The organism is Azospirillum sp. Marseille-Q6669 (assembly GCF_965111635.1).
On record NZ_CBCOOP010000004.1, the window covers coordinates 1 to 111746 of the forward strand.

At 67.3% G+C, this 111746-nt stretch carries 109 protein-coding genes and 1 pseudogene (1 of these 110 running past the window's edge); 47 read left to right on the plus strand and 63 right to left on the minus strand.

What is annotated here, in order from left to right; translation table 11 throughout:
- Positions 1 to 163: 163 nt before the first annotated feature.
- Positions 164 to 331 carry an abortive infection family protein gene (locus ACWPXE_RS21375; RefSeq protein ID WP_454019391.1) on the minus strand — a complete coding sequence of 56 codons (168 nt, stop codon included), beginning with the start codon at positions 329 to 331 and terminating at the stop codon, positions 164 to 166.
- A 300-nt stretch (positions 332 to 631) separates the two neighbouring features.
- On the opposite strand from ACWPXE_RS21375, the gene ACWPXE_RS21380 reads away from it, so the two are divergent.
- The 7 genes from ACWPXE_RS21380 (at position 632) to ACWPXE_RS21410 (ending at position 8950) form a co-directional block, all read left to right on the plus strand.
- The gene (locus ACWPXE_RS21380; protein WP_454019392.1) at positions 632 to 3460 is read left to right on the plus strand and encodes an ATP-binding protein; all 2829 of its coding nucleotides are present in this window, start codon (positions 632 to 634) and stop codon (positions 3458 to 3460) included.
- A gap of 152 nt (positions 3461 to 3612) precedes the next feature.
- Positions 3613 to 4608 (plus strand): zinc-dependent alcohol dehydrogenase family protein, encoded by a 996-nt coding sequence (locus ACWPXE_RS21385; RefSeq protein WP_454019393.1) that lies wholly within the window; start codon positions 3613 to 3615, stop codon positions 4606 to 4608.
- A 38-nt stretch (positions 4609 to 4646) separates the two neighbouring features.
- Positions 4647 to 4946: a tautomerase family protein gene (locus tag ACWPXE_RS21390; protein ID WP_149272682.1), complete on the plus strand. Its 300-nt coding sequence runs from the start codon at positions 4647 to 4649 to the stop codon at positions 4944 to 4946.
- A gap of 256 nt (positions 4947 to 5202) precedes the next feature.
- The gene (locus ACWPXE_RS21395; RefSeq protein WP_222071011.1) at positions 5203 to 6027 is read left to right on the plus strand and encodes an alpha/beta fold hydrolase; all 825 of its coding nucleotides are present in this window, start codon (positions 5203 to 5205) and stop codon (positions 6025 to 6027) included.
- 92 nt (positions 6028 to 6119) lie between these two features.
- On the plus strand, positions 6120 to 7085 hold the full coding sequence (locus tag ACWPXE_RS21400) for an MBL fold metallo-hydrolase (protein ID WP_454019394.1): 966 nt from the start codon (positions 6120 to 6122) through the stop codon (positions 7083 to 7085).
- Positions 7086 to 7195: 110 nt separating this feature from the next.
- Entirely contained in the window at positions 7196 to 7633 is a 438-nt protein-coding gene (locus tag ACWPXE_RS21405; RefSeq protein ID WP_454019395.1) for a DsrE family protein, read from the plus strand.
- 231 nt (positions 7634 to 7864) lie between these two features.
- Positions 7865 to 8950, plus strand: a complete 1086-nt coding sequence (locus ACWPXE_RS21410) for a Gfo/Idh/MocA family protein (RefSeq protein WP_454019396.1) — start codon at positions 7865 to 7867, stop codon at positions 8948 to 8950.
- A 288-nt stretch (positions 8951 to 9238) separates the two neighbouring features.
- Here ACWPXE_RS21410 and ACWPXE_RS21415 read toward each other — a convergent pair whose 3' ends face one another.
- Positions 9239 to 10093 (minus strand): LysR family transcriptional regulator, encoded by an 855-nt coding sequence (locus tag ACWPXE_RS21415; RefSeq protein ID WP_454019397.1) that lies wholly within the window; start codon positions 10091 to 10093, stop codon positions 9239 to 9241.
- Between the two features lie 119 nt (positions 10094 to 10212).
- Between ACWPXE_RS21415 and ACWPXE_RS21420 the strand changes: the two genes are divergently transcribed.
- Positions 10213 to 11220, plus strand: coding sequence for a zinc-dependent alcohol dehydrogenase family protein (locus ACWPXE_RS21420; RefSeq protein WP_454019398.1), 1008 nt, complete (start codon positions 10213 to 10215; stop codon positions 11218 to 11220).
- A gap of 486 nt (positions 11221 to 11706) precedes the next feature.
- Here the strand turns inward: ACWPXE_RS21420 and ACWPXE_RS21425 are convergent, their stop codons facing one another.
- Genes ACWPXE_RS21425 through ACWPXE_RS21435 form a run of 3 tightly spaced genes read right to left on the minus strand, consistent with a single transcriptional unit; the run spans position 11707 to position 14559 of the window.
- Positions 11707 to 12489 carry an ABC transporter ATP-binding protein gene (locus ACWPXE_RS21425; protein ID WP_454019399.1) on the minus strand — a complete coding sequence of 261 codons (783 nt, stop codon included), beginning with the start codon at positions 12487 to 12489 and terminating at the stop codon, positions 11707 to 11709.
- Positions 12483 to 13505, minus strand: coding sequence for an ABC transporter permease (locus tag ACWPXE_RS21430; RefSeq protein ID WP_454019400.1), 1023 nt, complete (start codon positions 13503 to 13505; stop codon positions 12483 to 12485). Before ACWPXE_RS21430 ends, ACWPXE_RS21425 begins: the two co-directional genes overlap by 7 nt.
- Before the next feature lies 1 nt (position 13506).
- On the minus strand, positions 13507 to 14559 hold the full coding sequence (locus ACWPXE_RS21435; RefSeq protein WP_454019401.1) for an ABC transporter substrate-binding protein: 1053 nt from the start codon (positions 14557 to 14559) through the stop codon (positions 13507 to 13509).
- Between the two features lie 135 nt (positions 14560 to 14694).
- On the opposite strand from ACWPXE_RS21435, the gene ACWPXE_RS21440 reads away from it, so the two are divergent.
- Entirely contained in the window at positions 14695 to 15006 is a 312-nt protein-coding gene (locus ACWPXE_RS21440) for a hypothetical protein (RefSeq protein WP_454019402.1), read from the plus strand.
- 227 nt (positions 15007 to 15233) lie between these two features.
- Here the strand turns inward: ACWPXE_RS21440 and ACWPXE_RS21445 are convergent, their stop codons facing one another.
- Positions 15234 to 16550: an oligosaccharide flippase family protein gene (locus ACWPXE_RS21445; protein WP_454019403.1), complete on the minus strand. Its 1317-nt coding sequence runs from the start codon at positions 16548 to 16550 to the stop codon at positions 15234 to 15236.
- 98 nt (positions 16551 to 16648) lie between these two features.
- On the opposite strand from ACWPXE_RS21445, the gene ACWPXE_RS21450 reads away from it, so the two are divergent.
- Positions 16649 to 17029, plus strand: coding sequence for a hypothetical protein (locus ACWPXE_RS21450; RefSeq protein WP_454020045.1), 381 nt, complete (start codon positions 16649 to 16651; stop codon positions 17027 to 17029).
- Positions 17030 to 17046: 17 nt separating this feature from the next.
- On the opposite strand, the gene ACWPXE_RS21455 is transcribed toward ACWPXE_RS21450, so the two are convergent.
- Positions 17047 to 17877, minus strand: coding sequence for an FkbM family methyltransferase (locus ACWPXE_RS21455; protein WP_454019404.1), 831 nt, complete (start codon positions 17875 to 17877; stop codon positions 17047 to 17049).
- A gap of 440 nt (positions 17878 to 18317) precedes the next feature.
- On the opposite strand from ACWPXE_RS21455, the gene ACWPXE_RS21460 reads away from it, so the two are divergent.
- The 12 genes from ACWPXE_RS21460 (at position 18318) to ACWPXE_RS21515 (ending at position 34283) form a co-directional block, all read left to right on the plus strand.
- A complete protein-coding gene (locus tag ACWPXE_RS21460) occupies positions 18318 to 20294 on the plus strand; it encodes a GumC family protein (RefSeq protein ID WP_454019405.1) in 1977 nt (658 codons plus the stop codon).
- On the plus strand, positions 20285 to 21025 hold the full coding sequence (locus ACWPXE_RS21465; protein WP_237907010.1) for a polysaccharide biosynthesis/export family protein: 741 nt from the start codon (positions 20285 to 20287) through the stop codon (positions 21023 to 21025). Before ACWPXE_RS21460 ends, ACWPXE_RS21465 begins: the two co-directional genes overlap by 10 nt.
- The gene (locus ACWPXE_RS21470; RefSeq protein WP_454019406.1) at positions 21022 to 21834 is read left to right on the plus strand and encodes a WecB/TagA/CpsF family glycosyltransferase; all 813 of its coding nucleotides are present in this window, start codon (positions 21022 to 21024) and stop codon (positions 21832 to 21834) included. The genes ACWPXE_RS21465 and ACWPXE_RS21470 overlap by 4 nt, the downstream gene beginning before the upstream one ends.
- The gene (locus tag ACWPXE_RS21475) at positions 21831 to 23153 is read left to right on the plus strand and encodes a hypothetical protein (RefSeq protein ID WP_454019407.1); all 1323 of its coding nucleotides are present in this window, start codon (positions 21831 to 21833) and stop codon (positions 23151 to 23153) included. Before ACWPXE_RS21470 ends, ACWPXE_RS21475 begins: the two co-directional genes overlap by 4 nt.
- A 250-nt stretch (positions 23154 to 23403) precedes the next feature.
- Complete coding sequence (locus ACWPXE_RS21480) at positions 23404 to 24252, plus strand: class I SAM-dependent methyltransferase (protein ID WP_454019408.1); 849 nt, start codon at positions 23404 to 23406, stop codon at positions 24250 to 24252.
- Positions 24253 to 24261: 9 nt separating this feature from the next.
- Positions 24262 to 25845: an exopolysaccharide biosynthesis polyprenyl glycosylphosphotransferase gene (locus tag ACWPXE_RS21485; RefSeq protein ID WP_454019409.1), complete on the plus strand. Its 1584-nt coding sequence runs from the start codon at positions 24262 to 24264 to the stop codon at positions 25843 to 25845.
- Between the two features lie 38 nt (positions 25846 to 25883).
- Positions 25884 to 26825 (plus strand): glycosyl hydrolase family 18 protein, encoded by a 942-nt coding sequence (locus ACWPXE_RS21490; protein WP_454019410.1) that lies wholly within the window; start codon positions 25884 to 25886, stop codon positions 26823 to 26825.
- 200 nt (positions 26826 to 27025) lie between these two features.
- Positions 27026 to 27532, plus strand: a complete 507-nt coding sequence (locus ACWPXE_RS21495; protein ID WP_454019411.1) for a sigma-70 family RNA polymerase sigma factor — start codon at positions 27026 to 27028, stop codon at positions 27530 to 27532.
- Positions 27532 to 28479 (plus strand): FecR family protein, encoded by a 948-nt coding sequence (locus ACWPXE_RS21500; RefSeq protein WP_454019412.1) that lies wholly within the window; start codon positions 27532 to 27534, stop codon positions 28477 to 28479. Before ACWPXE_RS21495 ends, ACWPXE_RS21500 begins: the two co-directional genes overlap by 1 nt.
- A gap of 112 nt (positions 28480 to 28591) precedes the next feature.
- Positions 28592 to 31102 carry a TonB-dependent siderophore receptor gene (locus ACWPXE_RS21505; RefSeq protein ID WP_454019413.1) on the plus strand — a complete coding sequence of 837 codons (2511 nt, stop codon included), beginning with the start codon at positions 28592 to 28594 and terminating at the stop codon, positions 31100 to 31102.
- The gene (locus ACWPXE_RS21510; RefSeq protein WP_454019414.1) at positions 31102 to 32349 is read left to right on the plus strand and encodes an efflux RND transporter periplasmic adaptor subunit; all 1248 of its coding nucleotides are present in this window, start codon (positions 31102 to 31104) and stop codon (positions 32347 to 32349) included. Before ACWPXE_RS21505 ends, ACWPXE_RS21510 begins: the two co-directional genes overlap by 1 nt.
- The gene (locus tag ACWPXE_RS21515) at positions 32346 to 34283 is read left to right on the plus strand and encodes a MacB family efflux pump subunit (protein WP_454019415.1); all 1938 of its coding nucleotides are present in this window, start codon (positions 32346 to 32348) and stop codon (positions 34281 to 34283) included. Before ACWPXE_RS21510 ends, ACWPXE_RS21515 begins: the two co-directional genes overlap by 4 nt.
- 343 nt (positions 34284 to 34626) lie before the next feature.
- On the opposite strand, the gene ACWPXE_RS21520 is transcribed toward ACWPXE_RS21515, so the two are convergent.
- The 11 genes from ACWPXE_RS21520 to ACWPXE_RS21570 form a co-directional block, all read right to left on the minus strand.
- Entirely contained in the window at positions 34627 to 34974 is a 348-nt protein-coding gene (locus ACWPXE_RS21520; protein ID WP_014199022.1) for a RidA family protein, read from the minus strand.
- 57 nt (positions 34975 to 35031) lie between these two features.
- On the minus strand, positions 35032 to 35811 hold the full coding sequence (locus ACWPXE_RS21525; RefSeq protein WP_454019416.1) for a transporter substrate-binding domain-containing protein: 780 nt from the start codon (positions 35809 to 35811) through the stop codon (positions 35032 to 35034).
- Positions 35812 to 35846: 35 nt separating this feature from the next.
- Positions 35847 to 36209 carry a RidA family protein gene (locus tag ACWPXE_RS21530; RefSeq protein ID WP_035680295.1) on the minus strand — a complete coding sequence of 121 codons (363 nt, stop codon included), beginning with the start codon at positions 36207 to 36209 and terminating at the stop codon, positions 35847 to 35849.
- 38 nt (positions 36210 to 36247) lie between these two features.
- The gene (locus ACWPXE_RS21535) at positions 36248 to 37375 is read right to left on the minus strand and encodes an NAD(P)/FAD-dependent oxidoreductase (RefSeq protein ID WP_454019417.1); all 1128 of its coding nucleotides are present in this window, start codon (positions 37373 to 37375) and stop codon (positions 36248 to 36250) included.
- Positions 37376 to 37392: 17 nt separating this feature from the next.
- Complete coding sequence (locus ACWPXE_RS21540) at positions 37393 to 38811, minus strand: FAD/NAD(P)-dependent oxidoreductase (RefSeq protein WP_454019418.1); 1419 nt, start codon at positions 38809 to 38811, stop codon at positions 37393 to 37395.
- The gene (locus ACWPXE_RS21545) at positions 38808 to 39104 is read right to left on the minus strand and encodes a (2Fe-2S)-binding protein (RefSeq protein ID WP_014199018.1); all 297 of its coding nucleotides are present in this window, start codon (positions 39102 to 39104) and stop codon (positions 38808 to 38810) included. Before ACWPXE_RS21545 ends, ACWPXE_RS21540 begins: the two co-directional genes overlap by 4 nt.
- Positions 39085 to 40218 carry an NAD(P)/FAD-dependent oxidoreductase gene (locus tag ACWPXE_RS21550; protein WP_454019419.1) on the minus strand — a complete coding sequence of 378 codons (1134 nt, stop codon included), beginning with the start codon at positions 40216 to 40218 and terminating at the stop codon, positions 39085 to 39087. The genes ACWPXE_RS21545 and ACWPXE_RS21550 overlap by 20 nt, the downstream gene beginning before the upstream one ends.
- A gap of 8 nt (positions 40219 to 40226) precedes the next feature.
- On the minus strand, positions 40227 to 41027 hold the full coding sequence (locus ACWPXE_RS21555; protein WP_040137502.1) for an ABC transporter permease: 801 nt from the start codon (positions 41025 to 41027) through the stop codon (positions 40227 to 40229).
- Positions 41024 to 41959 (minus strand): ABC transporter permease, encoded by a 936-nt coding sequence (locus ACWPXE_RS21560; protein ID WP_454019420.1) that lies wholly within the window; start codon positions 41957 to 41959, stop codon positions 41024 to 41026. The genes ACWPXE_RS21555 and ACWPXE_RS21560 overlap by 4 nt, the downstream gene beginning before the upstream one ends.
- The gene (locus ACWPXE_RS21565; RefSeq protein WP_454019421.1) at positions 41956 to 42999 is read right to left on the minus strand and encodes an ABC transporter ATP-binding protein; all 1044 of its coding nucleotides are present in this window, start codon (positions 42997 to 42999) and stop codon (positions 41956 to 41958) included. Before ACWPXE_RS21565 ends, ACWPXE_RS21560 begins: the two co-directional genes overlap by 4 nt.
- Before the next feature lie 67 nt (positions 43000 to 43066).
- A complete protein-coding gene (locus tag ACWPXE_RS21570) occupies positions 43067 to 44101 on the minus strand; it encodes an ABC transporter substrate-binding protein (protein WP_454019422.1) in 1035 nt (344 codons plus the stop codon).
- A 161-nt stretch (positions 44102 to 44262) separates the two neighbouring features.
- Here ACWPXE_RS21570 and ACWPXE_RS21575 point away from each other — a divergent pair, with 161 nt between their 5' ends.
- Positions 44263 to 45168, plus strand: coding sequence for a LysR substrate-binding domain-containing protein (locus tag ACWPXE_RS21575; protein ID WP_454019423.1), 906 nt, complete (start codon positions 44263 to 44265; stop codon positions 45166 to 45168).
- 20 nt (positions 45169 to 45188) lie between these two features.
- Here the strand turns inward: ACWPXE_RS21575 and ACWPXE_RS21580 are convergent, their stop codons facing one another.
- The 5 genes from ACWPXE_RS21580 to ACWPXE_RS21600 all read right to left on the minus strand — a co-directional run bounded on the left by ACWPXE_RS21580 (position 45189) and on the right by ACWPXE_RS21600 (position 50201).
- Positions 45189 to 45953: an amino acid ABC transporter ATP-binding protein gene (locus tag ACWPXE_RS21580; RefSeq protein ID WP_137143617.1), complete on the minus strand. Its 765-nt coding sequence runs from the start codon at positions 45951 to 45953 to the stop codon at positions 45189 to 45191.
- Between the two features lie 53 nt (positions 45954 to 46006).
- Positions 46007 to 46669, minus strand: a complete 663-nt coding sequence (locus ACWPXE_RS21585) for an amino acid ABC transporter permease (protein ID WP_200486375.1) — start codon at positions 46667 to 46669, stop codon at positions 46007 to 46009.
- 82 nt (positions 46670 to 46751) lie between these two features.
- Positions 46752 to 47606, minus strand: coding sequence for a transporter substrate-binding domain-containing protein (locus ACWPXE_RS21590; RefSeq protein ID WP_454019424.1), 855 nt, complete (start codon positions 47604 to 47606; stop codon positions 46752 to 46754).
- Positions 47607 to 47774: 168 nt separating this feature from the next.
- Complete coding sequence (gene dapA / locus ACWPXE_RS21595) at positions 47775 to 48674, minus strand: 4-hydroxy-tetrahydrodipicolinate synthase (RefSeq protein WP_454019425.1); 900 nt, start codon at positions 48672 to 48674, stop codon at positions 47775 to 47777.
- 372 nt (positions 48675 to 49046) lie between these two features.
- On the minus strand, positions 49047 to 50201 hold the full coding sequence (locus ACWPXE_RS21600) for an alpha-hydroxy acid oxidase (protein WP_454019426.1): 1155 nt from the start codon (positions 50199 to 50201) through the stop codon (positions 49047 to 49049).
- A gap of 225 nt (positions 50202 to 50426) precedes the next feature.
- Here ACWPXE_RS21600 and ACWPXE_RS21605 point away from each other — a divergent pair, with 225 nt between their 5' ends.
- Together ACWPXE_RS21605 and ACWPXE_RS21610 are read left to right on the plus strand one after the other, a co-directional pair.
- Complete coding sequence (locus ACWPXE_RS21605; RefSeq protein WP_454019427.1) at positions 50427 to 51863, plus strand: FAD-binding oxidoreductase; 1437 nt, start codon at positions 50427 to 50429, stop codon at positions 51861 to 51863.
- A 65-nt stretch (positions 51864 to 51928) separates the two neighbouring features.
- A complete protein-coding gene (locus ACWPXE_RS21610; RefSeq protein WP_454019428.1) occupies positions 51929 to 52549 on the plus strand; it encodes a helix-turn-helix domain-containing protein in 621 nt (206 codons plus the stop codon).
- Between the two features lie 88 nt (positions 52550 to 52637).
- On the opposite strand, the gene ACWPXE_RS21615 is transcribed toward ACWPXE_RS21610, so the two are convergent.
- From ACWPXE_RS21615 to ACWPXE_RS21630, 4 genes are read right to left on the minus strand one after another with little or no spacing between them, the layout of a single operon-like run.
- The gene (locus ACWPXE_RS21615) at positions 52638 to 53852 is read right to left on the minus strand and encodes an ABC transporter substrate-binding protein (protein WP_454019429.1); all 1215 of its coding nucleotides are present in this window, start codon (positions 53850 to 53852) and stop codon (positions 52638 to 52640) included.
- 41 nt (positions 53853 to 53893) lie between these two features.
- Positions 53894 to 54673 (minus strand): 3-hydroxybutyrate dehydrogenase, encoded by a 780-nt coding sequence (locus ACWPXE_RS21620; RefSeq protein WP_454019430.1) that lies wholly within the window; start codon positions 54671 to 54673, stop codon positions 53894 to 53896.
- A 46-nt stretch (positions 54674 to 54719) separates the two neighbouring features.
- Positions 54720 to 55670 (minus strand): BKACE family enzyme, encoded by a 951-nt coding sequence (locus ACWPXE_RS21625; RefSeq protein ID WP_040137487.1) that lies wholly within the window; start codon positions 55668 to 55670, stop codon positions 54720 to 54722.
- A gap of 57 nt (positions 55671 to 55727) precedes the next feature.
- The gene (locus tag ACWPXE_RS21630) at positions 55728 to 56639 is read right to left on the minus strand and encodes a 3-hydroxyacyl-CoA dehydrogenase family protein (protein ID WP_454019431.1); all 912 of its coding nucleotides are present in this window, start codon (positions 56637 to 56639) and stop codon (positions 55728 to 55730) included.
- A gap of 276 nt (positions 56640 to 56915) precedes the next feature.
- Between ACWPXE_RS21630 and ACWPXE_RS21635 the strand changes: the two genes are divergently transcribed.
- Entirely contained in the window at positions 56916 to 58343 is a 1428-nt protein-coding gene (locus ACWPXE_RS21635; protein WP_454019432.1) for a sigma-54 interaction domain-containing protein, read from the plus strand.
- Positions 58344 to 58356: 13 nt separating this feature from the next.
- Here ACWPXE_RS21635 and ACWPXE_RS21640 read toward each other — a convergent pair whose 3' ends face one another.
- The 6 genes from ACWPXE_RS21640 to ACWPXE_RS21665 form a co-directional block, all read right to left on the minus strand.
- Positions 58357 to 58926 carry a hemerythrin domain-containing protein gene (locus ACWPXE_RS21640; RefSeq protein ID WP_454019433.1) on the minus strand — a complete coding sequence of 190 codons (570 nt, stop codon included), beginning with the start codon at positions 58924 to 58926 and terminating at the stop codon, positions 58357 to 58359.
- Positions 58927 to 58985: 59 nt separating this feature from the next.
- Positions 58986 to 62129: an efflux RND transporter permease subunit gene (locus ACWPXE_RS21645; protein WP_454019434.1), complete on the minus strand. Its 3144-nt coding sequence runs from the start codon at positions 62127 to 62129 to the stop codon at positions 58986 to 58988.
- Between the two features lie 5 nt (positions 62130 to 62134).
- Entirely contained in the window at positions 62135 to 63277 is a 1143-nt protein-coding gene (locus ACWPXE_RS21650; protein WP_454019435.1) for an efflux RND transporter periplasmic adaptor subunit, read from the minus strand.
- Between the two features lie 172 nt (positions 63278 to 63449).
- The gene (infC, locus tag ACWPXE_RS21655; protein ID WP_035673684.1) at positions 63450 to 63983 is read right to left on the minus strand and encodes a translation initiation factor IF-3; all 534 of its coding nucleotides are present in this window, start codon (positions 63981 to 63983) and stop codon (positions 63450 to 63452) included.
- Between the two features lie 92 nt (positions 63984 to 64075).
- On the minus strand, positions 64076 to 64279 hold the full coding sequence (gene rpsU / locus ACWPXE_RS21660) for a 30S ribosomal protein S21 (RefSeq protein WP_035673681.1): 204 nt from the start codon (positions 64277 to 64279) through the stop codon (positions 64076 to 64078).
- A gap of 522 nt (positions 64280 to 64801) precedes the next feature.
- Positions 64802 to 66535 carry a sensor histidine kinase gene (locus ACWPXE_RS21665; RefSeq protein WP_454019436.1) on the minus strand — a complete coding sequence of 578 codons (1734 nt, stop codon included), beginning with the start codon at positions 66533 to 66535 and terminating at the stop codon, positions 64802 to 64804.
- 256 nt (positions 66536 to 66791) lie between these two features.
- On the opposite strand from ACWPXE_RS21665, the gene ACWPXE_RS21670 reads away from it, so the two are divergent.
- Positions 66792 to 67178, plus strand: a complete 387-nt coding sequence (locus tag ACWPXE_RS21670) for a response regulator (protein WP_454019437.1) — start codon at positions 66792 to 66794, stop codon at positions 67176 to 67178.
- A 31-nt stretch (positions 67179 to 67209) separates the two neighbouring features.
- The gene (locus ACWPXE_RS21675) at positions 67210 to 68277 is read left to right on the plus strand and encodes a metal-dependent hydrolase (RefSeq protein ID WP_454019438.1); all 1068 of its coding nucleotides are present in this window, start codon (positions 67210 to 67212) and stop codon (positions 68275 to 68277) included.
- 29 nt (positions 68278 to 68306) lie between these two features.
- Here the strand turns inward: ACWPXE_RS21675 and ACWPXE_RS21680 are convergent, their stop codons facing one another.
- The 7 genes from ACWPXE_RS21680 to ACWPXE_RS21710 form a co-directional block, all read right to left on the minus strand.
- On the minus strand, positions 68307 to 69017 hold the full coding sequence (locus ACWPXE_RS21680; RefSeq protein ID WP_454019439.1) for an ABC transporter ATP-binding protein: 711 nt from the start codon (positions 69015 to 69017) through the stop codon (positions 68307 to 68309).
- Positions 69004 to 69762: an ABC transporter ATP-binding protein gene (locus tag ACWPXE_RS21685; RefSeq protein ID WP_454019440.1), complete on the minus strand. Its 759-nt coding sequence runs from the start codon at positions 69760 to 69762 to the stop codon at positions 69004 to 69006. Before ACWPXE_RS21685 ends, ACWPXE_RS21680 begins: the two co-directional genes overlap by 14 nt.
- On the minus strand, positions 69759 to 70772 hold the full coding sequence (locus ACWPXE_RS21690) for a branched-chain amino acid ABC transporter permease (RefSeq protein WP_454019441.1): 1014 nt from the start codon (positions 70770 to 70772) through the stop codon (positions 69759 to 69761). Before ACWPXE_RS21690 ends, ACWPXE_RS21685 begins: the two co-directional genes overlap by 4 nt.
- On the minus strand, positions 70772 to 71641 hold the full coding sequence (locus ACWPXE_RS21695) for a branched-chain amino acid ABC transporter permease (protein WP_454019442.1): 870 nt from the start codon (positions 71639 to 71641) through the stop codon (positions 70772 to 70774). The genes ACWPXE_RS21690 and ACWPXE_RS21695 overlap by 1 nt, the downstream gene beginning before the upstream one ends.
- Positions 71642 to 71698: 57 nt before the next feature.
- Complete coding sequence (locus ACWPXE_RS21700) at positions 71699 to 72883, minus strand: ABC transporter substrate-binding protein (RefSeq protein ID WP_454019443.1); 1185 nt, start codon at positions 72881 to 72883, stop codon at positions 71699 to 71701.
- 279 nt (positions 72884 to 73162) lie between these two features.
- Positions 73163 to 74527, minus strand: a complete 1365-nt coding sequence (locus ACWPXE_RS21705; protein WP_454019444.1) for an MFS transporter — start codon at positions 74525 to 74527, stop codon at positions 73163 to 73165.
- Positions 74528 to 74621: 94 nt separating this feature from the next.
- On the minus strand, positions 74622 to 75557 hold the full coding sequence (locus ACWPXE_RS21710; protein ID WP_454019445.1) for a Gfo/Idh/MocA family oxidoreductase: 936 nt from the start codon (positions 75555 to 75557) through the stop codon (positions 74622 to 74624).
- Positions 75558 to 76074: 517 nt separating this feature from the next.
- On the opposite strand from ACWPXE_RS21710, the gene ACWPXE_RS21715 reads away from it, so the two are divergent.
- From ACWPXE_RS21715 to ACWPXE_RS21755, 9 genes are all read left to right on the plus strand, one after another.
- Positions 76075 to 76809 carry a PIG-L deacetylase family protein gene (locus tag ACWPXE_RS21715; protein ID WP_014198973.1) on the plus strand — a complete coding sequence of 245 codons (735 nt, stop codon included), beginning with the start codon at positions 76075 to 76077 and terminating at the stop codon, positions 76807 to 76809.
- Positions 76809 to 77480 (plus strand): 4-carboxy-4-hydroxy-2-oxoadipate aldolase/oxaloacetate decarboxylase, encoded by a 672-nt coding sequence (locus ACWPXE_RS21720; protein ID WP_454019446.1) that lies wholly within the window; start codon positions 76809 to 76811, stop codon positions 77478 to 77480. The genes ACWPXE_RS21715 and ACWPXE_RS21720 overlap by 1 nt, the downstream gene beginning before the upstream one ends.
- Entirely contained in the window at positions 77473 to 78531 is a 1059-nt protein-coding gene (locus tag ACWPXE_RS21725) for a 4-oxalomesaconate tautomerase (protein WP_454019447.1), read from the plus strand. The genes ACWPXE_RS21720 and ACWPXE_RS21725 overlap by 8 nt, the downstream gene beginning before the upstream one ends.
- A 25-nt stretch (positions 78532 to 78556) precedes the next feature.
- Positions 78557 to 79432, plus strand: coding sequence for an amidohydrolase family protein (locus ACWPXE_RS21730; protein ID WP_454019448.1), 876 nt, complete (start codon positions 78557 to 78559; stop codon positions 79430 to 79432).
- A gap of 27 nt (positions 79433 to 79459) precedes the next feature.
- Positions 79460 to 79807: a protocatechuate 4,5-dioxygenase subunit alpha gene (locus ACWPXE_RS21735; RefSeq protein ID WP_454019449.1), complete on the plus strand. Its 348-nt coding sequence runs from the start codon at positions 79460 to 79462 to the stop codon at positions 79805 to 79807.
- A gap of 4 nt (positions 79808 to 79811) precedes the next feature.
- Positions 79812 to 80654, plus strand: a complete 843-nt coding sequence (locus ACWPXE_RS21740) for a class III extradiol dioxygenase family protein (protein WP_454019450.1) — start codon at positions 79812 to 79814, stop codon at positions 80652 to 80654.
- A gap of 208 nt (positions 80655 to 80862) precedes the next feature.
- Positions 80863 to 82362: a sensor histidine kinase gene (locus ACWPXE_RS21745; RefSeq protein WP_454019451.1), complete on the plus strand. Its 1500-nt coding sequence runs from the start codon at positions 80863 to 80865 to the stop codon at positions 82360 to 82362.
- On the plus strand, positions 82352 to 82801 hold the full coding sequence (locus ACWPXE_RS21750) for a response regulator (RefSeq protein ID WP_454019452.1): 450 nt from the start codon (positions 82352 to 82354) through the stop codon (positions 82799 to 82801). The genes ACWPXE_RS21745 and ACWPXE_RS21750 overlap by 11 nt, the downstream gene beginning before the upstream one ends.
- Positions 82798 to 83838, plus strand: coding sequence for a sensor histidine kinase (locus ACWPXE_RS21755; protein ID WP_454019453.1), 1041 nt, complete (start codon positions 82798 to 82800; stop codon positions 83836 to 83838). The genes ACWPXE_RS21750 and ACWPXE_RS21755 overlap by 4 nt, the downstream gene beginning before the upstream one ends.
- A gap of 193 nt (positions 83839 to 84031) precedes the next feature.
- Here the strand turns inward: ACWPXE_RS21755 and ACWPXE_RS21760 are convergent, their stop codons facing one another.
- The 8 genes from ACWPXE_RS21760 to ACWPXE_RS21795 form a co-directional block, all read right to left on the minus strand.
- Complete coding sequence (locus ACWPXE_RS21760; RefSeq protein ID WP_014198964.1) at positions 84032 to 84991, minus strand: GlxA family transcriptional regulator; 960 nt, start codon at positions 84989 to 84991, stop codon at positions 84032 to 84034.
- A 70-nt stretch (positions 84992 to 85061) separates the two neighbouring features.
- Positions 85062 to 85715 carry an energy-coupling factor ABC transporter permease gene (locus tag ACWPXE_RS21765; RefSeq protein WP_454019454.1) on the minus strand — a complete coding sequence of 218 codons (654 nt, stop codon included), beginning with the start codon at positions 85713 to 85715 and terminating at the stop codon, positions 85062 to 85064.
- Positions 85716 to 85745: 30 nt separating this feature from the next.
- Complete coding sequence (locus tag ACWPXE_RS21770) at positions 85746 to 86108, minus strand: nitrile hydratase accessory protein (RefSeq protein WP_454019455.1); 363 nt, start codon at positions 86106 to 86108, stop codon at positions 85746 to 85748.
- A gap of 40 nt (positions 86109 to 86148) precedes the next feature.
- Entirely contained in the window at positions 86149 to 86769 is a 621-nt protein-coding gene (gene nthA / locus ACWPXE_RS21775) for a nitrile hydratase subunit alpha (RefSeq protein ID WP_454019456.1), read from the minus strand.
- A 15-nt stretch (positions 86770 to 86784) separates the two neighbouring features.
- Positions 86785 to 87507 (minus strand): nitrile hydratase subunit beta, encoded by a 723-nt coding sequence (gene nthB, locus ACWPXE_RS21780; RefSeq protein ID WP_454019457.1) that lies wholly within the window; start codon positions 87505 to 87507, stop codon positions 86785 to 86787.
- Positions 87508 to 87544: 37 nt separating this feature from the next.
- Positions 87545 to 88525 (minus strand): CobW family GTP-binding protein, encoded by a 981-nt coding sequence (locus ACWPXE_RS21785; RefSeq protein WP_454019458.1) that lies wholly within the window; start codon positions 88523 to 88525, stop codon positions 87545 to 87547.
- A gap of 358 nt (positions 88526 to 88883) precedes the next feature.
- Positions 88884 to 89054, minus strand: coding sequence for a hypothetical protein (locus ACWPXE_RS21790; protein ID WP_454019459.1), 171 nt, complete (start codon positions 89052 to 89054; stop codon positions 88884 to 88886).
- A 150-nt stretch (positions 89055 to 89204) separates the two neighbouring features.
- Positions 89205 to 89909 (minus strand): GntR family transcriptional regulator, encoded by a 705-nt coding sequence (locus ACWPXE_RS21795; protein WP_376997234.1) that lies wholly within the window; start codon positions 89907 to 89909, stop codon positions 89205 to 89207.
- 405 nt (positions 89910 to 90314) lie between these two features.
- Between ACWPXE_RS21795 and ACWPXE_RS21800 the strand changes: the two genes are divergently transcribed.
- The 6 genes from ACWPXE_RS21800 (at position 90315) to ACWPXE_RS21825 (ending at position 97371) form a co-directional block, all read left to right on the plus strand.
- Complete coding sequence (locus ACWPXE_RS21800; protein WP_454019460.1) at positions 90315 to 91040, plus strand: enoyl-CoA hydratase/isomerase family protein; 726 nt, start codon at positions 90315 to 90317, stop codon at positions 91038 to 91040.
- A gap of 77 nt (positions 91041 to 91117) precedes the next feature.
- Positions 91118 to 92617 carry an aldehyde dehydrogenase family protein gene (locus ACWPXE_RS21805; RefSeq protein WP_454019461.1) on the plus strand — a complete coding sequence of 500 codons (1500 nt, stop codon included), beginning with the start codon at positions 91118 to 91120 and terminating at the stop codon, positions 92615 to 92617.
- 33 nt (positions 92618 to 92650) lie between these two features.
- Positions 92651 to 93850 carry an ABC transporter substrate-binding protein gene (locus ACWPXE_RS21810; RefSeq protein WP_454019462.1) on the plus strand — a complete coding sequence of 400 codons (1200 nt, stop codon included), beginning with the start codon at positions 92651 to 92653 and terminating at the stop codon, positions 93848 to 93850.
- A gap of 30 nt (positions 93851 to 93880) precedes the next feature.
- The gene (mmsB, locus tag ACWPXE_RS21815) at positions 93881 to 94792 is read left to right on the plus strand and encodes a 3-hydroxyisobutyrate dehydrogenase (protein ID WP_454019463.1); all 912 of its coding nucleotides are present in this window, start codon (positions 93881 to 93883) and stop codon (positions 94790 to 94792) included.
- A 14-nt stretch (positions 94793 to 94806) separates the two neighbouring features.
- Positions 94807 to 95787 carry a quinone oxidoreductase family protein gene (locus ACWPXE_RS21820; RefSeq protein WP_454019464.1) on the plus strand — a complete coding sequence of 327 codons (981 nt, stop codon included), beginning with the start codon at positions 94807 to 94809 and terminating at the stop codon, positions 95785 to 95787.
- Between the two features lie 60 nt (positions 95788 to 95847).
- Entirely contained in the window at positions 95848 to 97371 is a 1524-nt protein-coding gene (locus tag ACWPXE_RS21825) for an AMP-binding protein (protein WP_454019465.1), read from the plus strand.
- A gap of 520 nt (positions 97372 to 97891) precedes the next feature.
- Here ACWPXE_RS21825 and nirK read toward each other — a convergent pair.
- From nirK to ACWPXE_RS21880, 11 genes are all read right to left on the minus strand, one after another.
- Positions 97892 to 98956: a copper-containing nitrite reductase gene (gene nirK, locus ACWPXE_RS21830; protein ID WP_454019466.1), complete on the minus strand. Its 1065-nt coding sequence runs from the start codon at positions 98954 to 98956 to the stop codon at positions 97892 to 97894.
- A 72-nt stretch (positions 98957 to 99028) separates the two neighbouring features.
- Complete coding sequence (locus tag ACWPXE_RS21835) at positions 99029 to 99496, minus strand: group III truncated hemoglobin (protein ID WP_454019467.1); 468 nt, start codon at positions 99494 to 99496, stop codon at positions 99029 to 99031.
- A gap of 20 nt (positions 99497 to 99516) precedes the next feature.
- On the minus strand, positions 99517 to 100179 hold the full coding sequence (locus ACWPXE_RS21840; protein WP_454019468.1) for an alternative oxidase: 663 nt from the start codon (positions 100177 to 100179) through the stop codon (positions 99517 to 99519).
- A 394-nt stretch (positions 100180 to 100573) separates the two neighbouring features.
- On the minus strand, positions 100574 to 101104 hold the full coding sequence (locus ACWPXE_RS21845) for an RrF2 family transcriptional regulator (RefSeq protein WP_237907079.1): 531 nt from the start codon (positions 101102 to 101104) through the stop codon (positions 100574 to 100576).
- Positions 101105 to 101191: 87 nt separating this feature from the next.
- Entirely contained in the window at positions 101192 to 101608 is a 417-nt protein-coding gene (locus ACWPXE_RS21850; protein ID WP_454019469.1) for a cupin domain-containing protein, read from the minus strand.
- 71 nt (positions 101609 to 101679) lie between these two features.
- Positions 101680 to 102438 (minus strand): SDR family oxidoreductase, encoded by a 759-nt coding sequence (locus ACWPXE_RS21855; RefSeq protein WP_454019470.1) that lies wholly within the window; start codon positions 102436 to 102438, stop codon positions 101680 to 101682.
- A gap of 219 nt (positions 102439 to 102657) precedes the next feature.
- Positions 102658 to 103623 (minus strand): LysR family transcriptional regulator, encoded by a 966-nt coding sequence (locus ACWPXE_RS21860; protein ID WP_454019471.1) that lies wholly within the window; start codon positions 103621 to 103623, stop codon positions 102658 to 102660.
- A gap of 74 nt (positions 103624 to 103697) precedes the next feature.
- On the minus strand, positions 103698 to 104108 hold the full coding sequence (locus ACWPXE_RS21865; RefSeq protein ID WP_454019472.1) for an SDR family NAD(P)-dependent oxidoreductase: 411 nt from the start codon (positions 104106 to 104108) through the stop codon (positions 103698 to 103700).
- 87 nt (positions 104109 to 104195) lie between these two features.
- The gene (locus ACWPXE_RS21870) at positions 104196 to 104642 is read right to left on the minus strand and encodes a cupin domain-containing protein (protein WP_454019473.1); all 447 of its coding nucleotides are present in this window, start codon (positions 104640 to 104642) and stop codon (positions 104196 to 104198) included.
- Positions 104643 to 104669: 27 nt separating this feature from the next.
- On the minus strand, positions 104670 to 105422 hold the full coding sequence (locus tag ACWPXE_RS21875) for an SDR family oxidoreductase (protein WP_454019474.1): 753 nt from the start codon (positions 105420 to 105422) through the stop codon (positions 104670 to 104672).
- Between the two features lie 29 nt (positions 105423 to 105451).
- The gene (locus tag ACWPXE_RS21880) at positions 105452 to 106282 is read right to left on the minus strand and encodes an alpha/beta fold hydrolase (protein WP_454019475.1); all 831 of its coding nucleotides are present in this window, start codon (positions 106280 to 106282) and stop codon (positions 105452 to 105454) included.
- Positions 106283 to 106627: 345 nt separating this feature from the next.
- Between ACWPXE_RS21880 and ACWPXE_RS21885 the strand changes: the two are divergent.
- A pseudogene (locus ACWPXE_RS21885) lies at positions 106628 to 107068 on the plus strand (DJ-1/PfpI family protein); the annotation flags it as partial.
- Positions 107069 to 107116: 48 nt separating this feature from the next.
- Positions 107117 to 107518: a helix-turn-helix domain-containing protein gene (locus ACWPXE_RS21890; protein ID WP_454020046.1), complete on the plus strand. Its 402-nt coding sequence runs from the start codon at positions 107117 to 107119 to the stop codon at positions 107516 to 107518.
- 4 nt (positions 107519 to 107522) lie between these two features.
- Here ACWPXE_RS21890 and ACWPXE_RS21895 read toward each other — a convergent pair whose 3' ends face one another.
- Positions 107523 to 108506, minus strand: coding sequence for an oxidoreductase (locus ACWPXE_RS21895; protein WP_454019476.1), 984 nt, complete (start codon positions 108504 to 108506; stop codon positions 107523 to 107525).
- Between the two features lie 86 nt (positions 108507 to 108592).
- Here ACWPXE_RS21895 and ACWPXE_RS21900 point away from each other — a divergent pair, with 86 nt between their 5' ends.
- The gene (locus ACWPXE_RS21900; RefSeq protein ID WP_454019477.1) at positions 108593 to 109579 is read left to right on the plus strand and encodes an AraC family transcriptional regulator; all 987 of its coding nucleotides are present in this window, start codon (positions 108593 to 108595) and stop codon (positions 109577 to 109579) included.
- Positions 109580 to 109763: 184 nt separating this feature from the next.
- On the opposite strand, the gene ACWPXE_RS21905 is transcribed toward ACWPXE_RS21900, so the two are convergent.
- Together ACWPXE_RS21905 and ACWPXE_RS21910 are read right to left on the minus strand one after the other, a co-directional pair.
- Positions 109764 to 109988, minus strand: a complete 225-nt coding sequence (locus tag ACWPXE_RS21905) for a DDE-type integrase/transposase/recombinase (protein ID WP_454019478.1) — start codon at positions 109986 to 109988, stop codon at positions 109764 to 109766.
- Complete coding sequence (locus ACWPXE_RS21910; RefSeq protein WP_454020062.1) at positions 109892 to 110155, minus strand: hypothetical protein; 264 nt, start codon at positions 110153 to 110155, stop codon at positions 109892 to 109894. Before ACWPXE_RS21910 ends, ACWPXE_RS21905 begins: the two co-directional genes overlap by 97 nt.
- A 419-nt stretch (positions 110156 to 110574) precedes the next feature.
- On the opposite strand from ACWPXE_RS21910, the gene ACWPXE_RS21915 reads away from it, so the two are divergent.
- Positions 110575 to 111126: an Rrf2 family transcriptional regulator gene (locus ACWPXE_RS21915; protein WP_454020047.1), complete on the plus strand. Its 552-nt coding sequence runs from the start codon at positions 110575 to 110577 to the stop codon at positions 111124 to 111126.
- Here the strand turns inward: ACWPXE_RS21915 and hmpA are convergent.
- Positions 111084 to 111746, minus strand: the 3' portion of a protein-coding gene (gene hmpA / locus ACWPXE_RS21920; RefSeq protein ID WP_454019479.1) for an NO-inducible flavohemoprotein. 543 nt of this gene lie beyond the right edge of the window; the window shows 663 of its 1206 coding nt (coding positions 544-1206); its start codon lies off the right edge, out of view — the gene reads right to left on this strand; the stop codon is at positions 111084 to 111086. The genes ACWPXE_RS21915 and hmpA overlap by 43 nt on opposite strands.

A 111746-nucleotide genomic window follows, 5' to 3' on the forward strand; every position in this document is an offset into this window, starting at 1 on the left:
CTGGTGAAGTTCACCCTGCTGGTGCGCGACCGCAGCGACTATCTGACCGACCGCTACAGCGAGCGCCGGGAGGCGGGCCGGACTGTGGCTGGCGAAGCGCAGGCCCTCGTTGCTGCCGCCATGAGCGGAGAGCGCACCGCGTGACGTTGGGGAGCGGGGCGCTTCATGGTTGGGACGCTTGGCGGGCTTGCCACGTCGACACCAGGAAGGCCGCCACCGTCCCAGCGAGGTTCACCGCCAGCTCCGCATGCCGTGCCGACGGGCGGACCGCTTTGCGTCCGCGGCCGTGGGCATCGCTCAGCTTGTTGCGGATGCTGGCCAAGCTGTTCACGACGTTCTGGCGCTACCACCTGCGCACGCTAGTGGAGGCCTGCTTCAGCCGCTACAAACACGTCATCGAGGTCTTGTAGGGTTCCATACCAACGACCGCCGGTAGACCGGGATTGATGGCGCCGTCCTGTTCCAGAACCGCATGCTCGACCTCGTCTGTCTCCATTGTTTGGGTATGCCGCACTGCCGGCATCAGCTCTCGTGACCTCAGTGCAACAGCGTCATGGCGCATTCTTGCTAACCGGAGCTAGGTCGCATCATGGTTCAAGCCCCATTCCGAACGGAGACTGCGGCCGGAACTGTGATCACGTTCGGTGCTTTTCGCCTTCATCCAGACCGGCATCTCCTGTTCAAGGACAACAAGCCGGTTGCTCTAGGTTCGCGGGCACTCGACATTTTGATTGCTTTGGCCGATCGGGCCGGGGAGTTGGTCACGAAGGACGAGCTGGTCACGCGCGCGTGGCCGAACACCATCGTCGAAGAGTCGAACCTCAGGGCGCAGATAGCATTGCTTCGCAAGGCTCTTGGCGACTCCGGGGGCGCAGCCCATTTCATAGTGGCCGTTCCGGGGCGCGGCTACCGCTTCGTGGCGCCGATCTCATCCTCTATCCTCGCAGACGGAGCCGAGGCGGCGAGCGCCCAGAACAACCTTCCACGGCTTCTGAGATCGCCAATCGGGCGGGAAGATGCCATCAAGACCGTGCGAGGCCGCTTTCAGCGGTACCGTCTTACAACCATCGTGGGACCAGGCGGTATTGGCAAGACCACACTCGGTGTCGCCGTCGCTGAACAACTTATGTCCTCGTATAAGCACGGCGTGTGCTTTCTCGATCTGGCCCCGCTGGCGAACGACCAACTCGTTTCAGGCGTGCTGGCCGCCGCACTCGGCCTAGCCGACAGTTCCAAGGACCCTCTTTCCGGCGTCATCGCGCATCTGCGTGAGCGGCAGATGCTGCTTGTGTTCGACAGCTGCGAGTTGGTTGTCGACGCGACGGCGCGGCTGGCAGAAGCGCTGCTCCGACAGACATCGGAGATCCAAATTCTCGCGACGAGCCGGGAAGGCTTGCGGGCGGAGGGCGAGAGCGTCTATCGGCTGGCGCCCCTGGACCTGCCTCCGATGTCTGCTGGATTGACTGCCGGAGAGGCATTGACCTCCCCGGCCGTCCAACTCTTCGTTGATCACGCGATATCCCGCGGCAGCGGATTTGAGTTTGACGACGGTGAGGCGCCTCTCGTTGCCGATATCTGCCGCCAACTCGATGGCATCCCCCTGGCCATCGAACTGGCGGCAGGGCGGGTTGGGGCCTTTGGCACGCGAGGCGTGGCAAAACTCCTGAACGATCGTTTCCGGCTGCTGGCAGGCGGCAGACGCACCGCTCTTCCCAGGCATCAAACCCTGGAAGCCACAATCGATTGGAGTTACGAGGCGCTGTCGGACCCGGAGCAGACGCTTCTGCGCCGTCTGGGCGTGCTTGCGGGTGAGTTTACGCTGGAGGCCATTGCCGCCATCATGACTGAGGCCAGTCGTCTTGACACCGATCTTCCTCTTCATCTTTCCAATTTAATCTCGAAGTCTCTTGTCGTTGTCGATGTTCACCAGAAGACCGCACAGTACCGACTGCTCGACACAACCCGTGCCTACGCGTTGGCCAAACTTTCGCAACGCGGCGAATTCAATGGCATCATACTGCGTTTGGCCAAATATCTGTGTCGTGTTCTCAAACACTCGTATGGCGAAATCGAATTGGTTCCCGCCGACGAGTGGTTGGAGCGGTACAGCCGCCATATCAACAACGTGCGCATGGTGCTGGACTGGGCCTACTCACCCAAGGGTGACCCTGCGGTCGGCCTTGCCGTAACCGTGGCCGCTATCCCACTGTGGTATCAGCTCTCAGCGGTCGACGAGTGTCTGAGATGCGTTAAACGCGCTTTGCTGAGCATCGGCCCGGGACCAGAGCGGGATGCGCAGGCGCGCCAAGTCATGCAGCTCTACAAAGCGCTCGGCCTGTCACAAGCTTTCAAGGTGGGGTTCGCGCTGCAAGCACCGGCAGCATTCGCCAAAGCCCTGGAAATGGCCGAAGATCTCCACGATGTTGACGCTCAATCGGAAGCGCTCTGGGGTCTGTGGCTTTGCCGGGTCGGGATGGGTGAGTACCGGGAATCACTTGGCATCGCGCAGCGATTCATGAAACTGGCGGACAATGGGCTCGATCGCTTCATCGGCGATCGAATGATGAGCATGACGCTCTTCTGCATGGGGGATTGCAAGGGCGCTCGCACCCACGCGGATCGTATGCTTGCGCACGATATTTCCGCTCCGGAAGCCATCTCAACCAGTTCGGTTCGCTTCCGATTTGGGCAATCAGTGACCGCCCGCGTTCAGCCTGCCCAACTCCTTTGGATACAGGGCTTCCCGGATCAGGCGATCCTGGCCGCGAAGAATGCCGTCGACGCCGCCCGCGCATCGGGCCATGCGATTTCGCTGTGTGAAGCACTGGCGCGATGGGCTTGTCCTGTCTGGATTCACGTTGGCGATATGGCGGCCGCGGACCTCGCAATCACAACCATGCTCGACTTGGCGGCCACGAACGCGCTCGGACCCTGGGAAGTGTTCGGCCGCTGCTGGAAAGGCGCACTTCTGATCAAGCAGGGGCATGAAAATCGAGGCATCCCACTTCTGCGCACGGCGCTGGAGGAGATCCAAAAGGGAAGACTGTTCACACTCTACAATGTCCGGTTTCTTGGGTTCCTGGCCGAAGGTTTGGCATCCGCGGGACAGAGTGCGGAAGGATTCGCCCTTGTCGACGCCGCCATCCGGCATAGCGAGGAAAAGGAAGAGCTTTGGTGCATTGCGGAACTCTTGCGCGTGAAAGGTGAGATCCTTCTGCAAGACGGCACTGTCTCCAGCTCGGCCGAGCAGTGTTTTCTACAGTCCGCCGAATTCGCACGACGGCAGGATGCGTTGTCGTGGGAACTTCGAACGAGCATGAGCATGTCCCGTTTGCTGCGTGAACGTGGGGAGGTTGCGACGGCGCATCGCTCTTTGGCGAAGGTATACCGCCGTTTCACTGAAGGCTTTGAGACGGCCGATCTGAGAGCTGCGAAGGCTCTTCTCGCCGAATTTTCATAACAATCGACTGGAATTCCGTTCCATCATCTCTTGGCGTGACGCACGGGAATTCACGACGATTCACTGGATACTCTTCGGCTGCTTGGGTCATCGTCTTCGTGTGCCGATCATTCGGCAATGAACGACAGAAGCGCGGCTGAGGGGGATCGAACATGACCACCGTTGTAATGGATGCGCTCGTCCTGCATGGGCCCAACGCACCCTTCACTCGGGCCAGCATCGCTCGCCCACAGCCCCTGGCAGGCGAAGTCCTGGTTCGGATAAAGTCGAGCAGCGTCAACCCGCTGGATCTCAAAATCCGAAACGGCAACGCGGCGCACGCGAAACATCCTTTTCCCGCCATTCTGGGAATGGACCTTGCCGGGACGATCGAGGCCCTCGGTGCCGGCGAGAGCCGGTTTGCCGTCGGAGACGACGTGTATGGATTGGCCGGAGGTGTGGGCGGTCATCAAGGCTCGCTGGCGCAGTTTGCTGCGGTTGATGCCGATCTTCTCGCGCCGAAGCCATCCAATCTCAGCATGCGCGAGGCGGCCGCGCTCCCCCTTGTTTTCATCACGGCTTGGGAAGGTTTGGTCGACCGGGCCCAGGTCCAAGCCCGCCAAAAGGTGCTTGTTCTGGGTGCTGGTGGCGTCGGGGAGATGGCGATCCAGATCGCTTCGGCTTTTGGAGCCGAGGTCTTTGCGGTCGACAAAGCTGCGAAGGGGGACATCATCGAGCGCCTCGGCGCAACGGCAATCGACCGTGAACAGGCAACTCCTCAGGAGTATGTTGGCGATCACACCGGCGGCCACGGCTTCGATGTTGTCTATGACACGGTGGGCGGTGTGGCGCTTGATACCGCGTTCAACGTTGTTCGGCGCTTTGGCCATGTGGTGAGCTGCCTCGGATGGGGCACGCATTCTCTTGCTCCCCTGTCGTTCCGCGCCGCGAGCTATTCGGGTGTCTTCACGCTATTGCCGATGCTGACCGGCAAAGGCCGTGCTCATCACGGGGCGATCCTGCGAGAGGCCAAGCGGCTTGCGGAAGCCGGGAAGATCACCCCTCTCGTCGACCCCCGCCGCTTCAGTTTCGAGACTGTCGCGGAAGCGTACGGCGAAATCGAAAAGCGCACTTCCAGCGGCAAGATCGTTATCGACATCGCCGAATAGAGCAGCACCGTTGCTCCCCTCAAGAAAGGGAAAATGTCATGCCATTCGTCAACGTGAAACTGGTCGACGGCGTGTTCACGCCGGAAGAGAAGCACGCCATGGCCAAGGCCTTGACCGATGTCATGGTGAAGTTCGAGGGCTCGGAAGCCTTCCGCGAGGTGGTATGGGTCCTCATCGAGGAACTTCATACCGACGGCTGGCATATCGGCGGCAGGCCGTTCGAGGGGCCGAAGTCGTTGATGACGACGCTTTCGAAATCCAAGGACGTCGTCGAAATGATCGACGGTACGCCCACAACCCGGAAAGAGTGGGCGGCGGCAGCTCCAGTCTTGGGCTGACCACCTCGCAATCGCCAACACGGCGGCCAAGCGCGCCGTCTGACTTAGGCCCACCGGTTGCCGGTGGAACCGTGTCCGCCCGACAGAGGGAAGAGACATGAATGCGAAAGAAGCGATTCCAACACCCAGCGCGACCAGACGGGACGTTTTGATTGGCACGACCGCCGTCCTCGTCACGACGTTGCCCCTGGAGTCCTTGGCCGCCGCGGCGTCGCCGAATTCAACCAGCGCAACCAGTGCAGATGGGAGTGAGACCATGAGCAGCATCAAGACGAAAGACGGCGCCCAGATTTTCTACAAGGACTGGGGCGCCGGGCAGCCGATCGTGTTCCACCACGGGTGGCCGCTGAGCAGCGACGACTGGGACAACCAGATGCTGTACTTCATCGGAAAGGGTTTCCGGGTGATCGCCCACGACCGGAGGGGCCACGGCCGCTCCAGCCAGACCTCGGGCGGCAACGACATGGATACGTACGCGGCCGACGTCGCCACGCTCGCCGAAGCGCTCGACCTCCGCGACGCGATTCACATCGGCCATTCCACGGGCGGCGGAGAGGTCACCAGATACGTCGCCCGGCATGGCAAAGGCCGGGTCGCCAAAGCGGTCCTCATCTCCGCCATTCCGCCCGTGATGGTCAAGTCCGCAACGAATCCCGGAGGACTTCCCATCGAGGTCTTCGACGGCTACCGCGCGGCTCTGGCGGCCAATCGGGCGCAGCTCTACCTCGATATCGCCAGCGGCCCGTTCTACGGCTTCAACCGCCCCGGCGCGGTCATCTCCGAAGGCACGGTCCGCAATTGGTGGCGTCAGGGCATGATGGGCGGAGCGAACGCGCACTATGAGTGCATCAAGGTCTTCTCGGAGACCGATTTCACCGATGACCTGCGGGTCATCGACGTTCCGGTCTTGGTGATGCATGGCAGCGACGACCAAGTGGTGCCCATCGCGGATTCCGCCGAACTCTCCGTCAAGCTGCTCAAGAACGGGAAGCTCAAGGTCTACGACGGTTATCCGCACGGGATGTTCACCACCCACGCTGACGTGATCAACGCCGACCTTCTGGCCTTCATCCGATCGTGACGGCCCGGGCAGGCCGAGATGCCTGCCCTCAACCTTTCAAATCATGTTCGACAGCCGTCGGCTCAACGAGTCCGGCAGCGGAAAGGTCTGTCATGACGTCCGAACACATGCTCTCTCGCCGTGGATTTTGCCTTTGCTGCATGGGCGCGGCGAGTTTCGCCGCCACAGGAGGCTGGATGAGCCCACGCGAGGCCTATGCCGAGGCGCGCGGCTTGGTGAGCCTCATCAAGGACAGCGCTGCCAAGTCCGTGATCGCCACCCACAAACTGAGGAACGACATCACCATCCTTGAAGGCTCCGGCGGCAACGTCGCGGTCTTGGCCGGCAAGGACGGCCTCGTCATGGTCGACGCGGGCATCAGCGTGTCGCGCCCCCAGATGACGCAGGCGCTCTCCGCGCTCTCCGCGGAGCCCGTGACCCATCTCATCAACACCCACTGGCATTTCGATCACGCGGACGGCAACGCCTGGATCGGCGAGGGTGGAGCGAAAATCATCGCGCATGAGAACACCCGAAAATACCTGTCGCAGGTGCAGCGGGTGGAGGACTGGGATTACAATTTCGTTCCGCTGGAGCGAAGCGGCGTGCCGAAGCACGTCTTTTCTAAAGAGCATTCGCTCAAGTTGAACGGGCAGTCGCTCGCCATGAAACACTACGGTCCGGCGCATACCGACGGCGACATCTCGGTAATGTTCGGCGAGGCAGACGTTCTCCATGTCGGCGATACCTACTGGAACGGGATATATCCGTTCATCGATTATTCGACGGGCGGCAGCATCGACGGGATGATCGCCGCTTCGGATGCGAACTTGGCCGCGTCGACCGGCAAGACGATCATCATTCCGGGCCACGGAAATCCGGTGAGCAACCGCGCTGAGTTGCAGGAGTTCCGCGACATGCTCGTTAGCATCCGCGAGAACGTCGCCGCGCTGAAGCGCCAGGGGCGCTCGCGGGACGAAGCGGTCGCGGCCAAGCCGACGGCATCCTTTGATGCCAAGTGGGGCAATTTCGTCATCGACCCAGGCTTCTTTACGCGGCTTGTCTACGCGGGCGTCTAGCAGGAACCTCCGACCATCCGCCGATCCCATACTGGTGCGTTCCTCGCCCAGGTTTCCCACGCCTTCGGAGTCCGGGTCCGCCGACAATCCAACGGATTAAGGAGACGGCAATGTCTGATACAAAAAGCGCTCTGTTCATTGATATTCCGGTCGAACTGAAGGAAGTGAAGTCAGTTCACAGCATCGGGGGGCTTGAGTTCGAAGGCGATCTGCCCGCGGCGCTGTTCCATCTTCAATTGATCACCACGGACATCACGAACTGGAAAGCGGCGTCGGACGTGATCGTGGTCTTCCACACAAACGCGGGCCACGTCGCGTTGAACGATGTGGCTTACAATGCTTCGCGCAACATCGCCACTGGCAACCCCTACAAAAAGCTGGTGACCGACCTGATTGACGTCGGCGTCAAGGTCGAACTCTGCGGCGCGACCGCGAAAGTGAACGGCTGGGGCAATGCCGATCTTCTCCCCCGCATAAAGATCAATCTCGATGCCATGGCTCGCACGATCCAGCTCGTGCAGCAGGGCTTCGTCAAGATCACGGAGTAACCATCCATTCCGTGATCCAGTTACGACATCAGCGTGCAAAGAGGCTGCCATGCTCCAATCGCCATTCGGATTCCATTCGACCGCTTCCGACGTCCTGGGAGGCGTCGACCTTCGGGGGAAGACGATGATCGTCACCGGTGGTGCAAGCGGTATCGGCATTGAGACGACCTCGGCACTCGCCGCGGCCGGGGCCCCCGTCGCTCTCTCGCCCAGGACCAAGGAGCGCGTCCAGTGACCCATGCACCAATCAGAGTTGGCATCATCGGCGTTCACCCCGACCGTGGTTGGGCCTCGACCGCCCATGTGCCTGCGTTGAGGGACCTGCCGCAGTTCCGACTTTCCGCCCTGAGCCACAGCCGGATCGAAACTGCGAAGGCGTCGGCTGAGAAGTTCGGTTTTGAACACGCGGTGTCATCGAGCGACGAACTTGTGAACCATCCTGATGTCGACCTGGTGGTCGTGACCGTGAGGGTGCCGGAACACCTTCATCTCGTGACCGCAGCGCTTCAAGCCGGGAAGTCGGTGTTTTCCGAATGGCCGCTTGGCATGAACCTTCGGGACGCTGAGGCAATGAACGCGCTCGCCGCCGAAAAAGGTGTCTCGGCCATGATCGGCCTCCAGACTCGCGCGAACCCGACCCTCCGGCACATGCGCGAGCTGATAAAACAGGGCTATCTCGGCGAGGTGCTCTCGGCGTCGGTGATCGGTTCAGGAATCACGTGGGGGGAGGAACTCGACGAGGCTTTTCGATACACCCTGGACCCGTCCAAGGGCGCGAGCATGCTGCACGTGCCGTTCGCCCATACAATCGACGCCCTGTTGTTCGCTCTCGGAGAAGACTTCCTGAGCGTGTCGGGGACATTGGTTCGTCGCCGTCGGACGATACGGATGTCGGGGAGTCAGGAAGTCGTCCCGCTCGACGTCGCGGATCAAATAGCTTTCTCTGGCAGGCTCACGTCCGGCGGATTCGTGACATGCCATTTCCGTGGCGGGCTGTCGCGCGCAACCAATTTCCATGTCGAGATCAACGGCACCAGGGGCGACCTGTTGCTTACGAGTCCCGTCGGCTACGTAGGTCTGGGCGGATTCAAGCTCATGGGCGCGCAAGCAGACGAGACCCTTCATCCGATCGCCGTACCCGAGGGCTTCAGTGCCGACGACAACGTCCTGGCGGGCAACGTGAGGAAGCTCTACGAACTGATCGCGTCCGACATGACGTCCGGCACCCTTCAAAGTCCAACGTTCGGAGACGCCGTCAAACTGCATCGGCTGATCAACGCGATCGAGCAAAGCGGCGGGGTGGAGCGCGATGTCTGATGCCGACAACGTTTGGACAGTTCCAGCTGTCCGGATGCGACACGTCCTTGGCAGCATCGACTCCTGACCTGAGCGGCAACCTTGATATTGCTAAGGTCGCGAGCACGGGGGACCGATGGGTCGACTCGACCACTTCGGGCTTGCCCCGCCGGTGCCCCCCGCGACTTGGCTGGGCGAGGTCTCTTCGACGACACGCTGCGGATACATCAGCGGCGGGCGCCGGCGCGCCTCGTTGGCTCACGGCGCGGCGAGCCCTCCATGGAAAAGCCGACCGGGCAGAACATGGTGTCAATCTTTCGAAAAACGCTCAATTGTCAGATCGAGCAAGGCGCGCAGCCGCGCCAAACGGCGAAGATCCTGATGATAGCCGATCCAAACATCGCGTCCTGGTGGCGGCTCGCCAAGATCGATGACCTGCAGTCCGTCCAACGCATCCCCAATAGGGCGTGGGAGAACAGCCAGTCCGACGCCTAAGGCAGACATATAAGCCTGGGCATCGCGGTTGTTGCTTCGAAACGCGACGCGGGCATTTGGGAGCATTCGTTGGAGCCACGCGACATCCGGCATGCCGCCGAAGGTGGCGTTCATGGTGACCAATGCGCAGCCTGTGCCATCACCAACCGTCGGCGTTGGGCTCCCGGCGACACCGTAAAGAGCGTATTCGATGCGGGTCAGCTTGCGCTGGACCACCTCCGGCTCGTCGAACGGACGGATGCGATAGACGAGGTCCGCCTCCCGCCTCGAAAGACTTAAAAACCGCGCATCGGTCAGCAGTTCCACACTGACGCCCGGATGGCGCCGTGTGAACTCATAAATAAGTGGTGTCAGTATGTGGAGGCCGAACCAGTCGGAGGACGACACCCGTAAGTTGCCCTCCAAACGCCCACCCTGTCCGGCCAGAGCGCGCTCCAAGGCAAGGCTTTCCTCCTCCATGCGCTCGGCATGGCGCAGCACGGCAGTCCCTTCATCCGTCAGCACGAGACCATCGCTTGTTCGCTGGAACAGCGTGTGGCCGACCGCCTTCTCCAGCGCGCGCAAACGTCGTCCCATGGTCGGCTGGGTCTGCCCGATGCGTCGAGCCGCCGCGCCGAGCGTGCCCTCGCGGGCAATCGCCAGAAAGACTCGAAGGTCGCTCCACTCCATGTCGCATCATACAGAAATGCATGCCCTGCGAACAAGAATGTTAATTTTCAAACAGCAGTGTTTGGCCGAACCTCTGAACCAGTCGCGGCAACGCACAAATCCCCGGAAGGTTCACGATCATGTCCCATGAATTGAGCAACTCAATGCGCGCTTTGGTGCTGGACGCGTACGACGCCCCGTTTCGTCTGACCGATGTTGCGCGGCCAGCGGCCGGGCCCGGTCAGGTGCTGGTGCGCATCGCTGCCAGCGGCGTCAATCCGCTGGACACCAAGATCCGTGCCGGCGCCGCGGCGCACGCCAAGCACCCGCTCCCGGCGATACTCGGCATCGACTTGGCGGGAGAGGTCGTTGCCGTCGGTTCCGGAGTCACCGCCTTCAAGGCGGGCGATCAGGTCTATGGGATGACCGGCGGCGTCGGTGGCCGGCAGGGCTCGCTCGCGGAATACGCCGCGGTCGAGGCCGACTTGCTTGCGCACAAGCCGGCCAATCTGACAATGCGTGAGGCGGCTGCGCTGCCGCTGATCACCATCACGGCCTGGGAGGGATTGGTTGATCGCGCCGGCATCCGAGCCGGCCAAACGGTTCTGGTGCAGGGGGGCGCCGGCGGTGTGGGCCATGTGGCCGTACAAATTGCCCGTGCATTTGGAGCGGCCGTCTGGGCAACGGACTCCGCGGACAAGAAGGCAACCGTCGAGCAGCTGGGCGCCACCGCCATCGATTACCGCGCCGAGACGGTCGAAGCGTACGTTGCCCGTCACACGCAAGGCCGCGGCTTCGACTTGGTTTATGACACCGCTGGTGGGCCGGTGCTCGATGCCTCCTTCCAAGCGGTCCGTCGCTTCGGGCATGTGGTCAGCTGCCTGGGCTGGGGGACGCACGCGCTGTCGCCGCTGTCATTCCGTGCAGCGACCTATTCAGGCGTCTTCACCTTGCTTCCTATGCTGACGGGAGAAGGAATGCGGCATCACGGTGACATTCTGCGCCAAGCGGCCTCCCTGGTCGAATCTGGCAAGCTGCTGCCTCGGCTCGATCCGCGCCGCTTCTCCCTGGAGCAGGCTGACGAGGCGCATGCCGCGATCAAGGATGGAAGCGCCAGTGGAAAGATCGTCGTCGACATTGCCGCGTGACTTCGGCCAAGGTGCAGGCTGCCAATCTGCTTGAGACTACGGCTTTTTCCTGCTTTGAGACGCTGCAGCCCGCGCCAATGACCATCCCACGCCAGCCGGACAGAAACGAGGGAAAATGGATCGAAGGCCTCCGCAGCGCTTGCGTCCGCGGTGTCGGTCCACGACCACCACTGTTCGATGCGCACGGCGGGACGCAGGAACTCCGCCAACCGGTGGACCTCAGCCTCGTCCGGCGTCTCACCGGCGGCCTGGAGACGCTTGAGGATTTGGTACGCGTAGCGCTCCCGCCCGTGGCGTTGGAGATCATCGGTCACGAGCAGCACCAAAAACCAGAACCGACGGACGGCGGGGGCCATGACGGAGAGGCGTCATCAACCTGTCATTGCAGTTCGACAAGCTTGTCGCACGAGACCCCCTGCACATCCGTAACAGTGTCGATATCGTCCTGCGCCGCCACAGTTAGGGTGGGGGCGACACGCACCCCACCTACCAACTCCCGGCAAGGCCCAGCAGTTCCAACGCCTTGTGGCGCAGCTCCACCAGCACCGGGTCGTCGCGGTGGCGGGGATAGGGGCGGTCGACGACGATCTCCGCCTTGATGCGGGCCGGGCGCTCGCTGAACACGATGACGCGGGTGGCCATCAGCAGAGCCTCCTCCACGTCGTGGGTCACCAGCAGGGCGGTGAAGCCGGCGCGCCGCCACAATGCGACGATCTCGCCCTGCATCTGGATGCGCGTCAGGCTGTCGAGCTTGCCCAGCGGCTCGTCCAGCACCAGCAGGCGCGGGTCGTTGACCAGCGCGCGGGCCAGCGCCGCGCGCTGCGCCATGCCGCCGGAGAGTTGGTGCGGGTAGGCCTTGGCGAAACCGTCCAGCCCGACCAGCCGCAGCGCCTTGTCCACCCGGTTGCGCCGCTGGCGGAGCACGCCCTGCGCCTCCAGCCCCAACGCCACATTGTCCCAGACGGTGCGCCAGGGGTAGAGCGTCGGGTCCTGAAAGACGACCACCCGCGACGGGTGCGGCCCGCTGATCGGCAGCCCGTCGGCCAGAATCCGGCCCGCGCGCGGCGGTTCCAGCCCGGCGACCAGCCGCAGCAACGTGGACTTGCCGCAGCCCGACGGGCCGAGCAGCGCCACGAACTCGCCCGGCTTGGCGTGCAGGCCGACCGTGTCCAGCACGGGCAGCGGCGCACCGTGCAGATCGAAGGCGTGGCTGACCCCGTGAACCTCAAGGTCCAGACCGGCCGGCAACTCCTGTTCCAGCGCTACCATTTCAGCAATCCCTTCTGCCAAGCGAGCAGCCGGTCGCGCGCCTTGAACAGCAGTGTGACGAGGCTGGAGCACACCAGCGCCATCACCAGCAGCGCCGCGTACATGTTGGCGTAGGCCGCCCAGCCCTGCGCCCATTGCAGGTACCAGCCGAGCCCGGCCTTGACCCCCATCATCTCCGCCACCACCAGCACCGCGAAGGAGGCGCCGAGCCCCATGAACAGGCCGACGAAGACGTGCGGCATCGCCGCCGGCACCGCCACCTTAAGCACCAGGAAGCGCGCGGACGCGCCCAGGGTACGGGCGATGTCGTAATAGGCCGGGTTGACGCCGGACACCCCGGACCAGGTCAGGATGGTCACCGGCACCCCGGTCGCCAGCGCGATCAGGAAGACGCTGGCGCTCCAGCTCGACGGGAAGGCGAAGAAGGCGATGGGCAGCCATGCCGTGGCCGGCAGTGGCCCGATCAGCCGCAGCACCGGATGCACCCAGTAGCCCACCGCCCGCGACCAGCCGATGGACACGCCGGTGACGAAGCCGACGAAGGCGCCGATCCCGTAGCCGAGCAGAAGCAGTTGCAGCGACGCCACGGTGCATTCCAGCAGGCGGGGCCACTCGTCCAGATAGACCTCCAGCAGCGCCTGCGGCGGCGCGAAGAAGGGGCGCGGCAGCAGGTCGAGCTTGGCGGTGACCAGCTCCCAGCCGATCACGCCGAGCGCCAGCACCACCAGCCAGGGGGCGGCGGCCCGCAGCCGCTCCCCCACCGCGCCGAACAGGCGCGACAGCGGCACGGCGAAGGCCAGCGCGCCGCCGACCACCGCCAGCAGGCTGGCGAACTCGCCGGTGCGCACCCACTCCTCCGTTTCCGGCCATAGGGCGGTCAGGGCGGCGGCGGCCAGCCAAGCAGCACTGGCTGCCACCCCGCCCAGCCATAGGCGCGGAACCGCGGGGGAATTGCTGCGGTCCACAGCAGCACCCCCGCCCGCCGCCAGCGCCGCGGCGTCATCGAGGCTGCTCATCTCAGCCCAGCACGTCGGCGTAGACGCGGTCGGCGAACTTCGCCGCGTCGGTGCTCTGCTTGAAGACCTGCACGCCCTTCAGCTCCTCCGCGTAGAGCGCGATCTCGCGCTTGATGTCGGCGCCCACCGGATTGTGGTCGTGCGTCTGGCTGGAAAGCTGGGCGGCGAGGTCCTCGATGCTGCTCTTCGGCGAGTACTGTTGGTAGACCTTGGCGGCCTCCACCGGGTTGGCGGCGGCGTAGTGCTGCGCCTCGAACACGGCGCGGGTCACCGCGGCGGCGGCGGCCTTGTCCTCGCGCAGCAGGCTGCCGCGTGCGCCGAGCACGCAGCAGACGCGGTTGGCGAATTCGCCCGACAGATTGGTGGAAATCTCCACCAGAGTGCCGGACTTCAGGAAATTGTAGGTCACCGGGTCCCAGTGGGCGACGGCCTGCGCCTCGCCCTTATCGACCGCGATGGCCAGCAGGTCGCCGGGGAAGACGCGCCATTCCACGTCCCGGTTCGGGTCGATCCCCTGCTTGGCGAGCTGGATGGAGAACAGGTGCTTGGCCGGGCTGGACAGGTCGCTGATCGCCACCGTCTTTCCCTTCAGCCCGGCAAGGCTGGTGATGCCGCCGTTCTTGGCGGCCAGCAGGCGCATACAGCCGCCATGGACTCCCGCGATGATGCGCACGTCGAAGCCCTGCTCCAGCGGCTTCAGCCAGCGCAGCGCCATGCCGTGGCCGATGTCGGCCTTGCCGGTGGCGAGCGCCTCCAGAAGCTGCTCCGTCGTGCCGGCGAAGTTGACGAACTCCACATCCAGCCCGTGCTTCTCGAAGAAGCCGTTGTGCTTGGCCACCGCCACCGGAGCACCGCACACCGCGCCGGTGTTCCAGGCGAGCTTCAGCGGCTTCAGCGCAGCGGGTGTCGGGGCGGCGGGCGGCGGGGCGGCGACCAGCCGGGACGCCACGCCCGCGAAAGGCAGCGCCACCGCACCCGCCGCCGCCACCTTCAGCAGCCCGCGCCGCGAGGGCGTCGCCGCCGAGATTCCCGAACCGTTCCGATGCGTGCTCATGGTCGTCGTCGTCCTTCGATCAAGGCGTATTCACTTTTTATGAATGTGAATACATGATTTTCATGGACCATATTCAACGGCTTCGTATTATAATGTCAACTGATGAAGTAGAGAAATAGCGCGCGGAGGACCCCCATGATCACCGCCATCGTCCGCTACCGCCTTCCCGCCGCGATCGGACGGGAGGAGTGCCGGGCGCATTTCCTGTCGATCGCGCCGGGTTTCGGCGGCGTGCCCGGCCTGATCCGCAAGCAGTTCATCTGGAGCGAGACCGGCACCGCCGGGGGCGTCTACCAATGGGAACGGCGGCAGGACGCCCGACGCTTCTACCAGGGGCCATGGCTGGATGGCATAAGGCGGCGCTACGGCACCGATCCGGAAATCGAGTTCTTCGAGACCTTCGCGGTCACGGACAATCCGGGCGGGGTGGTGTCGGTGTTGACGTGAGCCTGCCGTGCCCTGCGGATGCGTTCGAAGGGCGGTCGGCCCGCGAGCGCCTTGAGGAACCAAGCACCATCGCGATCGACAGCAGGACCTGTCGTTCGGCGCCGGCGATCATTGGCATCACCCTCCAGCCGATCATCCGGGATATCGGCGCCTGACGCCGTCAAACAGACACCAAGAATTCCGGAGCGGTTCGCCATTGGACGCGGCCCCTGACTTGGTCAATTTGGTCAGGAGCGGCCGAAGGCGGCGGGGCCCGTGTGGCTCTTGAACAGCACGAGGCGCACCAGCGTCGTTCCGATCGCTCCCTGGGCGACCGTCAGGGCGGTCACCGCCGCCGCCCCGGTCATGCCGAAGACCGGGATCAGGATGGCGCCAAGCACGATGCACATCGCCAGCTGCAGCAGGTTCAGCCGGCGCAGCGTGCGCCCATGCCCGGTCATGGCCAGCAGGATGTCCTGGCAGGCCAGAAGGCAATGGATCATCTGGCCCACGGCGAGGATGCGCAGCGCCGTCGCCGCGCTGCCGAACCCCTGCCCGACCAGAGCGAGCAACAGCTCCGGCACGATCATCATGACCGACACCATAGGCAGGCTCAGCGCCGCGACGGCCAGCATGATGTTACGGTTCATGGCCAGCAGACGGGACGTCTCGCCGCGGCGATGCAGTTCGGCGTAGTTGGGCGCGGCGAAGGTGCCGATGCTGATGACGACGACCCAGACCAGCATGGAGATGCGGTTCGCCACGCTGAACGCGCCGACCGAGGCCGCGTCCACGAAGACGCCCAGCGCGAGCACCGGCAACGACGCCAGCGACACCTGCACCAGCTCGACGACGAACAGGGGAAGCGCGGTGTGCCAGAGCGACGGCAGAACCTCCGCCGGCCTGTCCGAAAACGCGGCATCGGTGACCACGGAATGGTCGGTGAAACGGCGGCGGTCGCGCGCGAGAAGGGCCATCCCGACCGCGGCGCTGAACGTCAACGCCCCGGCCAGGGCCAGGATCAGGGAGTCGAGGCTGGAAACCCCCGCCACCAGAGCGGCGAGCATCAGCACCGGCCACAGCGCGTTCTGCACGAACTGCGCGGCGATGCCCCGCTTCAGCCCCGCCAGGGCCGATCCGATGGTGATGGTCAGGGTCTGCGGCAGCAGGGCCAGGGCCGACAGGCGCAGCGGCGTTTCGAGGTCCGGCGCACCGAACAGCAAGTGCGACGCCGGCCCCGCCAGGGCAAAGGCCACCACCGCGGCCAGGGTCGCGGCGAGTCCCGTGCCGATCAAACCGGTCCGCAGGTCACGGCCGGCCGCCCGTCCCTGGCCGATGGCCAGTTCGGCGGCGATGTGCCGCGTGATCGCCCGTTCGAGCCCCAGCCGCGCCATGGTCGATGCCAGGCCGATCCAGGTCAGGCACAGGAAGAACAGGCCGGCATCATGGGCGCCCAGTGCGCGCGCCGCTATGATATAGAGGCCGAGCTTGCCGACGACCTCCACCCCGCGCAGCCCGAGGCCGACGCCGTAACGCCCGAGGGCATGCCATGTCTGGAGACGCATCACGCTCTATGGGATAAAGGGTTGTTGCGGAAGCGGAAGAGATGCGGAGACGCGCGGCGCTCCGCCGTGTTGCGCCGCGTGGGGAGAACAGTCGGTTGATGACCATGGTGACGAAAGGGCGAGGGCACCGGAGAGTCCATGCGGCGCTGGCTTTGTGCCTTGCCGCAGCGCTGCTCGGGCATGGCCGCCCGGCCGCCGCGCAGGACGAGGAAGAATGGCGCGCCATCGACATCCGCCAGGAAATCCGCGCCCATTTCGACCGTCTGCCCTATGGCTGGTGGATTCGCGAACCCGAGCTGCATCTGAACACCTACGAGGTCGAGGTCCACCTTCCCGAATGGTGGCGCGGCAACCCGACCTCGGCGGTGAACAATCTGTGCCCCGAGCGGCAGAGCCGCATCTGGAAGGTGGCGAAGATCCTGACCTTGCGCCCGTTCTACCAGAAGCGGCCCTGGCCCGAGGTCGACTGCCGCCGCTGACGCCACCGCTGGCGCGGTCAGCTCCCGCTTGATTGGCCGAGCGCGGCGCGCAGCCGGTCGGCCACGCCATCGCGCGCGACGAAGATGAAATTGTTGATGTAGATCCGCCCCTTGACCCGGTGGGTGCCCGCCGCGTTGAGGGCCGAGCGGGACTGGTGGCGATCCGGGTCGAAGCCGTCCAGCGTGCACAGGCGTCCCGCCAGGACGAAATAACCGCGATAACCCAGCGGGGCCAGCCGCGCCTGCAACGCCGCCAGGGCTCCGGGATTGTGCCGCTCCTCCGCCTCGATCAGCAGGTTGGGACGGTCGCGCCCGATCAGGCGGAGGCCGCCGCCGACCACCGCGGACTCGTGCCCCTCCACATCGATCTTCAGGAAGCCGACCGGGTGGTCGTCGTAGCGGTCGAGCGTCCGACGCGGGACGGTGACCGCCTCCACGTCCTCGCCATGGGCGCCCACCGCCCCCGCCTCGACCGAGGCCAGGGCGGACGAGCGCGGCACATGAAGCACGATCGACCCGTCGCCGTCGCTCAGCGCGCACCCCTCCACCCGCAGCCGGCCGGACGCGATCAGCGGCGCGAACTTGCTCTCCAGCAGCGACGCGAGCTTCGGATTCGGCTCGAAGGCCGTCACGCTGGCCGCGGTGCGGCAAAGCCAGAAGGTGTAGATGCCGCTGTTGGCGCCGATGTCGTAGGCCGCCTCCCCCGGAACGCACAGGGTGGGAAGCAGACGCAGCTCCGGCTCGGCGTAATAGGGCGCAAGGCGGTCGCGAAGCCAGGTCAGGCGACGGAACATCCGCGGGTGGCGAAGCTCGATCGCGGCTTTCAGGGAGGACAGACTGTGGTTCATGGCGCGTGGCTCGGTGGGGCTGGGGCCGGCATCCTGGCACCCAACCAAAAGTGAGGGGTTTCGGCAAAAAGCAAATAGTTAAAAATTGAGACAAAATGCTTCAAAACCCCAACCACCTCATGACAGGTCTATACCGGACGTGGTAAACCATACCAGTAAAGTGTTCGATCCACACGCTACGGTACCCGTAAAAGATGCTGTCCCAACATCTGGAAAATCGCAGGCAAAGTCAATCGGCTGACCAGCCGGATGGCTCGTCGGGGCAGCAATCGCATGGGGTGCTGTTTTCCAGCGGTGTGTCGGCATTTACGCCGCGCGATCTGCTGATACTCGCTTTTTATCACAAGCGCATTATCCTGATTGTCGTTCTTCTTTCAATCATTGCCGGACTGACCGCCGCCACCTATGCGCGCACGCGCTACGCCGCGGAAAGTCTCGTCATGATGATGATCGACCGCGCGCATGCGGGGATCAGCGACGTGGCCGGGACCCTGCCCTCCATCCTGTCGATCGACGGGCTGAAGTCGGTGGACAGCGAGATCCGCATCCTGGAAAGCCGCCGGGTGATCGAGGACACGCTGAGCGCGCTGGGCCCCGTCACCCTGTTCCCGGAAATCGCGCGCCCGCGCCTCTTTGGCCTTCTGCCCGCCGACAGCCCGCAGGACCAGCTCGAAAAGGCCATCGACAAGTTCAAGCGCCGCCTTCAGGTGGAGCAGCAATCCTCCTCTAACATCGTGCGCCTCAGCTTCAGCCACGAGGACCCGGACCTCGCCGCGGACACCGTCAACGCACTGGCCGACGCCTACCTGAAGCGCCGCCGCGCGATCTTCGACATCCCGCGCTCGCCCTTCCTCGCCTCCGAACTGGCGCGCCACTCCGACCAGCTGAAGAGCCTCGAGGGGCAGATCCAGGCGCTGAAGTCCGAGTACGACATCGTCGATCTCGGGCAGGAAAGCCTGCTCGCCGCCAACCAGGTGGACAGCATCGTGCAGCGCCGCCGGCAGACCCAGGAGCGCCAGGCAGCCCTCCAGGCGGAGGTCACGGCGGCCAAGAAGCGGCTCGCCGCCCTGCCGGAGCGGGTGTTCGACTTCCGGGAGCAGAGCAACCAGACCCAGAACGACGACGACCGCAACGTGCTGCTCCGCCTGGAGCTGGAGCGCGACCGGATGGCCTCGCAGTTCCTGCCGGACTACCCGCCCCTCCAGGAGCTGGAGCGGAAGATCCGGACGGTCCGGCAGTCGATGAAGGGCGGCGACAAGCCGGTCTACAACACCACGCGCGAGGTCCGCAACCCGTCCATCCCCTTCCTGAACAACCATCTGCTGACGCTGGAGATCGAGCAGGACGCGGTGGCCCGGCAGCTCGACGAGCTGAACCGCCAGCACACGGTGGCGGTGGAGAAGGTCGGGCGCCTGCGCAAGGCGGAAAGCGAGCTGCGCGACCTGGAGCGCACGCGCGGCGTGATGGAGGACATCTATCGCGACTACGCCCAGCGCACCGAGGCCGCCCGCGCCGAGGAGGAGGCCGCCAAGGTGCGCTTCTCCAACGTCCGCGTCGTGCAGCCGGCGGTGGCCCCGGCGACCGGGACGAGCATGGCGCCGAGCTTCATCATCGCCGGTCTGGTCGGCGGCATCCTGCTGGGCGGGGCGGCGGGCGTGCTGGCGACATGGCTGCGCCAGGTCTACATCCTGCCGCACGAGATCGAGCGCGACCTGGGCGTCCCGGCCATCGCCAGCTTCTCCGACACCGACGGCGAGCTGGTGTCCCCCGGCGCCCAGCAGGAGCTGATCCATCTGGCCGCGCAGCTGCGCGACCATGGCCTGGACGACCAGCCGATGGCCCTGATCCAGTTCGTCACCGCCAACGACGGCGACGGCGACGCCATCGTGGCGCGCGGGCTGGCGCTGGAATTCGCCAAGGGACGGGGCCTGCGGACGCTGGTCATCGACCTCTGCGGCGACGGCACCGGCCAGCTGGCGGCGATCAACGCGGGTGCAGACGGCGAGGCGGACGGCGGAGCCGGCGAGCGGCTGCCGACCATCGAGCCGCAGGGCACCGGCGACCTCGAAGCGCTGCCCTCCGCCGTGCCGTTGCTCTGGGTGTCGCGGCAGGCGACGGGTTCGGCGCTGGGCAGCCTGCGCACCCCCATCGCCCAGTCGCGCCAGATGCTGGAGCGGCTGAATCAACGCTTTGACATCATTTTGATTCTGTCGCCGCCGATCGGGAACAGCCATCTTGCCCGCCGGCTGTCGCCGATGGTGGATGCGAACATCCTGGTCGCCCGCGCCGAGCACACCCGTGCGCCGGTCGCCGCCCGGATGCGCGACTCCATCCTCGCGTCCGGCGGCGACATCGTCGGCTTGGTGCTGACCGGCCGGCACTTCCACATTCCCCAGGTGATCTACCGATGGCTGTGATGCGGATGGCCGCGATGCGGGGCTTCCTGTTGGCGGCGTTGCTGGCGCTCGGCGCGTGCACCGGCCAGTCGTTGACTCCAAAGGAGGCGATGCCCGAGGGCTTCGCCCGCTGGGAGGACTCCACCCCGCCCTACCGGCTGGGTCCGGGCGACCGCTTCCAGGTCAAGTTCATGCTCGCCCCCGACATGGACGAGGAGGTGATGATCGGTCCCGACGGCTCCGCCGGACTGCGCATGGCCGGGCAGGTCGACGCCGCCGGGCTGACGCCGGGCGAGCTGGCCACCGTGGTCGAGACGCGCGCGCGGCGCTGGATGCGCGCCCCGCAGGTCAGCATCGGGCTGAAGGAGACCCCGTCGAACCGCGCCTACATCGGCGGCGCCGTCGCCCGCCCCGGCACCTACCTGCTGAACGGCCGCATCGGCGTGATGGAGGTGATCATGCTGGCCGGCGGCTTCGACCGCGAGGCGCGGTACGAGGAGGTGGTGCTGATCCGCCGCAACCCCGAGAACAAGCCGATGCTGCGCACCATCGACACCCGCCGGTTCATCGAGACCGGGGCAGCGGTCGGCGACGTGCCGCTGGTCGCCGGCGACATCCTGTTCGTGCCGCGCAGCTCCATCGCCGAGACCGGCCTGTGGGTCGAGCAGTTCATCAACCGCGTCGTCCCGTTCGAGCGCACGTTCAACTACACGATCAGCCGTCAAACCGGCGCGATCACGACCTTCCCATGACGACGCCCCAGACCGAACCGGGGCGGGAGCACCCCACGGACACCGTGTTCGGGGTCGCCATCACCCGCCTCGACGTGGCCGGCGCCGCCCAGGCCATCGCCGCGCGGGCACCGGAGGCCTCCTTCGCCTATGTCGTGACGCCGAACGCGCAGCATGTGGTGCGGCTTCACCGCGGCGGCGACGCCCAGTTCCGCGCCGCCTACGACGGCGCGTGGCTGCGGCTGTGCGACAGCCAGATCATGCGGCACCTGTCCCGCCGGCTGTTCCGCAAGCCGCTGCCCAGCGCCAGCGGCAGCGACCTTACCGCCCACCTGTTCGCGCACGTCATTACACCGGACGATACCGTCACGGTGATCGGCGGCAACGACGAGCTGGAGCGCCGCCTGCGCGACCGCTTCGGCCTGACCCGGCTGGTCCGGCACGAGCCGCCAATGGGCTTCTCCGCCGACCCGCGTGAGGTCGAGCGCTGCGTCCGCTTCGTGCTGGACCACCCGGCCCGCTTCGTCTTCCTGGCGGTCGGCGCGCCGCAGTCGGAGTGCCTGGCGCTGGCCATCCGGAACACCGGACAGGCCACCGGCGTCGGGCTGTGCGTCGGCAGTTCGCTTCTGTTCGTGACGGGACTGGTCGAACGCGCGCCGCCGCTGTTCCGCCGCTTCGCCCTGGAATGGCTGTACCGGCTGGGCCAGAACCCGCGCGGCCACGCCCGGCGGGTCTTCGTGGACTCCCTGCCGCTGCTCGGCATCGCGCTGTCGGCCTGGTGGTCGGAGCAGCGGGGTCAAGCGCGCCCGAAGCCGGCGGCGCGCCCATGATCGTCGAGCTGGGAGCCCGGCAGCGCGGCCGCATCCTGTCGCCCGTCCGGGTGGCGGCGCCCCGCCGTCCCCAGCCCCGCTCCCTGACGGTGATGATCCTGCTGGCGGCGCTGCCCCTGTTCGGGCAGAGCTTCCATTATCTGGTCGATATCCCGCCGCTTTACGCCCTGTCGAAAAGCTGGCCGGTCCTGACCCTCCCGCTCGCCGTCTACGCGTTGGCGCAGATCGAGCTGCCGTTCAAGTCGCTGTGCATCGCCCTGCTCGCCTACCTCGTGGCGATCACCCCGGCGGTGTCCATGGTCCAGCTCGGCAACGGGCTGACCGATGCGATGGCGACCACGGTCAAGGTCTGGCCCTTCGCCTACTACTTTTCCCTTGCCGCCCTTCTGACGCTGCTGCGCCCGACGCTGCCGCAGGTGCGCGGCGCGCTGATCGCGCTCGGCGCCGGCACCTTCGTCATCATGCTCGCTTTGTGGCTGGTTCTCCCGCCGGAGGCCTACGCCACCGACCCGCTGAAGAGCAAGCTGCTGATGTACGACGTCGAGCGCGGCCCGCGCATCTTCATGCCGATGTTCTTCGGCGTGCTGTTCCTCTTCTACCTGTCCCGGCGGTTCTGCGCGTCCCGGGAATGGTGGACCATTCCGCTGCTGCTGATCGGGCTGCTGCTGATGGTCCTGATCTACAAGCAGCGCACGGCTCTGGGCAGCGTGGTCCTGGTGGTCGGCTTCGCCATGATCACCTCGGCGCGCGGCTGGTGGCGGATCCTGGCGGTCGGCATGGCCCTGCTGACGACCGTCGCCCTGGCCGCCGTCTACAGCGCGGACCTCGCCAGCCGGGCCGAGCAGATGCTCGGCGCCTCCCTGTCGATCCGGCAGAACTCCATCATCCTGGCGCTCGACTTCCTGGAGGTGACGCCGTTGCGTTGGTTGCTGGGGGTGGGCGCCGTCACCCGCTTCAGCAACGTGACCCTGGCGGACATCCTGGGCAACAACCAATTCTATCTCGCCGACATCGGCTGGATCGGCATCGTCTTCGAATACGGCGTCATCGGCGCGGTGCTGATCGCAGCCTTCTACGTCGCGGCGCTGCGCAGCGCCCGCAAGGCCGCCACCGGCGACGATCCCATGACCCAGGCGCTGGGCGATTACGTCCTGTTCGCCCTGGCGACCTCCACCATCTATTCGGTCGTCTTCACGCCCGGCGAGGTCGCCAGCGTGATGGCGCTCGCCCTCTACTGGCGCAACGCCCGCCGGCAGGCCGGCGCCCAGCACCCCCTTCACTCACCGAAACGGCCGGTCTTCGGCATGGGAAGAGCATGACCGCCGTCTCCGCATCCCCTGCCTTGTTCCGCTGTCTGATCGCCATGCATGGCGGGAATCCCCAATCATGAGCATGACCAATGAACCGCAAGGCACGCGCAACAGGATCATCACGCTACGCCTCTCCGGAAATCTTCAAAATGCGACAGAATTGCGAAATCCGGTTGTGACTCTTTGTCGAAATTTATCGCCCCAGCGTCGCCAATGCTGGCTTAAGCCATTTTAAATAGTGTGATAGTAAGAGGTCACCATGTCGCCTCAACCCCCAATAGCATTTTCGTCGCCGCTGCACCGCTATGTGCATGGCGGCCATCGCCGTGTGGACGGCTGGCTGTCGAGCCTGGATGCCAACCTGATCGCCACGGTCGGAGTCTGGCAGAGCGCCCAGGGCGTGGTGGGGAGCGTCGGCGAGATCGGCGTCCATCACGGACGGCTGTTCATCCTGCTGGCGCTGGTGCGCCAAGCCGGTGAGCGGGCCTTCGCCATCGATCTGTTCGACGACCAGCAATTCAACGTCGACCAGTCTGGGCAAGGCGACGAGACGGCCTTCCGCGCCAACCTCGTCCGCTTCGGAATCGAACCGGCGTCGGTCGAGGTCGTCAAGGGCAACTCGACGACTCTCGCCTGGACCGGCCTCGCCGGCCGGCTGGGCCCCGCGGTCCGCCTGTTCAGCATCGACGGCGGCCACACCGCCGACATCACGCGCCACGACCTGGGCATTGCCGACGACAGCCTGGGCGACGGCGGGGTGATCGTCCTCGACGACTACTTCAACCCGGAATTCCCCGCCGTGTCCGAGGGCATGTGCCGCTTCATGGCCGAACGGTCGGGAGTCCTGGCGCCCTTCGCCATCGGCGACAACAAGCTGCTTCTGGCACGCCCCGACTGGGCGGAGCGCTACCGCGCCATGCTGGTCGGTGCGATGGCTTCGCGCCATTACGTGCGCGACACCGAGTTGTTCGGGCAGTCCGTCACCGTGTTCCGCACGCCGCGGACGCCGATGCAGTTCATCCGGCAGACCGGTCTGACCCGCCGGCTTCGCTCCCATCCGCTGGGGCAGGCGTTGAAGCCGATCATCCGCCGCTTCGTGCAGGGGTAAGAGACCGCCATGCGCGACGACGTGCAGGTCCGTTTTCCGGCTGAGGAGCGAAGCGCCGTTCCGGACCCTGCCGCGTCGCCGCCGGCCGCTGCGCCAGATGTCGAGCCAGAGGGTGCGCCGGACAGCGCACCACCCCCCGGCGATTTCGCCGGTGCACGGGATGGCTGGCTGCACTGGACGCATGGACTGGTCAATCGGCTGGTGAAGGGGGCGGACGGGTTCCTTCTGGCGCTTGCCGGCCTGGGCGCCTGGGCCACCTGGGCCGCCCGGACGGACGAGACGTCGCTTGACGACGGCCGCCTGCTCATCCAGGCGGTCATCTTCACGGCCGTCACGCTGGGCGTCTATCTGCGCACCATGACCACCATCGGCGCCTACCGTGTCGAAAACTACCGGCACTGGGGGAAGTCGCTGTTGGACGTGGTCGGAGGCCTGCTGCCGGCCGGCACTGTCCTCTCCCTGCTCGTCTGGGCCTTCCTGCCGGAGGTCGGTCCGTCGGACATGCTCGCACTGTGGGGTGGGACGGCGCTCGCCTGTCTCGGGCTGGGCCGTGTGGTGGCGGCGCAGGGCGTGCGCCTTCTGGAGGAGCGCGGGGTGCTGCGCCGCCGGGTCGTCATCCTGGGCGCAACCGACGTCGCGGAGCGGATGATCGCGCATCTGGCCCTGCCGGAACACCGGGCGAACTACAGCATCCTCGGCCTGTTCGACGACCGTGACAGCGGCCGCCGGCCAGCGTCCCTTGCCGGCCTCCCGGTGTCCGGCGACCTGACGGACTTCAAGCGCTTCCTGCCGGACAACCGCGTGGACATGGCCGTCATCGCCCTGCCCTGGCGGGCGGCGATGCGCATCCACAGCCTGCGCATGCAGCTTCAGATGATCTCCCTCGACATCCTGATCCCGCTGGACGAGGAGAGCATCCGGCTGCGGCTCGCCAACCTGCGGCACATCGGCGGCATCCCGGCCCTGCTGGTGATGCGGCAGCCGTTGCGCGGCATGCAGATCATCGTGAAGCGGATCGAGGACGTCGTCGTCGCGGGCCTCGGCCTGCTCGTCGCCTCGCCCTTCATGCTGGCCGCGGCCATCGCGGTCCGCCTGGACTCGCCGGGGCCGATCATCTTCCGGCAGACCCGCGTGGGCTTCAACAACCGCCCCTTCACGATGCTGAAGTTCCGCACGATGAAGGTGGACGACAGCGACGACGGCGCCGTCGGCACCAGCCGCGACAACCCGCGCATCACCCGCGTCGGCCGCTTTCTCCGCCGGACGAGCATCGACGAGCTTCCCCAACTCTTCAACGTGCTGGCCGGCGACATGTCGGTGGTCGGCCCGCGCGCCCATGTCCCGAACATGCGGGTCGGCAACCAGCGCTACGCCGAGGTGGCGCGCGAATACGCGGCGCGCAGCCGCGTCAAGCCGGGGATCACCGGCTGGGCCCAGATCAACGGCATGCGCGGCGGCATCCATACGGTCGAGAAGGCGCGCGTCGGGGTTGACATGGACATCCACTATATCGAGAACTGGTCGCTATGGCTCGATGCGAAAATCATCATCAGCACCGTGACCACCGGCCTGTTCGGGCGCGACGTGTTCTAGGCGCCCTGGCCTTCGCCGTCGGGCTGCTGGCGGGTGGCATGGCGGACGCGAAAGCGGACGGGCTGCCGGCGCGCCCCCTGCTCGTCTATCACGACAGCTGGTACGAGCGCCCGGCCACCGGCCCGGCCGCGACGACGCTGGCGACGCTCCCCGGCTACATGAATCTGGTCGCCCTGTCCTTCGTCCGGCCGGACGCCGCCTATCCCGGCCGCCTCGACCTCAAGGGGACCGGGCTGCAATACGGCTTTTCCGGCACGGTGCTGAGGGACGCCATCACGCTTCTGAAGCAGCGCCAGCCGGACACCCGCGTGCTGCTCGCCGTCGGCGGGGCCAACTACGCCAATTGGGACGCGCTGAATCTCGACGCGCTGGTGCGGCTGGCCCACGATCTCGGGGTCGACGGGATCGATCTGGATTTCGAGCCGGTGTCCCCCGGCTGCTCCGTCCGGGGGCGGGTGCGCTGCCTGTCCGACTCGGCCTGGCTGGATCTGGTCGCGCGCTTTCGCGAAGCCTTCCCGCGCCCCCTGCTGCTAACCGTGCCGGGCTGGAGCATCGGGGCCTATGGCGAAGGCGCGTTCCGGGACGCCCAGCCGCGCGGCCCCCACACCGGGTCGATCCTCAACCTTCTGCGTTCCCCGCAGGCGGCGGCGATCGACCTCGTCTCCATCATGGCCTACGAGGCCGGCCCGACCTTCGATCCCTGGCAGGCCTGGCAGGCTTACCGGCAGGTCTGGAAGGGGCCGCTCGCCCTCGGCGTCCAGGTGCCGCCGAGCCAGCTCGGCGGGCCGACCTACACGGTGCCGCTGGCGGAGCAGCTCGCGCGGAACGTCGCTCAGGACCCGCAGGGCGGCATGATGCTCTACCCGCTGCTGGGGCGTCCGCCCGGCGCGGTCGGTCCGGACAATCCGGACGGCCGCCTGTTGTCCCAAGCGCTGTGCCGCGGGTTGGGTCTCGACGGCTGCGCCGAGGCGCTGCGCTGACAGGCCCCAAGCGGGACGACCGATGCCGCGTGCTTTCGCACAGGCACGGGGCGTCCTGACTTTCAGACGATCGTCGCGCCCCATTCCCTCACCTGTCCTCATCAAAGATATTTTCCCGGGCCGATGTATTGATTGCGAATGATTCGCATTCGTGCTTAGGAGTGGGCTGCGAGGTTTTGGGAACGGATGTCGTCCACGTCATGGCTGAAAGAGACCGGTCTTCCCTGCTGGGTCTGCTGCTCGACCATTATGAAGAGATGACCGGCCATCTGGCCCGGCGCCTGGGGTCGCTGTGCCTCGCCGAGGACGTCGTGCAGGACACCTATCTGCGGCTGCGCAGCCTGACCGCCCTGCCGGAGATCGACAATCCGCGCTCCTACCTGTACCGCATGGCCGACAACATCGCGCTCGACCGGATGCGTGCGGAGACCCGCCGGGGGCGGCGCTTCGCCCCGGCGGAACTGGGGCTCGACCGTCCGCTGGACGAGCCGGACGCCGAGGCGACGCTGGAGCACAAGCAGCGGCTGGAACGGCTGAGCCGGGCGCTGGACGAACTGCCGCCGCGCTGCCGCGAGGTGTTTCTGCTTCACAAATTCGACGGGCTGAGCCATGCCGACATCGCCGCGCGCCTCGGCATCTCGCGCAGCATGGTGGAGAAGCATGTCATGAAGGCCCTGGCCCACTGCCGCGACCGGCTGGCGCTCTGATGGAGCGCGAGCGCGATCAACCGGACTTACCGGACGACCCGCAGGACGCCGCCCTGGCGTGGTTCGTGCGTCTGGAATCCGGCGACGCCGACGCGGCGGACCGCCGGGCCTTTCACGCCTGGCTGGCGCGGGACCCGGCCCACCGCCGCGAATACGACCGGCTGGCCGGGCTGTGGGGCGATCTGGACCGGGTGGCCGATCCGCGCAAGGAACGCCGTGCCGCGCCGACGCGGCGCCGTTTCCTGGCGTTCGGCGCCGTCGGCGGGGCGGCGGCCTGCGCCGCGGCGCTGGGCGGAGCGGTCGTCCTGACCGGCTGGCCGGGCGACCTGAAGACCGGAATCGGCGAGCGGCGGACGGTGGCGCTGGACGACGGCTCGGTCCTCACCCTGGACGCCGACAGCGCGCTGTCCATCGACTTCAACGCCGCGGAGCGGCGCGTCCGATTGACCGGGGGCCGGGCGCATTTCCTCACCGCTCCCGACCCGGGGCGCCCCTTCGTCGTCGCCTGCGCCAACGGGCGCGTCACCACCGCCAACGCCAGCTTCGTGGTGCACCGCTGCCTGGACTCCGTGGTGGTGGCGGTGGAAGCCGGCACGGCCAGCCTGACCACCGGAATGGAGCCTCCCCTTCCCGTCGCCGCCGGGCAAAGCCGGCCCTACGGCCCCGAGGGTCCCGGCCCGTTGCTGAGCCAGGGCGTGGCGGTGGAGAACGCGTGGCGGCACGGCCGTCTGGTCTTCCAGGGACAGCCGCTCGACGCGGTGATTGCCGATCTCAACCGCTACCACCCCGCCCGCATCGTGCTGTGGGACCGTCCGCTCGCCGGCCTGCGCTTCGACGGCAGCGTGGACATCAGCCGGCCGGACGCCGCCCTGAACGCCATTCTCCGCACGCTTCCCTTGCGCACGCTGCGTCCCGTTCCCGGCTTGGTCATCATCCGTTCCGTCTAGCCGGTTCGTATCAAATTTTTTCCAAATCAGGGTGAGGTGGTTTCCACCGGACAACGTCGTGACTTGCATACGCGAAAATGCAACTCATTCGCAAAATGACGGGGTCTTGGTGATGATCGATGTTGGGGGGCGCCTGCTGCGGGGGCAGACGGCGCGCGGGAACAAGGTGTGGGGGAACAAGGTGCGGACCGGTTGGGCTCCGGCGTTGCTGGGCATGCTGCTGGCATCGACCGCGCTGCACGGCGCCATGGCAGCACCCGTGGCGCCCCATGAGGCGCCTGTGCAGGTGGCCCAGCAGGGCCGGACCGTCAGCTTCGCCATCGCCGCCGGGCCGCTGCCGGGTGTGCTCGCCGCCTACGGGCAGGCCACCGGCTTCCAGGTGCTCTATCCCTCCGACATCGCGCAGGGCGTTTCCTCGCCGGGGGTGACCGGCACGCTGGCGCCGCAGGACGCGCTGATCCGCCTGCTGGCCGGCACCGGCCTGATCGCGCGCTTCGTCGATCCCGACACAGTGACGCTGGAGAAGCTGCCGGCCCAGGCCGGCGGTGCGGCGGTGCTCGACCCGGTGACCGTCCAAGGCGGGCTGTCCCGCGATCCGGGCCGCAGCGAGGGCACCGGGTCCTACACCACCGGATCGACCGACAGCGCCACCAAGCTGAACCTGTCCCCGCGCGAGACGCCGCAGTCGGTCAGCGTGATGACTCGCCAGCGCATGGACGACCAGGGCCTGAACGAGATCCGCGACGTGCTCAACCAGACGGTCGGCGTGTCGCGGATGCAGCGCGGTGCGATGGGCAGCGACGGAGACGAGGTCTACGCGCGCGGCTTCCCGGTGACCAATTATCAGGTGAACGGCATCCCGCGCTCGACCGTGTACGGGTTCGACGACTCCATTTCCGACATGGCGGTGTTCGACCGGGTCGAGGTGGTGCGCGGCGCGACTGGCCTTCTGAACGGCGTCGGCGAGCCGTCGGCCTCGGTCAATCTGGTCCGCAAGCGCCCGACCCCGACCCTCCAGGGCTACGCCGAGGGGCAGATCGGGTCCTGGGAACGCTACCGCGGCGAGGCCGACCTGTCGGGTCCGCTGACCGAGAACGGCCGCCTGCGCGGGCGCGTCGTCGGCGCCTATCAGGACAACAACAGCTTCATCGACCGCCTGCACGGGCGCAAGAAGGTGCTCTATGGCATCCTGGAGGCCGACGTCACCGACGACACCACCTGGACGGTCGGCGTCGAGTACCAGAAGCATCGCTCCGACGACGCCTCCAACGCCGGCTTCCCGCTGTTCTACAGCGACGGGACGAAGACGAACCTTCCCCGCTCCTACAACAGCGGCGCCCGCTGGGCCTACCACATGCACGACAACCTGACGGTCTTCAGCGAGCTGAAGCATCGCTTCGGGGACGGCTGGACGGCGACGCTGAACGTGGAGCGCAGCAACCGCGAGTATGACAGCCTGCTCGGCTTCGGCACCAACGGCGACCTGAACCGGGACGGCACCGGCATGGGCGTCTGGGCGGGCCGCTGGAATTCGGACCTGGAACAGACCACGGTCAGCGCCGACGTGAACGGCGGCTTCGACCTGTTCGGGCGGCGGCATGACGTGATGGCCGGGGTCAGCGGCTACTACGCCAAGCGCGAGGGGCTCGACCACCCGCTCTGGAGGATCCCCGGCTACGATCCCTCGATCGGCAACTACTTCACCTGGAACGGCAGCATCGCCCAGCCGACGCTCAACCCGACCGGCCGGTCGCAGACCGACGAGCGGCAGATGGCCGCCTACGCCGCCACCCGCCTGCGCCCGACCGACGCCCTGTCGGTCATCCTCGGCAGCCGCATCAGCCGGTGGGAGCAGACCGAGAAGAGCAGCCCGAACGCGGGGGCTGGAAGCTACAGCAAGCGGTCGGAGAACGGCGTGCTCACGCCCTACGCCGGCGTCGTGCTCGACCTGACCGACATCTGGTCGGTCTACGCCAGCTACACCAGCATCTTCAAGCCGCAGAACTACAAGGACGTCAGCGGCCAGTCCCTCGACCCGCTGGACGGGAATGCCTACGAGGCCGGCGTGAAGGCGGAGTTCTTCGGCGGCGCCCTGAACGCCAGCGCCGCGGTGTTCCTGATTCAGCAGGACAATCTGGGCGAGGTCGATCCCGGCCGCTTCGCTCCGGACGGCACGCAGGCCTACCGGGCGGTGAAGGGTGCGGAAAGCAAGGGCTTCGAGCTGGAAGTCGCCGGCGAGGTGATGACCGGCTGGCAGGTCGGCGGCGGCTACAGCCACACCTCGATCAAGAACGCCGACGGCCAGCGGATGATGACCTATGTGCCGCGCGACACCTTCAAGCTGTTCAGCACCTACCGCCTGCCGGGCGCCTGGGACCGCCTGACGGTGGGCGGCAATGTTCGGTGGGAAGGCGACGTCTACAACGGCACCGGCGCCGAGCGCTACGACCGCGACGGCTACGCGGTGGTCGATCTGATGGCGCGCTATCAGATCACCGACACGGTGTCGGCCACGCTGAACGTCAACAACCTGTTCGACAAGAAGTATCTGAGCAACATCGACGTCTCCGGCTATTACGGCGAGCCGCGCAACGTCCTGCTGTCCCTGCGGGCGACGTGGTGATGACGGGGCGGCGGTCGGCGGCCTCCGGCTCCCGGCGCGGTGTCCGCCGCGGCCTCGCCGCCGCCGCGCTGGTGCTCGGCGGGCTGGCCTCCGCCGCCCTGCTGCGCCCCGGCGACCCCGCCGCCTCGGCGGAGGTGGCGGTGGTCGGCCGCGGCACGGTCGAGGACACGGTGACGGCGCTCGGCAAGATCCAGCCGCGCGCGTACGTCGATGTCGGCGCCCAGGTGTCCGGCCAATTGACGCGGCTGCACGTGACGGTCGGGCAGATGGTCCGCGAGGGCGATCTGCTGGCCGAGATCGACCCCGCCCTGCAACAGGCCAAGGTCGAGGCCGGGCGCGCCGAGCGCGCCCGCCTGACCGCCCTGCTGGCCGAGCAGCGGGCGCGCGCCGAATTCGCCGAGGCCCAGCTTGCCCGTCAGGCGGCGCTGCGGCGCAGCGGGTCGGGGCGCGGCGAGGCCTACGACCAGGCCCGCATGGAGGCGCGCATCGCCGCCGCCCAGGTCGAGGCCACCCAGGCGCAGATCCGCCAGACGGACTCGACCCTCCAGGCCGACGAGGCCCAGTTCGGCTACACCCGCATCTACGCGCCAATGAGCGGCACGCTGATCGCGGTGGACGCCCGCCAGGGCCAGACCATCAATTCCGCCTACGAGGCGCCGGTCCTGATGCGGATCGCCGACCTGTCGGCGATGACCGTGTGGACCCAGGTGTCGGAAGCCGACGTGACGCGGCTGACGGACGGCATGCCGCTCTACTTCACCACGCTCGGCCATCCGGGACGGCGCTGGACCGCGCGCCTGCATGAGATTCTGCCAGCACCGCCGAAGCCGCCCGCCTCGGGAAACGGCGGCTCGTCCGCGTCCGGGGGCGGCGGAGCGGCCAACAGCGTCGTGCTCTACACCGCGCTGTTCGAGATCGCCAACGACCGGGGGGAGCTGCGCCCGGACATGACCGCCCAGGTCTTCTTCGTGGCCGCCGCAGCCAAGGACGCCGTCACCGTTCCGGTCGCCGCCCTGACCCCGGCCACCCCGACCCCGGCCGCCTTGACACCGTCCGACGAGGCGACGGAACGGCACCGCGTGACGCTGATCGGCAGCGGCGGTGCCATCGAGACGCGCGAGGTCCGCGTCGGGGTGCGCGACCGCTTCAACGCCCAGATCCTGGAGGGGCTGGCCGAAGGCGAGCGGATCGTGGTCGGCTGGAAAACCGACGACGGCCGCCCGCCCAAGATCGGGTTCCGGCTGTGAGCGGCTCGCTTCTCGTCCTGGAGGACATCCGCAAGACCTACATCAGCGGTGGCGGCTTGGCGGTCGAGGTGCTGCGCGGCGTCTCCCTGACCGTCGAGGCGGGGGAGTTCGTTGCCATCGTCGGCAGCTCCGGCTCCGGCAAATCGACGCTGATGAACATCCTCGGCGGGCTCGACCGTCCGACCTCCGGGCGCTACCGCGTCGACGGGCGCGACGTGACGGCGCTGGAGGGCGACGAGCGGGCGGCGCTGCGGCGGGACGGGTTCGGCTTCGTTTTCCAGCACTACCATCTGATCCCCGGCACGACGGCGCAGGAGAATGTCGAGATGCCGGGCCGCTATGCGGGCCTGCCCGCCGCGCTGCGCGAAGGCCGCGCCGTGGAGTTGCTCGGCCGCCTGGGGCTGGAGGAGCGGCGCCATCACCGCCCCAACCAGCTTTCGGGCGGCCAGCAACAGCGCGTGTCGATCGCGCGGGCGCTGATGAACGACGCCCCGGTGATCCTGGCCGACGAGCCGACCGGTGCTTTGGACAGCGCCAGCGGGGCGGAGGTGGTGGCGCTGCTGCGCGAGCTGTCCGCCGCCGGGCGCACGGTGATCCTCATCACCCACGACCGCAAGGTGGCGGAGGCCGCCGGCCGGGTGATCGAAATGCGCGACGGCCGCATCGTCGCCGACAGCGGCCGCCCGGCCCCGTCACCGGCGGACCCCTCCCCTGCCCCGGCGGAGCGCGAGGCCGCCGGCGCCTCCCTGTGGACCGACGCGGCGGAAGCCCTGTCGGCGGCGCTGCGGTCGCTGGGGGCCAACGGATTCCGCACGGCGCTGACCCTGCTCGGCATCGTCATCGGCGTGGCGTCCGTGATCGCCCTGCTCGCCATCGGCGAGGGCGCCAAGCAGGCGGTGATGGCGCGGGTCGGCGCGCTGGGGGTGAATCTGGTCTTCGTCGTGGCGGGCAGCGGTGACCCCCGCCTGCCGGTCACGCCGCTGACCGAGGCGGACGGCGAAGCCATCCTGCAATTGCCCAACGTCGAGAGCGTGATGCCCTACCTCGACACGCCGGTGATGGTCCGCCATGGCAACATCGACCACCGGACCGAAGGGCTGGCGACCTCGGCGTCGCTGCCGTTGACGCATCGCTGGCCCGTCGCTGAGGGGGCCTTCTTCACCCGCGCCGACGAGCGGGCCGGGGCGGCGGTGGCGGTTCTCGGCCACGGCGTCGCCGAACGGCTGTTCCCGCGCGGAGAGTCGCCACTGGGCAAGCATGTGCTGGTGAACAACATTCCCTTCCTGGTGACCGGCGTGATGGCGAAGAAGGGCGACCTGACCGGCAGCCAGAGCACCGACGACTGGGTGTTCGTGCCCCTGTCCACGGGCGTGCAACGCCTGATCGGCAAGCCGGACCTGCAACTGATCCTGGTCTCCGTTCACGATGTGGGGCGGATCGCGCGGACCCGCGACGCCATCAAGGCCCTGCTCTCCGAGCGTCACGGCCAGGAGGATTTCCAGATCCACGACGGGACCGCGCGCATCCAGGCGGCGGCGGAGACCCAGGACACCATGACGCTGCTGCTCGGCTGCGCCGCGGTCATCACGCTGCTGGTCGGCGGCATCGGGGTCATGAACATCATGCTGGTCAGCGTGACCGAGCGGACCCGCGAGATCGGCATCCGCATGGCCGTCGGCGCCCGCGCCGCCGACATCGAACGGCAATTCCTGATGGAGGCGGCGCTGGTGGCGGGATTGGGCGGGTTGGTCGGGGTCGCGCTGGGCCTGGCTGGCGGCGCGGTCATCGGGCTGCTGGCGATGCCGGTGGTCTTCACCGCGACCGCGATCGCCGGGGCGGCGGCCTCCGCCGTGCTGACCGGCATGGTCTTCGGCCTGATCCCCGCCCGCCGGGCGGCGCGGCTCGACCCGGTGGTGGCGCTGGCGAGCGACTAGGTTCTGCCGCCGAGCGCGGAGTGCAGACACCGTCTGCGCCGTCAACCCATTCTGGTCGGTCATTCCGTGGATTTGCCCCACCGACCCGCATTTTGGCGGCAAGTATCAGACAGTCGGATAGATGAAACGCCGGAAACGTCTCCTTCGCGATTATGAAGCCCGCATCGACGTCTCCGGCGGCATGAAACAGCTCGCTATGGCGAGCCTGCCACTGAACAGGTTGTCAAACCGTCTCTGAGCGAAGGGGTTCGGGACGAGCCGCGCAAGCTGATCAAATACAACCACTTGGCTTTCAACTTTCTGAACTTCGCACGCGTTCCCGCCCCCCTGCCCCAGGCCGCCGTCAGACGGCCGCCGTCACCACAACCTCGATCAGGATCGACGGGTCGCCCAGGTCGGCAACGCCGATGGTGGCGCGGGCCGGCAGGTCGTCGCCGTTCAGCCACTCCAGCCACGCGGCGTTCATGCCGTCCTTGGCCTTCATGTCGGTGATGAAGAGCTGGGCGGACAGCAGCTTCGTCTTGTCGGTGCCGGCCATGGCGAGCACGGCGTCGAGCTTCCGGCAAATCTGGGCGGTCTGCTCCTGCATGCCGACGCTGACGTCGTCGGCGATGATGCCGCCGAGGAAGGCGATGCCGTTGCTGACAACGACGCGGTGCATGATCTTGGTCTTCTCAACGCGCTTGATCACGAGAACTCTCCCGGTTTTGGTTGGTATCGGTGGGGGTGTTGGTCAGGGGGTGCTTTGTCACGGAGTGACGGTGAAATCGACGTATTTGGCGGCGATGCGGGCCAGCGTGCCGTCCTGCACGACCGACGCGATGGCGGCGTCGAAGGCGGCCTTGAGGTCCGCGTCCTCCTTGCGCAGGCCGACGCCCACGCCGGGGCCGAACACCTCGGCGTCGACCAGCGGCTTGCCGACGAGTTGGAGCGACTTCGAGGCGTCGGCCTTCACCCAGTCGGACGCGGTGGCTCCGGTGGTGATGGCGGCGTCGATGCGCCCGCTCTTCAGGTCGGCCAGCAGGTTCGACGCGGTGTCGTAGTTCTTCAGCGAGACGGTCTTGCCGAAGTGCTTCTCGACATAGCGGTAATGGGTGGTCGAGGTCTGGGCGCCGACCGACTTGCCGGCCAGGGTGGCCTCGGTTCCGTCGATGCCGCCGCCGGTGGCCGCCACGAAATAGGCCGGGACGACCATGTAGGGGACGGAGAAGGCGATGGCCTTCGCGCGCTCCGGCGTGATGTTCATGGTCGCCATGATCGCGTCGTAGCGGCGCGACAGCAGACCGGGGATGATGCCGTCCCAATCCTGGGCGACCAGGGTGCAGCGCCGCTTCATGCGTTCGCACAGCGCGTTGGCCAGCTCCACCTCCAGCCCGCCGAGCGTGCCGTCGGGGGCGGTCATGTTGAAGGGCGGGTAGGCGCCCTCCGTCGCGATGCGCAGGGGCGGGGCGTCGGCGCGCGCGTCCGAGGGAACGGCCGCCGCGAGGGCGCACAGGCCCATCGCCAGCCCGAGGGCCAGACGTTTCATGGAAAACTCCGGTTTGGTGGGTCGGTAAGGGCCGGTCAGAGGGCGGCGATCACCTGGATCTCGACCAGCAGGTCGGGGTCGGCGAGCTTGGCCTCGACGGTGGCGCGGGCCGGAGCGTTGGCCCGGTCCACCCAGGCGTCCCACGCCGCGTTCATCGCCGCGAAGCCGGCCATGTCGGCGAGATAGACGGTGGCGGTCAGCAGCCGGCTCTTGTCGGTGCCGGCGCGCTCCAGCAGAACGTCGATCTGGCGCAGCACGTCGCGGGTCTGCGCCGTCACGTCGTGGGTCACGCCGCCCATGGCCTCGAAATCGGCGATCTGGCCGCACAGATAGACGGTGCCGTTATGAACGACCATCTCGCTCATCCGCGGGCCGCAATCGAAACGCTGAATCGTCAAAACACGGGTCTCCTCAAAAGGCCGCTCCGCCGGAGCGGTCAGGCGGCGGCCGCCGTGTGGCGGAATCGCTGGATGCGGAAGGCGTCGATGGGCAGGTCGCTCGCCCCACGGGTGATGAGGTCGGCGGTGATCCGCCCGACGATCGGGCCGAGCTGGAAGCCGTGGGCGGAGAAACCGAAGGCGTGGAACACCCCCTCCTCCGTGCCGCTGGGGCCGATCACCGGGATGTCGTCAGGCATCCGCGCCTCGATCCCCGCCCAGGAGCGGACGACGGTGGCGCTGCGCATGATCGGGAACAGGTCCCACACCGTGCGGGCGTTGGTGGTGACGTTGGCGAAGTCCAGGTCCGTCCGGTTCTCGTCGCGGTAGGCGCGGCCCAGCAGCCCGCCGCCGATCAGCACGGTCCCGTTGGGAAACTGCTTGAAGGACAGGGTGCGGCCCGTCGCCCCGACCACCGGCTTCAGGAAAGGCGGCACGCGGGCGGTGATCATCAGCATGGGCGCGATGACCTCCAGCGGCACCGGTTCGCCGAACTGGGCGGCCAGCCGGTCGGCCCAGGCCCCGGCGCAGTTCACCAGCACCGGTGCCTCGTGCGCCACGCCGTCCGCCGTCTCCACCCGCCAGTTGCGTCCCGAGCGGGCGACCCGCGCCACCGCCGCCCCCTCGTGGAAGCGGGCGCCCAGGCTCTCCGCCTTGCGCTTGAAGGCGAAGGTGGTGCGGTAGGGGATGGCCGCCCCGTCGCGGCGCGACACCAGGGCGCCGAGGCAATGCTCCGCGATGGACGGGACGAGGCGGCGCAGCTCCGCCTGATCCACCACCTCCTCGTGCGTGAAGCCGAGTGCGGCGAGCTGGGCCGCCCGCTCGCGGCAGGAGTCCAGCTCCGCCTCGGTTTCCGCGACCTTGAGCTGGCCGTGGCTTTCGAAGCCGCAGTCGTCGTCCACGAGATCGCGGATGCCGTGCCACAGCGCCATCGAGGCGACGGACAGCGGCACCTCCGCAACGTGGCGGCCGAGCTGGCGCACCCCGCCGGCGTTCACGCCGGAGGCGTGGCGGCCGATGTGGTCCTTCTCCAGCACCAGCGCCCGGACCCCGCGCAGGGCGAGGTGCAGCGCGGTGGAGCAGCCGTGCAGGCCGCCCCCGACGATGATGACGTCCGGCTCCGCCATGGCGTCCCCCTGCCCCGTCAGTGGTGCATCACGGCGGCCACCTCGTCCTCGGCCTTGGGCAGCGAGGCGAGTTCGGCCAGCGTGATCGGCTTCACCGGCGGGCGCAGCCGGTAGTAGCCGACCTCCGCCGGGGAGACGCCGCGGGCGTCGGCGATGACCTCGACCACGGTCGGGCCGCACAGCCGTCCCTGGCACGGCCCCATGCCGCAGCGCAGGAAGGACTTGGTCTGGTTCGGCCCGCTGACCCCCAGCTTCACGGCGTCGCGCACCTGCCCCGCCGTCACCTCCTCGCAGCGGCAGACGATGGTGTCGTCGGCGGGCACGCGGAAATCCTGGCCCGGCCGGTAGAGCGCGTCGAGGAAATCGCGGCCGCGCAGCGCCCGGTCCAGCGCCTCGCGGTGCGGGGCGGCGTCGCGGTCGCGGGTGGCGCGGTCGATGGCGCCCAGCCGGTGCAGGGCGTCCAGCGCCGTCAGCCGGCCGCGGTGCTCCGCCGCCAGCGCGCCGCCGATGCCGGCCCCGTCGCCGGCGATGGAGACACCTTCCACCGACGTGGCGCCCCAGCCGTCGACGTCCGGCACCCAACAGCGCTGCGCTTCGTCCCAGGACTGGGCGCAGCCGATGGCGTTGGCGAGGTTGATGTTGGGGATCACCCCGTGGTGCAGGAGGAGCGTGTCCGCCGGAAGGCGCTGCTCGGCGCCGTTCCCCTGGCGATAAACGACCGTCTGCACCCGCCCGTCGCCCTCGGCGCGCAGGGCGGAGACGTTGCCGATCACCTTGACCTTGCGCCGGACCTCCAGCAGCAGCTTCAGCCCCTTGCCGACATAGCCGGAGCGGGCGAAGGCCGACAGGTGCGGCATGGCCTGTCGCCAGTTCTCCCGCGGCGTGGTATCGAGGATCGCGTCGATGCGCGCGCCGGCCCGCAGATACTGCCAGGCGAGCAGCCAGAGCAGCGGCCCGCTGCCGGCCATGACCACGCCGCCCGAGGCGACGAGGCCGGAGGTCTTCAGCAGGATCTGCGCCGCTCCCGCCCCCATCACGCCGGGCAACGTCCATCCGGGAACCGGGAAGGGCCGCTCCAGCGCGCCGGTCGCCAGGATGACGTGCCGCGCCGGCAGGATGCGCGCCGCACCATCGCGCGACAGGCCGATGTCGAGCGTGCGCGAGACGCTCCACACCGCGGTGCCGGGCATATAGTCGGCGCCGCTGTCGCGGAACGGCCCGACCAGATCGGCGCCGTGCCAGTAGTCGGTCCCGAGCACGCTGGGATTCTTGACCGGCGAGCGGGTGATGGCGCGGTAGATCTGGCCGCCGGGGGCCGCCTGCTCGTCGAGCAGGACGGTGGACAGGCCGCGCGTGGCGGCCAGCGTGGCGGCGGCGAGGCCGGCCGGGCCGGCGCCGATCACCGCCAGATCGTAACGAGGCTTCAGGTCGGTCACCGCTCGATCTCCCGCTTGCCGTTCTGGGTTTCCACCCGCATGCCGGGGCGCACGCGGATCTGGCAGCCCTGCTGGTTGCCGGTGCCGTCGATGGTCACCAGACAGTCGAAGCACACGCCCATCATGCAGTAGGGGCCGCGCGGGGCGCCGGACACCGGGGTGGTCCGGCAGGCGCCGACCCCGTTGGCGATCAGGGCGGCGGCGACGCTGTCGCCGGACAGCGCCTCGGCCGGGCGGCCGTCGATGGTGAAGGAGACGCGCTCTCCGCCCGCGTCAGGCAACCGCTGGAACATGGAACCTCCGGGCGCTGAAGGCCGAGAACTCGTCGGGCAGGGTGCCGGCGGCGATGTGCGGCGCCAGCGCCAAAGCGTGGTTGGCGGCGAGCGTCACGCCGCTGTGGCAGGTCGCGACGAAGGCGCCGGGCATGGTGATGGACTGCTCGTAGATCGGGAAGCCGTCCGGGGTCAGCACGCGCAGCGCCGCCCAGGTCCGCACCACGTTCAGTTTGCCGAGCAGCGGGAAGATGCGCAGCGCGCGGTCGGCGATGGTCGAGGTGACGCCGTTGCGCACCGTGGTGTCGAGCCCGGCATCCTCGAAGCTGTCGCCGATCATCACCCCGCCCTCGTCGGTCTGGCGGATGAAGCCGACCGGAAACTTCAGGAAGGGGGCGGTCTTCTCCGTCACGATGATGTGGCCGCGCTCCGGCCGCACCGGGGCGTCCAGCCCGACCATGGGGGCCAGCCGGCGGGCGTCGTGGCCCGCGGCGATGACCACCTTGCCCGACCGAACCTCGTCGCCTGAGGCGGTGACCATGCGGAATCCGCCGTCGCGCGGCTCGATCCGCTCCACCCGGTGGTGCGGACGATAGGAGACCCCGGAGAGGCTCATCCCGCTGTGCAGCGCGCGCAGCAGTTTCAGCGAGTTGCAATGGCCGTCGAGCGGGCAGTAGCTCGCCCCGATCACGTCCTTGCCGATGAAGGGCATCTCCTTCGCCACGGCGGCGCGGTCCATCATCTCGTAGTCGTAGCGGACGACGTTCGGCTGGTTGTGCAGGCGGCGGAGCTGGCCGGCGCGCCGCTCCATCTCCTCCTCCGACAGCAGGGGCAGGAAGCCGCCCGGCCGGCGGTAGCACACGTCGATCCCGGTCTGCTCCTGAAGCCGCTCGGCGAAACCGGTCCAGCTGTCGGAGGACATCTTGGTCCAGCCGGCGTATTCCGGCAGCCCCAGCCCCTTGCCCTGCACCCAGACCAGGGCGAAGTTGCCGCGCGACGGGCGGACGGCGACGTCCCCCTCGTCGAGGACGGCGACCGTCTGCCCCTGCTGGGCGAGGCCCCAGGCGATGGCCGACCCGACCAGCCCACCGCCGATCACGGCGACGTCCCAGTCGGACCTCGTTCTCTCGGTCATGGTGACGCTCACTCCTGTCCGCGGCCGACCAGCAGCCGCTCAAGCCCGTAGAGCCGGTCGAGCACCAGCATCGCCGCCACTGTCATGAAGATCAGCGAGGCGGACACCGCGGCGACCAGAGGGTCGATGTTGTCCTGGATGTAGAGGAAGAGACGGACCGGCAGCGTCGTCGTCTCGGGCGAGGCGATGAAGACGGTCATCGTCACCTCGTCGAAGCTGTTGATGAAGGCCAGCACCCAGCCGCTCGCCACGCCCGGCAGGATCAGCGGCAGCGTCACCCGCCGGAAGGTCGTCCAGGAGGTGGCGCCGAGCGAGGCCGCGGCGTTCTCGATGGAGCGGTCCATGCCGGTGGAGGCCGCCAGGATCAGCCGCAGCGCGAAGGGCAGGATGATGACGACATGGCTCAGCACCAGCCCGGCGAAGGTGCCGCCCAGCCCGATCTGCGTGAAGAAGCGCAGGAAGGCGATGCCCAGCACGATGTGCGGCACCATCAGCGGCGACAGGAACAGCGCCGTGATCGCCTCGCGCCCGCGGAACTGGTGGCGGGCGATGGCCAGCGCCGCCGGGACCGAGAAGGCCACCGCGATGGTGGAGCTGACCGCCCCCAGCAGCAGGCTGTCGCGGAAGGCCCGGGCGAATTCCGGGTTGTCGCCGATGGCCTTGAACCAGCGCAGCGACAGCCCCTCGGTCGGCAGAGACAGATAGCCCTGCGAGGTGAAGGCGACCACGCAGACGACCAGGATCGGCGCCAGCAGGAAGGCCAGGAACAGCGTGTGGAAGACGAGCGCGACGGGGCCGTTGCGGTTCATTCGAACACCTGCTTGTAGCGACGTTCGACCAGCCGGTTGCAGCCGACGATGATCACGATGTTGGCGAGCAGAAGAAGCATCGCGATGGCGGCGCCCAGCGGCCAGTTCAGCGTGTTCAGGAACTCGTCGTAGGCCAGCGTCGCCGCCACCTTCAGCCGCCGCCCGCCGATGATCGCCGGGGTGGCGAAGGCGCTGGCGGCCAGCGCGAAGACGATGATCGAGCCCGACAGGATGCCCGGCACCACCTGCGGCAGCACCACCCGGCGCAGCACGGTGAAGGGCTTGGCCCCCAGCGACAGCGCGGCGTTCTCGACCTGCGGGTCCAGCCGCTGCAGCGACGCCCAGACCGACAGCACCATGAAGGGCACCAGCACATGGGTCAGGGCGATGATGACGCCGGTTTCGGTGTACATGAACTCGATCGGCGTCGCGATCAGCCCGACCGCCATCAGCGCCGTGTTGATGATGCCGGTGGAGCCGAACAGCAGCGCCCAGCCGAGCGTGCGCGACACCACCGAGATCAGCAGCGGCCCCAGGACGATCAGCAGGCACAGGCCGCGCCAGGGCGACCGCATGCGGCGCAGGATGTAAGCCTCCGGCGCGCCGAGCACGGCGCAGAGCAGGGTCACCACCACGGCGATGCGGAAGGTGCGCAGGAAGATTTCGTGAAAATAGTCGTCTGTGACGATGTCGATGTAGTTGCCGAGCTGCCAGACATCCTGGATGCCCGTGTAGAATCCGAAGCTGTTCAGCGACAGCAGCCCGGTCATGACCAGCGGCACCAGCAGCAGCACGGCGAACAGCGCCAGCGCCGGCAGGCTGAGCAGGTAGGGTGCCAGCGGACGCCGCTCCGGCCGCGGCGGCGGGGCATCGGTCGCCGTGTCCGCAACCGGGGTATCGATTAGTGATTTGTGAGCGTCCACGGCGGTCATGCCTCACCCGCCATCACGCGCATGTCCTCCGCCCGCCAGCCGACCATGACCGGCTCGTTTTCCGCCGGCAGGGTCTGGCCGTCGTGCTGGCGGATCACCGTCAGGTCACCGGCCTCCGTGCGGATTTCGAACAGCCATTGGGTGCCCTGGAAGACCCGCGCCCGGACAAGGCCCGGCACGCCGGCGCCGTCCACGAAGCGAACCTTCTCCGGCCGCACGGTCAGCAGGCCGGGGCCGTCCGGCAGCTCCGCCGCGACCGGCCACGCCGTCCCGGCCACATCGATGCGCCGCCCGGCGCCGTCGCGGCGCACCGTGCCCTGGAGCAGGTTGGTGCGGCCGAGGAAGTTGGCGACGAAGGCGCTGGCCGGGTTGTCGTAGGCGTCCTGCGGGGCATCGACCTGCTCCACCCGGCCCTTGTTCATGATGACCACCCGGTCAGACAGGGCCATCGCCTCCGCCTGGTCGTGGGTGACGAGGATCATGGTGGTGCCGACGCTGCGCTGGATGCGCCGCAACTCGATCTGCATCTCCTCGCGCATCTTGGCGTCGAGGTTGGACAGCGGCTCGTCGAGCAGCAGCAGGCTCGGCTTGATGACCATGGCGCGGGCTAGCGCCACGCGCTGCTGCTGGCCGCCGGACATGCGCCGCGGGTAGCGGTCGCCGAAGGCCCCCAGCCCGACGAGCTGGAGGGCGTCGCGCACCATCCGGTCGCGGTCGGCGCGCGGGATGCCGCGCATCTCCAGCCCGAAGGCGACGTTCTCCGCCGCCGTCATGTGGGGGAACAGGGCGTAGCTCTGGAAGACGATGCCGAGCCCGCGCTCGTTGGGCTTCTTGGCCAGCAGGTCGGCGCCGTCCAGCGTGACGCGCCCGGCGCTGGGGTCGAGGAAGCCGGCGATCATCTGGAGCGTCGTGGTCTTGCCGCAGCCCGACGGGCCGAGCAGCGAGACCAGCTCCCCCTTCTCCACCGTCAGGGACAGGTTGTCGACGGCGACCCAGGGGCCGAACCGCTTGGTCAGCCGATCGAGGACTAGGTAAGGCATGGCATCGTCTCCCACCAAGGAGCCTGGAAAATTCCGGCCCGCCGCGGGTGCGGGCCGGAAGCGGCGGTCAGCGCTCGATCTCGCGGGTCCAGCGCTTGTTCCAGGCCTCGCGGTTGGCGTTGATGGTGTCCCAGTCGACCACCAGCAGCTTGCCCATCTGCTCGGGGCCGTAGGGGATGCCCACCTGCTGGTCGGCGGTCAGGGTGACGGTCTTGTTCACCGGGCCGAAGCCGGCGCCGGTCGCCATCACGGTCTGCACCTCCGGCGACAGCATGTGCTGGATGAACTGCTGGGCTTCCGCCGCCTGCTTGCTGCCGGTGATCGCGCAGGCCGCCGAGGCCAGCACGACGCCGCCCTCCTTGGGATAGACGAAGGCGGCGGGGAAGCCGGTGTCGGCCAGCGCCTTGGCGCGGCCCGAGCCCCAGACGGCGACGGTGGCCTGCCCGCTCTGGAACAGCTCGGTCATCTTGCCCGGCGACGGCTCGTAGGCGAGCACGTTCGGGTTCACCTTGTCCTTGAAAGCCTTGAAGCCGGGATCAATGTTCTTCTCGCCGCCGCCGTCGAGCCGCGCCATCATCACCAGCGCGTGCAGGCCGTAGCTGTTGTTGATCGGCGGGACGACCAGCTTCTTGCGGAACTTGGCGTCCTCGATGTCCTTCCAGGAGGCGGGGGCGGCCCAGCCGTTCTCGTCGAAGACCTTCTTGTTGTAGACGATGCCGGTGCCGACCGCGCCGACGCTGACCGCCTTGCCCGACGGGATCTTCGCCAGATCGTAGAGATCGTCGTAGACCGGCGCCTTGGCGATGTCGGCGCAGAAGCCCAGCGCCACCGCCTGATACATCGGCCCGTCGTCCAGGATCACCACGTCGATCTGCTGGTTCCCCTTCTGGGCCTGGAGCTTAGCGAGGTTGTCGGTGGAATTGCCGGCGACATACTCGACCTTCATGCCCGTCTTGCTCTCGAAGGCCGGGATGATGTCCTTGCGCATGGTCTGCTCGAAGGACCCGCCATAGGCGGCGACATACAGGGTCTTCTGCTGCGCCTGCGCGGCGCCACACCCCAGGGCGGCGGTTGCCATCAGGCCGTACACCAACGCTCGCATCTGTCCCTCTCCTGTTCCGGTTCGTTTCGCCGCGGTTGCGCGTTTTGTCGCACCCCCGGAGCGTCGCGCCCCTCTGGCATAATCGTCAAATCGAATTGTTTGTGGTGTCTATAACCGAATGTTATGCTGCAACGCATCCGACACCGTTGGGCCACTCTTGAATGCTGAATCCGCGCCAGATCGAGGCGTTCCGCGCCGTCATGCTGACCGGCGGAATCACCGCAGCGGCGGAATTGTTGAACATCTCGCAGCCGGCGGTCAGCCGCCTGATCGCCGACCTGCAATACGCGCTGAAGCTGACGCTGTTCGAGCGGCGCGGCTCGCGCATCGCGCCGACCAGCGAGGCGATGTCCCTGTACCAGGAGGTGGAGCGGTCCTTCGTCGGGCTGGAGCGGATCGAGCAGGCGGCGCGCGACCTCCAGGAGCGGCGGGCCGGCACGCTCCGCGTGGCCGCCATGCCGGCGATGGCCATCGGCTTCCTGCCGCGCTTCGTCGCCCGCTTCCTTGAGGAGCGGCCGCGGGTGGATGTGTCGCTGTGGGGCAGCAGTTCCCCCCAGGTGCTCGATTGGGTGGCCGCCGGCCAGTGCGAATTGGGCTTCGGCCAGTCGGCGGTGGAGCACGCGACGGTGCTGTGCGAACGGATGCCCAGGGTGCGGGCGGTCGCCGTGGTGCCGAGCAACCACCCGTTGGCCGCGCGCAAGCGGCTGGTCCCGGAGGATTTCGCGGGCGAAGCCTTCATCGCGCTCGGCGCCGCCACACTGATGCGCTATTCCGTCGACGCAATGTTCGCCGAGCACGGCGTCGCCCGGACCATGCGGGTGGAGACACAGCTCACCATGATCGCCTGCGCCATGGTCGCCGCCGGGGCGGGAATCTCCATCGTCGATCCCTTCACGGCGCAGGAGTATGCGGGGCGCGGCGTTGCCATCCGCCCCTTCGAGCCGGCCATCACCTTCGAAATGGTGGTGCTGCATTCGGCACAGCGGTCGCTGTCCACCCTCGCGCAGGATTTCCTGGGGGGGTTCCGCGACGCCGTAGCCACCTTCCGCCTGCCCGAGCAGACCTGAACCGGATTCAGCCCCCGGATTCAGCCGCGTGTGTGGAAGTGGCTGAGGAAGGCGCGGGTGGCCTCCTGCTGTGGCCGGTCGATGACGTCGCGGGCCGGGCCCTCCTCCACGATCACGCCGTCGCGCATGAAGATCACGCGGTCGGCGACCTCGCGGGCGAAGGCGATCTCGTGGGTCACGATGATCATGGTCATGCCCTCGGCGGCGAGGTCGCGCATCACCCCCAGCACCTCCGACACCAGCTCGGGGTCAAGGGCGGAGGTCGCCTCGTCGAACAGCATCACCTCCGGCTCCATGGCGAGCGCGCGGGCGATGGCGACGCGCTGCTTCTGCCCGCCGGACAGCCGGTCCGGGTAGGCGTCGGCCTTGTCGGCCAGCCCGACCTTGGCGAGCAGCCGGCGCCCGATCGCCTCGGCCTGCGCCTTCGGCATGTTCTTGGCGGAGACCGGCCCCTCCATCACGTTGCCGAGCACGGTCATGTGCGGGAACAGGTTGAAGTGCTGGAACACCATGCCGGTGTTGGAGCGGAACTTCGCCTGTGCCTTGGGCCGGGGCAGCGCCCTGCCCTTTTCGAAGTCGAAGGCGTCGTCGCCGATGCGGATGCGGCCGCCGTTCGGCACCACCAGCAGGTTGAGGCAGCGCAGCAGCGTGGACTTGCCTGACCCCGAGGGGCCGATCAGCGCGACAACGGCGCCGGGGTCGATCTTCAGGTTGATGTCACGCAGGACGACCAGTTCGCCGAACTGCTTCCTCAGCCCGGCGACTTCGATCTTGGGGGTGTTCATGGAAAGGGGCCTCTCGCGTTGGATCGCCGGGGAAGCATCAGTGACCAGAACCTTCAATGACCCGTCTGGAGCTGCTTCTCGCCCCGCTTCACGATGGCCGTCAGGGGGACCAACACGACGAAGTAGATCAGCGCGACGATCGTGTAGACCTCCAGCGGGCGGAAGGTGTCCGTCGCGGCGACCTGCCCCTGGTAGAGAAGGTCGGGCACCGCCACCACCGAGACCAGCGAGGTGTTCTTGAACTGGATGATCGACTGGTTCATCAGTGGCGGGATCATGCGCTTGACCGCCTGGGGCAGCACGATGCGCCGCATCACCTTGGCCGGCGTCATGCCGAGCGCCAGCCCGGCCTCCGACTGTCCGGCCTCGATGGAGACCACGCCGCCCCGGATCACCTCCGCGTAGAAGGACCCGCCGTAGAGCGACAGGGTGAGGACGGAGGCCGTCACCGCGTCGATCTGGATGCCGGTCAGCATCGGCAGCGCGTAGTAGAACCACAGCAGTTGCACCAGCAGGGGCGTGCAGCGGAACAGCTCGATGTAGGCCCAGGAGATCCAGCGCAGCACGGCGAAGCGCGAGAGCTGGGCCAGCCCGCCGACCAGCCCCAGCAACAGGCCCAGCACGACGACGGCGGCCGTCAGGCCGATGGTGACCAGCGTGCCGTTGAGGAACAGCCAGCGGTATCCCCAGAGCATCTCGAAGTTGAAGGTGTACATGGCGGGCCTGCTTGCAAAACTTCGGAACGGCGGCCGAATCCCCGCGAGGCCGGCCGCCGTGCGCCATCGGAACCGCGGTCCGTCAGAAAGTGATGCCTTCCGGGATGTCGCTCATGGCGATGTCCACCTTGGCAAGGCTGTTCACCACGGCCTCGCGGATCAGGCCCAGGCCCTGGGCGTAGACGATCCAGGTGTTCACGAAGTCACGCAGTGTCTTGTCCGGCTCGCGCCGCACCGCCGCGTTGGAGGTCGAGCCGAAGACCGGGCGCGGCACCACCACCTTGCCCAGCGACGGGTCGCGCTTCACCGCGCGAACGCCGCCCATCCAGAAGATCGACTGGGCGTCGGCCCGGCCGCTGCGCACGGCCAGCGTCGCCTCGTCCAGCGACTTGAAGCGGATGATCTGGGCGTTCGGGCACAGGCGGCTGGCCACCTGATCGTGGGCGGAACCGACGTCCACCGCGATCTTCACCTCCGGCTTGTTCATGTCGGCCCAGCTTTTCGGCTCGAAGCCCGGCTTGGCGATGACGACCAAGGCGCTGTTGTAGACCGGAACCGTGAAGTCGACGGCCAGGGCGCGTTTGGGCGTCGGGTTCATGCCGAACATGACGTCGATCTTGTTGGCCTGGAGGTCGAGGATGGCGTTGCCCCAGGTGGTCTCGACCACCTCGATGCCGACGTCCATGTCGGCGGCGAGCGCCGATCCGATGTCCCAGAACTGGCCCGACCACTGGCCGGTCGTCTGGTCCTTCATGATCCAGGGGGCGCCGGTCGCCACACCGCCGATGCGCAGCTTCTTGGCCTTCAGGACCCGGTCGAAGGAGCTGCCGCCCTCCTGCGCCGCGGCCGGGGCGATGCCCGCCGCCATGGTGGCCCCGAAAGCCCCGATCGCCGCGCCGGCGCCCAGAAACCCAGCCAGTTCCCTGCGATTCACCATGTCCGTCTCCCTTGTGGTCCGTCGGGCTGTCCGACCGGATGTGTCGTGACGTGTGTGTCTTTACCTGTGCTCAGGCCATTCCGTGTTCGTTGACCGGCCGCCGCCGCGGCTTCGCGTTGTTGGAGCGCTTCCCAGGAGAAGGAGCGCCCGAAGTGTTCCTTTCGGCCGTCAGGCGAGCGCGATGTCGCGCGCGTGCCGGGCGACGGCCTGGAGCTTCTCGGTGGTCTCGGCGGTCGGCGCGGTCAGCGGCAGCCGCACCCCGCCGACCGGCATGCCGGCCATCGCCATGAAGGCCTTCAGCGGGCCGGGGTTGGTTTCCAGGAAGATGGAATTCACCACCGGGTCGATCTGGGTCTGCTCGGCCAGCGCCTCGTTCAGCTTGCCGGCGCGCGCCAGCGCGAAGATGCGCAGCCAGATCTTCGGGTAGATGGTCGCCGAGGCCAGCACGCCGCCCCGCGCGCCCAGCGCGACGTGGGTGGCAAACAGCGGCTCCTCGCCGCTCAGCACGGAGATCTTCTCGCCGGCGTACTTCATCGTCTTGATGAATTCCGGCATGTCGTAGGAGGAGAACTTCATGCCGATGATGGAGCCGTCCTCCGCCATCGCCTGCACGCCCTCGGCGGTGACCGCCACGGTGGTGCGGCGCGGGATCTGGTAGAGCATGACCGGCAGGTCCACCGCGTCGCGGTAGGCGCGGAAATAGGCGCGCATGCCTTCCTGGGTGCCAGCGGCGTAATAGGGGGTGACGGTCATCACCGCGGCGGCCCCGGCGGCGGCGAAGTCGCGCCCGGCCTCGACCGCGTCCTGGAAACCGGTGGACAGCACGCCGGGAATCACCGGGTTGCCGCCGGCCTCCTCCACGCAGGCGGCGACGACACGCTTGCGCTCGTCCCGCGACAGGGCGGGGTATTCGCCGGTGCCGCCAATCGGCACGACGCCGGACGCCCCGGCGTCGAGCTGGTGGCGCACCAGCCGCTTCAGGCCGACGATGTCGACGGAGCCGTCGACCGTCAGCGGCGTGACGATGGCGCTGAACAGGCCGCTGATCTCCGATTGGGTGAGTGCCATGGGGTCCTCGGATTTCCTAAGCGTGGCGTTTGAAGCGAGGCTTGGCCGTGTGCCGGGGCCGCAAGGCGGCCTTGCCCCCGCGATGCGGGAAGCCGGTTCGGGACGATCGAAAAACCGCGATGAAACGAGTTCGATGAAATCGACAAAGACCGGCGCGCCGCCGGAAATCCGTGTCTGAACCTACACCCTGAACAATGCTTGGGTGGGGACCGGAGGGAACGGGGGCGATGGAGTGTCCCTTGTGAGACCTCGATCCGGCCCCGTCCGCTTCCGACCAAGGAGATGTGACCTTATTTTTCCTTTTGCTGCAACAACAAATCGTTTCATGGATGAAAAGTGACGATCCGATAAAATCAGGCGCGCCAACACACGTCAACGTGGCCGTTCCACCGTCCCCGTGATGTCGGCCACGGTCGGTGCCCCAAGAAAACCCATGGTGGTCAGAAGCTCGCGCCGGACCAGCTCCAGCACCGCCTGCGCACCCGCCGCCCCGCCGGTGGCCAGCCCGTAGAGAACGGAACGGCCGAGAAGCACGCCCTGCGCGCCGAGCCCCAGATAGCCGGCGACATGGCTGCCGCGCCGCACCCCGCTGTCGGCCAAAACCGTCACCCGGTCGCCGACCCGCTCGGCGATGTCCGCCAGACAGCGCACCGGGTGGATGGCGTGATCCAGGTTGCGGGCGCCGTGGTTGGACACGACGATCCCGTCCACACCCAGTTCGGCGGCCTTCTCCGCGTCGTCGGCGCGCAGCACGCCCTTCAAAATCAGCTTGCCCTTCCAGGCGTCCCGCAAGCTCCGTACGTCGTCCCACCCCACGTCCTGGGCGAGGCTGATCTCGTCGCCGACGGCGACCCGACCCAGCGCTGTGCGGAACTCGTCGGGATAGTGGGCGTAGGTCGGCACGCCGCCGTTGCGCAGATACTTGGCGAAGACCCCGGCGAACCAGCGCGGGTGGGCGAGGCAATCCAGCCCAGCGCGCAGGGAGGGCTTGATCGGAATGCCGAAGCCGTTGCGGATGTTGTATTCGCGGTTGGGCGTCACCGCGGTGTCCACGGTCAGGACCAACGCCTCCGCCCCTGCCCTTTCGGCGCGCCGCACCAACTCGCGGGTGCGCTCGCGGCTACGCCAGACATAGAGCTGGAACCACAACCGAGCCCCGGATTCCCCGGCGATCCGCTCGACGGAGGTGATGGACTGGGTGGAAACGCAGAAGGGAATGCCGACCGCGGCGGCGGCCTTGGCCAGTTCCACCTCGCCGTCGTACCAGACCAGCCCGGCCACGGCGGTGGGCGCCACCACCAGCGGCATGGGCTGGCTCACCCCGAACAGGCGGGTGGTGGCGTCGCGTTTCGACACGTCCACCAGCATGCGCGGCTTGAAGACGAGACCATCAAGGGCCGTTTTGCTCGTCGCGATGCCGGTTTCGTCCTCGGTGCCGCGGTCAATGTACTCGAACAGGCCGCGCGGGAGGCGGGACCGTGCCCGCTGCCGGGCCTCGGCGATGTTGAGCGACGCGGTCACCGCCATTTCCCCGGCTTCCGGGGAAGGACGCGTGCATCGCACGATTCGCAGGATATGCCCATTGGGTGCTGCTCCGACAAAAATTATCTTTTCGGGAACAATTTCTCGTATGCTAGACACTGTGAAACAGTATCGTCAACGTCCGATCGTCCCGGCCGATTGTCCGCTTCACCGATTTCCGCCCCGGCACCCGAACCCGCTTCTCGGCCCGAAGCCACAAGGACCTGCCCGATGCGTGACCCACAGGCACTGCTGACGTCGCTGCGTACGCTCCTGGGGGAGCGCCATGTGGTCACGCAGGCGACGGACCTCGAACCGCTGACCCGCGACTGGCGGGGCCGCTACCAGGGCACGGCGCTGTGCGCCGTCTATCCGGCGGACACGGAGCAGGTGGCGGCGACCGTGCTGCTGGTGCGCGAGCATGGCGGGAAGATCGTGCCGCAGGGCGGCAACACCGGAATGTGCGGCGGTGCCACGCCCTTCTCGGAGGAGACGGTGGTGCTGCGGCTCGACCGGTTGAACCGGGTCCGGCAGGTCAGCGCTCTGGACAACACCATGACGGTGGAAGCCGGCTGCATCCTGGCCGACCTGCAGGCCCGCGCGCAGGAGGCCGGTCGCCTCCTTCCGCTCAGCCTGGGGGCGGAGGGGAGCTGCCAGATCGGCGGCAACATCGCGACCAACGCCGGCGGCACGGCGGTGCTGCGCTACGGCCCGATGCGCGATATGGTGCTGGGGCTGGAGGTGGTGCTTCCCGACGGCTCGGTGATGAACGACCTCAAACGGCTGCGCAAGGACAACAGTGGCTACGCCGTGCGCCACCTGTTCATCGGGGCGGAAGGCACGCTGGGGATCATCACGGCGGCGGTGTTGAAGCTGTTCCCGCAGCCGCAGGCGAACGCCACCGCCATGGCCGGCACCGGACATCTCGACAAGGCGCTGGAGTTGCTGGCCGCCGTCCGCTCCCGCCTCGGCGACCGGGTCAGCGCCTATGAGGTCATGTCGCACTCCCAGATGCAGCTCGTGCTCGACCACATTCCCGGCTGCACCCTGCCCTTCGCGGAGCCGCACCCCTGGTACGTGCTGATCGAGGCGGAGGACAGCTTCGCCGCCATGGATCTGTCCTCAATTCTTGAGGATTGCCTTGCCGACGCGCTGGAGCGCGGCCTCGTCGCCGACGCCGTGATCCCCAAGAGCGAAGCGCAGCGCGAGGCGCTGTGGCGCCTGCGCCATTCGGTGTCGGAGGCAAACAAGGTCGCCGGAATCAGCGTCTCCTACGACACCGTGGTGCCGCTCGACCGGCTCGGCGAGTTCGCGGCGGAGACGGAGCGCGGCGTGCGCGCCGCCTTCCTGCAGGCGCGCCTGCTGTTCGTCGGCCATGTCGGCGACGGCAACCTCCACGCGGTGATCCATTTCGACCACGACGCCTTCCCCTCCCGCGCCGAGTTCGAGACGGCGGCGGGGCAAATCAACGAGATCGTCGACACGGCGACGCTTGCCTGCGATGGTTCAATCAGCGCGGAGCACGGGATCGGCCTCAGCAACCGCAAACGGCTCGCCCGCTCCATCGACCCGACGCGCTATCGGCTGATGACGCAGATCAAAGCGTTGCTGGACCCTGACCATATGATGAATCCTGGAAAGCTTCTGGTGTTCGAGGACCCTCAATGAAGCGGCCCGCCCTGACGACCAAGCATGTACGACGAATCGCGACACGACCGGCGGCGGACGACGCAATGGATGTGATTGACCGGCCCGACGCGGCCTCCTCCCCTTCCCAGAGCGGGGCGGACGGAGAGCTGGACCTCGGCGTCCGGCTGAAGAATCTGCGCAAGCGGCTGGGGCTGACGCTCCAGCAGGCGGCCGACCGCACCGGGGTCGGGGTGTCCACCCTGTCCAAGATCGAGCGGAACGAGCTTTCCCCGACCGTCACCACCCTCCAGAAGATCGCCGGCGGGTTCGACATGGACGCGGCGGCGATCATCGGTGGGCAGACCCCGGCGCTGCGCGTGGCCGGCCGCCGCTCGGTGACGCGGTCGGGGGAGGGCCGCCCCTTCCCGACCGGCACCTGCAACAACGCCTGGCTCTGCCCGGACCTGACGAACAAGGTCATGAGCCCGATCATGACCACCGTCGTCGCCCGCTCGCTCGACGCCTATCCCGAATGGGCCAAGTACGACGCGGAGCTGTTCCTCCACGTCCTCTCCGGCACGCTGGTGGTACACAGCCAGATCTACGAGCCGCTGCGGCTGGAAGCCGGCGATTCCATGTATTACGACGCCAGCACCCCCCATCTCTGGGTGTCGGAGGGGAACGAGGACGCCCGCGTTCTCTGGGTCTACGCCAAGTACCAGTGAGCTCCGGCCCGAGGAGAGGCCTGCACGACCGATCCCGCGCGGAACGACCGAACATCGAAAGGGGAGCGAGCTCGCTCCCCTTCCACCGTCACTTCACCAGGGGACAGCCGCTGTCCTTCGGGTTGATGTAGGCCTGTTCGCCGGGGATGGTCTTGAGGATCTTGAAGTAGTCCCAGGCCGCCTTCGACTCGCCCGGCGTCTTGATCTGCGCCAGATACATGTCATTGAAGATCCGGCCGTTGTCGGCGATCTTCGCGTCCTTCATCATCATGTCGGTGATGGGCATGCTGCGCATCTTGGCGGCGACCTTGTCCGCGTCGTCGGTGCCGGCCTCCTGCACGGCTTTCAGGTAATGCTTGACCGCCGAATAGACGCCTGCCTGGTTCATCGACGGCTTGCGCCCGGTCCGCTCCTCGAACTTCTTCGACCAGGCGCGGGTCTCGTCGTTCATGTCCCAGTAGAAGGAGTTCGCCAGCATCAGCCCCTGCGCGGTGTCGAGGCCCAGCGCGTGGATGTCGTTGACGTTCAGCAGCAGGCCGGCCAGCGTCTGGCCGCCCTGGGGAATGCCGAACTCGGCGGCCTGCTTGACCGCGTTGATGGTGTCGCCGCCGGCGTTGGCGAAGGCGACCACCTCCGCACCCGAGGCCTGGGCCTGCAGCAGGAAGGACGAGAAGTCCGAACTCGCCAGGGGATGGCGGACGCTGCCCTTGATGGTGCCGCCGAGTTGCTTGACGGTGTTGACCGCCTCCGTTTCCAGCGAATGGCCGAAAGCGTAGTCGGCGGTGATGAAGAACCAGCTCTTTTTGCCCTGCTCGACCAGCGCACGGGCGGTCGAGGACGCCACCGCGTGGTTGTCCCACGTCCACAGGAAGCCGTAGGGGCTGCAGTCCTTGCCCGTCAGATCGGTGGAGCCGGGGCCGGACATCAGGAAGATGCGCTTCTTGTCCTTGGTGATGCCCTGCACGGCCAGCGCCGCCGCCGAGTTCGGCACGTCGGCGACGACGTCGACCTTCTCCACGTCGATCCATTGGCGGGCGAGGTTGGCGGCGATGTCCGCCTTGTTCTGGTGGTCACCGACGATGATCTCGATCTTGGTGCCGTTGATGGCGTTGCCGAACTCCTCGGCGGCCAGCCGTGCGGCCACCGCCGAGCCCTCGCCGTTGATGTCGGCGTAGATGCCGGACCGGTCGGACAGCATGCCGATCTTGATGACGTTGTCCGACATCTGGGCCTGGGCCGTGCCGGACGCCAGGGCGGCGAAGGCGACTCCGGCGAGAAGGCCGGCAAGACGGGTGCTGCGCATGGTTCACTCCCTAAGGTGTTGTTTTCTTGGTGGTTGGAGACTCAATGGGTCGTGTAGCCGCCGTCCACGGGGATCGCCGTGCCGGTGATCGACGCGGCGGCGTCGGAGCACAGGAAGGCGATGGCGGCGGCGACCTCCTCCGGCGGGATCAGCCGGCCGGTCGGCATGCGGTCGAGGAACACGGCCTGGAGAACCCGTTCCTCCGGCAGGCCGGTGACCTGCGCCTGCTGGGCGATCTGCTTCTCGATGATCGGGGTCAGCACCGTGCCGGGGCACACCGCGTTGCAGGTGATGCCGTGCTCCGCCACCTCGATCGCCACCGACTTCGTCAGGCCGATGATGCCGTGCTTGGTCGCGACATAGGCGGGCTTGTGCGGGGCGCCAACCATGCCGAGCACCGACGCCGTGTTGACAATGCGTCCCCAGCGGCGCTCCCGCATCGCCGGAAGGGCCGCCTTGATGGTGTGGAAGGCGGCGCTGAGGTTGACCGCGAGCAGCAGGTCCCACTTGTCGTCGGGAAACTCGTGCACCGCCGCCACATGCTGAACCCCGGCGTTGTTCACCAGGATGTCGATGGGGCCGAGCGCCGCCGCCGCGTCGGCCATCATGGCGCGGGCCTCGTCCGGCCGGCTGAGGTCGGCCCCCGAATAGACGATCGTCGTGCCGCTCTGCGCCGCGATGTCCGCGCACAGCCGGTCGATTTCCGCGCGGTCGCCGAAGCCGTTGAGCATCACATGGCAGCCCTGGCGGGCCAGTTCGCGGGCGGTCGCCAGTCCGATGCCGGTGGTGGAGCCGGTGACGACAGCGTTTCTGTTTCGCATCTCTGTCCTTCTTTCGGGCGTCATGAAGTATGAGGCGTCCTGCAGGTCAGAAGGCCACCTGATCGGCGCCCTTCAGGGCGAGCATCGCGCGCGCCTCGGCGGGGGTGGCGACCTCGAGCGACAGCTCCTCGAGAATCCGGCGGATCTTCGCCACCTGCTCCGCGCTGTTCCGGGCCAGCCGGCCCTTGCTGAGATACAGGCTGTCCTCCAGCCCGACCCGGACGTTGCCGCCCATGACCGCGGCCATGGTCGTGAAGGGGATCTGGTGTCGCCCGGCGGCGAGCACCGACCATTCGTAATCCGTCCCGAACAGCCGGTCGGCGGTCTCGCGCATGAAGACGAGGTTGCGCTGCTCCGCGCCGATGCCACCGAGGATGCCGAAGATCGTCTGGACGAAGAAGGGCGGCTTCACCAGCCCCCGATCGACGAAATGCGCGAGGTTGTAGAGATGCCCGACGTCGTAGCACTCGAATTCGAAACGCGTCCCGCAGCCCTCGCCCAGATGCTCCAGGATGTAGGCGATGTCGCGGAAGGTGTTGCGGAAGATGAAGTCGTCGGTGCTGCGCAGATAGGGCTCCTCCCAGTCGTGCTTCCAGCCCTGGTAACGGTCGGCCAGCGGAAAGATGCCGAAGTTCATCGAGCCCATGTTGAGCGAGCACATCTCCGGCTGGGCCTGGAGCGGGGCGGCAAGGCGCTCCTGCACCGTCATGTTGAGCGAACCGCCGGTGGTGATGTTGAGCACCGCGTCGGTGGACTGCTTGAGGCGCGGCAGGAACTGCATGAACACCGCCGGGTCCGGCGTCGGCTGCCCGGTGCGGGGGTCGCGGGCGTGCAGGTGGAGGATCGCGGCACCGGCCTCGGCGGCGCCGACGCCCTGCTCGACGATCTCATCGGGCGTCACCGGCAGCGCATCCGACATGGTCGGGGTGTGGATCGACCCCGTCAATGCGCAGCTGATGATCACCTTCTTCTGTGGTGCCTTCTGTGGTGCGGCCATGGGACAGTCTCTGTGTTGGTTCGGTTCGAAGGGAAGGACGGCGTGACCGGCGCGCGGTCACCCGCGCTCGACGCCGTCCAGCCGCTGGAGGTGGGCCGCCAGACGGGCGTGGGTCTCGGTCCGCTGCGCCTCCGTCCAGGTCCGAAAACCGGCGCCGGACTTCATGCCCAGCCGCCCGGACGCGACGAGATCGCGCAGCAGGGGCAACGGTTCCGGCGTCCGGTCGAGGTCGGGCAGGACATGCTCGTGCACCGCCAGGGTCAGGTCGGTGCCGACGAGGTCGGCGTTCTCCAACGGCCCCAGGACGGCGAGGCGGCGGCCGAAGCTGGCCTTGACCACGGCGTCCACCGTCTCGGCGTCGCACACGCCGTTCTGGACGAGCGCGATGGCCTCGCGCCAGAGCGCGTGCTGCAAACGGTTGCCGATGAAGCCGGGAACGTCCTTGCGGACATGCACCGGTGTCTTGCCGATGGCGGACAGCAGCCCGATCATCGCGGCGACCGCCGCATCGGCGGTGTCGGCGGTCTGGATGACCTCGACGAGCGGGATCTGGTACGGCGGGTTCCACCAGTGGGTGCCCAGGGCGCGGGTCTTATCGCGGAGCGGTTCCATGATCCGGGTGATCGGGATCACCGACGTGTTGCTCGCCAACAGCGCATGGCGTGGGGCGGCGGCCTCGACCGCCAGGAAGATCCGCTGCTTGAGGGCCAGATCCTCCGGAACCGCTTCGATGACGACGTCCGCTTGGCCGACCGCGTTCTCCAGGGAGGCGCAGGGCCGAACCCGGTCCGCGGCGGCGGTGTCCATTCCCAGAGTCTCAAGGTTGCCGCGGACCCGTTCGACGATCCCGGCCCGGCGGCCCGGATCGGGCTCGTGGATGTCGACCGGATGCCCTGCGACGGCGAAGGCCTGGGCGATCCCATGCCCCATCAGACCGGCGCCGATGATTCCAATACGCTGCTGCGTCATGCTTCTGTCGCGTCCCCCCTGCCTTGAGCGCCGCCGCGATGGCCGCCCGGCCAATTGTTCGCGGTGCACATATTTTCTTGCCGCAATCAAAGCAAGGGGCGTGCCAGCGATGGGGATTGTTGGTATGGAGGGCCTTCGGCCGAGCCAGCGGGCGAATTGCCTGTGGATTCGAGCCCTTCGCCGCCAGCGGCCTGCGAATAGGGCTTTCGTTGTGTGCTGAATTTTGACAAACAGTGTTCAGAATATTGACAGAAACGACGCGACGGGAGGCGGGTCATGGCGGCGGGACGGGACGAGCACTTCGCGGCGGCGCGCGCGCTGATGGTGATGATCGACGAGATGATCGACGGCGCCATCCTTGTCGACAAGGACGCGCGGATCGTCTGGTCCAATGATAAGCACGTCTGGTTCGATGACAAGCGCAAGGCGCTGTTGGGCATCCGCTCCCTCACCGAGGTGGTGGGGCAGCCCATCGAACGGGTCATCCCGCACAGCCAGATGCGCGACGTGGTGGAGACCGGCCGCTCCTTCCCGCTCGACATCATGCGCTATGGCGAGCACACGCTGCTGGTGAGCCGCCTGCCCCTGCGCGACGAACAGGGGGAGATCATCGGCGCCCTCGCCTTCGCCCTGAAGAACAGCCTGACCTACCTCCGCCCCATCGCGGAGCGCTTCAACAAGCTGCAATCGCGGCTCGCGCGGATGGAACAGGAACTCGCCGCCAGCCGGGCGCCGAAATACTCGGTCGAGAACCTCGTCGGCTTCAGCCCGGCGATGCTCCAGGTCAAGCGGCTGGTGCGCAAGGCCGGCCAGATCAACTCGGCGGTGCTGGTGCTGGGCGAGACGGGGACCGGAAAGGAGCTAGTGGCGCAGGCGATACACGCGGCCTCGGATCGGGTCGACCGCCCCTTCGTCGGCATCAACGTCGCGGCGATTCCCGAAAACCTGCTGGAGGCGGAGTTCTTCGGCGTGGCGCCGGGCGCCTACACCGGGGCCGGCCGCCAGCCGCGACCCGGAAAATTCCAACTCGCGCACGGCGGCACGCTGTTCCTCGACGAGATCGGCGACATGCCGCTGCCGCTTCAGGCCAAGCTGCTGCGCGTGCTGCAGGAGCGCGAGGTCGAACCCCTCGGCTCCAATCAGGTCATCAAGGTTGATGTCCGCATCATCGCCGCGACCAGCCGGCCGCTGCCGGAAATGATGCGGAACGGCACCTTCCGCTCAGACCTCTATTACCGGCTGAACGTCTTCCCGATCCAACTGCCGGCGCTGCGCGACCACAAGGAGGACCTGGAAATCCTCGCCTCGCTGTTTTCGGAACGGATGGCGGTGAGCCTCGACCAGCCGATGCGCGACCTTACCCCCGCGGCGCTCGACGCGCTGCGCGGGCACGACTGGCCAGGCAACGTCCGTGAACTGGCCAACGTCATCGAGCAGGTCTATGTGCGCACCGAAGGCGAGCGCATCCTGGCCGACGACTTCGCCGACATCCTTCCCGGAGCCGCCGCCCGGCCAACCGCGTCGCCGGCGCGCAAGCGTCCGCTCGCCGACAGCATGGACGAGCTGGAACGCTCGCTCATCCTCGCCGCGCTCGAGGACGCGCAGGGCAACAAGCTGGAGGCCGCGCGGAGCCTCGGCCTGTCGCGCACCAACCTCTACGCGAAGCTGCGCAAGCACGGCATCACCGCCGACTCCGAGGCGTAGCCGTATCGCGTCGCTACAGAAGCAGGGCTTTCTCCCGCTGCACATGGCCCGACAGCCGGACCGTCTCCCGCTGGTCCAGCGCGTTCCGCAGCTTGGGGAAATCGACCTCCTCCTCCTGCTGGACATGCTCCGCGATCAGCTGCCTCAGCGCGATGACGCGCCGCCGCCACGCGGGATCGTCCTTCGGCATCTGCTCGAGGGCGTACAGGTGCATCTTCATGTCGGCGTGCTCGCCGTAGAGGTGCCGGGCGTCCGCCTCCTGATGCGCGTGGTCGTGCAGCAGGGGGTAGACGACGTCCTCCTCGGCCATGGCGTGCGCGGCGAGGCGGCGCTTCAGGCGGAGCAGCAACTGCGTCCGCTGGAAGGTCTCGCCGGTGTGCGTCCGCTCCATCGCGTCGAGCAGCGCCAGGATGTGGCGGTGGTCGTCCATCAGGGCGTCGAGCGGGTCGCGCGCCATCGTCGTCCCGGCGGCCTGGGCGACCACCGGCGGCAGCAGGCGGCTGGCGAGGATCGCCACGGCGGCACCGCTGGCGAAGGCGATCAGGCCGCTTGTGGACCAGAGGTCCTGTCCTCTCCTGCTCATGATGTCCGTGCCTCCCGGGTCCATGGGTGTGTCCGACGACCAACAGGGACCGGGCCGGGTCATTCCGCCGGAAATGTCTTCGCAGGCAAGTCCGCCGGAGGGCGGTGTGGAACCAGCCGTTCGGTCAGGCGCTGGAAGGCGACGAACAGGACCGGCACGAAGATGATGCCGACCAGCGTCGCCGCGGTCATGCCGCTGAAGACCGTCGTGCCGATGGACCGCCGGCTGGCCGCTCCGGCGCCGGTGGCGACCAGCAGCGGCACCGCCCCCAGGATGAAGGCCAGCGCCGTCATCAGCACAGCGCGGAAGCGCTGGCGGGCGCCCATCACCGCGGAATCGATGATGGGGTGGCCGGCGGCGCGCTGCTCCCGCGCGAACTCGACGATCAGGATGGCGTTCTTGGCGGCGAGGCCGACCAGCAGGACGAGCCCGATCTGCGCATAGACGTCGTTGGCGATGCCGGCGACGCTCAGCCCGATGCCTGCCCCCAGCACCGCGATGGCCACGGACAGCAGCACGGCCAGCGGGATCAGCCAGTTCTCGTACTGCGCCACCAGGAACAGATAGCCGAACAGCACCGCCAGCCCGAAGATGATGATCGTCTGGTTGCCGATGCGGCTTTCCTGATAGGACAGGCCGGTCCATTCCGTGGCGTAGCCCGCCGGCAGGGTGCGGTCCGCCACCTCCTGCATCGCCGCCAGCGCTTGGCCGGAGCTGCCGCCGGGGGCCGGGTTGCCGTTGACCGAGGCGGACAGGAACTGGTCGTAGCGGACGAGGCTGTCGGGGGCCAGCGTGTTGCGGATGGTCACGATGCTGCGCAGCGGCACCATGTCCCCCGACGAACTCCGCACATACAGCTGGTCGATGGCCGCCACCTCGTCCCGGTACTCCGCGGCGTCCTGCACCTGGACCTGGAAGACCCGGCCGTAGAGGTTGAAGTCGTTGACGTAGCGCGACCCGAGATGGGACTGCAGCGTGGTGAAGACGTCGCCCGGCGAGACGCCGAGCAGCGCCGCCTTGGTGCGGTCGAGGTCGACGAACAGGTGCGGCACGTCGGGGCTGAAGGTGCTGAAGACGGCCGACAGCCGAGTGTCCTGGTTGGCGGCGACCAGCAGGCCGCGCAGCACCGCGCCGAGCTGCTGCGCGGATTGCCCGCCCAGCGCCTGCACCTGGAGCTGGAACCCGCCGGTGCTGCCGAGGCCGGGGATGGAGGGCGGGTTGAAGGCGGCGATGGTTGCCTGCGGCACCGCGGCGAGCTGCGGCCTCAGCCGGCCCAGCAGCGCGTCCACCGTCTCGGCGGCCCCCCGCTCCCCCCAGGGCTTCAGCACGACGATCTGCAGGCCGACGTTGGAGGCGGCCCCGCTGAGGATGCTGTAGCCGGCGATGGAGATCACATGGGCGACCCCCGGCGTCGCGCGCAGCCGCTCGGTGACATCGCTCATCACCGCCTCCGTCCGGCTGAGCGACGCGGCGTTCGGCAATTGGACATTGACGAAGAAGTATCCCTGGTCCTCCGACGGCAGGAAGGCGGTGGGCAGGCCGCGCAGCAGAAGGAAGGCACCGGCGGTCAGCAGGGCAAAGACGGCGATCCCGATCACCAGCTTGCGCGACAGCCAGCCTACGAGGCCGCCGTAGCGGTCGCGCACCCCGTCCAGCCCGCGGTTGAAGGCGGCCAGCGGGCGCCAGGGCGGGGTCGGCGGACGCAGCAGCAGGCCGCACAGCGCCGGGGTCAGCGTCAGCGACACCATGCCGGAAATCAGGAAGGCGGTGGTGATGGTGACCGCGAACTGCCGGTAGAGCTGGCCGGTGATGCCGGGCAGGAAGGCCACCGGCACGAACACCGCGGCCAGCACCAGGGTGGAGGCGACGATGGCGCCGGTCACCTGCTCCATGGCGATGCGGCTGGCCGAGGGGGCGGGCTGATCGGGATGCTCCTCCATGACGCGGCGGACGTTCTCGACCACCACGATGGCGTCGTCCACGACCAGCCCGATCGCCAGCACCAGTGCGAACAACGTGATGGTGTTGGCGCTGTAGCCCAGCACCAGCAGAACGGCGAAGACGCCGATGATCGACACCGGAATCGCCAGGGTGGGGATCAGCGTCGCCCGCCAGTCCTGGAGGAAGACGTAGATGACCACCACGACCAGCAGGAAGGTGATGCCCAGCGTCAGCACGATCTCCTCGATCGTCGCGCTGACGAAGCTGGTGGTATCGAACACGACGGCGTAGTCCAGCCCTTCCGGGAAGCGGCCGGACAGCCGGTCCAGCTCCGCCCGCACCGCCTTGGCGACGTCCAGCGCGTTGGCGTCCGGCGACTGGTAGACGACCAGCGTCGCCGCCGGGTCGCCGTCCAGCTTGGCCGTCGAACCATAGCTCTGCGCCCCCAGCTCCACCCGCCCGATGTCGCCCAGCCGCACCACGCCGCCGTTCGGGTTGGTGCGCACGATGATGCCGGCGAACTGCTTGGGGTCGTCCAGCCGGCCGCGGGCGAGGATGGTCAGCTGCTGCTGCTGGCCGTCGGGGACGGGAGGGGCGCCGATCTGCCCCGCCGAGGCCTGGAGATTCTGGTTCTGGATCGCTGCGACCACGTCCGCCGCGGTGATGCCCAGCGCCGTCATGCGGTTCGGGTCCATCCAGACGCGCATGGCATAGGTCAGGGCGCCCATCACCTGCGCGTCGCCGACGCCGGGCACCCGCGCGATGGCGTCGCGCAGGTTGATGCTGGCGTAGTTGGAGATGAAGATCGGGTCGAACTGGCCGCCGGGCGAGAAGACGTTGACGGCCATCAGCATGTTGGACGACTGCTTGCGCACCGTGACGCCCTGCCGCGACACCTCCGTTGGCAGGGTCGGCGTGGCGAGCGACAGGCGGTTCTGCACGTTGATCTGGGCCAGATCCGGGTCGGTGCCCTGCGCGAAGGTGACCGACAGCGTGTAGGCGCCGGTGTCGGTGCTGGTCGAGGACATGTAGAGCATGCCCTCCACCCCGTTCACCTGCGCCTCGATCGGGGCGGCGACGCTGTCGGCGACGACTTGGGCGTTGGCGCCGGGATAGGTGGCGGAGACCTGCACCGAGGGCGGCGTGATCGGCGGGAACTGCGCCACCGGGATGGCCAGGATGGCCAGCGCCCCCGCGATAGTCACGACCAGCGCGATGACGATGGCGAGGTTCGGGCGCCGGATGAACAGGCCGGAAAACATGGGCCTTATCCTCGCGGTTGCTGGGCGGTCTGGGGGGCTCGTTCGGGTTGCACGATCATGCCGGGGCGGACCTTCTGGGCGCCGCCGACGATGATGGTCTCGCCGGCCTGCACGCCCTTGGGCACCGCGATCACCTGATCGAGCTGCGGCCCGGGCTCGATCGGGCGGCGTTGCGCCCGGTTCTGCTGGTCGAGCACCAGGACGTAGCTGCCCTGCTGGTCCTGCTGGATGGCCGACACCGGCACCACCGGCTGCCGCTCGGTCTGCGCCGGGCGGATCAGGACGGTCACATACTGGCCGGGCAGCAGAAATCCCTTGGGGTTCGCGAAGTCGGCGTAGACGGGGATGGTCCCGGTCTGCGGGTCGATTCGGTTGCTGGCAAAGGAGACCTTGCCCTTCTGCTCGTACTCGGAACCGTCGGCCAACCGCAGGGCCGGCACGAAGCGGTTCACCGCGTCGGCCGAGGCGAGATCGGGGGCGGCGCGCTGGACCTGCAGGACATCACGGTCGCTGACCGAGAAGACGACCCGGATGGGGTCGAGCTGGACGACGGTGGCGAGCGGGCCGCTGGACGGGTTGACGAGGTCGCCCACCGTCATCGCGGTGGCCCCGATGCGCCCGTCGATGGGCGAAGAAACGCGCGTGTAGCCGAGGTTCAGCTCCGCCTGCCGCAGCTTGGCCTGCGTCTGCATGATGTCGGCGTCCGCCGTCTCCTGCGCCGCCTGGGCCTGATCGAGGTCGGCCTGGGAGATGTTGCCGCGGGTCCGCAACTCCTGCGCGCGCTGGAAGGCCCTTTGGGCCTCGCGCAGGGTCGCCTGGGCGCGGGCGAGGTCGGCCTTGGCGCTGTCCACGGCGGCTTGGTAGGGGGCCTGCTCGATGACGTAGAGCAGGGTGTCCTTGGTGACGTTCTGGCCTTCCTGGAAGGCCACCTGCTCGATGAAGCCCTCGACGCGGGCGCGGGCTTCGAAGTCCTGGATCGCCTGGACGCGACCGATGAACTCGCTGGTTGGGGTGACGTCCCGTTCGCGCACCACCTCGGTCGTAACGGTGGGGGGCGGAGCGTTCGCCGGTTGCTGGGCCAGGCCCCCGCCCGAAGGGAGCAGAGCGAGCAGGCACGAGACGGCGAGGCCGTGGCGAAGGCGCAGCATCGAGGGGGCTCCCGTTCAACCGTGCCTTCTAAACAGGGCCGCGGCGATTGGGTTCAGCGATGCCGATGAAAAGTAGGTTCGATGAGGGCGGCCGGCCGCTGAAAACGCAAGGGGACCGCCCCACGGAGGGCGGTCCCCTTGCTATCAAACATTCCGGCAGGTCAGTGGCCGGTCAACGCGGAGCGATGACCATGACCATCATGCGCCCTTCCATCCGGGGCATCTGCTCGACCTTGGCGATGTCCTCGAACTGGTCGCGCACACGGATCAGCACGTTCATGCCCAGATCCTGGTGCGCCATCTCGCGCCCGCGGAACCGCATGGTCATCTTGACCTTGTCGCCCTCTTCGAGGAAGCGCCGCGCCGCCCGCATCTTCACGTCGTAATCGTGGTCATCGATGTTCGGCCGGAGCTTCAGCTCCTTGATCTCGATGATCTTCTGCTTCTTGCGGGCCTCGTTGGCCTTTTTCTGCTCCTCGAACCGGAACCGGCCGTAGTCGAGGATCTTGCAGACCGGCGGCTCCGCCTGGGGGGCCACCTCGACGAGGTCGAGTTCAGCCTCGACCGCAGCGTCGAAGGCGTCGCGCAGCGAGACCACGCCGATCATCTCACCGTTGGCACCAACGAGGCGCACCGTGCGTGCCGTGATTTCCCGATTGATGCGCGGGCCTTCGCGGACCGGGTCCGCATCGTAGAGTTTAGCTATGTCCTGTCTCCAACGGTCTGTCCGGCGAGGAACCGGAATGGGTGCTGACGGCCCTGACGCCGTCCCTCAATTTAAAGCATCGGCGGCCACGGTCAATAGCCCTCGCGCAGTAGGCGCTTGCGCAGCAGCTTGCGCCGCCGCCGGACCGATTCCGCCGCCTGCCGTGCCCGGCGCTCCGAGGGCTTCTCGTAACGCCGATGCAACTTCATCTCACGAAAAAGCCCTTCGCGCTGCATTTTTCTTTTCAGGACGCGCAGGGCGCCCCCCACATCGTTGTCGCGGACTTGAACGAGCATAGGGCGGCTGTCCTCCCAATTGCTTGTGTGGAAAGGGTTTTTGGCGAAAATGCTGCTCAGCCCAAGGTGTCGAGAACGATCTTTCGAATCTCGCGCGGGGTGAGGCGGGGCCACCCCGGCGCCCATGCCGGCTCCGCCACGGGAACGGGCCGCTGATGCTGGGGTTGGGCGGCCTGGGCCGCTCCGGTCGTCGGAAGCTTGATGGTCATGCGAATCCCCTTGCCGATATGGGCGAAGCCCGTCGGCCGTTGTTGTTATGTGTTGAAATCCGGGGTGTGCGGCGCTCAAAGCGCCCGCAGGTCCCCGATCGACACCCTGTCCTGCCCGTCATCGGGAAGGCATCAAATGCACTTTGGGAAAAAGAGACCCAGAGCGGATGGCCGGAGCGGCAGACAACAGGCCCCGGAGCAATCTTGATCTGTCCCAGATGGGAGGGTCCGCCGGCTTTTACAAGCGAAGACTGAGCGGTAACGTCCGGATTTCCAAAAATGATTTGGGCACATACCCGACGCCGGGATCACATTAGGCGTGAACGGCGACGGGACGGTTCGCGTCGGCGGTGAACGGAACGCTGACCGTGGCGATGCAGCCTGACCGGGCGTCGAAGGTGATGGTGCCGCCGACCTGCCGAACCAGCGCGTCGACCAGCGTCGTACCGATTCCCCCCTTGGGCGGCATGTCCGGGCAGCCGATCCCGTCGTCGGCCACGCTCATCGTCAGACGGTCACCCGTTTTCCGCAGCCGGACCGTGACCGTCCCGCCTCTCCCCTCCGGAAAGGCGTGCTTCAGCGCGTTGACGACAAGTTCGTTGGCGATCAGGCCGAGCGGTGTGGCGAGTTCGATGGAGCAGGACACGTCGTCCGTGTCGGGGTGGATGGTGATCGCCTCGTTCGGATGAAGCTCCTGAAGCGCGTCGCAGAGCTGGCGCAGGTGCGTTCCGAAATCGACGTTCATCAGGTCGCCGGAGGTGTAGAGCTGCTCGTGCAGGCGCCCCATCGAGGTCACGCGCCCGGCCAGCGCCTCGATGCGTCCCCGCGACAGGTCCCCCTTGGGCAGGCGGCGCATCTCCACCATCATCAGGCCGTAGATCACCTGAAGGTTGTTCTTCACGCGGTGATGGACCTCGCGAAGCAGAACCGTCTTCTCGGCGACGGTGCCGCGGAGCCGCCGGTCCGCCTCCTGCAGGTCGCTCACGTAGGTGTGCAGCGCCCCGGACAGCGTCGCCGCCTCGGTGTAGCGGCCGGTCAGCGGCAGGACGGGCATCGCGCCGTCCGGGCCCGCCGCCTCGACGGCCCTGGACATGGCGCGCAGGGGCGCCGACAGCCACGTCGCCAGGACGTGACCGACGAGGACCGCCAGCAGGCTGGCGGCGATTCCCCAGGCGATCACCCGGTTCCGCAGCTCGGCGACCGGCGCCATCGCCTGATCGACCGGCTGGCGGAGCACGACGCTCCACCCCAGCCCGGGATAATCCCGGTAGCCCTTCGTCCGCGCCACGCTCGTCAGGAAGCGGCGCCCGTCCGGCCAGGATTCGATCCACGCGCGCCGCCCTTGCGCCGACGCGAAGGCCAGCGGCTTGCCCACCAGGGCTTTGGGTCCGAGAATCACCGTGCCGTCGGCGGAGAGGATCATCGCCTCGACCGCGGCGTCCTCGGAAATCTGGCCGAGCACGGAGCGTTCGACCTCCGACGCCCAATCCCAGCTCAGATGGGCGGCGACGACGCCGGTCAGCGTCCCCTGCTCGTCGTGCACCGGCGCCGCCAGATCGACGAAACGCGGAACCTCCATCCGGTTGGCGTACAGAAGCTTGGCCAGAACCACCGCGTCGTGCACGTCGCCGACATAGGGGCGGTCGAACCCCTGCTTCCACCAGTCCCGCGCGCTCACATCCATGCCTTCGTAGACGCGGCCGGTCGCCGCCTCGAGAAGGCCGGTCGGCCGGATGAAACCGATCCAGGCATAGTCCGGATAGCTGTCCTGGAGCTTCTGAAGGACGGCGCGCCGCGAATCCCGCGAGGTTTGGGTCGCGCGGATCGTCTCGAGGCTCGTCACGACGAGAAGATCGCGGTAGCGTTCGAACATGCCGCGGTCGAGCTTGTCGGCGACTTGGCCCGCGTAGAGGTGCAGCTGCTCGCCGATCACACGCTGGAGCCGCTCCCCGGATTCGACCTGCAGAATCGCGGCGGTGCCGGCCGTGAAGGCCAGCCCGACTCCCCCCAGACAGGCGATCAGCATCGTCCTCAGGCCGATTTTCAAGGTCGCGGGTCTTCCTTTGTCGTGGGTCTTCCTCTGGTGAAGGCTTCCCCCGGCGTCACCGTGCCGGTTCCCAGCAGGAAGAATGCACACATCCCCGCGGAACGAACAAGGGCTAGAAGCCCCCCGAAATGGCTGGGGAAACAACCACAGCCCGTTCAGCTTTGTTTTTCATCGCGCCGCCGGTTACAATCGTACCTGGAGCTGGACCACATCGTCCTGCACCCAGGACTGTGTTTACTCTGTACGGTGAGCCGCCATGACCGAACCCCGCCACATCCTGCTGGTCGACGATGAAGCCATCGCGATCATGGCGCTGGAGCATGGCCTGATGGACGAGGGGTTCCGGGTCACCACCGCCTTCAATGGCCAGGAGGCCCTGAAGATCTGGCAGGACGATTCCTTCGACGCCCTGGTCACCGACCTCAAGATGCCGGTGATGGCCGGCGACGAGCTGATCCGCAACCTGCGGAGCGAGGAGCCCGGCCTGCCCGTGGTGGTGGTCAGCGGCTACGCCACCGGCGAGATTTCCGAAAAGCTGAAGGTGAGCTTTTCGCACCCCATAGCGATCATGCCCAAACCCGTGCGCGTCGAGGAGATTTCGGACGCGCTGAAACGGATGCTGGCGATCGCCCCCGGCGCCTGACCCCGGCGCATCACGCGCATAACCGAGGACCATGGACACCGTCACCCAAATGCTTCTCGGGGCCACGGTCGCGCAGGCCGGCTTCCGCCGCCGGCTGGGCCGCCGTGCCCTCGCCGTCGGCGCCGGCATCGCGCTGATTCCCGACCTGGACGTCGCCGCCGGCTGGATCGGCGGCCCCTTCGCCAACTGGGTCCATCACCGCGGCCTGACCCATTCGATCCTGTTCGGCCCGGTCGCCGGCCTGCTGCTCGGCTGGCTGGTCTGGCGCTGGCAGTGCCGTCGCCATGGTCCGGACAGCCCGTCGGGCGACGGCGCGGCGCGGCGCGCCTGGATCTGGCTGGCCATCCTGGGGCTGATGACCCACCCGGTGATCGACGTCTTCACGTCCTATGGGACGCAGTGGCTCTACCCGCTCACCACCACGCGCTTCGCGATCAACGCGATGCCGATCATCGACCCGGCCTACAGCCTGATCCTAGTGTTCTCGCTGGCGGCCGGCGTCGCGCTCCGCAAGCGGGCGGCCCTGGCGCAGGACATCGCGGGGACAGCGCTGATCCTGGTGTCGGCCTACACGCTCGGCGGCTGGGCCATCAACGATCGCGTCGAGGCGATCGCCCGGGCGCAGACCGGCGGCATGGCCCAGGTGACGGCCTACCCGACCCTGTTCCAGCCGGTGCTGCGCCGGGTGGTGGCCGAAACGCCGGACGCCGTGCTGGTCGGCTTCCACTCCGTTCTGGGCGACGGGGGCATCCAGTGGGAGCGGTTCGAGCGGCACCGCTCGCCGGCCATCGAGGCGGTCGCGGCGACCCCGGAGGCCGAGGTCTTCCGCTGGTTCTCGATGGAGAATCTGATTTGGCGTGAACAGCCGTTGGAGTCCAGGAACACTCTGGTCCAGGCACTCGACCATCGCTACGGCATGCCCGGCGTCTCGTCGCTCGGCTTCTGGGGCATCCGGGCCATCGTCGACCCGGCGGGGAGGCTGGTCGGTCCAGTGGAGACCTTCCAGACCCCCCGTGACGCGTCGGGGGCGGCGTGGCAGGACCTGTGGGTCCGCATCGTCGGCACGGGTCCGGCGGACCGGACCGTCGACGCAGACTGATGGCCGCGCCGACTGATCCCGCGGGTCCGTTACACCGCCAGAGCGACGCCGAGATGCCGCTCCATGAGGGCATGGTCGTCCCGCAGATCGGCGGCCGCCCCTTCATGCACAACTTGGCCGCGTTCCAGGATCACCGCGCTCTGCGCGAAGTCCAGGGCGCGGTCCACCTGCTGCTCCACCAGGATCAGGGTGACAGTCAGCTGCGCCAGCGCCTGCATGAGCTGGTCGCAGATCACCGGAGCCAAGCCTTCCAGCGGCTCGTCCAGCAGCAGCACCGTCGGCTGGCCGAGCAGCGCGCGGGCGACCGACAACATCTGCTGCTCGCCGCCGGAGAGCGCGCCCCCGCCGTTGCCCCGCCGCTCCTTCAGGCGGGGGAACAGCGCGTAGGCCTCCTCCAGGGCGGAGCGCGGCCGGCCCTTCAGCCCGGTGACCAGATTCTCCTCCACCGTCAGCGAGCGGAAGATGTCGCGCGTCTGCGGCACATAGCCCAGCCCGGCCGCCGCCCGTGCCGAGGAGTTGAGGCCGCTCAGCTCGACGCCGTCCAGTCGGATGCTGCCGGCGTGCCGCGTCGTCTGCCCGACCAGGGTGGCCAGCGTCGTCGTTTTGCCCATGCCGTTGCGGCCCAGCAGGGCCAGCCGCCCGCCGGCCGGCACGGTGAAGGACAGCCCTTCGACGATGCGGGTCTCGCCATAGCCGGCGGTCAGGCCGGTGACTTCCAGCGTCCCTTCAATGCGGCGCATTGGCCCGGCTCCCCAGATAGACCTCGCGGACGCGCGGATCGGTGGTGATCTCCTGTGCCGTGCCGCTGCACAGCAGGCGGCCCTGCGCCAGCACGACGATGCGCTTGGCGAAGCGAAAGACCAGATCCATGTCGTGCTCGATCATCAGCACGGCGAGTTCGGGCGGCAGGCGGTCCAGCGCGTCGAGGATGCGGTGGCTTTCCGAATGCGGCACGCCGGCCGCCGGCTCGTCGAGGATCAGGAGCTTTGGCTTCAGGGCGAGCGCCAGCGCGATCTCCAGAAGACGCTGCTGCCCGTAGGCCAGCGCCCCGACGGCGGTGTCCGCCACCGGGACCAGCCCCATGCCGTCGAGCAGGCCGGCCACCTCGTCGGCCAGACCCGGCGTGCGCCGGACCGAGGCGAAGAGGCGGAAGGTCTTCCGCTCGCGCTCCAGAACGGCCAGCTCCAGATGCTCGCGCACCGTCATCGAACGGAACAGCCGGGCCACCTGGAAGGAGCGGATCAGGCCGAGGCGCACCCGCGCCTGGGCCGACAGGCGGGTGACGTCCTGCCCGGCCAGCCGGATGGTGCCGGCGCTGGGCGCCAGCACGCCGGTCACCAGATTGACGAAGGTCGTCTTGCCCGCCCCGTTCGGCCCGATCAGCGCGCAGCGCTCGCCGGGATGAAGCGCCAGCGTGATGTCCGCCGACACCTGCAGGCCGTCGAAGTTCTTGCTCAGCCCCTGGACGTCGAGAAGCGCGGTCATGACCGGTTCCCCTTGATGAGACGGTCGGCGAGCGAGGCGATGCCCCCCGGCAGGAACAGCACGGTGCCCATCAGGAACAGGCCGATGAACAGCATCCAGTGGAAGGGGTCGATCGCGGCCATCACGTGATGGATGGTCATAAAGGCCACCGTGCCGATGATGGCACCGACGAGCCGACCGGCACCGCCGAGCACCAGCATGACCAGCGCCTCCGCCGACCAGGAAAAGCTGACGCTGTCCAGCCCGACGATGCCGCTGGTCACCGCGGTCAGCGCCCCGGCCACACCGGCAAACACCCCGGCGACGGCGTAGAGCGTGACCAGATAGCGGCGCGGCGAACCGCCCAGCGCGGCGACGCGCAGCGGGTCCTCCTTCACCCCCCGGCAGGCCAGCCCGAAGGGCGAGCGGACGATGCGCCGCGCGATCAGGAAGCCGACCAGAAGCACCGCCAGCGCGAACAGATAGGAGGTGCGCCCGAACATGTCGAAGCGGAACAGGCCGAACAGCGGGCTGGGCTCGATGCCCGACAGGCCGTCGCTGCCCCCGGTGAGGTCGCGCGCCTTGTTGACCACCTCCTGGACGATCTGCACCACGGCGATGGTCAGCATCAGCAGCGTCAGGCCGCGCGCGTGCAGGATCAGCGCGCCGGTGACCAGGGCGATCAGACCGCCGGCCAGACCCCCGACGGCGAGCAGGACGAGCGGGTCGCTCACCAGATGCACGGCGGCGATGCCGGCGGCGTAGGCCCCAGTGCCGAACATCGCCGCCTGCCCCAGCGTGGCGATGCCGCCGAAGCCGAGCACGAGGTCGAGCGACAGGACGTAGAGCGCCGTCGCGGCGATCCGCGTCATCAGGCCGAGGTCGTTGGGAAACAGCCAGAAGACGGCCAGCCCGGCGGCGGCGAGCAGCGGAAACGCGGCCCCGCCGAGCGCCCGGCGGAGCCGGGGTCCGCGCGCCGCGACCTGCCGGGGCTGGTCAGCGGCAACCGCGCCCGTGTGACTTCCGCTCATCAGGCGGCCCTCCCCTGGAAGAAGCCGTGCGGCCAGCGGAACAGGATCAGGATCAGCGCGGCGTAGAAGAAGAACTCGCCGAAGCTGGGAATCAGGTACTTGCCCGCGGTGTCCACGATGCCCAACGCCAGGGCGGCGGCGGCCGAGCCGAGGATGTTGCCCGCCCCGCCGACGGCGACCACCGCCAGGAACAGGACGATGTAGCGGATGGCGTAATAGGGCTCCAACGGCAGCAGTTCCGCCCCCAGAACGCCGCCCAGCGCCGCCAGCCCGGTGCCCAGCGCGAAGGTCGCGGTGTAGAGGCGCTCCGTCCGGATGCCCAGCGCCGCGGCCATGTTCGGGTCGTCCACGGCGGCGCGCAGCTTGATGCCGAAATCGGTGCGCTCCAGCAGCCACCACAGGCCCAGCACGGTCGCCGCCCCCATGGCGATGACGAAGGCGCGGTGCACCGGGATCGACTTCGGCCCGATCGCCACGGTGCCGAGCAGCGCGTCCGGCAGCGGGATGCGCTTCAGCGTCGGGCCGAACAGGTAGTTGATCCCGGCGACGATGACGAAGGTCAGGCCGATGGTCAGCAGCACCTGAGCCAGCTCGTTGGCGGAGCCGTAGATGCGCCGGTACAGCAGCTTCTCCAGCGGCAGCGTGGCGAGCACGGTGAACAGGATTGCCGCCACCAACCCCACGGCGTAGGGCAGGCCCAGCCCCTGCGCGGCGTAGGAGGCGACGTAGCCGGCGACCATGGCGAAGGCCCCATGCGCGAGATTGACCACGCGCATCAGGCCGAGCGTGACCGACAGGCCGACCGAGATGATGAACAGGATCGTCCCGTAGGCGACCCCGTCCACCACGATGCCGAAAAGCGTTTCCATCAGGAACTCCAGCGCGGACAGGCCCCCTCCCACCGGGGACGGGGGCCGTCGATGGTCCTACTTGCCGGCCTTGAAGCCGTAATCGGGCTGGTCGGGGAACCCGGCGACCTCGGTGTTCTGCAGCCGGCCGTCCTTGCGCTCGGTCACGCGCAGGTAGATGGTCTGGGTGACGTGGCGGGACTCGGGGTCGATCCGCACCGGCCCGCGCGGGCTTTCCCAGGCCATCCCCTTGACCGCCTCCACCGCCTTCGTCCCGTCGCTCTTGCCGCCCGTCGCCTCGACCATGCGGTAGATGACGTGCGCGCCGTCATAGGCGCCGACCGAGGTGAAGGTGACGATGTCGGACGAGCCGAACAGCTCCTTGTGCTTGGCGAGGAACTGGCGGTTCAGGTCGGAATCGTGGGCCTGGCTGTAGTTGAAGGTCGTGGTGATGCCGACCGCCGCGTCGCCGAGCACCGGCAGGTCCGGTTCCTGCGTGATGTCGCCGGGGCCGAAGAACTTGATCCCCGCGGCCTTCAGGCCGGTGTCGCTGAAGGCCCGGGCGAAGCCCAGCGTCGTCGGGCCGGCGGGCAGGAAGGCGTAGATCGCCTCCGCCCCGGAATCCTTGATGCGCTGCATGAAGGGGGCGAAGTCGGTGGACTTCAGCGGCATGCGGATGCTGTCGACCACCTTGCCGCCGGACTTCTCGAAGGTCTGCTTGAAGGCGGTCTCGCCGTCGATGCCGGGGCCGTAATCGCTGACCGCGGTGGCCACCTTGCGGATGCCCTGCTTGGCGACATGCTCGGCCAGCGGCACGGTGTTCTGCCAAAGGGTGAAGGAGGTGCGGACGTAGCGCGGCGACTTCTCGGTGATGGCCGAGGTCGCGGCGTTGAAGATCACGCAGGGGATGTTCGCCTCGTCGATCAGCGGGGCGACCGCCAACGCGTCCGGCGTGAAGAAGAAGCCGGCGAGGTAGCCGACCTTCTCCTTGACCACCAGTTCCTGGGCCAGCGCCTTGCTCTGCGCCGGGTTGGCCTGATCGAGGTCCTTGTAGACGAACTCCACCGTGTTGCCGGCGACCGTCTTGCCATGCTGGGCCTGATAGACCTCGATGGCCTGCTTGAAGGTCTGGCCGACCGTGGCGAAGGGGCCGGAGAACGGCGCGATCACCCCGACCTTGATCGTGTCGGCCCAGGCCGAACCGGCGTTTAGGGCGCACAGGAAAGCCGTGCCCAGCAGGGCCTTGCGAAATGTTCCGGACATGTTTCCTCCTCGTTTTGAAAGCCCCCGTGCTTTTTCGTCGTTGATTGGGGGGCGTTGCTTCGGGGCGTCTTGGCGTTCGCCGGGGCCGGACACGCAGGCCGCCGATACCGTCACCACGGCATGATTATCAGTGATCGCAGCGCTGCGCTCATTCGTTGGGCGAATGCCCCATTCGTTTTTTGAATAACGTCCGGGGCGCCATTGCAATGCAGCAGGAGCATCCGAACCGCAGACCAACAGTACCGAGCCGCAAAGCCCATGGTTGGTCTATAGTAAAACTCAATGCCCCAGGGCTTCGACGGTCCGGCCCGTGCCGCTCGACCGGTCCTCGGGATGGACGAACTGCTTGACCAGCAGGGCCATGGCGGCGACCAGACCCGGAACGGCGACGATGGCGAAGATGCTGGTGAAGTCGAGCTGTTGGCGCGCCAGTTCGGCCACCAGGAACGAGCCGCCGATCCCGCCGAAGCGGCCCAGCCCCAGCATCCACGCCACGCCGGTGGCCCGCCCGTGGGTCGGGTAGAAGCTGGCGGCCAGCGCCGGCAGCGAGGTCTGGGCGGTGTTCATGATGGTGCCCGCCGCGAAGACCGTGACCACCAGCAGCCCGACGTTCCCGGCCACCTGCCCGATGGCGTAGACGGCGCCGTAGGTTAGCACGAAGCCGAAGGCGATGATCCTGTTGGCGTTGAAGCGGTCCATCAGCCAGCCCGACAGGATGGCCCCGACGCCACCCAGCGGGAACAGCGCGGCGATCAGCGCGGCGTCGCGCGGCGCCAGCCCGGCGTCCTTGAACAGGATCGGCATCCAGTTGATCAGCGCGTAGAAGATCACCAGCCCCATGAAATAGGCGACCCACAGCATCACCGAGCCGACCAGATAGCCGCGGGACAGCACGACCGCGATGCCGTTCCGCGCCTTGGTGGCCGGGGCCTTCTCGGTCATCACGAAGCTCGCCGCCCCGGCCGCCGTCTCGGAGATGCGGCGCAGCACGGCGCGGATGCGCTCCACCGGGTGGTTGTGGGCGACCATGTAGCGGACCGATTCCGGCAGCAGGACCAGCAGCACGGCCGCCAGGACCAGCGGCGCGATGCCGCCCAGCACCAGCACGCTGCGCCAGCCCCACAGCGGGATCATCCAGGCGGCGAGGAAGCCGCCGAAGGCCGCGCCGAGCGGGAAGCCGCAGAACATGGCGTTGGTGACCATGGCCCGCCGCCCCTCGGGGCAATATTCGCTCATCAGCGTGACGGCGTTGGGCATCGCCGCCCCCAGCCCGAGTCCGGTGACGAAGCGCAGCATGACGAGCTGGTCCAGGTTGCCCGAGAAGGCGGAGGCCAGACAGGCGGTGCCGATGACCAGCACCGAGCCGATCAGGATCGCCTTGCGGCCGAAGCGGTCGGCCAGGGGCCCGGCGGACAGGGCGCCGAAGGCCAGCCCGAACAGCGCCGCGCTCAGCACCGGCGCCAGCGCCGGCCGCGCGATGCCCCATTCCGTCGTCAGCGACGGGGCGATGTAGCCGATGGCCGCCGTGTCGAAGCCGTCCAGAAGGACGATGAAGAAGCACAGCGCGAACACCAGCCACTGGTATCGCGAGAAGGGATGCTCGTTGAGAAAGGCTTGGACGTCGACGCTGCGCGCGGTTGGCATGGGTTTCCTCCTCGGGGGGACTCGTCACGGGGCGTTTTTTGTTTTGCGTCCCGTCTTTTGTTTTTTGGGAATTGCGGCCTGACGCGTTCCCCGGTCAGGCGTTCAGCGATTTTTCCAGGCGGTCGAGCGTCCGCATGGCCGGCAGGCACTGGGCCACGCTGGCGTTGGGCTCGCGCCCGTCGCGGATGGCGGCGAAGAATTCGCGGTCGATCAGCTCGATGCCGTTGGTCGACACGGTGAGGCCGCTGAGGTCGATCTTGTTGTCCTTGCCGTCGTACAGATCGTCGTAGCGGGCGATGTAGGTCCCGTTGTCGCAGATGTAGCGGAAGAAGGTGCCCAGCGGCCCGTCGTTGTTGAAGGACAGCGACAGGGTGCAGATCGCCCCGGACGGCACCTTCATGCCGATGCTCATGTCCATGGCGATGCCCAGCTGCGGGTGCGCCGGCCCCTGCAGGGCGTGCACCTGGCTGGCGACCTCGCCGGTCTGGTACTGGAACAGGTCCACCGTGTGGCAGGCGTGATGCCACAGCAGATGGTCGGTCCAGGTCCGCGGCTTGCCCAGCGCGTTCATGTTGGAGCGGCGGAAGAAGTAGGTCTGTACGTCCATCTGCTGGATCGTCAGTTCCCCCGCATGGACCCGGTTGCGGATCCACTGGTGGCTGGGGTTGAAGCGCCGCGTGTGCCCGGCCATGGCGACCAGACCGCTGGCCCGCTGCGCCGCGACCAGCCGCTCCGCGTCGGCCAGACTGTCAGCCATGGGAATTTCCACCAGCACATGCTTGCCGGCTTCCAGGCACTGGATCGCCTGGGTAGCGTGCACCGGCGTCGGAGTGGCGAGAATCACCGCCTCCACGTCGGGCCGCTCCAGGCTCTCGGCCAGATCCTTGGTCCAATGCGGAATGCCGCGCGCCTTGGCGAAACCCTCGATGTCGTCCGGCTCGCCGCCGACCACCGACACCACCTCGACGCCGTCGATGGCGGCGACCGCCTCCAGATGCTTCACGCCGAAGGCGCCCGCGGCCCCGGCCACACAAATCCTCATTGCGTCCTCTCCCGAAATCCCTTGTCCGGGCCGGGAAGCCTCCCGCAGCGGCGGGTCCGGCTCCTCGCCCCTTAATCCCTCATGATCGAATGGGTATCATCCCGCCCGCCGCCGAGGAAATTCGTTCGTCGAAGAGCCAATTTGTTTTTTGAATAGCGACGGGGTCGAGCGGTAGGGAAGGAGCCCCGTCGAGGCGGCGGCAAGACAGCCCTTTCCTTACCCGACAGCGCGCCTTTGAGCACAGCCCCGTATGTTGCATCCCCATGAATCGACATGAGATTACGCCTGACGCGACATCTTCGTATCGACCCCAGAGGCTGTCCCGCGCTCGGCATCCCATGGCGAGACCCAACCGACAAAGATGCCTATAGCAAAACCAAATGGTAACGAAGGGAGTTCGAAATAGGATTTGCCACCGGACCGGCGGATGATGGGCCATCGGAATCGGACTGCCCACAACAAGGCTGCCCACCACCAGACTGCCCATGCGGGGGAGCGGACATTTATGGCACAGAACAAAAGAGCGCTGGTGCTCAGCGCCCACTCGGCGGACTTCGTGTGGCGCGCCGGCGGCGCCATCGCGCTGCATCAGAAGAAGGGCTACGAGGTCACCATCGTCTGCCTGTCATACGGCGAGCGCGGCGAATCCGCCAAGCTGTGGAAGCAGGACGGCTGCACGCTGGACCATGTGAAGACGGAGCGCCGCAAGGAGGCCGAGGCCGCCGCCAAGGCGCTGAACGCCCACGACATCCAGTTCTTCGACCTCGGCGACTACCCGCTGGAGATCGACCGCGAGGCAAAGTTCCGTCTGGTCGACGTGATCCGCAAGGTGCAGCCGGCCTTCCTGATGAGCCACTCGCACTACGATCCCTACAACACCGACCATTCCTACGCGACCAAGGTCCTGATGGAATGCCGGATGATCGCCCAGGCCTGGGGCCACAATCCGGGTCAGAAGGTGCTCGGCGCCCCGCAGCTCTACTTGTTCGAGCCGCACCAGACCGAGCAGATGGGCTGGAAGCCGGACGTCTTCCTCGACATCACCGAGGTGTGGGACAACAAGCGCGCCGCCATCGAATGCATGGCCGGGCAGGAGCATCTCTGGGATTATTACACCAACCTGGCGCAGAACCGCGGCAACCACTTCCGCCGCAACTCCGGCGGGCAGGCCGGCGGGCGCAACGCCCGCTATGCCGAGGGCTTCCAGTCGGTCTATCCCCGCACCGTGGATGAGCTGTGATGAACGTCGTCGTCCAAACCATCGAGCGGGCCGACCCGGCGGTGATCGCCGGTCTGGCCGACTGCGGCGTCGCCACCGTGCACGAGGCGCAGGGCCGCAAGGGCCTGCTGGCCTCCGCCCTGCGCCCGATCTATCCGGGCGCCCAGCTCGCCGCCTCGGCGGTGACCGTGCTCGCCCCGCCGGCCGACAACTGGATGCTCCACGTCGCCATCGAGCAGGTGACGCCCGGCGATGTCCTGGTGCTCGCCACCACCTCGCCGTCGGACGCCGGCTATTTCGGCGACCTGCTGGCGACCTCGGCCCAGGCGCGCGGCTGCGCCGGTCTGGTCATCGACGCCGGGGTGCGCGACGTCCGGACGCTGACCGACATGGGCTTCCCGGTCTGGTCCCGCGCGGTCTGCGCGCAGGGCACGGTGAAGGAGACGCTGGGCTCGGTCAACGTGCCGGTGGTCTGCGCGGGCGCTTTGGTCAATCCTGGCGACGTGATCGTCGCGGACGATGACGGCGTCTGCGTGGTCCGCCGCGAGGAGGCGGCCGAGGTGCTGGCGAAGGCGCAGAACCGGCTGGCCAAGGAGGAGGAGAAGCGGACGCGGCTCGCCGCCGGCGAACTTGGCCTCGACATCTACGGCATGCGCGGCCCGCTCGCCGCGAAGGGGCTGCGCTATGTCTGACGGCGTGCGCTGCCTGTGGATGCGCGGCGGGACCTCCAAGGGCGGGTACTTCCTGGCCGATGACCTGCCGCCCGGCACGGCGGCGCGCGACGCCTTCCTGCTGCGGGTGATGGGCTCGCCCGACCCGCGCCAGATCGACGGGATGGGCGGCGCCGACCCGCTGACCTCCAAGGTGGCGGTGGTGCGCCGGTCGGAACGGCCGGGCGTGGACGTCGACTACCTGTTCCTTCAGGTGTTCGTCGACAAGGCCATCGTCACCGACGCCCAGAACTGCGGCAACATCCTGGCCGGTGTCGGCCCCTTCGCCATCGAGCGCGGCCTCGTCCCCGCCCGCGATGGCGTGACGCCGGTGACCATCCACATGGAGAACACCGGGCAGGTGGCGGTGGCCGCCGTGTCGACGCCGGGTGGGACGGTCACCTACCGGGGCGAGGCGCGCATCGACGGCGTGCCCGGCACGGCGGCGGCGATCCCCATCGAATTCCGCGACACCGCCGGTTCCTCCTGCGGGGCGCTGCTGCCGACGGGCAATGTGGTGGACGTCATCGACGGGGTTCCGGTCACCTGCATCGACAACGGCATGCCGGTGGTGGTGCTGCGCGCCGCCGACCTCGGCGTGCGCGGCGACGAGACGCGGGAGGATCTCGACGCCGACGCGGCGCTGAAGGCGCGGCTGGAATCCATCCGGCGGCAGGCCGGGCCGCGGATGAACCTGGGCGACGTGACGGACAAGTCTGTGCCGAAGATGACCCTGGTCAGCGCGCCGGCCAACGGCGGGGCGGTGTCCACCCGGACCTTCATCCCGCACCGCTGCCACGCCTCCATCGGCGTGCTTGGCGCGGTCAGCGTCGCCACCGCCTGCGCGCTGGAGGGCTCCCCCGCCGCGTCGCTCGCCGTGGTTCCCGACGGCGCCACCCGGACGTTGAGCGTCGAGCACCCGACCGGCGAGATGACCGTGGTCCTCGACCTGGACGAGGCCGGAACGGTGACCCGCGCCGCCCTGCTGCGCACCGCCCGTAAGCTGTTCGACGGCACCGTCTACGCCGACTGACCATTTTCCCCGAAGGGAGCCTTTCATGGACGCCGATTACCGTCCCTTCCACCCGAACCCGAACAAGCCGGCCTACACGCCGCCGCCCGGCGCGGTGGACGCCCACTGCCACGTCTTCGGCCCGGCCGACCGCTTCCCCTATGCGCCGGAGCGCAAATACACCCCCTGCGACGCGCCGAAGGAAAAGCTGTTCGCCCTGCGCGACGCGCTGGGCTTCGCGCGCAACGTCATCGTCCAGGCGACCTGCCACGGCAAGGACAACCGCGCGCTGGTCGACGCGCTGAGAGCCTCCAACGGGCTGGCGCGCGGCGTCGCCTCGGTCGGGCCCACGATCACCGAGGGCGAGCTGGCCGAGTTGCACGAGGCCGGCGTGCGCGGCGTGCGCTTCAACTTCGTCAAGCGTCTGGTGGACGCCACGCCCAAGGAGGTCTTCCTCGGCATCGCCGACAAGATCGCCACGTTCGGCTGGCACATCGTGGTCTATTTCGAGGCGCCGGACCTGGACGACCTCACGCCCTTCCTGCGCGAGCTGCCCACCACCATCGTCGTGGACCATATGGGCCGCCCGGACATCGCCAAGGGCGTGGAGCACCCGCAGTTCCAGAAATTCGTCGCCCTGATGGCCGAGAACCCGAAGGTCTGGAGCAAGGTGAGCTGCCCCGAGCGGCTGAGCGTCCAGGGTCCGCCAGCCTACGACGACGTGGTGCCCTTCGCCCGGCTGCTGGTCGACCGCTTCACCGACCGCGTGCTGTGGGGCACCGACTGGCCACACCCGAACATGACCTCGCACATGCCCGACGACGGGCATCTGGTCGACGTCATCCCCCGCATCGCCACCGACGAGGCCAAGCGGACGGCGCTTCTCGTCGACAACCCGATGCGGCTTTACTGGTCCGAATAAGACAGAAACGATCCGGAGGAAACATCCATGACCACACCCCACGAGCCGATACCCGGCACCACCATCTTCGACGGCCGGATGGCCATGAAGGGCTACCCGCTCAACAAGATGTGCTACTCGTTCAACGAGGCGGCGGCCCGGCAGGAGTTCCTGGCCGACGAGGAGGCCTATTGCGCCAAGTTCGGCCTGACCGACGAGCAGAAGACGGCCATCCGGGAGCGCAACGCGCTGGCCCTGCTCGCGGCGGGCGGCAACATCTACTACCTCGCCAAGTTCATCGGCATGCTCGGCCTGAATGTCCAGGACATCGGCGCGCAGCAGACCGGCATGACGGTCGAGGAATTCAAGGCGAAGCTCAAGGCGGCGGGGAACTGAGACCATGGCCAAGATCGTCGGTGGAGTCACCACCTCCCACATTCCCGCGATCGGCAACGCCATCGCCAACGAGCTGTTCGAGGACCCCTACTGGAAGCCGTTCTTCGACGGCTATCCCAAGGCGCGCGACTGGCTGGCCGAGGTCAAGCCGGACGTGGCGATCGTGGTCTACAACGACCACGGGCTGAACTTCTTCCTCGACAAGATGCCGACCTTCTCGGTTGGGGCGGCCCCCGAGTACCAGAACAGGGACGAGGGCTGGGGCCTGAAGCCGCTGCCGCCCTACCCCGGCGATCCGGAGCTGTCCTGGCACATCATCGAATCGCTGGTGAACGACGAGTTCGACATCTGCTCCTGCCAGGAGATGGCGGTGGACCACGGCTTCACCGTGCCGATGGCCCTGCTGTGGCCCGACCAGACCCAGCGTCCCGTCCGCACCATCCCGGTGGCGGTGAACACGGTCCAGCACCCGCTGCCGACCCCGGCGCGCTGCCTGAAGCTCGGCGAGGCCATCGGCCGCGCGGTGGCGTCCTACCCCAAGGACCTGAAGGTGGTCGTGCTGGGCACCGGCGGCCTGTCGCACCAGCTCGACGGCGAGCGGGCAGGCTTCATCAACAAGGACTTCGACCTGATGTGCCTTGAGAAGATCGTCGACGAGCCGGAGGCGCTGGCGAAATACTCCATTCACGATCTGGTCCGGCTGGCCGGCGCCCAGGGGGCGGAGCTGATCCTCTGGCTCATCATGCGCGGCGCACTGGGCCGGAAGGTCTCGAAGGTCCACAGCAACTACCACATCCCGATCTCCAACACCGGGGCCGGCCTGCTGGTCCTCGAAAGCGCGGCCTGATCGGGCCTCCGCTGCCGTTGGCGTCCTTTCCGCCGCCGCGTTCCCCGGCGGAAGGGGCGCCATGTGCCCAGAACAACGCAGCGCGTCCTGCAATCATCACAGCCTGGGACCACCCCGTCGACAACTTGATGGTGCAGCCCAAATTGCCAATTGAGCGGTGAATTGCTATAGAGACCCACCTCATTCCCGCACGGGTCGGTCGTCTGCAATGCACATGTTCAGCGCCGCCGTCACCCGGCGAGCCCTTCTGATGCTGCTCGCCGCCGCGCTGACGCTGCTGGGAATCGTCGCGATGTCGGGATGGCTGGCCGACAGCACACAGACGTTTTCCAGGTCCGTCGGCCGGATAACCGCACTGCGGGTCGCCGCCGGGACGCTCCTCAGCCAGCTGCAGGACGCCGAGATCGGTCAGCGGGGGTATCTCCTCACCGAGGACCGTCAGTATCTCAAGCCCTATGAGGCCGCCAACGCCGCGGTCGACAGCACGATCGTCCGGTTGCGGGACCTCGCCGGCGGGGATGCCGACGAGTTGCGCATCATCGACCGCCTCGCCGTCCTCGCCGACGCCAAGCGGGAAGAGTTGGCGCAGACCATCACGCTGATGGAGGCCGGGCGCCGGGACGAGGCCCTGGCCGTCGTGCGCACCGGTCGCGGCATGATGCTGATGGACGATGCCCGCCGCTCGCTCGCCGACCTGATCACCCCCGCCGACGCCCAGCTCGACACCCAGCTCAGCGCGTTGATCGGGCAGGCCAGGGCATCGGGTTGGGTGGCCAACCTGGGCGGCCTGTTCATCGTTCTGGTCGTCGGTGGCGCCGTTTGGATCGCGCTCCGTTACACGCGGGGCCTCATGCGGGCGCAGCGCGCGATCCAGGCCCTCAACGACTCCCTGGAACAGCGCGTGTCGGAACGCACGATGGAGCTGCAACGGGCCAACGACGAAATCCAGCGCTTCGCCTACATCGTCAGCCATGACCTGCGCGCGCCGCTGGTGAACGTGATGGGCTTCACCGGCGAATTCGAGGTGGGGCTGGCCAGCGTGCGCGCCCATCTCGACCGCCTGCCGTCGGACGGCGATGACGCCACCGCGTCGGAGGCGCGCCGCGCCGTGGCGGAGGACATGCCGGAAGCCATCGGCTTCATCCGCGCATCGACGACGAAGATGGACCGGCTGATCAACGCCATCCTCGCCCTGTCGCGCCAGGGCGGCCGGACGCTGAACCCGGAACCCGTCTCCATGCAGGCGCTGCTGGAAAACGTGGTTGCCAGCCTTCGCCATCAGGCCAGCGAGCAGCGTTGCACCATCGACATCAAGGAACCCTTGCCGTCCCTGCTGTCGGACCGGCTCGCGCTGGAGCAGGTGTTCGGAAACCTGCTCGACAACGCGATCAAGTATCTCGATCCGGCGCGGACGGGACGGATCGCCATCCACGGGCGGGTCGAGGAGAACCGCCTGATCTTCGAAGTCGCGGACAATGGGCGCGGAATAGCGCCGCAGGACCACGAACGGATCTTCGAGCTGTTCCGCCGCTCCGGCGTGCAGGATCGCCCCGGAGAGGGGATCGGGCTCGCCTATGTCCGGACGCTCATCCGGCGCCTGCAAGGCGAAGTGACCGTCGAATCGGTTCCTGGACAGGGCAGCGTCTTTCGCATAACCCTTCCCAAAGTCCTCGCCCTGTCTTTGGAGAAGACCGTCCATGACGCGTGACACACAGTCGGCGTGCATCGTCATGATCGAGGACGACGAGGGCCACGCACGGCTGATCGAGAAGAACATCCGGCGGTCCGGCGCGACCAACGACATCGTCTCCTTCAGCGACGGCACGAGCGCGCTCGCCTACCTGTTCGGCCCGGACGGAAGCGGGCAAGCGAGCATGGGGCGGGCGCTTCTCATTCTTCTGGACTTGAACCTTCCGGACATGACGGGGATCGATATCCTGGCGAGGCTCAAGACCAACCCCTACACAAAACGCTTCCCGGTCGTGGTGCTGACCACGACCGACGACCGCCAGGAAATCCAGCGCTGCTACGATATCGGAGCCAATGTCTACGTCACCAAGCCGGTGAATTACGAGAGCTTCGCCACCGCGATCCGGAAATTGGAGCTGCTGTTTTCCATCATGCAGATTCCCGAGGCGGTGGCATGACCGACCCAGCCGTCCGCATCCTCTACATCGACGATGACGTCGCCATGGCGCGGCTGGTGCAACGCAAGCTCGAACGGCGCGGTTACGCCGTCGAGTGTGCGCCGGATGGCCAGGAGGGGTTGAGACGGCTGGACCTGGGCGGCATCACGGTGGTCGGGCTGGATCACGAGATGCCGGGGGCGACCGGGCTGGACATCCTGCCCGCCCTGTTATCGCGCGACAACGCGCCCCCGGTCGTCTATGTCACGGGTGCCGGCGACACGCGGGTAGCCGTCGCAGCGCTGAAGGCCGGCGCGGACGATTACGTTCCCAAGGAGGCCGGTGAGGAATTTTTCGATCTGCTGGTGGCGGCCATCGAGCAGGCCCTGGAGAAGGCTCATCTTCGCCGGGAGCGGGAACGGGCGGATCAGGACGTGCGCGCCGCGCGGGACCGTGCGGAGTTGCTTCTGCGGGAGGTCAACCACCGCGTCGCCAACAGCCTGGCCCTGGTCGGTGCCTTCATCCAGATGCAGAAATCCAGCCTCTCCGACCCCGATGCCCGGGCCGCGCTGGGGGAGACCCAAGCGCGCATCATCGCGATCTCCGGCATCCACCGCAGCCTGTACACGTCCGACGACGTGCGCTCCGTCCGCATCGACCTGTATCTGGAAACGCTTCTCGCCGGAATGCACACCGCAATGGCGTCCCGGCGCCCGGACAGCTTCATCGTCGTCGCCGACGCCGTATCGGTGCCAACCGACAAGGCCGTGTCCCTGGCAGTGATCGTGACCGAACTGGTCACGAACGCCTGCAAGTACGCCTACCCGGACGGCCGAACCGGCAGCATCCGGGTCCGTGCGAAGGCCGCCGATGGGAATCTGTCGGTGAGCGTGGAGGATGACGGCGTCGGCTTCTCCCGTGACGACGCTCCGCGGGGAACCGGTCTTGGAACCCGGATCGTCCAGACGATGGCAACCAGCCTGGGTGCGCAGTTGAATTATGACAGGCGGCACGCCGGCACGTGGGTGACGTTGACGATGCCTTTGCAGCCGCTGTGACGGGTCTTCCGAGAGCACGCATTGTCAGGGCAATGGCGGCGGCCCATCGTTCGTGACGGTGTCCTCGCCGGAAGTCCGGGTTCAGAAGTTTGGCCCGGCCATCGTCGGCAACGTGCGATCTTGGGGCGATCTGCAGGCCTGTCCCGTTCCCGCGACAGAGCTCTTGCTTCACGCCAATTCATACAGTTCAGGATCAGGCCGTCGTCGTCGTGCGAAAGCGCTTCCGGTAGTCAACCGGATTGATGCCGAGATTGCGAACAAACGCCCGCCTCATCGAACTGGCGTCACCAAACCCACAAATATGAGCCACCCGCTGGAGCGGCGTGGATGAATCGACCAGCATCCGGCGCGCCGCGTCGAGCCGCGCCGCTTCCACGAAATCGGCCGGAGGGCGGCCGACGTCGCGCTTGAACACCCTGGCAAAATTCCGCGAACTCATGCCGGCCTGGGACGCCAAGGCCTCCACGGACAGATCGGCGGAAAGATTGTCCAGCACATACGCCTGTATCTTTTGGATTCCGGTACGGCTTGACACCTGGGCGGCGAGATGGGCACTGAATTGCGACTGCCCTCCGGGCCGCTTCAGGAACATCACCATGTAGCGCGCGACCAGCAGCGCCAGTTCCCGCCCGTGGTCCTCCTCCAGCAGGGATAGCGCCAAGTCGATGCCGGAGGTGACGCCGGCGGCGGTGGAGATGTTGCCGTCGCGAATGAAGATCTGGTCCGAATCGACCGTCAGGGTTGGAAACTCAGCGCGAAGTTTGTCGGCGCATTCCCAATGGGTGGTGACACGGCGGCCATCAAGCAGGCCGGTGGCCGCCAGCAGGAACACCCCCGTGCAGATCGACCCGTAGCGGCGGACTTCGGGCGCGCGGCGCCTGAGCCAGTCGATCACCGCCGGATCGATGGCGCTGAACGACGGGTCACCGGCGATCAGCAACGTGTCGATCGGCTGGTCGGGGTCGTGGATCGTTCGATCGGCGAGGAACCGCAGGCTGCCGGTTCCGCAAACCGGCCCCTCCGCGGTGCCCATCACCTGCACCTCGTAGGCCTTCGGATCGCCGAGACGGCGCGCCGCTTCCCAGAACACCTCCGCCGGCCCCACTACATCCAACGCCTGAACCCCGGGAGGGGCGAGAAGCACAATCCGCATGAAAGACGCTCTTCCTGCAATCGGGCGGCCAAAGGGCACAGCCGCCCGATTGTATTTGGCATACCAACTGTCAGGCAAGAGCCGGGCTGCGGAGCGTGGTGACGCGAAGCAGCGGATTGCCGGCGTCCAGCCGGCCCAGCGCCCGCAGAAGCCCGCAACTGATCGCCGGTTCGCACAGCACGACCGGCAAATAGGCAGCGGCGAAGACCGCCCAATCCGCGAACGGTGTCGCCCGCTCGCCCAGCATCAGCCAGAAGCCGACCATGGCAACAACGCCGCTGTAATAGACGGCGTCGAAGCGCAGCACCGACGACCAACGGATCGAGGCCAGTCCACCGGATTCCAGCAGGCGCTTTCCACCCATGGCGTGTGCGGCAACCAGCGGCACCATCAGCGACAGCGAATTCACGGCGAGATGCGCGAGATCCTGCGGCTCGAACAGAAGGGCCTGCAGCGTCAGGCCAATGCCGAACCCGAACAGGGTCGCGGGAAATCCGAAAATGAAATAGATGGCCGAGGCGCCGATGAAGTGCAGTTCCGACGGGCCGACCGGCTGGTGCCAGAACTCCATGAAGACCGAGAAGAAGATGGCCGCCAGGAGCGCCTTGCCCCATTCGAGAGGCCGGCGCAGGAAGGCCGGAGTGTGCGAGGCGAGAAGGCTGAGCGCGGCCGCGTTGGCGCCGACGATCTTCGCGGCGGACAGCATGCCGGGTTCGATGTGCATGGACGTCTCCCGATGTTCGGATGGTTGGTATCAGGCCGGCCGCGTGTCGGCTGGCGCGGTCGCGGTGGCCGTGACAAGACGGGCCGACAACTCGTCGGGCGTCGCGAGGCCGGATTGAAGGATCGTCGCCTCCAGGGCGCTCAACCACTGTTCGTAGTAGTTCCAGGAGGGGCCATCGGGGGCCTGGGTCCGCTCCCAGTCGCCGATGGCGGCGATCAGGTTCCGGCGGAAATCCTCCCACTCGAAATGGCCCTCCCGGGCCAGGGCGAGCGCCACCCCGAAGGCCGACCGCTCCCATTCCTCCGCGAAGCAGAGGGTGCCGTTGGCCCGGGGCGGGGAATCCTCGGCCCCGGCCATACTGGTCAGGGCGAAATGTTCGAAGCGGGTGAGCATGCCCGGTCCTCCTGACGATGTTGTGGGGCGGGTTCGGGGTTCAGGCGGACGCCGCCACCGCCACGCCCATCATGGCTTCCGGCGTGACCAGGGCCGCAAGTTCGCCTTCGCTCATGCCCTCGGTCCCGGCGGGGCGCTCGGGAATGACGAACCAGCGGATCTGCGCGCTGCTGTCCCAGACCTTGACCTCGGTGCTTTCGGGCACGGTGAGCCCGAACTCCTTCAGCACCGCGCGCGGCTCGCGGGCGGCGCGGCTGCGGAAGGTCGGGTCCTTGTACCAGTAGGGCGGCAATCCCAGCACCGGCCAGGGATAGCAGGAGCAGAGCGTGCAGATGACCAGGTTGTGGACACCCTCGCCATTCGCCACGGCGCGCATGTGCTCGCCCTCGGCGCCGGCCATGCCTTCCGGCAGATCCGTCATTTCGGCGATGGCGGCCGGCGCATCCTCGATCAGCCGTTGCTTGAAAGCCGGATCGACCCAGGCGCGGGCGACGATCCTGGCGCCGTTGAACGGGCCCATCTTCGTTTCGAACACGTTCAGCACCGTGTCCACGGTCTTGCTGGTGATGACGCCCTTTTCGATGAGCAGCGCCTCAAGGGCACGGACGCGCGCGGCGCTCCGGGCCTCGCGGTCGTCGGGATGGTGGAAACGTTCGGTCATTCTCGATGGCTCCGGTCAGGCGGCGGGCTTGGTGACGTAGGAGGCGTAGAGATCGGCGTAGAGCGTCACATTCGGCTCCGTGTTGCCGGGCCACAGGTCCTTGGCCTCGAAGCGCACGCAATAGACGGGCATCGGCGCGCCGACGCCGTCCGCCCCGGTGTCGGTCAGATAGCCGTAGGCACCTGGGTAGACCGTCTCGACCACGCCGCTGTGGTTGCGCAGGAAGCCGGGAAGGCGGGTGTGCTCAAGCGTCGGCACGTTCCTGACCGTCACCGTGTCGCCTTCCCGGAAGTCGGGTTGGATCGCGACGTCACACTTCGGGGAATCCCCTTCCGCCAGATAGCGTTCGACGCGCTGGTCGATCTCCGGCGCGCCGCCTTGCGGCAGAGGCTTCGCCGGATCGGCGAGATACTCGGCCGTGCGCGCGTCCAACTCCTCCTCCGTGATGTAGCCGTTCTCGATGAAGTAGCCGCTGATGCCGCCCAGCCACTTCTCGTAGTAGCGGTATTTGAAGTAATCGAAGGGGTTGAGCCCTTCGGCCCCGGTACGCAGATGGGCCCAGGTCCAGACGGTGTGAAAGGCGCTCGGCGTAGGTGGAAGCGGCAGTTGCGGGCTGAGCGCCATCATCGCCGTGTGAATGCCGAAGATGCGTTTCTCCCACTCCTCCACGAAGACGCGCGTTTCGATGGTGATGGGGCCGAGACCTTCCAGGCCCCCGAGGTAATGTTGCAGCTTCATTGGATGCTTCCTGAAATCGGGAACGGAATCAGAAGCGTCAGAGGACGGCGGCGTCCGCCGGGACGGCGCAGCCGCGAAGTCCCTCCAGCAGCGTTTCGGCATCGAGGTCGCGGCCGATGAAGACGAGCTGGTTCAGACGTTCCTCGCCGGGTTTCCAAGGCCGGCCCGGCCGCCCGTCCAGCGTCATGTGGACGCCGTGAAAGACGAAGCGGCGGCCCTGGCCGTCGAGATCCAGCACGCCCTTGGCGCGCAGCAGGTCGCGCCCCTTGTCCTGAACAAGCTGGTTGAGCCAGCGGTCGACGGCCGCCGGGTCGAGCCGTCCGGGCTCGCGAAAGGCCACGCAGCCGATGCCGGCGTCGTGTTCGTGCTCATGCTCATGCTCATCCAGGATATCGGGGTCGAGGCGCAGGATGTTCTGCAGGTCGAAGGCGCCGATGCCGAGGATCTCCGAGAGCGGCAGGGCGCACTCCTCGGTGCGGTGGATGCGCGCCAGCGGGTTGAGCCGGCGAATCTCGCGTTCCACGGCGTCGAGCGCCGCGGCGGGTTCCAGGTCGATCTTGTTCAGCAGGATAACGTCCGCGAAGGCAACCTGTTCGCGCGCTTCGTCATGACCGAGTTGCAGGGGCAGGTGGCGGGCATCGGCCACGGTGATGATGGCGTCCAGCGCGAAGCGGCCACGCAGCCCTTCGTCCAGCACGAAGGATTGAATGACGGGAGCCGGGTCGGCAAGGCCGCTCGTTTCGATCACCACCCGGTCAAATCCGCGTTCGCCCTCGGCCAGCTTTACCAACGCCTCGATCAGATCACCGCGGACGATGCAACAGACACAACCATTGTTCAGCTCGATGATCGTCTCGTCCGTTGCCGTCACGAGCAGCCCGTCGATGCCAAGTTCCCCATATTCGTTGACGATGACGGCGGTCCGCCCGCCACCGCACTCCGCCAGGATGCGGTTGAGCAGGGTCGTCTTGCCGGCCCCGAGAAATCCGGTCAGCACGGTCACCGGAATCGGTCGCATGGCGATGCTCCGTTGCTTCAGGTTGCAAAGGGCAGCCTTCACCTGCGGATATGGCCGAAAAGATCCGGACGTTCCGCTTCAGCGCTGCTGTGGTATACATTGCACCGCATACCATTCGCTGACTCAACAAGCGGCTGAGGGCAATTCCGGACAAAGCGCCTATCAGAATCGGCCAACCGCTTTGTGTGGACCGACATGGGGATACGGACTCTGAGGCGGTTCGGCGCGAAAGCCGGGCGCTGTTGATGCTCGCGCTAAGAACCGGGGGCCGCGACGGAGGGAGTATGCCGTCTTGAGTACGATCGGCGAGCAGACTGCCAACGCGCCGAGAAGCGGCGTTCTCAAGGGGGCTGAATTCTCAGTTTTGGCTGGAAAGGCGAAAATACGCTGAGGGGGTGGCACTATACGGGCGCAGTTCGCCCCCGAGCCAGATCAGGCGTCGGAAAGTCATGGCGAGGTTGGCAATGCCACTCGTCATCGTCGCGCGACCAAGGCCGATGGCGCGGATGAACGACAACCGGTCGCGCATTTGATACCAGCCTTGGTGGTAGTGGTAGTGGCGGTGGCAGTGGCAGTGGCAGTGGCAGTGGCGGACCTGGGTTGGTTCCCGTTTCCCGAACACATTCAGCCCGGCTTTTTCGCAGCAACGCCCGGCAAATATGCTCAGAAAACAATACCGCTACTCATGGTCACCGACGGGCGGCATTGAGACCACCATATCGACCCAGATGCTTCCGCCCGTGGTCATGTGGTCGTGCATGTGCCGGCGCGCGGCCTCGCCATCCCCTTCCAGGATCGCTTTCACGAAAAGGTCGTGTTCCGTGTAGGACTTCAAAGGACGCGCGGTGTGCTGGAACGGATACTGGCGGTAGATGCGCAAGCGGCTGCGAATGAGCTTCGCCTGATGTTCCAGATGCTCGTTCCGGCTTCCGGCGTAGATCAACTCATGCAGTTCGCGATTGAGATTGTCGTAGGCCTCGATGTCGCTGGCCTCGGCGGCGGCGCGGCTCGCCTCGTGCACTTCCAGAAGACGCTTGCGCCCGGCGATTCCCATGCGGCGGGCGGCAAGGCTGGCGGCCAGCGATTCCAGTTCGACCAGAACCTCCATCATGCCGACGAGTTGCTTGGCGGACATCCGCAATACGGACGCGCCGGCTCCCGGCTTTATCGTGACCAGGCCGCTCGAGCCAAGCTGGGACAGCACCTCGCGCACCGGCGTCCGTGACACGCCGAACCGTTCGGCCAAAGCCCGTTCGTCCAGGCGCTCGCCGGGCGCGATGATCCCGCCCAGAATTTCCTGTTCGAGCACCTGCCGCATTTCCGTTACGCGGCTTGGCTTTTCCGCCTGCATGGCATGATCCGTTGGCAAATCGGGATTGGTCAACGGTATCGCGTCCGCTGGTCGGCGTCAATGTGATGGTATGCCAAAACTCGATTTTGGTCGACCGAGCAACCGAAGCCGGCAGAGAAATCAGGCCGTGGCAGAGCGCAGCGCACCCTCATCCAGCAGAGGCTTTTGGCCCTTCCCAACGCGCAAAGGTACACAGCAAACCGTCGCCACTCTTTGCGTGGCCCACCAACCATAAGCGTGCCAAACTTTCCATGTTGCATTCCATTATCACTCTCTGGTATGCATGAATTCACTCATGGTTCTTTAGAAAAACAAAGGCGGTATCCATAGGACCGCGCCGTCGCCAATGACGGCACCTGGGAGGAAACGATGAACGGGACGCCACGGGGTCAATCGGACGGGCCGGCGACAGCCCCCCAATTGACCGTGAAGGACGCGGTGGGCACCATCCGGCTCAACCGCCCGCTTCAGCACAATCGGATCGACGTGGCGGACATCGCCATTCTGCAAAAGGAAATCGCGGCCGCCGAAGCGAACCCGTCCGTTCGCGTGTTGGTGCTGACCGCGACGGGGCCGAGCTTCTCGTCCGGGTACGACCTGAGCGCAGCCCAGTCGTCCCAGCGCGGCGGCGCGGACGGCCAGGACGGAGAGAACGCCTTCGCGCGCTTGTGCGATCGCGTCGAAGCCGTTCGTATGCCGACGATCTGCGCCCTCAACGGCAGCGTCTATGGTGGCTCCACCGACTTGGCGCTTGCCTGCGACTTCCGCATCGGCGTGACCGGAATGCGCATGCGCATGCCGGCCGGGCAGCTTGGCATACACTTCTACCCCGGCGGCCTTCGCCGCTACGTGTCGCGGCTTGGCCTCAACGCGGCCAAGCGCTTGTTTCTCACGGCGGAAACGATCGCCGGCGACGACCTGCTGAGCATCGGCTTCCTGGACCGGGTCGTCCATCCCGACGACCTCCCGGCCGCCGTGGACGAACTGGCCGGACGCATCACGGCCTGCGCGCCGCAGGCCATCGCCGGCATGAAACGCGCGCTCAACGACATCGCCCGCGGCGAGCTGGACGATCGGGCGGCGGAAGCGGCCTTCGCCGCGAGCCTGCGGTCGGACGAGTTCACCAACGCCCTGAGGGTCTGGTCGCAGCGCCGGGCGTCCTGACCGCCTCCGCCCCCCGGCGCGCACCGGATCGGCACACCAGCCGCATTCGACCGGCCCCATTCAAAAAGAGACCGTCCATGACCGACCAGAACCTGGTTCTGAACACGACCCCCCATGCCCTCGCACGCGAGCTGTCGGGTTTGCTGCTGATCGGCGGCGAACTCCGGCCGGCGGCCAGCGGGAAGACCTTCGATGTCGTGAACCCCGCGACGGGCGACGTGATCGCCACGGCGGCGGACGGCGGCGAGCGGGACGTCGACGCCGCCGTCCGCGCGGCGGTCGCGGCGCAAGGCGCCTGGGCTCGCCTTTCGGCGCGCGAGCGGGGCCGGCTGCTGGTCGAATGCGGGCGCCGTCTGGTCGGCCATGCCGAGGAGATCGGGCGTTTGCTCGCCCTGGAGACGGGCAAGGCCATTCGCACCGAAAGCCGGGTCGAGGCGTCGCTGGTGGCGGACACCCTGACCTTCTATGGCGGGCTCGCGTCCGAGCTGAAGGGCGAAACCGTACCGTTCCACCCGAAGATGCTGACCTTCACCCAGCGCGAGCCGATCGGCGTCGTCGGCGCCATCATCCCATGGAACGTGCCGCTGTATCTGATGGCGCTCAAGATCGCGCCGGCTCTGGTCGCCGGAAACGCGGTCATCGTCAAATCCGCCGAGGAGGCGCCTCTCGCGGCCCTGCGCGTCATCCAGGTCATGAACCAGCTTCTGCCGGCGGGTGTCCTCAACATCCTGTCGGGTGACGGCCCCGGATGCGGCGCACCCCTGGTCACCCATCCGGGGGTCGGCAAGGTGACCTTCACCGGTTCGGTGGAGACGGGAAAGATCATTTCGCATCTGGCGGCCGACAAGCTGATCCCCGTCACCCTCGAGCTGGGTGGCAAAAGCCCGATGATCGTGATGGGCGACGCCGATCTCGACAAGGCCATCGACGGCGCCGTCGCGGGCATGCGCTTCACGCGGCAAGGCCAGAGCTGCACCGCCTCCTCGCGCATCTTCGTCCACGAGAGCCTTCACGACGCCTTCATCGGAAAATTGAAGGCGAAGGTCGACGCCATGACCATGGGCGACCCGCTGGACGAGGCGACGGACATCGGCACCATCATCTCGCCGCAGCAATTCGACCGGGTGCGGTCCTACATCGCGCTCGGCGAGACGACGGCGGGCGCGGTGGCGCACCGTTGCTCGGCCCTGCCGACGGACGAGCGGTTGGCGCGCGGCCTGTTCGTGCAGCCCGTCCTCTTCACCGGCCTTGCCAACGATCATCGGCTGGCCCGCGAGGAAATCTTCGGACCGGTCACCTGCGTGATCGCCTTCCGCGACTACGAGGACGCGTTGGCCATGGCCAACGACAGCGATTTCGGCCTCGCCGCGACCATCTGGACGCGCGATCTCCGCACCGCCCTCGACGCGACCCGGCGGCTCCAGGCCGGCTTCGTGCAGGTCAACCAGAACCTCGTGGTTCAGCCGGGCCTATCCTACGGCGGCTTCAAGCAGTCCGGCCTTGGCAAGGAGGCATCCCTCGAAGCGATGCTCGACCACTTCACGCACAAGAAGACGGTCATCATCAACATGGACTGATCAAGAACTCATCAAAAAGGGGAGGAAACAAGAATGCGTACGTCCTTCATCGCCGCGCTTCTGGCCACGACGACCTTGACGGCGGGAGCGGCCCAGGCCGCCGAGGTCATCCGGATCGGCGTTCTGAACGACCAGTCGGGCCTGTACAGCGAATTCGGCGGCGCCGGTTCGGTCGAGGCGGCGAGACTGGCCGTCGAGGATTTCGGCGGCCAGGTTCTGGGCAAGAAGATCGAGATCCTGTCGGCGGACCACCAGAACAAGCCCGACATCGGGCTGGCGAAGGCCCGCGAATGGTTCGACACCCAGGGCGTCCATGCCATCGCCGACCTGACCAATTCAGCCATCGCCATCGGGGTCCAGAACCTCGCCCGCGAACGCGGGAAGATCACCCTGGCCACCGGTCCGGGGACGACACGCCTCACCAACGAAGATTGCTCGCCCAACGGCTTCCACTGGATGTGGGACACCTATTCCCAGGCGGTCGGAACCGCCCGCGCCGTGGTCCAGGACGGCGGCAAGGACTGGTTCATGCTGACCGCCGACTATGCCTTCGGTCATCAGATGTCCGCCGACATCGACAAGACGGTCAAGGAGAACGGCGGCAAGGTGCTGGGGCAGGTCAGGCACCCGCTCGGCAACAGCGATTTCTCATCCTTCCTTCTCCAGGCGCAGGCGTCCAAGGCCGCGATCATCGGGCTCGCCAACGGCGGGACGGACACCACCAACGCGGTCAAGCAGGCCGCCGAGTTCGGCATCACCAGCAGCGGCCAGAAGCTCGTCGGGCTGGCCGTCCTGATCAGCGACGTGCACGCGCTTGGCCTCGAAAACGCCAAGGGGCTGATCGCGACCACGGCCTATTACTGGGACCGCGACGAGGGCAGCCGCAAGCTGGGCGAGCGCTTCGAGGCGCGCATGAAGCGCAAGCCCAACATGGTCCAGGCCGGCGTGTACTCGGCGGTGACGCATTACCTGAAGGCGATGCAGGCGGCGGGCACCGACGAAGGCACCGTGGTCGCCGCGAAGATGCGGGAACTTCCGGTCGACGATCTCATCACCACGGGCGGCAAGGTCCGCGCGGACGGCCGGGTCATCCGCGACATGTACCTGATCGAGGTCAAGACTCCGGCCGAGTCCAAGGGACCCTGGGATTACTACAAGGTTCAGCGCACCATTCCCGGCGATCAGGCGGCGATCCCCCTGAGCGAAAGCAAGTGCTCCCTGGTCAAGAAGTGACCCACTCACAGACCCTTCCGGAGAAAAATCATGGCGCGGATTGCTTTCATCGGACTCGGCAACATGGGCCGTCCCATGTGCGACAACCTGACCAAGGCCGGGCATGACGTCGTCGGGTATGACGTCGTGGCTGCGGCGCGCGACGCCTACGCCGCCGCCGGCGGTCGCGCGGCGGCCACGCTGGCCGAGGCGTTGGCCGATGCCGACACCGTCATCAGCATGATCCCGACGGGAAAGCATGTGCGGGCCGCCTTCGAAGGTGGGGGCGAGGACGAGGGTGGCGTGCTGGCGCACGCCCGTCCGGGCACGATGCTGATCGACTGCTCCACCATCGACGTGGAGAGCGCGCGGGCGGTCAGCAAGGCGGCGGCCGAGGCCGGTTTCGTCATGGTGGACGCCCCGGTGTCCGGCGCCGTTCCGGCGGCGCAGGCCGGCACCCTGACCTTCATGGTCGGCGGCACCGCCGAGGGCTTCGAGCGCGCCCGCCCGGTGCTGGCCGCCATGGGGCCCAAGATCTTCCATGTCGGCGCATCCGGGAACGGCGTGGCCCTGAAGATCTGCAACAACATGATGGCTGGCATGAGCATGGTCGCCATCAGCGAGGTGTTCGCCCTGGCCGAGAAGCTCGGGCTCGACCACCAGACGGTCTACGATGTCATGACCGTGTCCTCGGGCAATTGCTGGGCCTTGCAGAGCTATTGCCCGGTCCCGGGGCCGGTGCCGGCATCGCCGGCCAACCGCGACTACCAGCCGGGCTTCGCGGCGGCGATGATGCTGAAGGACATGCGCCTGTCCCAGAACGCGGCTGCCACCAGCGGCGCCGCCACGCCCCTCGCCGGCAGCGCCGCTGCGCTCTACCAGATGCTTGTGGAGCACGGTCACGGGAACAAGGATTTCAGCGCCGTCTTCGCCCTGATCACCGGACGGCTGACATCGGCGTGAAAGGGAAACCGATCATGGTTCATGCGATCCGCGTCCACCAGCCCGGTGGTCCCGAAGCCCTGGTCTGGGAGGAGGTGGCCGTGCCGCCGCCCGGCCCGGGGGAGGCCCTGGTCCGCCACACGGCGATCGGCGTCAACCTCATCGACACCTATCACCGCTCAGCCCTCTCCGGGCAGTACGCGATCCCGCGCCCGGCCGTGCTGGGCGTGGAGGGCGCCGGCGTCGTCGAGGCGGTCGGCCCCGGCGTCACCGATGTGACGCCCGGCGACCGCGTCGCCTACTGGATGCTGCTCGGCGCCTACGCCGAGCGGCGCATCGTTCCCACGCACCGCTTGGTGAAGCTGCCGGACACGGTGTCGGACGAGGTGGCCGCCGCCGCGATGGTCAAGGGGACGACGGCGCAGTATCTGCTGCATCGCGTCCATCCGGTCAAGGCGGGGGAAACCCTTCTCGTGCACGCCGCGGCGGGCGGCGTCGGCCAGATGCTGTGCCAGTGGGCGCACGCTTTGGGGGCGACGGTGATCGGCACGGTCGGCTCGCCGGAAAAGGCGGCCGTCGCCCGAGGCGCCGGCTGCGATCACGTCATCCTCTACCGCGAGGAGGATTTCGCCGCGCGCGTCCGCGACATCACCGGCGGTCGCGGTGTCGACGTTGTCTACGACTCCGTCGGGCAGGACACCTTCATGGCGTCGCTGGACTGTCTGAAGCCCTTCGGCCTGATGGTCAGCTTCGGACAGGCGAGCGGCCCGGTGGCGTCCTTGGATATCAGCGTGTTGGCGCAGAAGGGCTCGATCTTCCTCGCCAAGCCGACCCTGGCCACCGTCACCCGCAGCCGCGACGACATCGAGACCCTGGCCGGCGGGCTGTTCGAGGCCCTGGCCTCGGGCCGGGTCCAGGTCGGCATCGCCCATCGGGCGCCGCTGACCGAGGCCGCATCGGTGCACCGCGACCTGGAAGCCCGCCGCACGACGGGATCGATCGTGCTCATTCCCTGAAGCGAACCGTCCTTCGCCTCGGAATCACATGGCCCGCATCGCGGCGACAGGAACACCGGAATGACGCACAATCTCTACAGCCTGCTTTTGAAACCCGGAGCGGCGTCCGACGCGCGGGTGGCCCTGCGAACCGACACGGGGGGGACACGGACCTACGCGGACCTGCGGCGGACCGCCGGACGCATGGCGCACGTCCTTCACGAGGCCGGCGTCGGTCCGGGAAACCGGGTCGCCGTGCAGGTGGCGAAGTCGCCGGAGGCGGTGTGCCTTTATCTTGCCGTCCTGCAACTCGGGGCGATCTACCTGCCGCTCAACACGGCCTACACGCTGGCCGAACTGCGCTACTTTCTCGACGACGCGGAATCCACGGTGTTCGTTGGACAGACTCCGGTCGTCGGCGATCTGGCGCCGCCGGCCGGGTGCCGAACCTTCACGCTCGATCCGGACGGCGAAGGAAGCCTGACGGCGGCGTGCCGCGGTCTGCCGCCCTGGGAGCGTGTCGCCGAGGTCGGCCCCGACGATGTGGCGGCGATCCTCTACACCTCCGGAACGACGGGGCGCCCCAAGGGCGCCATGATCTCCCACGGCAATCTGGCCTTTGGCACCCGCACGCTGAACGCGCTTTGGGGCATCTCCGAAGCCGACGTGCTGTTGCATGCGCTGCCCATTTTCCACGCACACGGCCTGTTCATCGCCTTGAACTCGATGCTGTATGCGGGCGCATCCTCTGTTTTCCTTCCCAAATTCACGGCCGACGCCGTGATCGGGCATCTGCCGCACAGCACCGTGTTCATGGGCGTCCCGACGCTCTACACGCGCCTCCTGGCCGACCCGCGGCTCGCCAGGGAGCGCTGCGGAACCATGCGCCTGTTCACCTGCGGCTCAGCTCCTCTGTCACGGGAAATCTTCGAGGCGTTCGAGGCTCGCACCGGGCATCGGATTCTCGAACGCTACGGCATGACGGAAACCACGATCATTGCCTCCAATCCTCTCGACGGCGAGCGTCTGCCCGGCACGGTCGGCTACCCCCTGCCGGGGCTGGAGGTCCGGGTTGTGGACGCCGCCGGACAGCCGCAGCCTGCGGGCACGGTCGGCGGCCTCGAACTGCGCGGTCCGAACGTGTTCAAGGGCTATTGGCGAATGCCGGAGAAGACGGCGGCGGACTTCCGGCCGGACGGCTTCTTCATGACGGGGGATCTAGCGCGCGCCGCGCCGGACGGCCGTCTCACGCTGGTCAGCCGCGCGAAGGAGATCATCATTTCCGGCGGCTACAATGTTTATCCGCGCGAGGTCGAGATCGTGCTCAACCGCATCGAGGGGGTGGGCGAGACCGCGGTCTTCGGCGTTCCCCACCCCGATTTCGGCGAGGGCGTGGTGGCCGCCGTCGAGCGCCAACCGGGCGGCGAACCGCTCGATCCAGCCTCCATTCTCGCACGGGCGGCGCGCGAACTCGCCGGATACAAGCTGCCCAAGGCCGTGATCGTCCAGGATGCCCTGCCCCGAAACGCTATGGGAAAGATTCTAAAGAACGAACTCAGTTCGCAGCACAAGGACATGTTCAGGAAGCGAGACGCGACCGGTTGAGGTGTCGGCGCACGAAGGCAAAGGGCCATAGTGAATCGCGCCAGCGACGCCGAGCGATCCCGTCAATGCCGAAACCTGTCGTCAGCAGGCGGAGCATTGGTTCCGCGCGGCCCACGGCCGCACCGATCCCTGAGGCTCGCTGATACAGTTGTCGGTATCCTCGGGCCGTGGCGACCTGACCCAGACCAAATGGCCTTCGGAAAATCCGGAGCGGTTCAATCACTATGTCCTCATCGACTGGAGCGACGAGTTCCAGCGCAGCATCCGTTTGCGAGATCCGGAGCTTCTGTCCTCGGCCGCGCCGAGGAACGCGCTGAGCGGATCGCACACGACGAGCCGCGGCGCCGCATCATAAAAGGATGGAAAGGTCATAACCGGATCATGCCACGATGATGCGCGGGCCTCTTTGTCCTCGCGCAAACGGCACGGCCAAGCACCCGTGGCAAGCGGGAAATGCCCAACGGAGGAAGGCAAGGGTCTCGCCCCCCACCCTCCCCCTGCGCATCCCACCGGGGTGGGATCAATGCTTCATCTCACCGAGATGCTTGCGGGAGTCGCCGCTCTTGTCGAGGATGACGCTGTCGTCCGCCTTGCCATCGACTTCCAGAATGCCGATGAGCCCCTTGGTGGCGCGGCTCAGAGCGTGGTCGACCAAGGCGTACTTGCCCGGATAGTCGACCTTGAACTCCACCATCGTCGCCCCGCCCGGCGCCACCGTGACCGTCTGCACGTTCTTCAGCGGCGGCGTGTCCAGGGCACCGAGATTGTGGACGCGATCGAAGATCTCGCCGATGACATGGAACGACGAGGTGAAGTTCGGCCCACCGACACCGAACCAGATGCGCACGGTTTCGCCCACACTGGCCTTCAGCGGCTTGTCCTTCACCAGCCCACCCACGGCGCCGTTGAACACCAGATAGCCGGGCTTCTCGTTGACCAGGCCGTCGTAGTCGTCCTCCGCCGCCGGCAGGTTCTTCGCCTTGGTGGCGTAGATCTCCTGCTGCATCACGTAGAATTCCTTGTCGACCTTCGGCAGGCCGCCTTCGGGCTCCACCACGATCAGGCCGAACATGCCCTTGGCGATGTGCTGGGCGACCATCGGGGTGGCGCAGTGATAGACGTAGACGCCCGGCGCCATCGCCTTGAACGAGAATTCCTTGGTCTGGCCCGGCTCCGCCTGGGTGATCTGTCCGCCGCCAAGGAAACCGGTGGCCGCGTGGAAATCAATGGAATGGTTCATGATCGATCCGGGCGCGTTCGTCATGGACACGTTCACCGTGTCGCCGACACGGACGCGGACCATCGGGCCGGGGACCTTGTTGTTGAACGTCCAGTAGGTGTAGGTCGTGCCGTCATCCAGCCTGGCTTCGACCTCGGTCGTGGTCAGCACGACATTGTGGGTCTTGGGCGCGCGCGTGCCCGCCGCTTCCGGCGCCGGGACCGCCGCGGGGTCCTGGACGATGTCGACCGTCGGCTCCTTGACCTTCGGCTCGGCGTACAGCGTGGTGGCCGATGCGGCGCCGATCCCCGACAGGGCGATGAGGGCGGCGGCGCTGACGGTGGCGAGGAAGGTCTTGGTTTTCATGATGCAATCCAGGGCGAGTGTTGCTTCTGAAGCCAACATCCCGGATTTCACGCCCCGATTACTTGACGGTCGTCAAGAATTTGAAGAAAGGGCAACGCCCTGTTTTTTTGTATTTTGCTTGCCTTTGTCACAACTCCAATAAAGCCCTGTGAGCAGGCTGCGCGCGATGTTGCGCGCGCGGTCGGTGAAAAAAGCGGCGGCGGCGGGCGGGCAGACCTCGGCGGCGGTGTCGGAGAACAGCGGCAGCCAACGGTCAAACTGCGCCGGCCCGATGTCTAGGTTGGCATGCACCGGCATCGGACGGCCGTGGTAGCGGCCCGAAAGCAGGGCGACCGACGACCAAAAATCCTCCATGGTGCGCAGATGCGGCTCCCAGTCGGTGATGGTCCGGTCGAACACCGGCCCCAGCGTCGCGTCGGCTCGAACCTTTCCGTAGAAGGCATGGACGAGCGTCCGGATCATCGCTTCGTCGATGCCGGTTGCGGCGACGCGTTCGGCGATGACGATGTCCCGGTGCGTGCGGTGGGGTGCGGCGTTCATGGTCAATGGCTCCTTCCCGGTCAAGCAGCCTTGCGCGACTCGTCGCGGCGGTCCACGTCGGCGGACGGCCGGCCCGCCAGCGTGTCGGCGAAGCCGTGGTTCACGTCGCGATGGTTGGCCTCGTCGTTGCGGACGGCGAGTACGACATCGCGCAAGGTCGCGGTTTCCGGAAGCTTCCAATAATCTATGGCGAGGCGCGGGGCCGGCGGGTTTGCGTGCCGACCGGCGTCGATCTCGGCGAGATAGCCGGTGTAGCTGACCACCGCTTCCTCTTCGAAATAGCCGACCACGCGGTGGGCCGTCTTCGGCGAGATCAGGTACAGCAGGAAAAAGGCGTTGTAGAAGGCACCCTGGGTCAGCAGGATCAGGACGCGTTCCAGCCAGTTCGGTTTCGCCACCTCGATGAAGGTCATGAGGTGCATGCGTTCGTTCTCCGCCTCGTCGAGCAGGGTGTGAATCCAGCCCTGGTCGTGCTGCATGCGGCGCAGGCAGCGCAGGTGCTGCAGTGTGGCTCCGACCATTCCGGGAACCGCCGCCACCGTTTCCAGCACGATGGCGCGATGCCCGTAGCGTTTGGCGAAGAAGGTGTCGGCCAGCAGGCGCAGCGCCTTGGTGAAGTCCAGGGCGATGCGGTCACTGAGGTCGCGCGGCGTGTGATGCGTGGTGAGGATGAGAGGCTTCATGATGTGAGCTCCTTGGCTCCGGTGCGCTGGCGCGCCCGATCGACGATGGCCGACGGCGTCTTCAGCGTGAGTGGATGTCCGGCGGATCGAGCGCGTCGCCGTTGGCGCCAATCGCGCGATGCCATGGCAATAACATGCAACAAAAATGCATCTTTAAGAATGGGCAGATTGTCGCATCAGTCCGCGTTCGAAGTGGGCCCTAGGCGCCTGATGCCTTATGGGACGCATATCGGACGCTGAAGCGGATAATAAGCAGACTGCATTGCAGAACGAAGATCAATGGCAAGCTGAAAATATTCATTTTCTATAAATGTATATGGGCGGCCCGGTCTCTTCGGCGGATCCGGGCTTGATGCCTGACGTGCCGCCCTTCGCTTCCGGATTGAGGGGCGTTTCAGCTGGATCGCGATGTGCGTGCTGTGGTCCGGGCGCTGAACCGCTCCTGGATCCAGTTGGCGATTTCGTCGGAGAACTCTGCCGGGGCCTTCCGGCCGAATGTGTTGGCAACGTTGGCAAGCGTCTCTTGGGCCAGTACGGCCCGCATCGCCTTTTCCGCGCGAATCATCACCGCATGGACCGCACAGACACCGGATGTCGCCCAGGAGGGCGGTCGCTGGCCGAACACTGCACAGCGACCGCGGATTTCCTGGCAATCGAAAAGCGGCTTGTCGCCTTCGATCGCATCGACAATGTCCAGAAAGGTGATGTCTTCCGGCGCTTTGGCGAGCCGATAGCCGCCGCGCACGCCTTCGCTGGCCATGACGAGTCCGGCCTTTTCAAGCTTCGGGAAAATCTTGGCCAGAAACGACGGTGAAATGCCCTGCAGTTCGGCCAGGTCACGGCTGCTCAGTGGCTGGTTGCCCGATGAGACCAGCCAGAGGAGGCAGTGAATGCCGTACTCAACGCTGACGGTGAGATGTGCCATGGCCGGTTCCGCTAGAAAACAGGGGAACGGGGACATTAATAATCCGCGTTTCAAAGTGCAAGCCGTCCCTGTTCCGCAACGTCTCCGTCACTTCTTGTCCGGCGTGGTCAACTCCGTATCGGCGGTGTCGACGATGAAGACCGCAAGGAGTTTCGCCGGCTTGGTGTCGCTGGCGTTGGCGCTGACCCCATGATGGTCGCCCGGCAGTTCGGTGAAGTTCTCGCCGACACGATAGGTTTTGGCCGGGCCGTCATTGACCTTGCTGCGGATCGCCCCTTCCAGCACGGTGGCGTAGATGAGCGCCGACTTCGCATGGGTATGGGCAGGTGAAGAGCCGCCCGGACCATATTCGACCAGCACGCCCTTGACGCTCTTGCCGGGCACGTCGGGCAGTGCGTGTTCGTAGACCAAAGTCACCTTGGCATTTTTCGACTGGGGAGTATCCGCGAGAGCCGTGGCGAACGGCAGGGTCGCGACCAGCAAGGGGGCGAGAAAGCGTTTCATGGTTCTGCTCCTTCGGCAATCGATGGCTTTGATTGGACGCCGGTTAACGACGCCCTGCGGCGGAAAATCGATCAGACGCCGGCCTTGGACCGATTGAGCCAGTCAGTCAGGTTGATCTGGCCGAGGCGGGCCGGGCCGGTGGGGACCAGGGAAAACTCGGTGACGCGGCCGCCGAAATAGCGGGCTGCCGGATCGCTGACAGCGGTGCGGCGGTCGCCCACCGCCGTCAGATAACGGCCGACGATGTCGGCGAAGGGGCCGCGGTCCGGACCGGCAATGTCGATGAGGCCGTTGAGCGGCTGCGCCAGGGCGGTCTCTGCCAGAATGGCCGCCACATCGTCCGCGGCAATCGGCTGGAACTGCACCGGCGCCAGCCGCACCGTGTCGTCGCCGTCGGCATGGCCGTCGGCGATGCCGGCGAGGAATTCCAGGAACTGGGTGGCGCGGACAATGGTGTAGGAAATGCCGGACTGCGCGATCAGCCGTTCCTGTTCCACCTTGGCACGGAAATAGCCAAGGTCGGCGACGCGGTCGGTACCGACGATCGACAGGGCGACATGGTGGCGGACACCGGACTTCGCCTCGGCCGCCGCCAGATTGCCGCCGGAGGTCCGGAAGAAGTCGGTCACGACCCTTTCGTCGAAGGACGGGGCATTGGACACGTCTACGACGACCGCAGCGCCGTCCAGCGCACCGGCCAATCCTTCGCCGGTGAGGGTGTTCACGCCCTTGCTGGGCGAAGCGGCCACGACCTCATGGCCGCTGGCGCTCAGGGTGGCGACAAGCTTGGAACCGATCAGTCCCGTTCCACCGATGACGACGATTTTCATGAGTCCCTCTCCTGTCCGACGGGCATCCGTTGCCTGATTGAGCAGCCGGGGAATGGCGAAAGGCGGAAGCGGGCATTCGGTCCCTGCTGATCGCCGTGATCCGGCCGCCATCCGGTAACGCGGACAATATCCGTCTGCGTTCAGCCGCGCAAGCAAAAACGCGGACTAATTTTATCAGCGTTTCGGTGGCCGAGTGCTGATGGCGCCTTTTAAGGCTGTTCAGTCCTGACGCAGGGTCAACCCGTCGGGCCCGGCTTCCGATTGTGCAGAGGTGGGGTCGAAGGGGTTCAGCCATTCGCGATGCCGGGCGAAATGCACGGCCAACAGGTCAATGAAGGTTCTCACCTTGGTGGACAGGTGATCCCGGTGCGGATAGATGGCGTTGATGGCGAACTCCACCGGCCGGTGGTCCGGCAGCAGCCGGCACAGGGCTCCGCTGCGCAAATCGTCCAGTACGATAAAGCTGGGGAGCAGCAGCAGCCCCTCGCCGCTCAAAGCGACCCGCAGCAGGGTTTCCGCGCTGTTGGTCAGCAGATTGCCGGACACCCATGCCGACACGCCCGACTGGTCCGGTCCGATGAAACGCCACTCATTGCCGAACGGATAATGGCTGTAGCGCAGGCAATTATGGTTCGCCAGATCCTCCAGGTTTTGGGAAATGCCGTGCTTTTCCAGATAGGCCGGCGCCGCGCACAACACGTGCCGCCAGGGCGTCAGCCGCCGGCAGATCAGGCTGGTGTTCTGCGGCTGCAACGGGTGCACCGCGAGGTCGAATCCTTCGTCCACGATGTCCACCGAAGCCTCGCCGATGGTCAGTTCCACCGAAATTGCCGGGTAGCGCGTGACGAAGTCGCCGATCACCGGCGCGATGAAGCGGGCGAGGTGCGTGCCGATGTGCAGGCGCAGGGTTCCCCGCGGCGTCGCGTTCAGCGCCACCGCCAGCTCGTCCGCGGCTTCCAGATCGGCGCGGATGGTGACGCAGCGGTCGTAATAGGGGCGGCCGGCGTCGGTCAGGCTGACCCGCCGCGTGGTCCGGTTCAGCAGGCGGAGCGCCAACCGGTCCTCCAGCGCCTGGACATGGTTGCTCACCATGGTGACGGACAGGTTCAGCCGCCGCGCCGCCGCGGAGAAGCCGCCGCACTCCACCACCCGCACAAAGGCCGTCAGGCTCGTCAGCCGGTCCACGCGCACCGCCGCCGCCCTGGTTCGCCACGATTATCCACTCACACTGGATTAGCTTTCCAGTCTTTCCCGAATTTTCAACCGACGCCCCCGCACCCATCCTGACATCGCGGTCCGGGACGGCCAAAGCCCCCGGGAATACCTCGGAAAGGATGGATGCCGTGGTTGAACTCACTCACGGCAAAGAGGCCCAGAACCTTCTCGCGCGGTGTGGATTCGAACACGCCGAACAGGCCGAAACCGGCGTTGTTCACAAGCACGTCGATCCGGCCGAAGCGGTCGATGGCCGCCGCGACCGCCGCCTCGATGCTCGCCGGATCCTGGACGTCCAGCCGCGTGACCAGGACACGGTCCAGCGCGGCGAATTCGCCGCCGGCCCCCGGCGAGCGCATGGTGGCGACGACGTTCCAGCCGCGGGCGGCGAACAGACAGGGAGTTGCTTCGCCGAAGCCGCTCGAACAGCCGGTGATGAGCACGGTGCGGGTCATGGGGGCCTTCCTTGTCGGGAGCGTTCATTGCGAGGCCGCTCCATTGGTTGCGATAAGCCAGCCGTCCTTCGCGGCCGGGAGGGGGCATCACTGTCGGTCGGGAGTCGTCAACTCCGTCTCCGCCGTGTCGACCACGAAGACCGCAAGGAGCTTGGCCGGCTGGCTGTCGCTGGCGTTGGCGCTGACGTTGTGGTGGTCGCCCGGCAGCTTGGTGAAATTCTCGCCGGCCTGGAAGGTCCTGACCGGGCCGCCGTTGATCTGGCTGCGCACCGCCCCCTCCAGCACGGTGGCGTAGATGAGCGCCGATTTCGCGTGGGTGTGGGACGGCGAGTAGCCGCCCGGGCCGTATTCGACCAGCACGCCCCGGATGCTTTTGCCGGGGACATCCGGCAGCGCGTGCTCGTAGACCTGCGTGACCTTGGCGTTCCGGCTTTCCGCCAGGTCGGCCAGGGCGATGGACGGCGGCAGTGCGGCGAGGGCCAGGGCCGCGGTGGAGAGCAGGACGCGCGTCAGCGCGCCGGCATGGCGAGTCATGGGAATTCTCCGGATGGGTGGTCAGGATCAGCGGCGCGGTGCCCGGCGGAGCCAGGCGTCCAGGCCGATGCGGCCGAGGCGGGCCTCGCCGGTCGGCACCAGGGATAGTTCCTCGACGCGGCCGCCGAAGTAACGGGCCTCCGGGTCGCCGACCACCCGGCGGTCGTCGCCGACCGCCGCCATGTAGCGGCCGACGATCGCCGGGAACGGCGCGCGGTCCGGGCCGGCGATGTCGATGACGCCGTTGCGCGGCGCGCCGAGCGCCGTCTCGGCCAGGATGGCCGCCACATCGTCGGCGGCGATCGGTTGGAAGAGACCGGTGGCCAGCCGCACCGTGTCGCCGTCTGCGTGGGTGGCGGCGATGGCCCCAAGGAACTCCATGAACTGGGTGGCCCGGACGATGGAGTGGGAAATGCCGGAGGCGGCGACCAGCCGTTCCTGCTCCGCCTTGGCCCGGAAATAGCCGTTGTCGGGCATCCGGTCGGTGTTGACGATGGACAGGACGACATGGTGCCCGACACCAGCGGCGGCTTCCGCCGCGAGCAGGTTGCGGCCGGACGTCTGGAAGAAGTCCATCACCGCCCGATCCTCGAAGGAGGGCGCGTTGGCAACGTCGATCACCACCGCGGCGCCGGCGAGGGCGTCGGCAAGGCCGACGCCGGTGATGGTGTCGACCCCCGTGCTGGGCGACGCGGCGACCACCGCATGGCCGTGGTCACGCAGTAGGGCGGCGAGCTTGGAACCGATCAGACCGGTTCCGCCGATGATGACGATCTTCATGGGATGCGCCTCGGATCGGGGGCCGGGCGTCAGCCGGCGATGAAGGACAGGAGATCGGGGTTCACCACGTCGGCGTGGGTCGTGCACATCCCGTGCGGGAAACACTCGTAGACCTTGAGGGTGCCGGCCTTGAGCAGCTTGACCGACAGCAGCGCGGAATCGGCGATGGGCACGATCTGGTCGTCGTCGCCGTGCATGACCAGCGTCGGCACGTCGATAGCCTTGAGGTCTTCGGTGAAGTCGGACTCCGAGAAGGCCTTGACCCCGTCATACTGGGCCTTGGCGCCGCCCATCATGGCCTGCCGCCACCAGTTTTGGATAACGCCCTGCGATACCGCCGCACCGGGCCGGTTGAAGCCGTAGAAGGGGCCGCTCGGGATGTCGAGATAGAACTGCGCCCGGTTCGCGGCGAGCTGGCGGCGGAAATCGTCGAACACCGCGATCGGCAGGCCGCCGGGGTTGGCCGCGGTCTTCACCATGATAGGGGGCACCGCCCCGATGAGGACGAGCTTGGCGACGCGCCCCCGGCCATGGCGGGCGACGTAGCGGGTGGCTTCGCCGCCTCCGGTGGAATGGCCGATGTGGATGGCGTCGCGCAGGTCGAGATGCTCCACCACCGCCGCGGCATCGGTCGCGTAATGGTCCATGTCGTGACCCTCGCCGACCTGCGCGGAACGCCCATGGCCGCGGCGGTCATGGGCGATCACGCGATAGCCCTTGTCCGCGAAGAACAGCATCTGGCTGTCCCAGTCGTCCGCGCTGAGCGGCCAGCCGTGGTGGAAGACGACGGGCTGCCCCCTGCGGGGACCCCAATCCTTGTAGAAGATCGAAACGCCGTCCTTGGTGGTGATGGTGCTCATGGTTGGACTCCGGTCGAGGGAGGAGGAGGGCGTCGGCCCCGGTGCGGTCTGAGCGGCCGCCGGTGGGATGGGCAGCGCCGCCAGCAGGGCGGTACCCGCTCCAAAGCCCAGGAGCTTGCGGCGGACCGGGTCCGCCGGGTCTGAAAGGGGCGGTTCGGCACGAGGCGGGTTGGTCATGGGACGCTCGGTTGACCGCAGGCTATCGCGCGTCGATGATGTCTCAAAGGGCGTCATTCCCGGGATTTCGGACATGACCCGTCACGTGCGTTTCCTGGTCCATCCGGGCTTCGTGCTGCTCGATCTCGGTTCGATCTCGGTGGGCCGCTCGATGCCTTCTCCTTCGCCAACCGGCTGTGCGGGGAGCGCTACCAACTCTCCGTTGCCTCGGTCGCGGGCGGTCCGGTGCGCAGTTCCTGCGGGTTGGAGGTCATCACCGACCCCTTGCCGGAAGCCGGCGCCGAAGCCTGCGCCGACAGCCCGGCGGACACGCTCATCGTGGTCGGCGCGCCGGAACCGCCGGAAGGGCCATCGGTGAAGGCCCTTGCGGCGGCCATCGCGGCGGCGGCGCCCCGCACCCGGAGGATCGCCAGCGTCTGCACGGGGGCCTTTATCCTCGCCGCGAGCGGCATCCTCGACGGGCGGCCGGCGACCACCCACTGGTTCTACGCGCCGCGGCTCCAGGCGCGCTACCCGAACCTGCGGGTGGACGGCGACCGCATCCACACCTGCGACGGCGGTGTCTGGACGTCAGCGGGCCTATCGGCGGGGATCGACATGACGCTCGCCCTGATCGAGGAGGATCTGGGCCAGGAAGCGGCGCGGTCGCTTGCCTGCATGCTTGTCGTCTATTACCGGCGCCCCGGAGGCCAGTACCAGTATTCCTCCCTGCTCGACTTCGATCCGGGGTCCGACCGCATCCGCCGCACGCTGAGCTTCGCGCGGGAGAATCTGGCGGCGGATCTCTCGGTGGAGCGGCTGGCCGACGTGGCGCATCTCAGCGTGCGGCAGTTCGGACGCGCCTTCACCACCTCCACCGGCATGACGCCGGCCAAGGCCGTGGAGCGGATGCGGGTGGAGGCGGCGCGGACGATGGTGGAAGACGGCCGGCAGACCTTCGCGGAAATCGCCCGCCTCGTCGGCTTCATCGACCCGGACCGCATGTGCCAGAGCTTCCTGCGCGTTCTCGACCAGACCCCGCAGGAGCTTCGGCGCCAGTTCCGGCAGATGGCGCCGTGACGGATCAGGGCGGGGAGGCGCCGGTCAGGGCCTCCGAGACGCGCCACAGCCGCTCGGCAAGCGCATCGTCCGCGGCCCAGGGATGCACGCCGCGCCGCCCCGTCGCCGCGCTATGGACTGGGGCGACGTCGCAATCCTCGCAATAGACCCCACCGAGGCCATCGAGCCGCGGGCTGGTCGCGCACCAGACGCTGGTGGCCGCCCCTTGCGCGACGGTCTTCATGCCGCGGGACGGGTCGATGCGCGGGCGCCCCTCCGCGTCCAGGGCGTCGAAACCGGCGATCTCCTCGGCGCTCAGGTGGCGGCTCAGATCGGTGAGGATCTGTCCCGGATGCAGCGCGTAGGCACGCACCCCGTGCTCCCGACCGCGGCGATCCAGGGCCACGGCGAACAGTGCGTTGGCGGTCTTGGACTGGCCGTAGGCGATCCACTTGTCATACGGGCGCCGTTCGAAATCGAGGTCGTCGAAGTCGATTCCGGCGATCTGGTGGCCACGCGACGAAACCGACACGACGCGCGCGCCACCCGCATCGCGTCCCGCCGCGAGCAGCGCCGGCCACAAGGCCAGGGTCAGCCGGAAATGGCCGAGATGATTCGTCGCGAACTGCCCCTCGCGCCCGTCGGCGTCGCGGTAAAGTGGCGTCGCCATGATGCCGGCGCTGTTGACGAGGATCGACAGCGGCCGCCCGGTCTCGCGGAAGCGCTGGGCGAAGGCGGCAACCGAGGCGGCGTCCGCGAGGTCAAGCGCCTCCAACTCGACGCGGTCGAGGCCGGCCAGCGCCGCCGCCGCCCGGGCGTGATCCCGGGCCGGTACGATGACCATTGCGCCGGCCTCGGCGAGCGCGCGCGTCGTCTCCAACCCGATGCCGGAATAGCCTCCGGTGACCACCGCCACCCGCCCGCGGAGATCGATGCCGCGGACGGCCTCGGCGGCGGTGGTGGCGGGACCGAAGCCGGACCCGATGGGTGTCTGGTCGGGGGATATCATAGGGCCTCTTCGCAGGGTGTGGTGTCGGAAGGCATTGTCACCTATATGCGCGGGATGATCCATTCAGCCACGTCCGGAATCCTGTCGTGATCGTCCAGAACGCGCCCGCCGACGTGCTGTCGGATGTGCTCCGCCTGATGCAGGCCCAGACCCTGTGCTCCGCGCGCCTCGCCGCCAGGGGTGACTGGTCGATCCGCTTCCAGCCGCCGAACGCCATCAAGTTCAATGTGGTGACAGCGGGCACCTGCTGGATCCGGCCGGATGGGCCGGAAGCGCCGCAGCGCCTCGATGCCGGCGATTGCTTCGTGGTGGTGCGCGGTGGCTTCATCCTGGCGAGCGCGCCGGACCTGCCCCCCGTCCCGGCCGCGGAAGTGTTTCATGCGCCGGGCGGTGAGGCCAGCGTCAACGCGGGAAGTGGCACGCCCGGCGGCGACGGGAACGAGGTACGGTTCCTCAGCGGCAGCGTGCGGTTCGACCGGCTGGACGGTGGCCTGCTGTTCGACCTGCTGCCGGGGCTGCTGATGATCCGCGGCGAAGCCCCGGGGGCCGCGCCGGTCGGCTGGCTGCTGGAGCAGCTCGATCGGGAATGGCGCGGCGGGACGGTGGGGTCTCAGCTCGCCTGCAACGACCTGCTGCGCTTAATGTTCGTCCACGCCTTGCGGACGCATCTGAGTGAGCAGCCGCCGCAAGGCGCCAACTGGCTGGCGGCCAGCCTGGATCCCTCGATCGGCCGGGTCCTCGGCGCCATCCACGCCGAGCCCTGCCGCAACTGGACGCTTGCGGAACTGGCGGGCATCGCCGGGCAGTCGCGCTCCAGCTTCGCCGCCGCCTTTCGGGAACGCGTGGGGGTTCCCCCGATCGATTACATGCTGCGCTGGCGCATGCGCCTCGCCGCGACGCGGCTGCGGCAAGGGCAGGAACCCGTCTCCGTCATCGCCGCCTCGCTCGGCTATCTGTCGGACAGCGCCTTCAGCGCCACGTTCCGGCGGATCATGGGGGTCTCGCCGGCGCGCTACCGGACGGGGGCGGACAGACAGGTCGCTTCGGAGCGCGGTCCCACGATCAGAAGTTGATCGCCCGACAGTCGCGCATCGGCTGTGTCCGCCCTTTCATCCCACGGTGATCTTGCTCCAAATGGTTGTTTTTGTCCTTGGAAGCGCGGTGGTCGACGGCATTCCCGAACACTTCCGCGAAGGCTTGGGGGATAGGCGGCGTGCTTGCCAGAGGTGATCGCCTCCGGTGTAATGCCCGTCACCGTCACCGCCACGGCCGAGCGGAAGAACCGTTCAGCGGCGACCTGGTCGCGGTGCTCAATGAGGCAGACGTCGACAGGGCGCCATCACTGTCGATGGCCCGGTGCAGGTAACGCCGCCGTCCGCCGACCTTCAGGTGGGTCTCGTCCACGTACCAGCTCCGGCCGATCTTGCATCGACGACGCTGACGCAAGGCATCGGTGAGCAGGGGGCGATTTTGGCCTCCCATTCGCGCACCGCCTCATGAGAGAAGACAAAGCCTCGCAGCAGCAGGACCTCGGCCAAATCCCGCAAGCTCAGCTTCAGGCGCAGCCTCCAGAGCACTATCAGAATGACGATGTCGGTTGGCACCTGCCGCCGGCTCAGCACCGAGCCCGTACGCTCGGTCGTCGCCATCGAGTGGTAGTGCGGGCAGCGCATGTGCCTTTTTCAAGAGGGAGGGGATTCTCTATGGCAGCACCGCCGCACTGATCAAGCCGGGGCGAAAGCTGACGGAACCCCCGAGGCCGACGTGCAGGGTCAGGCAGTGCAAAGCCATGAAACATTCTCCTGAGTGACTATGGGCTCGGGGTCGGCTCCGGAGCAGGCCGGCTGAAGCGCTGGTATCGGTTGGGATGGGATGATGTTTCGCGCTTTAAGATTCAAAAAATGAATATTTTTTCAGAGACAGAATGCCGCAACCCGCGTGGCTGCGACCGCTGAAGCCCCCCTGACGGAGCTGGGTTCCTTCCTATCCGGACAGATCGGATCGGTTGATTGCAAGCTCCAGGCCGCTTGGCTATATTGATGCAATCCCTATGCAGGTTTGGTTGGCGATGCGCTTGTCGAGCTATACGGATTATGCGCTGCGCGTGCTCATGTACCTGGCCGTGCGACAGGAGGGGCTGCCGACCATCAGCGACATCGCACAGGTGTACGGCATTTCAAAAAACCACCTGATGAAGGTCGTGCATGACCTCGGACGGGGCGGCTACGTCGAAACCGTGAGGGGCCGGAACGGCGGGCTGCGCCTGGGCCGTCCGGCCGAGCAGATCCGGATCGGCGACGTCGTCCGCTACACCGAGGAGGACATGGCCATCGTCGACTGCATGGGCGCGCTGAAGGACACCGCCGTCTGCCGGCTGAGTCCGGCTTGCAACCTGCGCACCGCCCTGCACGAGGCATTGCAGGCGTTCCTGGCCGTCCTTGACGACTACACGCTGGCCGACATTGTCCGCCATCGCCGCAGCATGGCATCCCTGCTCGGCCTGCCGCAGCCACCCCTCCCCCATGCCGCGGCTGAACGGGGGGAGGCGGAGCCGGGCTCGCGACCGGGACAGGCAGTTCAAGCGGCCTCAAGATCCTCCGCGGGGCCGAAGAACTCGTAATGCACCTGAGTGCGCGGCACGCCAGCGAGGGCGAGACCGCCGACGAAGGCCTTCAGGAACGGCTTCGGGCCGCACAGATAGAAGTCGGCGTCGTGGAACGGCGTGTTCGCCCGCAGCCACTCGACCGTGATGAAGCCGGCCGTGTCATGGGAAACGCCCGACCGATCCCCGGGCAGCGGGTCGCTGTAGAAGGTTGACACCCTGATGCCGGGCCGCGACGCGGCCAGCCTGCGGATGTGCTCGTCCATGGCGTGGGTGGCACTGTTCAGGGTGCCATGGACGTAATGCGCTTCCACCGTGGTCGGAGCGGCGGCGATCGCCTCGAGCATGCTCACCATGGGCGTCAGCCCGACGCCGCCGCTCAGCAGAACGACCGGCCGTTCCGGCTGTTCGGGCAGGAAGAAGTCGCCGGCGGGCGGGGATACCTGCAGCGCGGTCCCTTCCTGGGCATGGTCGTGCAGCCAATTGGAACCGGCGCCGTGGGGCTCCCGCTTCACGGAGATGCGATAGCCGAGGGTGTCGGGACCGGCGGAGATGCTGTAGTTCCGGCGCAGCGGCGCACGTCCCGGCAGGGGAAGCAGGAACGTCAGGTATTGCCCAGGCCGATGTCGGATCACTTG

Excerpts from the sequence above, each read along its gene's own strand:
- ACWPXE_RS21405 (WP_454019395.1), top strand. The coding sequence starts at position 7,196 with ATGTCTGATACAAAAAGCGCTCTGTTCATTGATATTCCGGTCGAACTG.
- rpsU (WP_035673681.1), bottom strand. The coding sequence starts at position 64,279 with ATGCTCGTTCAAGTCCGCGACAACGATGTGGGGGGCGCCCTGCGCGTC.
- ACWPXE_RS21630 (WP_454019431.1), bottom strand. The coding sequence starts at position 56,639 with ATGACGCAGCAGCGTATTGGAATCATCGGCGCCGGTCTGATGGGGCAT.
- ACWPXE_RS21435 (WP_454019401.1), bottom strand. The coding sequence starts at position 14,559 with ATGAGCACGCATCGGAACGGTTCGGGAATCTCGGCGGCGACGCCCTCG.
- ACWPXE_RS21395 (WP_222071011.1), top strand. The coding sequence starts at position 5,203 with ATGAGCAGCATCAAGACGAAAGACGGCGCCCAGATTTTCTACAAGGAC.
- ACWPXE_RS21845 (WP_237907079.1), bottom strand. The coding sequence starts at position 101,104 with ATGGCACATCTCACCGTCAGCGTTGAGTACGGCATTCACTGCCTCCTC.
- ACWPXE_RS21790 (WP_454019459.1), bottom strand. The coding sequence starts at position 89,054 with ATGCGCGACCGGTTGTCGTTCATCCGCGCCATCGGCCTTGGTCGCGCG.
- nthB (WP_454019457.1), bottom strand. The coding sequence starts at position 87,507 with ATGAAGCTGCAACATTACCTCGGGGGCCTGGAAGGTCTCGGCCCCATC.
- ACWPXE_RS21835 (WP_454019467.1), bottom strand. The coding sequence starts at position 99,496 with ATGAACGCCGCACCCCACCGCACGCACCGGGACATCGTCATCGCCGAA.
- ACWPXE_RS21770 (WP_454019455.1), bottom strand. The coding sequence starts at position 86,108 with ATGCTCACCCGCTTCGAACATTTCGCCCTGACCAGTATGGCCGGGGCC.
- ACWPXE_RS21570 (WP_454019422.1), bottom strand. The coding sequence starts at position 44,101 with ATGCGAGCGTTGGTGTACGGCCTGATGGCAACCGCCGCCCTGGGGTGT.
- mmsB (WP_454019463.1), top strand. The coding sequence starts at position 93,881 with ATGGCGCGGATTGCTTTCATCGGACTCGGCAACATGGGCCGTCCCATG.
- ACWPXE_RS21840 (WP_454019468.1), bottom strand. The coding sequence starts at position 100,179 with ATGAAGCCTCTCATCCTCACCACGCATCACACGCCGCGCGACCTCAGT.
- ACWPXE_RS21625 (WP_040137487.1), bottom strand. The coding sequence starts at position 55,670 with ATGGCCGCACCACAGAAGGCACCACAGAAGAAGGTGATCATCAGCTGC.
- ACWPXE_RS21875 (WP_454019474.1), bottom strand. The coding sequence starts at position 105,422 with ATGAAGATCGTCATCATCGGCGGAACCGGTCTGATCGGTTCCAAGCTC.
- ACWPXE_RS21850 (WP_454019469.1), bottom strand. The coding sequence starts at position 101,608 with ATGAAACGCTTTCTCGCCCCCTTGCTGGTCGCGACCCTGCCGTTCGCC.
- ACWPXE_RS21895 (WP_454019476.1), bottom strand. The coding sequence starts at position 108,506 with ATGATATCCCCCGACCAGACACCCATCGGGTCCGGCTTCGGTCCCGCC.
- ACWPXE_RS21645 (WP_454019434.1), bottom strand. The coding sequence starts at position 62,129 with ATGTTTTCCGGCCTGTTCATCCGGCGCCCGAACCTCGCCATCGTCATC.
- ACWPXE_RS21760 (WP_014198964.1), bottom strand. The coding sequence starts at position 84,991 with ATGCGGATTGTGCTTCTCGCCCCTCCCGGGGTTCAGGCGTTGGATGTA.
- ACWPXE_RS21890 (WP_454020046.1), top strand. The coding sequence starts at position 107,117 with ATGCTTGTCGTCTATTACCGGCGCCCCGGAGGCCAGTACCAGTATTCC.
- ACWPXE_RS21400 (WP_454019394.1), top strand. The coding sequence starts at position 6,120 with ATGACGTCCGAACACATGCTCTCTCGCCGTGGATTTTGCCTTTGCTGC.
- ACWPXE_RS21910 (WP_454020062.1), bottom strand. The coding sequence starts at position 110,155 with ATGGCGACGACCGAGCGTACGGGCTCGGTGCTGAGCCGGCGGCAGGTG.
- ACWPXE_RS21810 (WP_454019462.1), top strand. The coding sequence starts at position 92,651 with ATGCGTACGTCCTTCATCGCCGCGCTTCTGGCCACGACGACCTTGACG.
- ACWPXE_RS21745 (WP_454019451.1), top strand. The coding sequence starts at position 80,863 with ATGCACATGTTCAGCGCCGCCGTCACCCGGCGAGCCCTTCTGATGCTG.
- ACWPXE_RS21650 (WP_454019435.1), bottom strand. The coding sequence starts at position 63,277 with ATGCTGCGCCTTCGCCACGGCCTCGCCGTCTCGTGCCTGCTCGCTCTG.
- ACWPXE_RS21785 (WP_454019458.1), bottom strand. The coding sequence starts at position 88,525 with ATGCGACCGATTCCGGTGACCGTGCTGACCGGATTTCTCGGGGCCGGC.
- ACWPXE_RS21505 (WP_454019413.1), top strand. The coding sequence starts at position 28,592 with ATGATCGATGTTGGGGGGCGCCTGCTGCGGGGGCAGACGGCGCGCGGG.
- ACWPXE_RS21680 (WP_454019439.1), bottom strand. The coding sequence starts at position 69,017 with ATGCGCCGCATTGAAGGGACGCTGGAAGTCACCGGCCTGACCGCCGGC.
- ACWPXE_RS21820 (WP_454019464.1), top strand. The coding sequence starts at position 94,807 with ATGGTTCATGCGATCCGCGTCCACCAGCCCGGTGGTCCCGAAGCCCTG.
- ACWPXE_RS21560 (WP_454019420.1), bottom strand. The coding sequence starts at position 41,959 with ATGACCGCCGTGGACGCTCACAAATCACTAATCGATACCCCGGTTGCG.
- ACWPXE_RS21865 (WP_454019472.1), bottom strand. The coding sequence starts at position 104,108 with ATGACCCGCACCGTGCTCATCACCGGCTGTTCGAGCGGCTTCGGCGAA.
- ACWPXE_RS21440 (WP_454019402.1), top strand. The coding sequence starts at position 14,695 with ATGATCACCGCCATCGTCCGCTACCGCCTTCCCGCCGCGATCGGACGG.
- ACWPXE_RS21880 (WP_454019475.1), bottom strand. The coding sequence starts at position 106,282 with ATGAGCACCATCACCACCAAGGACGGCGTTTCGATCTTCTACAAGGAT.
- ACWPXE_RS21825 (WP_454019465.1), top strand. The coding sequence starts at position 95,848 with ATGACGCACAATCTCTACAGCCTGCTTTTGAAACCCGGAGCGGCGTCC.
- ACWPXE_RS21675 (WP_454019438.1), top strand. The coding sequence starts at position 67,210 with ATGGACACCGTCACCCAAATGCTTCTCGGGGCCACGGTCGCGCAGGCC.
- ACWPXE_RS21425 (WP_454019399.1), bottom strand. The coding sequence starts at position 12,489 with ATGGTAGCGCTGGAACAGGAGTTGCCGGCCGGTCTGGACCTTGAGGTT.
- ACWPXE_RS21670 (WP_454019437.1), top strand. The coding sequence starts at position 66,792 with ATGACCGAACCCCGCCACATCCTGCTGGTCGACGATGAAGCCATCGCG.
- ACWPXE_RS21470 (WP_454019406.1), top strand. The coding sequence starts at position 21,022 with ATGACGACGCCCCAGACCGAACCGGGGCGGGAGCACCCCACGGACACC.
- ACWPXE_RS21765 (WP_454019454.1), bottom strand. The coding sequence starts at position 85,715 with ATGCACATCGAACCCGGCATGCTGTCCGCCGCGAAGATCGTCGGCGCC.
- ACWPXE_RS21720 (WP_454019446.1), top strand. The coding sequence starts at position 76,809 with ATGAACGTCGTCGTCCAAACCATCGAGCGGGCCGACCCGGCGGTGATC.
- nirK (WP_454019466.1), bottom strand. The coding sequence starts at position 98,956 with ATGAAAACCAAGACCTTCCTCGCCACCGTCAGCGCCGCCGCCCTCATC.
- ACWPXE_RS21690 (WP_454019441.1), bottom strand. The coding sequence starts at position 70,772 with ATGAGCGGAAGTCACACGGGCGCGGTTGCCGCTGACCAGCCCCGGCAG.
- ACWPXE_RS21565 (WP_454019421.1), bottom strand. The coding sequence starts at position 42,999 with ATGCCTTACCTAGTCCTCGATCGGCTGACCAAGCGGTTCGGCCCCTGG.
- ACWPXE_RS21415 (WP_454019397.1), bottom strand. The coding sequence starts at position 10,093 with ATGGAGTGGAGCGACCTTCGAGTCTTTCTGGCGATTGCCCGCGAGGGC.
- ACWPXE_RS21420 (WP_454019398.1), top strand. The coding sequence starts at position 10,213 with ATGTCCCATGAATTGAGCAACTCAATGCGCGCTTTGGTGCTGGACGCG.
- ACWPXE_RS21460 (WP_454019405.1), top strand. The coding sequence starts at position 18,318 with ATGATGATGATCGACCGCGCGCATGCGGGGATCAGCGACGTGGCCGGG.
- ACWPXE_RS21725 (WP_454019447.1), top strand. The coding sequence starts at position 77,473 with ATGTCTGACGGCGTGCGCTGCCTGTGGATGCGCGGCGGGACCTCCAAG.
- ACWPXE_RS21390 (WP_149272682.1), top strand. The coding sequence starts at position 4,647 with ATGCCATTCGTCAACGTGAAACTGGTCGACGGCGTGTTCACGCCGGAA.
- ACWPXE_RS21485 (WP_454019409.1), top strand. The coding sequence starts at position 24,262 with ATGCGCGACGACGTGCAGGTCCGTTTTCCGGCTGAGGAGCGAAGCGCC.
- ACWPXE_RS21735 (WP_454019449.1), top strand. The coding sequence starts at position 79,460 with ATGACCACACCCCACGAGCCGATACCCGGCACCACCATCTTCGACGGC.
- ACWPXE_RS21695 (WP_454019442.1), bottom strand. The coding sequence starts at position 71,641 with ATGGAAACGCTTTTCGGCATCGTGGTGGACGGGGTCGCCTACGGGACG.
- ACWPXE_RS21580 (WP_137143617.1), bottom strand. The coding sequence starts at position 45,953 with ATGAACACCCCCAAGATCGAAGTCGCCGGGCTGAGGAAGCAGTTCGGC.
- ACWPXE_RS21450 (WP_454020045.1), top strand. The coding sequence starts at position 16,649 with ATGACCATGGTGACGAAAGGGCGAGGGCACCGGAGAGTCCATGCGGCG.
- ACWPXE_RS21730 (WP_454019448.1), top strand. The coding sequence starts at position 78,557 with ATGGACGCCGATTACCGTCCCTTCCACCCGAACCCGAACAAGCCGGCC.
- ACWPXE_RS21700 (WP_454019443.1), bottom strand. The coding sequence starts at position 72,883 with ATGTCCGGAACATTTCGCAAGGCCCTGCTGGGCACGGCTTTCCTGTGC.
- ACWPXE_RS21605 (WP_454019427.1), top strand. The coding sequence starts at position 50,427 with ATGCGTGACCCACAGGCACTGCTGACGTCGCTGCGTACGCTCCTGGGG.
- ACWPXE_RS21545 (WP_014199018.1), bottom strand. The coding sequence starts at position 39,104 with ATGTTCCAGCGGTTGCCTGACGCGGGCGGAGAGCGCGTCTCCTTCACC.
- ACWPXE_RS21715 (WP_014198973.1), top strand. The coding sequence starts at position 76,075 with ATGGCACAGAACAAAAGAGCGCTGGTGCTCAGCGCCCACTCGGCGGAC.
- ACWPXE_RS21740 (WP_454019450.1), top strand. The coding sequence starts at position 79,812 with ATGGCCAAGATCGTCGGTGGAGTCACCACCTCCCACATTCCCGCGATC.
- ACWPXE_RS21755 (WP_454019453.1), top strand. The coding sequence starts at position 82,798 with ATGACCGACCCAGCCGTCCGCATCCTCTACATCGACGATGACGTCGCC.
- ACWPXE_RS21475 (WP_454019407.1), top strand. The coding sequence starts at position 21,831 with ATGATCGTCGAGCTGGGAGCCCGGCAGCGCGGCCGCATCCTGTCGCCC.
- ACWPXE_RS21705 (WP_454019444.1), bottom strand. The coding sequence starts at position 74,527 with ATGCCAACCGCGCGCAGCGTCGACGTCCAAGCCTTTCTCAACGAGCAT.
- ACWPXE_RS21480 (WP_454019408.1), top strand. The coding sequence starts at position 23,404 with ATGTCGCCTCAACCCCCAATAGCATTTTCGTCGCCGCTGCACCGCTAT.
- ACWPXE_RS21855 (WP_454019470.1), bottom strand. The coding sequence starts at position 102,438 with ATGAAAATCGTCGTCATCGGTGGAACGGGACTGATCGGTTCCAAGCTT.
- ACWPXE_RS21905 (WP_454019478.1), bottom strand. The coding sequence starts at position 109,988 with ATGGGAGGCCAAAATCGCCCCCTGCTCACCGATGCCTTGCGTCAGCGT.
- ACWPXE_RS21915 (WP_454020047.1), top strand. The coding sequence starts at position 110,575 with ATGCGCTTGTCGAGCTATACGGATTATGCGCTGCGCGTGCTCATGTAC.
- ACWPXE_RS21510 (WP_454019414.1), top strand. The coding sequence starts at position 31,102 with ATGACGGGGCGGCGGTCGGCGGCCTCCGGCTCCCGGCGCGGTGTCCGC.
- ACWPXE_RS21490 (WP_454019410.1), top strand. The coding sequence starts at position 25,884 with ATGGCGGACGCGAAAGCGGACGGGCTGCCGGCGCGCCCCCTGCTCGTC.
- ACWPXE_RS21640 (WP_454019433.1), bottom strand. The coding sequence starts at position 58,926 with ATGAGCAGGAGAGGACAGGACCTCTGGTCCACAAGCGGCCTGATCGCC.
- ACWPXE_RS21590 (WP_454019424.1), bottom strand. The coding sequence starts at position 47,606 with ATGGTGAATCGCAGGGAACTGGCTGGGTTTCTGGGCGCCGGCGCGGCG.
- ACWPXE_RS21465 (WP_237907010.1), top strand. The coding sequence starts at position 20,285 with ATGGCTGTGATGCGGATGGCCGCGATGCGGGGCTTCCTGTTGGCGGCG.
- ACWPXE_RS21500 (WP_454019412.1), top strand. The coding sequence starts at position 27,532 with ATGGAGCGCGAGCGCGATCAACCGGACTTACCGGACGACCCGCAGGAC.
- ACWPXE_RS21550 (WP_454019419.1), bottom strand. The coding sequence starts at position 40,218 with ATGACCGAGAGAACGAGGTCCGACTGGGACGTCGCCGTGATCGGCGGT.
- ACWPXE_RS21610 (WP_454019428.1), top strand. The coding sequence starts at position 51,929 with ATGGATGTGATTGACCGGCCCGACGCGGCCTCCTCCCCTTCCCAGAGC.
- ACWPXE_RS21870 (WP_454019473.1), bottom strand. The coding sequence starts at position 104,642 with ATGACTCGCCATGCCGGCGCGCTGACGCGCGTCCTGCTCTCCACCGCG.
- ACWPXE_RS21585 (WP_200486375.1), bottom strand. The coding sequence starts at position 46,669 with ATGTACACCTTCAACTTCGAGATGCTCTGGGGATACCGCTGGCTGTTC.
- ACWPXE_RS21620 (WP_454019430.1), bottom strand. The coding sequence starts at position 54,673 with ATGCGAAACAGAAACGCTGTCGTCACCGGCTCCACCACCGGCATCGGA.
- ACWPXE_RS21525 (WP_454019416.1), bottom strand. The coding sequence starts at position 35,811 with ATGAAACGTCTGGCCCTCGGGCTGGCGATGGGCCTGTGCGCCCTCGCG.
- ACWPXE_RS21385 (WP_454019393.1), top strand. The coding sequence starts at position 3,613 with ATGACCACCGTTGTAATGGATGCGCTCGTCCTGCATGGGCCCAACGCA.
- ACWPXE_RS21600 (WP_454019426.1), bottom strand. The coding sequence starts at position 50,201 with ATGGCGGTGACCGCGTCGCTCAACATCGCCGAGGCCCGGCAGCGGGCA.
- ACWPXE_RS21805 (WP_454019461.1), top strand. The coding sequence starts at position 91,118 with ATGACCGACCAGAACCTGGTTCTGAACACGACCCCCCATGCCCTCGCA.
- ACWPXE_RS21575 (WP_454019423.1), top strand. The coding sequence starts at position 44,263 with ATGCTGAATCCGCGCCAGATCGAGGCGTTCCGCGCCGTCATGCTGACC.
- ACWPXE_RS21455 (WP_454019404.1), bottom strand. The coding sequence starts at position 17,877 with ATGAACCACAGTCTGTCCTCCCTGAAAGCCGCGATCGAGCTTCGCCAC.
- ACWPXE_RS21615 (WP_454019429.1), bottom strand. The coding sequence starts at position 53,852 with ATGCGCAGCACCCGTCTTGCCGGCCTTCTCGCCGGAGTCGCCTTCGCC.
- ACWPXE_RS21445 (WP_454019403.1), bottom strand. The coding sequence starts at position 16,550 with ATGCGTCTCCAGACATGGCATGCCCTCGGGCGTTACGGCGTCGGCCTC.
- ACWPXE_RS21685 (WP_454019440.1), bottom strand. The coding sequence starts at position 69,762 with ATGACCGCGCTTCTCGACGTCCAGGGGCTGAGCAAGAACTTCGACGGC.
- ACWPXE_RS21635 (WP_454019432.1), top strand. The coding sequence starts at position 56,916 with ATGGCGGCGGGACGGGACGAGCACTTCGCGGCGGCGCGCGCGCTGATG.
- ACWPXE_RS21495 (WP_454019411.1), top strand. The coding sequence starts at position 27,026 with ATGGCTGAAAGAGACCGGTCTTCCCTGCTGGGTCTGCTGCTCGACCAT.
- nthA (WP_454019456.1), bottom strand. The coding sequence starts at position 86,769 with ATGACCGAACGTTTCCACCATCCCGACGACCGCGAGGCCCGGAGCGCC.
- ACWPXE_RS21430 (WP_454019400.1), bottom strand. The coding sequence starts at position 13,505 with ATGAGCAGCCTCGATGACGCCGCGGCGCTGGCGGCGGGCGGGGGTGCT.
- ACWPXE_RS21555 (WP_040137502.1), bottom strand. The coding sequence starts at position 41,027 with ATGAACCGCAACGGCCCCGTCGCGCTCGTCTTCCACACGCTGTTCCTG.
- ACWPXE_RS21750 (WP_454019452.1), top strand. The coding sequence starts at position 82,352 with ATGACGCGTGACACACAGTCGGCGTGCATCGTCATGATCGAGGACGAC.
- dapA (WP_454019425.1), bottom strand. The coding sequence starts at position 48,674 with ATGGCACTCACCCAATCGGAGATCAGCGGCCTGTTCAGCGCCATCGTC.
- ACWPXE_RS21535 (WP_454019417.1), bottom strand. The coding sequence starts at position 37,375 with ATGGCGGAGCCGGACGTCATCATCGTCGGGGGCGGCCTGCACGGCTGC.